Source organism: Corynebacterium sp. Marseille-Q2823 (assembly GCF_903645345.1).
Lineage (GTDB): Bacteria > Actinomycetota > Actinomycetes > Mycobacteriales > Mycobacteriaceae > Corynebacterium > Corynebacterium hiratae.
In genome coordinates this window covers 1-115,343 of sequence record NZ_CAHJXS010000004.1, presented here as the reverse complement: position 1 = coordinate 115,343, position 115,343 = coordinate 1, and the positions used below count along the sequence as shown (strand labels likewise).

General features: G+C 62.4%; 90 protein-coding genes and 1 pseudogene (1 of these 91 running past the window's edge). 57 read left to right on the top strand and 34 right to left on the bottom strand.

Translation table 11 applies throughout. The annotated features are described in order from the left end of the window. From dnaK to exaC, 5 genes are all read left to right on the top strand, one after another. Nucleotides 1-77, top strand: the final stretch of a protein-coding gene (gene dnaK / locus HWX44_RS06125) for a molecular chaperone DnaK (protein ID WP_175973711.1). 1,768 nt of this gene lie to the left of the window's left edge; only the last 77 of its 1,845 coding nucleotides appear in the window; its start codon lies beyond the left edge, outside the window; its stop codon occupies nt 75-77. Nucleotides 78-80: 3 nt separating this feature from the next. Continuing rightward, nucleotides 81-785 (top strand): nucleotide exchange factor GrpE, encoded by a 705-nt coding sequence (gene grpE, locus HWX44_RS06120; RefSeq protein WP_175973709.1) that lies wholly within the window; start codon nt 81-83, stop codon nt 783-785. 133 nt (nt 786-918) lie between these two features. Then, nucleotides 919-2,124, top strand: coding sequence for a molecular chaperone DnaJ (gene dnaJ / locus HWX44_RS06115; protein ID WP_175973707.1), 1,206 nt, complete (start codon nt 919-921; stop codon nt 2,122-2,124). 13 nt (nt 2,125-2,137) lie between these two features. Further along, on the top strand, nt 2,138-2,560 hold the full coding sequence (locus tag HWX44_RS06110) for a heat shock protein transcriptional repressor HspR (RefSeq protein ID WP_175973704.1): 423 nt from the start codon (nt 2,138-2,140) through the stop codon (nt 2,558-2,560). 347 nt (nt 2,561-2,907) lie between these two features. Then, entirely contained in the window at nt 2,908-4,428 is a 1,521-nt protein-coding gene (gene exaC, locus HWX44_RS06105; RefSeq protein ID WP_175973702.1) for an acetaldehyde dehydrogenase ExaC, read from the top strand. Between the two features lie 431 nt (nt 4,429-4,859). On the opposite strand, the gene HWX44_RS06100 is transcribed toward exaC, so the two are convergent. Both HWX44_RS06100 and HWX44_RS06095 read right to left on the bottom strand, forming a co-directional pair. Next, nucleotides 4,860-5,492: a hypothetical protein gene (locus HWX44_RS06100; RefSeq protein ID WP_254868124.1), complete on the bottom strand. Its 633-nt coding sequence runs from the start codon at nt 5,490-5,492 to the stop codon at nt 4,860-4,862. After that, on the bottom strand, nt 5,489-5,749 hold the full coding sequence (locus HWX44_RS06095) for a hypothetical protein (RefSeq protein ID WP_175973700.1): 261 nt from the start codon (nt 5,747-5,749) through the stop codon (nt 5,489-5,491). The genes HWX44_RS06100 and HWX44_RS06095 overlap by 4 nt, the downstream gene beginning before the upstream one ends. Before the next feature lie 102 nt (nt 5,750-5,851). Between HWX44_RS06095 and HWX44_RS06090 the strand changes: the two genes are divergently transcribed. Next, a complete protein-coding gene (locus HWX44_RS06090) occupies nt 5,852-6,661 on the top strand; it encodes a carbon-nitrogen hydrolase family protein (RefSeq protein WP_175973699.1) in 810 nt (269 codons plus the stop codon). A gap of 13 nt (nt 6,662-6,674) precedes the next feature. Here the strand turns inward: HWX44_RS06090 and HWX44_RS06085 are convergent, their stop codons facing one another. After that, the gene (locus HWX44_RS06085) at nt 6,675-7,874 is read right to left on the bottom strand and encodes an FAD-binding oxidoreductase (RefSeq protein WP_175973697.1); all 1,200 of its coding nucleotides are present in this window, start codon (nt 7,872-7,874) and stop codon (nt 6,675-6,677) included. Between the two features lie 168 nt (nt 7,875-8,042). Here HWX44_RS06085 and HWX44_RS06080 point away from each other — a divergent pair, with 168 nt between their 5' ends. The 10 genes from HWX44_RS06080 to HWX44_RS06035 all read left to right on the top strand — a co-directional run bounded on the left by HWX44_RS06080 (nt 8,043) and on the right by HWX44_RS06035 (nt 21,642). Next, on the top strand, nt 8,043-9,413 hold the full coding sequence (locus tag HWX44_RS06080) for a sodium/glutamate symporter (protein WP_175973695.1): 1,371 nt from the start codon (nt 8,043-8,045) through the stop codon (nt 9,411-9,413). A 209-nt stretch (nt 9,414-9,622) separates the two neighbouring features. Continuing rightward, nucleotides 9,623-11,020, top strand: a complete 1,398-nt coding sequence (locus HWX44_RS06075) for a TetR/AcrR family transcriptional regulator (RefSeq protein ID WP_175973692.1) — start codon at nt 9,623-9,625, stop codon at nt 11,018-11,020. A gap of 536 nt (nt 11,021-11,556) precedes the next feature. Next, complete coding sequence (gene clpB / locus HWX44_RS06070; RefSeq protein ID WP_175973690.1) at nt 11,557-14,118, top strand: ATP-dependent chaperone ClpB; 2,562 nt, start codon at nt 11,557-11,559, stop codon at nt 14,116-14,118. Nucleotides 14,119-14,209: 91 nt separating this feature from the next. Beyond that, entirely contained in the window at nt 14,210-15,061 is an 852-nt protein-coding gene (locus tag HWX44_RS06065) for a sulfurtransferase (protein ID WP_175973688.1), read from the top strand. Nucleotides 15,062-15,158: 97 nt separating this feature from the next. Beyond that, nucleotides 15,159-16,460, top strand: coding sequence for a hypothetical protein (locus HWX44_RS06060; RefSeq protein ID WP_175973686.1), 1,302 nt, complete (start codon nt 15,159-15,161; stop codon nt 16,458-16,460). A 125-nt stretch (nt 16,461-16,585) separates the two neighbouring features. Continuing rightward, a complete protein-coding gene (pyrE, locus tag HWX44_RS06055) occupies nt 16,586-17,131 on the top strand; it encodes an orotate phosphoribosyltransferase (protein ID WP_175973685.1) in 546 nt (181 codons plus the stop codon). Next, the gene (locus tag HWX44_RS06050; RefSeq protein ID WP_175973682.1) at nt 17,124-17,798 is read left to right on the top strand and encodes a TrmH family RNA methyltransferase; all 675 of its coding nucleotides are present in this window, start codon (nt 17,124-17,126) and stop codon (nt 17,796-17,798) included. The genes pyrE and HWX44_RS06050 overlap by 8 nt, the downstream gene beginning before the upstream one ends. 63 nt (nt 17,799-17,861) lie before the next feature. Continuing rightward, entirely contained in the window at nt 17,862-19,061 is a 1,200-nt protein-coding gene (locus tag HWX44_RS06045; protein ID WP_070682384.1) for a glycoside hydrolase family 76 protein, read from the top strand. Nucleotides 19,062-19,242: 181 nt separating this feature from the next. Beyond that, a complete protein-coding gene (gene fbaA, locus HWX44_RS06040) occupies nt 19,243-20,277 on the top strand; it encodes a class II fructose-bisphosphate aldolase (protein WP_010188696.1) in 1,035 nt (344 codons plus the stop codon). A 144-nt stretch (nt 20,278-20,421) separates the two neighbouring features. After that, nucleotides 20,422-21,642, top strand: coding sequence for an FUSC family protein (locus HWX44_RS06035; RefSeq protein ID WP_175973680.1), 1,221 nt, complete (start codon nt 20,422-20,424; stop codon nt 21,640-21,642). A gap of 26 nt (nt 21,643-21,668) precedes the next feature. Here HWX44_RS06035 and HWX44_RS06030 read toward each other — a convergent pair whose 3' ends face one another. Beyond that, nucleotides 21,669-22,598, bottom strand: a complete 930-nt coding sequence (locus tag HWX44_RS06030; protein ID WP_070682403.1) for a hypothetical protein — start codon at nt 22,596-22,598, stop codon at nt 21,669-21,671. A 195-nt stretch (nt 22,599-22,793) separates the two neighbouring features. Between HWX44_RS06030 and HWX44_RS06025 the strand changes: the two genes are divergently transcribed. From HWX44_RS06025 to HWX44_RS06000, 6 genes are all read left to right on the top strand, one after another. Next, entirely contained in the window at nt 22,794-23,882 is a 1,089-nt protein-coding gene (locus HWX44_RS06025; protein ID WP_070753938.1) for a hypothetical protein, read from the top strand. Nucleotides 23,883-24,032: 150 nt separating this feature from the next. Beyond that, complete coding sequence (locus HWX44_RS06020) at nt 24,033-25,325, top strand: adenylosuccinate synthase (protein WP_175973679.1); 1,293 nt, start codon at nt 24,033-24,035, stop codon at nt 25,323-25,325. 587 nt (nt 25,326-25,912) lie between these two features. After that, nucleotides 25,913-31,417 (top strand): YPDG domain-containing protein, encoded by a 5,505-nt coding sequence (locus HWX44_RS06015; protein ID WP_175973677.1) that lies wholly within the window; start codon nt 25,913-25,915, stop codon nt 31,415-31,417. 253 nt (nt 31,418-31,670) lie between these two features. Beyond that, complete coding sequence (purT, locus tag HWX44_RS06010) at nt 31,671-33,023, top strand: formate-dependent phosphoribosylglycinamide formyltransferase (RefSeq protein WP_175973675.1); 1,353 nt, start codon at nt 31,671-31,673, stop codon at nt 33,021-33,023. Nucleotides 33,024-33,712: 689 nt separating this feature from the next. After that, nucleotides 33,713-41,269, top strand: coding sequence for a VaFE repeat-containing surface-anchored protein (locus HWX44_RS06005; protein WP_175973673.1), 7,557 nt, complete (start codon nt 33,713-33,715; stop codon nt 41,267-41,269). Between the two features lie 209 nt (nt 41,270-41,478). Then, nucleotides 41,479-42,339 carry a class F sortase gene (locus HWX44_RS06000; RefSeq protein ID WP_175973671.1) on the top strand — a complete coding sequence of 287 codons (861 nt, stop codon included), beginning with the start codon at nt 41,479-41,481 and terminating at the stop codon, nt 42,337-42,339. Nucleotides 42,340-42,386: 47 nt separating this feature from the next. On the opposite strand, the gene HWX44_RS05995 is transcribed toward HWX44_RS06000, so the two are convergent. Then, nucleotides 42,387-43,214 carry a PRD domain-containing protein gene (locus tag HWX44_RS05995; protein ID WP_175973669.1) on the bottom strand — a complete coding sequence of 276 codons (828 nt, stop codon included), beginning with the start codon at nt 43,212-43,214 and terminating at the stop codon, nt 42,387-42,389. A 143-nt stretch (nt 43,215-43,357) separates the two neighbouring features. Continuing rightward, nucleotides 43,358-45,457 carry a glucose PTS transporter subunit IIA gene (locus HWX44_RS05990; protein WP_175973666.1) on the bottom strand — a complete coding sequence of 700 codons (2,100 nt, stop codon included), beginning with the start codon at nt 45,455-45,457 and terminating at the stop codon, nt 43,358-43,360. Nucleotides 45,458-45,810: 353 nt separating this feature from the next. On the opposite strand from HWX44_RS05990, the gene pta reads away from it, so the two are divergent. Together pta and HWX44_RS05980 are read left to right on the top strand one after the other, a co-directional pair. After that, on the top strand, nt 45,811-47,175 hold the full coding sequence (gene pta / locus HWX44_RS05985) for a phosphate acetyltransferase (RefSeq protein ID WP_049154676.1): 1,365 nt from the start codon (nt 45,811-45,813) through the stop codon (nt 47,173-47,175). Continuing rightward, nucleotides 47,176-48,396 (top strand): acetate kinase, encoded by a 1,221-nt coding sequence (locus HWX44_RS05980; protein WP_070821373.1) that lies wholly within the window; start codon nt 47,176-47,178, stop codon nt 48,394-48,396. 40 nt (nt 48,397-48,436) lie between these two features. Here the strand turns inward: HWX44_RS05980 and HWX44_RS05975 are convergent, their stop codons facing one another. Genes HWX44_RS05975 through HWX44_RS05965 form a run of 3 tightly spaced genes read right to left on the bottom strand, consistent with a single transcriptional unit; the run spans nt 48,437 to nt 53,564 of the window. Continuing rightward, nucleotides 48,437-51,037: a serine/threonine protein kinase gene (locus tag HWX44_RS05975; RefSeq protein ID WP_175973664.1), complete on the bottom strand. Its 2,601-nt coding sequence runs from the start codon at nt 51,035-51,037 to the stop codon at nt 48,437-48,439. Next, entirely contained in the window at nt 51,037-52,128 is a 1,092-nt protein-coding gene (locus HWX44_RS05970) for a glutamate ABC transporter substrate-binding protein (protein WP_175973662.1), read from the bottom strand. Before HWX44_RS05970 ends, HWX44_RS05975 begins: the two co-directional genes overlap by 1 nt. Beyond that, the gene (locus HWX44_RS05965; protein WP_046647166.1) at nt 52,128-53,564 is read right to left on the bottom strand and encodes a hypothetical protein; all 1,437 of its coding nucleotides are present in this window, start codon (nt 53,562-53,564) and stop codon (nt 52,128-52,130) included. Before HWX44_RS05965 ends, HWX44_RS05970 begins: the two co-directional genes overlap by 1 nt. Before the next feature lie 84 nt (nt 53,565-53,648). On the opposite strand from HWX44_RS05965, the gene HWX44_RS05960 reads away from it, so the two are divergent. From HWX44_RS05960 to HWX44_RS05935, 6 genes are read left to right on the top strand one after another with little or no spacing between them, the layout of a single operon-like run. After that, nucleotides 53,649-54,137, top strand: coding sequence for an NUDIX domain-containing protein (locus HWX44_RS05960; RefSeq protein WP_175973660.1), 489 nt, complete (start codon nt 53,649-53,651; stop codon nt 54,135-54,137). A gap of 51 nt (nt 54,138-54,188) precedes the next feature. Beyond that, on the top strand, nt 54,189-55,127 hold the full coding sequence (locus tag HWX44_RS05955) for an ABC transporter ATP-binding protein (RefSeq protein WP_175973658.1): 939 nt from the start codon (nt 54,189-54,191) through the stop codon (nt 55,125-55,127). Continuing rightward, a complete protein-coding gene (locus HWX44_RS05950; protein WP_046647168.1) occupies nt 55,127-55,891 on the top strand; it encodes an ABC transporter permease in 765 nt (254 codons plus the stop codon). Before HWX44_RS05955 ends, HWX44_RS05950 begins: the two co-directional genes overlap by 1 nt. Next, a complete protein-coding gene (locus HWX44_RS05945; protein ID WP_175973656.1) occupies nt 55,888-57,063 on the top strand; it encodes a multidrug effflux MFS transporter in 1,176 nt (391 codons plus the stop codon). The genes HWX44_RS05950 and HWX44_RS05945 overlap by 4 nt, the downstream gene beginning before the upstream one ends. A gap of 52 nt (nt 57,064-57,115) precedes the next feature. Then, nucleotides 57,116-58,465 (top strand): AAA family ATPase, encoded by a 1,350-nt coding sequence (locus HWX44_RS05940; RefSeq protein ID WP_175973654.1) that lies wholly within the window; start codon nt 57,116-57,118, stop codon nt 58,463-58,465. Continuing rightward, entirely contained in the window at nt 58,465-58,929 is a 465-nt protein-coding gene (locus tag HWX44_RS05935) for a hypothetical protein (RefSeq protein WP_046647170.1), read from the top strand. Before HWX44_RS05940 ends, HWX44_RS05935 begins: the two co-directional genes overlap by 1 nt. 47 nt (nt 58,930-58,976) lie before the next feature. On the opposite strand, the gene cls is transcribed toward HWX44_RS05935, so the two are convergent. Genes cls through HWX44_RS05915 form a run of 4 tightly spaced genes read right to left on the bottom strand, consistent with a single transcriptional unit; the run spans nt 58,977 to nt 62,874 of the window. Beyond that, nucleotides 58,977-60,440, bottom strand: a complete 1,464-nt coding sequence (gene cls, locus HWX44_RS05930; RefSeq protein WP_046647171.1) for a cardiolipin synthase — start codon at nt 60,438-60,440, stop codon at nt 58,977-58,979. 6 nt (nt 60,441-60,446) lie between these two features. Next, the gene (locus HWX44_RS05925) at nt 60,447-61,256 is read right to left on the bottom strand and encodes an exodeoxyribonuclease III (protein ID WP_070511166.1); all 810 of its coding nucleotides are present in this window, start codon (nt 61,254-61,256) and stop codon (nt 60,447-60,449) included. A gap of 5 nt (nt 61,257-61,261) precedes the next feature. Beyond that, on the bottom strand, nt 61,262-62,260 hold the full coding sequence (locus HWX44_RS05920; protein WP_175973652.1) for an N-acetylglutamate synthase, CG3035 family: 999 nt from the start codon (nt 62,258-62,260) through the stop codon (nt 61,262-61,264). Beyond that, entirely contained in the window at nt 62,260-62,874 is a 615-nt protein-coding gene (locus HWX44_RS05915) for a peptide deformylase (protein ID WP_070516170.1), read from the bottom strand. The genes HWX44_RS05920 and HWX44_RS05915 overlap by 1 nt, the downstream gene beginning before the upstream one ends. 16 nt (nt 62,875-62,890) lie before the next feature. On the opposite strand from HWX44_RS05915, the gene HWX44_RS05910 reads away from it, so the two are divergent. The 3 genes from HWX44_RS05910 to HWX44_RS05900 are packed head-to-tail and all read left to right on the top strand — an operon-like array spanning nt 62,891 to nt 65,127. Then, the gene (locus tag HWX44_RS05910; RefSeq protein WP_070511158.1) at nt 62,891-63,145 is read left to right on the top strand and encodes a DUF3263 domain-containing protein; all 255 of its coding nucleotides are present in this window, start codon (nt 62,891-62,893) and stop codon (nt 63,143-63,145) included. A 26-nt stretch (nt 63,146-63,171) separates the two neighbouring features. Further along, nucleotides 63,172-63,942, top strand: a complete 771-nt coding sequence (locus HWX44_RS05905; protein WP_175973648.1) for a LytR C-terminal domain-containing protein — start codon at nt 63,172-63,174, stop codon at nt 63,940-63,942. A gap of 48 nt (nt 63,943-63,990) precedes the next feature. Further along, nucleotides 63,991-65,127, top strand: a complete 1,137-nt coding sequence (locus tag HWX44_RS05900) for a glutamate--cysteine ligase (protein WP_175973646.1) — start codon at nt 63,991-63,993, stop codon at nt 65,125-65,127. A gap of 72 nt (nt 65,128-65,199) precedes the next feature. On the opposite strand, the gene HWX44_RS05895 is transcribed toward HWX44_RS05900, so the two are convergent. The 8 genes from HWX44_RS05895 to HWX44_RS05860 form a co-directional block, all read right to left on the bottom strand. Continuing rightward, complete coding sequence (locus tag HWX44_RS05895) at nt 65,200-66,423, bottom strand: glycosyltransferase 87 family protein (RefSeq protein ID WP_070511152.1); 1,224 nt, start codon at nt 66,421-66,423, stop codon at nt 65,200-65,202. Between the two features lie 88 nt (nt 66,424-66,511). Further along, entirely contained in the window at nt 66,512-66,892 is a 381-nt protein-coding gene (locus HWX44_RS05890) for a monovalent cation/H(+) antiporter subunit G (RefSeq protein ID WP_049154692.1), read from the bottom strand. After that, nucleotides 66,889-67,161, bottom strand: coding sequence for a monovalent cation/H+ antiporter complex subunit F (locus HWX44_RS05885; RefSeq protein WP_046647179.1), 273 nt, complete (start codon nt 67,159-67,161; stop codon nt 66,889-66,891). Before HWX44_RS05885 ends, HWX44_RS05890 begins: the two co-directional genes overlap by 4 nt. Beyond that, entirely contained in the window at nt 67,161-67,679 is a 519-nt protein-coding gene (locus tag HWX44_RS05880; RefSeq protein ID WP_049154693.1) for a Na+/H+ antiporter subunit E, read from the bottom strand. The genes HWX44_RS05885 and HWX44_RS05880 overlap by 1 nt, the downstream gene beginning before the upstream one ends. Then, entirely contained in the window at nt 67,676-69,472 is a 1,797-nt protein-coding gene (locus HWX44_RS05875; protein WP_175973644.1) for a Na+/H+ antiporter subunit D, read from the bottom strand. Before HWX44_RS05875 ends, HWX44_RS05880 begins: the two co-directional genes overlap by 4 nt. Then, nucleotides 69,465-69,965 (bottom strand): Na(+)/H(+) antiporter subunit C, encoded by a 501-nt coding sequence (locus tag HWX44_RS05870; protein ID WP_046647182.1) that lies wholly within the window; start codon nt 69,963-69,965, stop codon nt 69,465-69,467. The genes HWX44_RS05875 and HWX44_RS05870 overlap by 8 nt, the downstream gene beginning before the upstream one ends. Continuing rightward, complete coding sequence (locus HWX44_RS05865; protein ID WP_175973642.1) at nt 69,965-72,880, bottom strand: Na+/H+ antiporter subunit A; 2,916 nt, start codon at nt 72,878-72,880, stop codon at nt 69,965-69,967. The genes HWX44_RS05870 and HWX44_RS05865 overlap by 1 nt, the downstream gene beginning before the upstream one ends. 236 nt (nt 72,881-73,116) lie before the next feature. Further along, nucleotides 73,117-74,484 (bottom strand): dipeptidase, encoded by a 1,368-nt coding sequence (locus HWX44_RS05860; RefSeq protein WP_046647184.1) that lies wholly within the window; start codon nt 74,482-74,484, stop codon nt 73,117-73,119. Between the two features lie 109 nt (nt 74,485-74,593). On the opposite strand from HWX44_RS05860, the gene HWX44_RS05855 reads away from it, so the two are divergent. The 4 genes from HWX44_RS05855 to ppk2 all read left to right on the top strand — a co-directional run bounded on the left by HWX44_RS05855 (nt 74,594) and on the right by ppk2 (nt 80,591). Next, nucleotides 74,594-76,567: an OPT family oligopeptide transporter gene (locus HWX44_RS05855; protein ID WP_049154698.1), complete on the top strand. Its 1,974-nt coding sequence runs from the start codon at nt 74,594-74,596 to the stop codon at nt 76,565-76,567. A gap of 279 nt (nt 76,568-76,846) precedes the next feature. Then, nucleotides 76,847-78,493 (top strand): chaperonin GroEL, encoded by a 1,647-nt coding sequence (gene groL / locus HWX44_RS05850; RefSeq protein ID WP_046647185.1) that lies wholly within the window; start codon nt 76,847-76,849, stop codon nt 78,491-78,493. 494 nt (nt 78,494-78,987) lie between these two features. Beyond that, the gene (locus tag HWX44_RS05845) at nt 78,988-79,167 is read left to right on the top strand and encodes a PorH family porin (RefSeq protein WP_046647186.1); all 180 of its coding nucleotides are present in this window, start codon (nt 78,988-78,990) and stop codon (nt 79,165-79,167) included. Between the two features lie 524 nt (nt 79,168-79,691). Continuing rightward, nucleotides 79,692-80,591 carry a polyphosphate kinase 2 gene (ppk2, locus tag HWX44_RS05840; protein ID WP_046647187.1) on the top strand — a complete coding sequence of 300 codons (900 nt, stop codon included), beginning with the start codon at nt 79,692-79,694 and terminating at the stop codon, nt 80,589-80,591. 98 nt (nt 80,592-80,689) lie between these two features. Here ppk2 and HWX44_RS05835 read toward each other — a convergent pair whose 3' ends face one another. The 4 genes from HWX44_RS05835 to HWX44_RS05820 form a co-directional block, all read right to left on the bottom strand. Then, on the bottom strand, nt 80,690-84,658 hold the full coding sequence (locus tag HWX44_RS05835; protein WP_444843286.1) for a Pls/PosA family non-ribosomal peptide synthetase: 3,969 nt from the start codon (nt 84,656-84,658) through the stop codon (nt 80,690-80,692). Next, nucleotides 84,659-85,135, bottom strand: coding sequence for a MarR family winged helix-turn-helix transcriptional regulator (locus tag HWX44_RS05830; protein ID WP_046647188.1), 477 nt, complete (start codon nt 85,133-85,135; stop codon nt 84,659-84,661). It lies immediately after the preceding gene. A 60-nt stretch (nt 85,136-85,195) separates the two neighbouring features. Then, nucleotides 85,196-85,525 carry a type II toxin-antitoxin system HicB family antitoxin gene (locus HWX44_RS05825; RefSeq protein WP_010188794.1) on the bottom strand — a complete coding sequence of 110 codons (330 nt, stop codon included), beginning with the start codon at nt 85,523-85,525 and terminating at the stop codon, nt 85,196-85,198. Nucleotides 85,526-85,660: 135 nt separating this feature from the next. Next, on the bottom strand, nt 85,661-85,963 hold the full coding sequence (locus tag HWX44_RS05820; protein ID WP_010188796.1) for a rhodanese-like domain-containing protein: 303 nt from the start codon (nt 85,961-85,963) through the stop codon (nt 85,661-85,663). 102 nt (nt 85,964-86,065) lie between these two features. Between HWX44_RS05820 and pabB the strand changes: the two genes are divergently transcribed. Then, nucleotides 86,066-88,702, top strand: a complete 2,637-nt coding sequence (gene pabB / locus HWX44_RS05815) for an aminodeoxychorismate synthase component I (protein WP_254868136.1) — start codon at nt 86,066-86,068, stop codon at nt 88,700-88,702. A gap of 57 nt (nt 88,703-88,759) precedes the next feature. Here pabB and HWX44_RS05810 read toward each other — a convergent pair whose 3' ends face one another. Then, a complete protein-coding gene (locus tag HWX44_RS05810) occupies nt 88,760-89,416 on the bottom strand; it encodes a LuxR C-terminal-related transcriptional regulator (protein ID WP_070511133.1) in 657 nt (218 codons plus the stop codon). 3 nt (nt 89,417-89,419) lie between these two features. Next, the gene (locus tag HWX44_RS05805; RefSeq protein ID WP_049154704.1) at nt 89,420-90,112 is read right to left on the bottom strand and encodes a sensor histidine kinase; all 693 of its coding nucleotides are present in this window, start codon (nt 90,110-90,112) and stop codon (nt 89,420-89,422) included. Between the two features lie 109 nt (nt 90,113-90,221). Between HWX44_RS05805 and HWX44_RS05800 the strand changes: the two genes are divergently transcribed. From HWX44_RS05800 to HWX44_RS05790, 3 genes are read left to right on the top strand one after another with little or no spacing between them, the layout of a single operon-like run. Next, a complete protein-coding gene (locus tag HWX44_RS05800) occupies nt 90,222-90,908 on the top strand; it encodes an ABC transporter ATP-binding protein (RefSeq protein WP_049154705.1) in 687 nt (228 codons plus the stop codon). Then, the gene (locus HWX44_RS05795; protein ID WP_175973640.1) at nt 90,905-92,305 is read left to right on the top strand and encodes an FtsX-like permease family protein; all 1,401 of its coding nucleotides are present in this window, start codon (nt 90,905-90,907) and stop codon (nt 92,303-92,305) included. The genes HWX44_RS05800 and HWX44_RS05795 overlap by 4 nt, the downstream gene beginning before the upstream one ends. Continuing rightward, complete coding sequence (locus HWX44_RS05790) at nt 92,302-93,231, top strand: S41 family peptidase (protein ID WP_175973638.1); 930 nt, start codon at nt 92,302-92,304, stop codon at nt 93,229-93,231. The genes HWX44_RS05795 and HWX44_RS05790 overlap by 4 nt, the downstream gene beginning before the upstream one ends. 78 nt (nt 93,232-93,309) lie before the next feature. Here the strand turns inward: HWX44_RS05790 and HWX44_RS05785 are convergent, their stop codons facing one another. Both HWX44_RS05785 and HWX44_RS05780 read right to left on the bottom strand, forming a co-directional pair. Further along, nucleotides 93,310-93,867: an endonuclease domain-containing protein gene (locus HWX44_RS05785; protein ID WP_232745242.1), complete on the bottom strand. Its 558-nt coding sequence runs from the start codon at nt 93,865-93,867 to the stop codon at nt 93,310-93,312. Nucleotides 93,868-94,351: 484 nt separating this feature from the next. Next, on the bottom strand, nt 94,352-94,825 hold the full coding sequence (locus HWX44_RS05780) for an inorganic diphosphatase (RefSeq protein ID WP_175973636.1): 474 nt from the start codon (nt 94,823-94,825) through the stop codon (nt 94,352-94,354). Between the two features lie 69 nt (nt 94,826-94,894). Here HWX44_RS05780 and dacB point away from each other — a divergent pair, with 69 nt between their 5' ends. The 13 genes from dacB to HWX44_RS05715 are packed head-to-tail and all read left to right on the top strand — an operon-like array spanning nt 94,895 to nt 106,748. Continuing rightward, the gene (dacB, locus tag HWX44_RS05775) at nt 94,895-96,181 is read left to right on the top strand and encodes a D-alanyl-D-alanine carboxypeptidase/D-alanyl-D-alanine endopeptidase (protein WP_175973634.1); all 1,287 of its coding nucleotides are present in this window, start codon (nt 94,895-94,897) and stop codon (nt 96,179-96,181) included. Next, nucleotides 96,171-97,124, top strand: coding sequence for a tRNA lysidine(34) synthetase TilS (tilS, locus tag HWX44_RS05770; protein ID WP_175973632.1), 954 nt, complete (start codon nt 96,171-96,173; stop codon nt 97,122-97,124). The genes dacB and tilS overlap by 11 nt, the downstream gene beginning before the upstream one ends. After that, nucleotides 97,114-97,701 carry a hypoxanthine phosphoribosyltransferase gene (gene hpt / locus HWX44_RS05765; protein ID WP_175973630.1) on the top strand — a complete coding sequence of 196 codons (588 nt, stop codon included), beginning with the start codon at nt 97,114-97,116 and terminating at the stop codon, nt 97,699-97,701. The genes tilS and hpt overlap by 11 nt, the downstream gene beginning before the upstream one ends. Before the next feature lie 48 nt (nt 97,702-97,749). Then, a complete protein-coding gene (gene ftsH, locus HWX44_RS05760; protein ID WP_070511120.1) occupies nt 97,750-100,206 on the top strand; it encodes an ATP-dependent zinc metalloprotease FtsH in 2,457 nt (818 codons plus the stop codon). Then, entirely contained in the window at nt 100,196-100,786 is a 591-nt protein-coding gene (gene folE / locus HWX44_RS05755) for a GTP cyclohydrolase I FolE (RefSeq protein WP_046647199.1), read from the top strand. The genes ftsH and folE overlap by 11 nt, the downstream gene beginning before the upstream one ends. Before the next feature lie 5 nt (nt 100,787-100,791). After that, entirely contained in the window at nt 100,792-101,721 is a 930-nt protein-coding gene (gene folP / locus HWX44_RS05750; RefSeq protein ID WP_175973627.1) for a dihydropteroate synthase, read from the top strand. A 3-nt stretch (nt 101,722-101,724) separates the two neighbouring features. Next, nucleotides 101,725-102,096: a dihydroneopterin aldolase gene (folB, locus tag HWX44_RS05745; protein WP_046647201.1), complete on the top strand. Its 372-nt coding sequence runs from the start codon at nt 101,725-101,727 to the stop codon at nt 102,094-102,096. Further along, on the top strand, nt 102,096-102,569 hold the full coding sequence (folK, locus tag HWX44_RS05740) for a 2-amino-4-hydroxy-6-hydroxymethyldihydropteridine diphosphokinase (protein WP_046647202.1): 474 nt from the start codon (nt 102,096-102,098) through the stop codon (nt 102,567-102,569). The genes folB and folK overlap by 1 nt, the downstream gene beginning before the upstream one ends. Beyond that, the gene (locus tag HWX44_RS05735) at nt 102,569-103,042 is read left to right on the top strand and encodes a DUF3180 domain-containing protein (protein ID WP_070511118.1); all 474 of its coding nucleotides are present in this window, start codon (nt 102,569-102,571) and stop codon (nt 103,040-103,042) included. The genes folK and HWX44_RS05735 overlap by 1 nt, the downstream gene beginning before the upstream one ends. A 5-nt stretch (nt 103,043-103,047) precedes the next feature. After that, nucleotides 103,048-104,328, top strand: coding sequence for a DUF6779 domain-containing protein (locus tag HWX44_RS05730; RefSeq protein ID WP_175973625.1), 1,281 nt, complete (start codon nt 103,048-103,050; stop codon nt 104,326-104,328). Then, nucleotides 104,329-105,006 carry a hypothetical protein gene (locus tag HWX44_RS05725; RefSeq protein ID WP_052750503.1) on the top strand — a complete coding sequence of 226 codons (678 nt, stop codon included), beginning with the start codon at nt 104,329-104,331 and terminating at the stop codon, nt 105,004-105,006. A 23-nt stretch (nt 105,007-105,029) separates the two neighbouring features. Continuing rightward, the gene (locus HWX44_RS05720) at nt 105,030-105,761 is read left to right on the top strand and encodes a pantoate--beta-alanine ligase (protein ID WP_175973923.1); all 732 of its coding nucleotides are present in this window, start codon (nt 105,030-105,032) and stop codon (nt 105,759-105,761) included. Nucleotides 105,762-105,800: 39 nt separating this feature from the next. After that, entirely contained in the window at nt 105,801-106,748 is a 948-nt protein-coding gene (locus HWX44_RS05715; protein ID WP_049154717.1) for a 2-dehydropantoate 2-reductase, read from the top strand. Between the two features lie 27 nt (nt 106,749-106,775). On the opposite strand, the gene HWX44_RS05710 is transcribed toward HWX44_RS05715, so the two are convergent. Then, nucleotides 106,776-108,872, bottom strand: coding sequence for a PhoX family protein (locus HWX44_RS05710; protein WP_175973623.1), 2,097 nt, complete (start codon nt 108,870-108,872; stop codon nt 106,776-106,778). Nucleotides 108,873-109,042: 170 nt separating this feature from the next. On the opposite strand from HWX44_RS05710, the gene lysS reads away from it, so the two are divergent. Next, nucleotides 109,043-110,617, top strand: coding sequence for a lysine--tRNA ligase (gene lysS, locus HWX44_RS05705; RefSeq protein WP_175973621.1), 1,575 nt, complete (start codon nt 109,043-109,045; stop codon nt 110,615-110,617). A 147-nt stretch (nt 110,618-110,764) separates the two neighbouring features. After that, on the top strand, nt 110,765-111,703 hold the full coding sequence (locus HWX44_RS05700; protein WP_049154719.1) for a hypothetical protein: 939 nt from the start codon (nt 110,765-110,767) through the stop codon (nt 111,701-111,703). 1 nt (nt 111,704) lies between these two features. On the opposite strand, the gene HWX44_RS05695 is transcribed toward HWX44_RS05700, so the two are convergent. Beyond that, nucleotides 111,705-112,046 (bottom strand): hypothetical protein, encoded by a 342-nt coding sequence (locus tag HWX44_RS05695; protein WP_102233531.1) that lies wholly within the window; start codon nt 112,044-112,046, stop codon nt 111,705-111,707. A 270-nt stretch (nt 112,047-112,316) separates the two neighbouring features. Here HWX44_RS05695 and HWX44_RS05690 point away from each other — a divergent pair, with 270 nt between their 5' ends. Continuing rightward, on the top strand, nt 112,317-113,717 hold the full coding sequence (locus HWX44_RS05690; protein ID WP_070515880.1) for an MDR family MFS transporter: 1,401 nt from the start codon (nt 112,317-112,319) through the stop codon (nt 113,715-113,717). A gap of 9 nt (nt 113,718-113,726) precedes the next feature. Here HWX44_RS05690 and HWX44_RS13275 read toward each other — a convergent pair whose 3' ends face one another. From HWX44_RS13275 to HWX44_RS05680, 3 genes and pseudogenes are all read right to left on the bottom strand, one after another. Then, nucleotides 113,727-113,936 carry a hypothetical protein gene (locus tag HWX44_RS13275; protein WP_254868123.1) on the bottom strand — a complete coding sequence of 70 codons (210 nt, stop codon included), beginning with the start codon at nt 113,934-113,936 and terminating at the stop codon, nt 113,727-113,729. 56 nt (nt 113,937-113,992) lie between these two features. Continuing rightward, nucleotides 113,993-114,961: a serine/threonine protein kinase gene (locus HWX44_RS05685; RefSeq protein ID WP_254868122.1), complete on the bottom strand. Its 969-nt coding sequence runs from the start codon at nt 114,959-114,961 to the stop codon at nt 113,993-113,995. Nucleotides 114,962-115,072: 111 nt separating this feature from the next. Further along, nucleotides 115,073-115,343: pseudogene (locus tag HWX44_RS05680) on the bottom strand (hypothetical protein); the annotation flags it as partial.

The following is a 115,343-nucleotide window of genomic DNA, read 5'->3' as shown; positions in this document are numbered from 1 at the left end:
CTGGTGAGACCGCTGGTGACCCGAACGTCGTCGACGCCGAGGTTGTCGACGAGGACGACGAGAACAAGGAGAAGTAAACCATGACCTCCCCTCAGGACCCGGGCAACCCGGCCAACACCGACCCTGAGGCAACCTCCGCTGAGGCTGCGGAGGCTGCCGCCGCCGAGGCTGCTTCTGCCGACGGTGCCACCGACGAGGCCGCTGAGGCGCAGGCTGATGCTGCCACCGCGAACACCGCTGAGGCAGAGGCCGCGGTAGAGGATGCCGCCCGCGATATCACCGATGAAGCGGCCGCCGGTGATGACGCCAGCGCTGAGAACTCCCTGGAGGCTCAGCTGGCTGAGCGCACCGAGGATCTGCAGCGCCTCAACGCGGAGTACACCAACTACCGCCGCCGCACAGAGCGTGACCGTCAGGCCGTGATCGAGACTTCTAAGGCTAAGGTCCTGGCAGACTTCCTGCCTATCCTTGATGACCTGGAACTCGCACGCCAGCACGGTGACCTCAACGAGGGGCCGCTCAAGGCCATCGCGGACAAGCTCACGGGAGTGCTGACCAAAAACCAGCTGACCCCGTTCGGCGCCGAGGGCGATGCCTTCGACCCCGAGGTGCACGAAGCAGTCCAGGACCTCTCGACTGGTGACGAACAGGTCATCGGTACGGTTCTGCGCCGCGGCTACACGGTGGGCGAGCGAGTTGTGCGCACCGCCATGGTGATTATCGCCGACCCTGCCGAGTCAGCCGATACCGCTGACAGTCCGGATACCCCGGATAACGCAGAATAGGTAGTACAGGTGGCGTCAGGGCTCAGTGTTCCTTGGCGCCACTCTTCTTTTCACTAGTTAGTTAGCATTTTTACTTAGCAAAAATCTTAAGACCCAACCGTTTATCGATTCTCCTGAAAGGAGGAGATGCCCAGTGAACGCTAAGCCAGAATGGGCAGACAAGGATTATTACGCGGACCTGGGGGTCTCCTCATCCGCTACTGCTGAAGAAATTAAGCACGCGTACCGCAAGCTGGCCCGCCAGAACCACCCCGACGCCAACCCGGATAACCCCGCGGCGGCGGAGAAATTCAAGCAGGTGGCTGAGGCCTATGATGTGCTGTCTGATAAAGCTACCCGCAAGGACTATGACGAGTTCAAGGCCATGATGCGCGGCGGTGGCTTTGGGCGGAGAGGAGGCGCCGGGTTTCCCGGCGGGTTTCGATCCACGCACATGGGTGGACCGGGTGCGCAAGACTTCGACCTCTCGGACATCTTCGGAGGATCCGCTCGAGGAGCGTCTCAAGGCGGCGGTCTGGGGGATATCTTCGGTGGCGTTTTCAACCGCGGCGGTGGTGCTGGCCACACAGCTCGGCCGTCGCGGGGGGCCGACGTCGAAACGCACATAACCCTCGACTTCCGCGAGGCGGCTAAGGGAACCACCATCCCGCTGCAGCTGAGCGGCGAAGCCCCCTGCACCACGTGTCACGGTTCCGGGTCCAAGACCGGCAAGCTGTCGACGTGCTCGACGTGTGATGGCACCGGGTTCACCTCGGAACAGCGCGGCTCTTTCGGTTTCTCGGCGCCGTGTACCGACTGTGGGGGCACTGGCCAGCGCGCGGAGGATCCGTGCGCGGATTGCTCTGGCACCGGAACGGTACACCGCACCCGCTCGATTACGGTGCGTATCCCTGCCGGAGTTATCGATGGCCAAAAGGTGCGCCTGGCTGGCCAGGGCGAAGCGGGGCCGAACGGCACCCCGTCCGGCGATCTCTTCGTGGCGGTTACGGTGAAGCCCGACAAGGTTTTCACCCCGGAAGGCGATGACCTACACGTCACCGTCCCCGTCTCCTTTGCGGAGCTGGCCTTGGGTGACACCATTACGGTGCCAACCCTCGATTCGCCCGTGCGCGTCAAGGTACCGGCGGGAACGCCCGACGGGCGCACGCTGCGCGTCAAGGGCCGCGGCGTGGCCAAGCGTGGTGGCAAGGCCGGCGACCTCATGGTGACCGTGCAGGTCACCGTGCCCTCCACATTGGATGCTGCGGCCTCCTCGGCGCTGCGCAGCTACGCGCAGGCGGAGAAGGACTCCGGCTTCGATCCGCGTGCCGGCTGGGCCGGCAACACGGTGACGCGCTAGTAGGAGGTGTGAGATGAGCAAGGACGACACAAATCGAACCGATGCGGCCCAGCCCAAGGCGATGTACGTCATCTCTGTAGCCGCGGAACTATCCGGCATGCACGCTCAAACCCTGCGCACGTATGACCGGATGGGGCTGGTCTCCCCGGCCCGCACCTCCGGGGGTGGGCGCCGCTATTCCGAGAGCGACATCGAGCTCTTGCGCAAGATTCAGGCACTCTCGCAAGATGATGGTGTGAACCTAGCCGGCATCAAATCCATCATCGAGCTGACTGCGGAGCGTGACCGTCTTGCCGCCGAGCGCGATGAGCTGCAGGCGGAGGTCGAGCGCCTGCGCAGCCAAGCGCGACCATCGCGCGGCGAGCTGGTTCACGTACCGCGTTCTACCTCCGTGGTGATGTGGACGCCGCGGCGCAACCGCCGCCGCGGCAGCTAGGCACTTCCCCCTCCTGTGAGGGGGTTCTTTCGTTTTAGAGCCAGCCTGCTCTGTCCGGCCTAAGACCGCGTGCTCTTCGCTTAAAAGCTTAAGAAGTGCCGTTGTTGCCAAAGATCCACGGTCCAGAGCAATTGTGGACATGATCTTTGGCAACTCGGGCACTTTTTCTGGCGGCAACCGTCCAGAAGAAAAAGCTTTCCTTGTAGAAAACGTGAGTTTGTTGAAAAATAGCGCTACACTCGCACCCAACGTTGTGTGGCCTGTCACATTCCTTGGAGAATGTGTCCGTGAACCACTGGTGAAGGCGCAACGGAAACCCTTAAGACAACAAGAAAGGTGCGATGACCATGACTTTGTACGCTAACCCCGGAACCGCAGACGCCATCGTCAACTACCGCGAGCGCTACGACAACTACATCGGCGGCGAGTGGGTACCGCCGGTCGACGGCGAGTACATGGACAACATCACCCCGGTGACCGGTGAGGTTTTCTGCCAGGTGGCCCGCGGCAAGGAGGCGGATATCAACCTGGCCATTGACGCTGCGGAGAAGGCTTTCGAGACCTTCGGCAAGACCACCCCGGCAGAGCGCGCGCTTCTGCTGCACCGCATCGCCGACCGCATCGAGGAGAACTTGGAAAAGATCGCCGTCGCGGAGACCTGGGAGAACGGCAAGGCCGTGCGCGAGACCCTCGCCGCCGACATCCCGCTGGCGGTCGACCACTTCCGCTACTTCGCCGGCGCCATCCGCGCGCAGGAGGGCCGCCTGTCGCAGATTGACCAGGACACTGTGGCTTACCACTTCCACGAGCCGCTGGGCGTTGTGGGCCAGATTATCCCGTGGAACTTCCCGCTGCTCATGGCGGCGTGGAAGATCGCGCCGGCGCTGGCTGCGGGCAACACCATCGTGATGAAGCCCGCCGAGCAGACCCCGGCCTCCATCCTGCTGCTCATTGAGATCATTGAGGACCTCCTGCCGAAGGGCGTGCTCAACATCGTCAACGGTGTAGGTGAGGAAGCAGGCGTGGCGTTGTCCACCTCGGACCGCATCGCCAAGATTGCCTTCACCGGCTCCACCCCGGTGGGCAAAATCATTAACAAGGCCGCTGCAGACAAGGTCATTCCGGTCACCCTGGAGCTCGGCGGCAAGTCACCGTCCATCTTCTTCGCGGACATCATGGACAAGGACGATGCTTACCTGGAGAAGTGCGTCGAGGGCTTCGTCATGTTCGCTCTCAACCAGGGCGAGGTCTGCACCTGCCCATCGCGTGCGCTGATCCACGAGGACATCGCGGACAAGTTCCTGGAGAAGGCCCTGGAGCGCGTAAAGAAGATCAAGATCGGCCACCCGCTCGACACCGAAACGATGATGGGCGCGCAGGCCTCCCAGGAGCAGATGGACAAGATCACCGAATACCTCGAGATCGGCCCGAAGGAAGGCGCGGAAACCCTCATCGGTGGCCACGTGAACAAGGTAGAGGGCTTGGAGAACGGCTACTACATCGAGCCGACCGTCTTCCGTGGAACCAATGACATGCGCATCTTCCGCGAGGAAATCTTCGGTCCGGTGCTTTCCGTGGCTACGTTCAAGGACTTCGAGGAAGCCATTCAGATTGCCAACGACACCAACTTTGGCCTCGGTGCCGGTGTGTGGTCGCGCCACCAAAACACCTGCTACCGCGCCGGGCGCGAAATTCAGGCCGGCCGCGTATGGGTTAATCACTACCACGTGTACCCCGCCCACAGCGCTTTCGGCGGCTACAAGGAATCAGGCATCGGACGCGAGAACCACCTCATGATGCTGTCCCACTACCAGGAGACGAAGAATATGCTGGTGTCCTACTCTGAGGAGCATGCCGGCCTCTTCTAAAAGGCAGCAATTCCAATTGGCTGCTTACTAGTAGCGTTGGGCGATGACACCCAGACCCCGCAGAAATGCGGGGTCTTTCCAATAGGAGCCATGATCGCCCGGTAGCCCACTCGCGCCCGGCACTGCGTTGGCGCCGAAGGCAGGGGAGGAAGGATCCGGGCCGTGAATGCCGCCGCGCGGTCCGGTGGTGGCGGCGATCGGATCCTCGGCGTTGCGTGCGCTCCAGACCGCGAATGCGGCGATCTACACGGGCGCGACGAGACGTACGTCATCGCAACATACGTGCTGTGCGCCATCCCCACCCAACATAGGAACCATTAATGTGTGCACAGCCGCACCGGCGGCCGGAAGCACTGGGCGCCGCCTCGTGTGCCGCCAGCGAGAGGGGACAGCAATCCGCGCGCAGCGGGCTGAGCGGGCATCGCGGGCGCTCACTGTGGGCCAGTAGCTCGGAAGCCACCGCCCACAAACGTGCTGACTTGGGCCGCGTGCGTGCCGATACTCTCTGGGTCGACGAGCACCACCAGTCGCCCGGGGCTGGCCTCCAGCACGGTGAGGTCCGGATTAGCTGCAACCAGGGAGCGGACCTCCTCGCTGGCCATGGTCAGCTGGACCTCATGCAATTCCGCCAGGGATAGCTCGCTGAAATCCTCCAGGCGGGTCGGCGGCTCACCCAGCTCCGGGGTGCACAAGGCACTCAGCTGGCGGGCGCAGGCCCAGTCGAGGGCATCGGCCAGCGTGTCGAGGTGCCCCAGCACCGCGCTGGCGGGCTCCGCAAGAGCGGGAACCGCAGCGAGCCGAAGGGCTCGAACGCGCAGATACTCGATCCGCTCCATCAACGGCGCATAAAGACTCACGATGTGTGCTGCCACGCGCATCTGCTGCGCCGGACCCAGCAGGGCATCGGTGGCGCTGTGGAGGGTGCCGCGCGCTGCGTCCGCGGCCGCCCCAGAAATCGATAGCGCTACCCAATGATGGTGTGACGCATCGATATAGCGGGCAAGCTCAGCGGCATAATCCTCCAAACGGTAAGCCTCCGCGCGCAATGCCTCTGCTGCGCTCATTGGGGGTCTCCCAAGAAAGAGGAAAGCTCCGCATCGACACCCTGGGCTGCACCCACGAAGCGGTCAAGCTCCTCCAACTGGGCTCGCCGCGCACCCTCACTGAGCCTTCGTGACTCCTCCCACCGCGCGCCGAGGATCTCCAAGGCACGTGCGGTCCGGGGAGGCTTCCGCACCGAGGGCAACGCGGTGGGGGAGGAATGGTCGAGGAGGGAGCGGATCTGCTGGCGGGCACCGCGGTCAATAGCGAGATGGTTCATGGCATCGAGACTGCGTCAGCAGCCCACCCGCCGTAAAGGAGGGGAGTGCCGAATCCGCGAAATCTGTGGATAACTAGTCCAGGCTCGTCTACCGTGGGCCGCATGAAGGTAGCAGCAGTTCAAATGACCAGCACCGGGGACGTTGAGAAGAGCCTCGCCGTGGCGCTTGACAAGATTAAGGGAGCCGCGGATAACGGCGCGCAGCTCATCGTCCTACCGGAAGCTACCACCCAAAGCTTCGATTCCGGGCGCCTCGATACGAACGCGGAGGGACTCGATGGCCCCACCGCCACCGCCGTGCGCGCCCTAGCGGAAGAACTCGGCGTGTACGTGGTCCTGGGAATGTTCGCCCCGGCGGATACCGTCGAGCGCGGTGAGAAAACCATCAACCGCGTGGCCAACGTTGCGCTCATCGCCGGGCCCGGAGTCCTCAGCGGTTACGAGAAAATCCACACCTACGATGCCTTCAAATACAAGGAATCCGATACCGTCCGGCCGGGTGAATCACTCGTTACCTTCGAGGCCGGGAGCCTCACTGTGGGCGTGGCCACCTGCTATGACATCCGCTTCCCCGAGCAGTTCAAGGAACTCGCCCGCCAGGGCGCCCAGCTCATCGTCGTGCCCACCAGCTGGGCGGATGGCCCGGGCAAGCTGGAACAGTGGCGCCTGCTCAGCGCAGCGCGGGCGCTCGATTCCACGACGTACATCCTGGCGGCTGGCCAGGCTCGCCCCGGCGGCGAGGCCAAGGCGGGTGAGGCCTCTGGGCCGACTGGTATCGGGCACTCCGTCCTCGTGGCGCCAGATGGCACGCGTCTTGCTGAAGCCGGCTATGAGCCAGAAATCCTCTACGGCGAGGTGGAGCCAGACACCGTGGCAAAGGTCCGCCAGTCCCTCCCCGTCTTGGACGCTTAAGCGCTCAGAGCGCCTAGGCCCACTGGGACTTCTTCCACGCCGCCCAGGCCTCCCAGTCATCGCCCCAGCCGTCGAGCTCCGCGGCGGAGGCCGCCCACTCGTGGCCACGCTGCCAGCTATCAGTGGTGATAGCCTCCTCCGCGACGCCACCCGCGAGCAAGGCCGCGCGCGCTAGCTCGACGCGGTCGGCGGGACCAATGAGCACGAAGCGGCGGTCGGTTCCCTCGGCGAGCACCGGTTCCATCGGCTCCTTGGCCACCACGGGATCGAAGCCTGCGGCGGCCGGTTGTGCGCCGAGTAGCCAGGGGTCCTGGCCTTCCCGGACGATGTGGCGCAGCTGCAGGCCTGGAGCCGCAGCCTGCAGGTTGGCCTGGAATTCCGTGTCATAGTGCTCGCCCGGCGAAGGAGCCACGGCATAGACCTGGAGCCCGGTGGGAAGGTTGTTCGCTAGGCCGTCGAGAAGCAGCGCCCGCGCGCCTGCCCAGCCGGTACCGAAGGAAATCAGTGTCGTCGTATCATCCAGCCGCGGCGGCTCACCGGCGGGCGCGCCCAGCGTCCACCAATCGCCCGGCTGCGCCTTGGCCAGCATGGAGGAGGCCTCACCGGCCAGCGCGAGGTGGAATGTCAGCTGCCCGGAGTCCTCCGGGGGTGCTGCCGGGGTTAGCGGGCGCCAGGTGCCGGGCGTGAGCTGAGACGTCACTGGAACGTGCTGCCCCGCGCGGTAATCCAGCGCCACGCCCGATTCCAGCCGGATCGCCGCGGTGCGCCGGTTCGGCTTGTCAACGGCTACCACCTGGGCGCTGTGGGCAGGGGGAACACCATCAGAGTCCGCCTCCTGCGCCGCGGCGCGCATGATCGAGCACACCTGGGAAATGGTACGCGTGGCGACGTCGTGCTGGTACGGGGTAAGCCCCAGAACCTCCAGCCCGTGAACGAGCGATGCCTCGAATTTCGGATAGACCTCAGGGGGAAAACCGTGGCGGCGATGATCGCGGCCCATACGTGCCAGGCGCTTGGCGACGTCCCCCTGTACCTCACCGTCCTCCACATTCTCCAGCACCCACGCGAGCGCGGGGGCCATGGAGGGGTGAGTGTCCTTCATCGATAGTGCAAAGACTTGGCGGGATTCGACGACGTTGGCGAAAAAGTGCCTGTGTACTGCATCGCGATAGTCTTCAGCATGGTTGCGTAGATGCTCACCCAGTTCCCTCATGCCCGCCCATCCTAGCCCCTGGGGGTAGTGACCAATTGCCCTAGGGTTATATGCCAGGGGTGGCAAAGTGGGGTGGGGGTTGTAGTGTAATCAACGGTTCATTTCCCGAAAGAGGGTGAGTCTCGTCTCTAGGACGCCGCAGCGCGCGGCACGGAAGGAAGTTTTCGCATGGAAGAATTCTCTGCGTTCACAATCATGACCGACGTGGGCTGGATTTCCTTGCTCATGGTCATCGGCAACGTTTTGCGCCACCAGATTAAATTCGTATTCCAGGATTTGCTGCTGCCTGCACCCATCACCGCCGGCCTGCTCGGCCTGCTCTTCGGCCCCAACGTCCTGGGGTGGATCGGCTTCTCCGACAACCTCGGTGATTACACCTCGCTGCTCATCGCCATAGTCTTCGCCTCCATGGCCTTTTCCATGGAGATGGGTGGCAACATGGGCAAGGGTGCCCGCAACATGTGGGGCTATTCCACCATGATGTTCACCGGCCAGTGGGGCTTGTTCATTGTCCTCGGCCTCCTGCTGTTCAAGCCGACTTTTGATACCCCGGACTGGTTCGGCATGATGCTGCCCGTCGGCTTCACCGGCGGTTTCGGTACCGCGGCCGCCGTGGGCAGCGCGCTGGAAGGCGTGGGTGCTGAGGCGGCATCCTCCTTGGGCTTTACCTCCGCCACCGTGGGTACGCTGGCCGCCATCATCGGCGGTATCGTCGCCGGTAACTGGGGCATTCGCAAGGGCAAGGTTTCCCACGTTCCGAAGGAGCTCCCGGAGGAGCTGCGCCGCGGCTACATCTCGCGCTTGGAGGACCGCCCTTCGCTGGGCCGCGCCACGACGAACCCCTCCGCCATCGAGCCCATCACCCTCCACGTGGGCTTCATCGCCCTGACCGTGATGACCGCCTATGGCATTAACAAAGGGATCGCCTCCGTGTGGGAGAACGTCTCCATCCCGCTGTTCGCTATGTCCATGGTCGTGGGCCTGCTCTTCCGTGCAGTGATGAACATGGTGGGCGCCAAGGATTACCTGGATAAGGACACGGTGAGCTCGGTGTCCGGTGCGGCAACCGACTACCTCATTGCCTTCGGCGTGGCCGCCATTGTGCCGGCCGCTGTGGCCGCCTACTGGCAGGCTCTTCTCCTGCTCTTCGTCTTGGGCACCATTTACTGTGCATTCTTCCTCATGTGGTTCCCCGCCGAGTTCTTCGGCGAGCGCTGGATTGAGCGCGGCATTTTCGGCTGGGGCTGGGCGACGGCGACCGTGGCCACCGGTATTGCGATTCTCAAGATCGTGGACCCGAAGCTCAAGTCCGGCACACTGTCGGAGTATGGCATGGCCTACATTGGCTTCGGCCCCTTCGAGATCTCCTGGACCATCATCGCGCCGCTGTCGGTGATGTACGGCTTTACCGCCGGCTTCGGCTGGATCTCCCTGGGTATCGCGGTGGTTATTTACCTCGTCTTCAAGTTCAGCGGCATGATGCCGCCGCGCGGCACCATCTTCAAGGAAGGCATCGGGCACGTCGGTTCATCGAAGTAGACGCTGACCTGCTAGCACGTGAAAACCCTCAGCCTTATGGCTTGAGGGTTTTCTCGTTTTAAGCAAGTCCTGAGTAGTAGTGCGAAATGAATCTCAGCTTGCATTGCTCTTGTGAGAAGAAAAAGGCTAAAATTCAGGAAGCTGTCAGCGTGGCGCTCTCGCAGCCTCTCTTTTTCTTTCCCTCAGTGTGCGCAGGCTTAGGAATCCATATGCATTTTCTTTATGAAGACTCACCTCGTGAGGTCATCCTCGAGTCTGCTCTTCACATTGGCGCCGCGCAGGGTGATGAGGCAATTACCGTGGAGTCGGTGGCGAGGCTCGCGGAGGTTACTCCCGCCGAGGTTCGCGCGGAATTCTCGGATCGTGAGCAGATAGTTGCCGCCATCCCGGACTATGCCTCCGAGCGCAAGGTCAAGTTTTTGGAGGAGACGCTCGACGCCGCTCCTGGCTACGCTGATCTGTTCACCAAGCTGACCACCTTCACGGAGGCCTATTACGAGTACGCCGAGCGTGAACCGGAGCTTTTTCGCTACCTGTTTGAGCAGAAGGGCTGCGTCTTTGAGGATGAGTGGCAGTCCCTCCTGCAGGGAAACAGATCGGGCAACCGCGCGCTGGATCTGATCTATGACAACATCGCGCTCATCGCGGACGATGCACAGCTTGAGGTCGGGCCGGATGTGTGCCCCCAGACCTTGGCAAAGCTGAGCGTTGCTAGCTGGGCCACCGTCCACGGAATGGCCCACCTGAGCATCCTCGGCGTGCTGCGGCACCAGCATTCGGTGGTGCGGCGCTTCAACCTGCGCGAGGTGTGCAAGGCGCTCATCGGAACCCTGTTCATGACGGCCGAGACGTTGGAGCTTCCCGATCTGCGCCACCCGATGCAGGAGTACCGCGCACTGCTGAGCAGCTTTACGCCGGACCGGGACCTTTCCCTGGATATTACCGCCATCGAGGATCTGACAGAGCTTCCCGCGGAGCAGGCCCGCGCGGCCGTCGTGGAGCGCGCCATCCAGCTGGCGGCGTGGGTCGGCATGCAGTCGGTGACTATTGAGAACGTCGCCGAATACTTCGGTGTTTCTGAAGTTTTCGTCGCCTCTCTGGTGGACAATGACTTCGTTCTACGTGAAACCGTCGAGCAGGAGACCGACCGTGAACTCGTGGACGGCATCCTCTACCTTTTGGAGCGGCTGCCGGAGGGGGCCTCGGCCGTCGATAAGCTCCTGTGCGTGGCGGTGGCCTATTTTCATTACGCGGTGGAGCATCCGGAGCGCTACAGCGCCTGCATCGGTGCAGCGTCTGGCTCCGTGGTCCCGCTGAGTGAGGACGGCGAGGAGCAGACCCAGATGAGCGAATCCTTCGCGCTGCTCATGCGTTTTGCCCGTGAAGCCCTGCGGGAAGCCGGGCACGAGCCGGAGGACCGCCTGGTCTACATCAAGAACTTCATCCTGTGGGCCGGTGCCGACGGCATGTGTCACCTGGCCTCGGTGGGCGAATTCCGCAACATCGACCTCGACGAGAAGTGGTCGCTCTATTACTCCGTGGCGGCGGTCGTCCTAGCATCGTTTAAATACGGCCTTCCCCAGGAAGCGGCAGTAGCTAACCCCTAGCCCCGCGCACTGACACCACGGGCAATCCACAGCAATCCGCGTCACGCAGAAAATCACACAGCGCAACGTCTGCGTACCTTCAGTGACATGCTGGAGGCATCCAGCAAAAGACGTCTGACAAAAGGCATCAGTCATAAGGCGTTTTTACGGCTAAAAACGCCATTTACGCATTGCAGATGGCGTTTTTAGGCCCAAAGATGCCGTTTGTCAGATGCCTTGTGCGGAACGCCCTTCGGACGAAGGCGCATTTTAGTGCGGGCCAATCCCACCCCACCGCCGAACACCGCCAAGCAGCAGCGCCAAGAACAGTGCCAAGAATGGCGTTGCTTACCCGCCCATGACCTAAGTCGGGGTAAAAGACGCACACCGTAGACTTGAGCGAACCGCGCTCAAGCTGGCCGGGGGTGAAAGATCTAAAAAAGTTCTAGTTGAGTGGAACAGACTCAAGTTCTGTAGCGTTATAGACAGTGAAGCTTCCTTCCCTGCTGCAGCCGCAGGGAGGTTTGGATAAACAGTAGAAACGGAGAAACACAATAATGAGTTCTTTCAACCCCACCACTAAAACTCAGGAGGCCCTGCAGCAAGCACTGCAGACGGCCTCCGCCAACGGTAACCCGGACATCCGCCCGGCACACCTCTTAGCAGCCATCCTCGAGCAGAAGGACGGCATCGCCGCCCCGGTGCTCAAGGCCACCGGCGTGGATCCGGAGACGGTTCTCAAGGAGGCGCGCCAGCTTATCGACGCCCTCCCGAAGGCCGAGGGCGCCAACATGGCGAACCCGAACTTTAACCGCGACGCCCTCAACGTCCTCACCCGCGCCCAGGAGCTGGCCGGCGAACTCGGCGATGAGTACGTCTCCACCGAGGTCCTGCTCGCCGCTATTGCGGGCTCCAAGTCGGATGCGGCTGAGCTATTGACCTCCCGCGGCGCCACCTATGACGCGCTGAAGGGCGCTTTCCCCTCCGTGCGCGGCGCGGCCAAGGTGACCTCGGAGAACCCCGAGGAACAGTTCCAGGCCCTGGAGAAGTACGCCACGGACCTCACCGCCCGCGCCCGCGAGGGCAAGATTGACCCGGTGATCGGCCGCGATCAGGAGATCCGCCGCGTGGTCCAGGTGCTTAGCCGCCGCACGAAGAACAACCCGGTGCTCATCGGTGAGCCCGGCGTGGGTAAGACCGCCATTGTGGAGGGCCTGGCCCGCCGCATCGTGGCCGGTGACGTGCCGGAATCCCTCAAGGGCAAGACACTGCTGAGCCTGGACCTCGGCTCCATGGTCGCCGGCGCGAAGTACCGCGGCGAGTTCGAGGAACGCCTCAAGGCTGTCCTCGATGAGATCAAGGCTTCCGATGGGCAGATCATCACCTTCATCGATGAGCTGCACACCATCGTGGGCGCTGGTGCTACGGGCGAAGGCTCGATGGACGCCGGCAACATGATTAAGCCCATGCTGGCCCGCGGCGAGCTCCGCCTGGTTGGCGCCACCACCCTCGACGAGTACCGCAAATACATCGAGAAGGACGCCGCCCTGGAGCGCCGCTTCCAGCAGGTCTACGCCGCCGAGCCTTCCGTGGAGGACACCATCGGTATCCTCCGTGGCCTCAAGGAGCGCTACGAGGTGCACCACGGCGTGCGCATCCAGGACTCGGCCTTGGTCTCTGCCGCGGAGCTCTCGCACCGCTATATCACCAACCGCTTCCTGCCGGATAAGGCCATCGACTTGGTCGATGAGGCTGGCTCCCGCCTGCGCATGGAGATTGACTCCTCCCCGCAGGAGATTGATGAGCTGGAGCGCGTTGTGCGCCGCCTCGAGATTGAGGAGCTGGCTTTGAAGAAGGAATCGGACGCGGCCTCGAAGGACCGCCTGACCGCCCTCCAGCAGGAGCTGGCGGATGAGCGCGAGAAGCTTGGTGAGCTCAAGGCCCGCTGGGCCAATGAGAAGAAGGCCATCGATGACGTGCAGACCATCAAGGAACAGCTGGAGGATCTGCGCCGCCAGGCAGAGATTGCGGAGCGCGATGGCGACCTAGCCCTCGCCTCCGAGATCAACTACGGCAAGATCCCGCCGCTGGAGAAGGACCTGGCTGCCGCCGAGGAGAAGGCCGCGCAGCAGCACAACACCATGCTCAGCGAGGAAGTCACCCCGGATACCATCGCGGAGGTCGTCTCCGCCTGGACCGGCATCCCGGCCGGAAAGATGCTGCAGGGTGAGACCGAAAAGCTGCTCAACATGGAGTCCGTGCTGGGACAGCGCGTGGTAGGCCAGAAGGAAGCCGTCACCGCGGTCTCTGATGCCGTGCGCCGCGCCCGCGCCGGTGTGGCCGACCCGAACCGCCCGACCGGTTCCTTCCTCTTCCTGGGCCCCACGGGCGTAGGTAAGACGGAGCTAGCAAAGGCTCTGGCGGACTTCCTCTTCGACGATGAATCTGCGATGGTTCGCATCGACATGTCCGAGTTCGGTGAGAAGCACTCCGTCGCCCGCCTCGTCGGTGCCCCTCCGGGATACGTGGGCTACGACGCCGGCGGCCAGCTCACGGAGGCAGTGCGTCGCCGCCCGTACACGCTGGTGCTTTTCGACGAAGTCGAGAAGGCCCACCCGGACGTCTTCGACGTGCTGCTGCAGGTGCTCGATGAGGGCCGCCTGACCGACGGCCAGGGCCGCACCGTGGACTTCCGCAACACCGTCATCATCCTGACCTCGAACCTGGGTGCCGGCGGCACCAAGGAAGAGGTCATGGAGGCGGTCAAGCGCAGCTTCAAGCCGGAGTTCATCAACCGCCTCGATGACGTCGTGATGTTCGAGCCGCTCACCTCGGATCTGCTCTCTGGCATCGTGGACATCCAGCTCAAGGGCCTGGCCGAGCGCCTGTCCGGCCGCCGCCTGACGCTGCAGGTCTCTGACGCCGCCAAGCTGTGGCTGGCCGAGCGCGGCTACGACCCGGCCTACGGCGCCCGCCCGTTGCGCCGCCTGATCCAGCAGGCCATCGGTGACCAGCTGGCCAAGAAGCTGCTGGCCGGTGACATCGTGGACGGCGATACCGTGCACGTTGACGTCGCCGACGGTGGCGAGCGCCTCGAGCTAGCTGCCCGCACCGCCTAAGGCACTTAAACCGGTGAGCGCGGTGAGCACGATTAGTACTCACCGCGCTCACCGGTCGCCAGCACCCGCTCATGCCCCTATGATCTGGGGCATGAGCATTTTGGTCTCCCCTCACGAGTTGAGTGAGAAGATTTACCGCGGTGATAAGACGACCATCCTCGCTTCCCTCTGGGCACCAGGGGAAGGCGAGGCCTTCAACCAGTTTTCCTCCCTGCACATTCCGACCGCCCAGTACGCGGACGCTGCCTCTGCCTTCGTGGGCCTGCCCGGCTCCAAGGCGGGCCGCAACCCTCTCCCGCAGACGGAGAAGGTCCAAGAGTGGATCGATCACTGGGGCTTGCACGCGGACAGCGAGGTCGTGGTCTACGACGAAGGCCGCGGCCTCTTTGCCGGCCGTGCGTGGTGGACGCTGCGCTGGGCCGGTATCCGCAACGTCCGCATTCTCGATGGCGGCCTGTCCAATTGGCGCGCCCAGTCGCTGCCCACGCTCACTGGCCCTGGCAACTTGGGCATGCCCTCGGACTTTAAAGTGACGACGGGGTCAATGCCCACGGTCACCCTCGATGAGGTTAAGGAACACAACGGGCTGCTTCTCGACGTTCGCACGCGCAACCGCTTCGCCGGCCGCCGCGAGAACCTCGACTTGAAGGCCGGCCACATCCCGGGCGCGGTTAACCTTCCGGAGCGCCTCTTCCACACGGAAGACATCACCGTGTGGAAGTCCAAGGAAGAGATCCTGGAGATCCTCGACGACCACGGCGTGACCAAGGAGAACGTGGACGGCGCCATCATCTACTCCGGCTCCGGCAACCACTCCGCGCTCACCATCGCCGTGCTGGAATACGTCGGCTTTACCGGCCTGCGCCACTTCGTGGGTGGCTGGTCGCAGTGGTCAGCCAACCCGAAGAACCCGGTGGAACGCGGCGACCGCGAGCACGTTTAGCACCCGCACCCGCCGCCCAGTTGTGCGCGCCCAAACCTGTGCGTGACCAGCGCGTCAGCGCGGATCGGGCGCGCCGGGCGATTAGAGTCGATCAGTGATGCCTTTCGTACTCTTATCCCTCGCCGCCGTCGCGCTCGCGGCTGGTCTCATCGTGCTCTGGCTGGACCAGCGCCAGCGCGCCGCTCTCTCTGCCGGCGACCCCGCTGATAACGCCGCTACCGATACGGCTGACGACGCGGCAGTCGACCCCGCCGCGCCTGAATCCGTCGCCGACGGCGTTGCCGATTCCGCCGCTGCCGACGCAACGCACGACGCCTCCAACCCGGAGCCCGAGGTCGTTCAGGAATCAGAGTTCACCCCAGAGCCGGAACCCGTTGTTGAGCACCACCCCGAACCTTCCGACGAACCCGTTGCTGAGCCCAAAGAACCCGAAGAGACCGAAGAGACCAAAGAACCCGCTGCTGAGCCCGAGGATTTCACCGAACCGCAGGCTGCAGCGCCCAGCTTCGCGGCGCGTGCGGAGCGCGCCAAGTACTTCGTGCCGGGCAGCGCCCGCCGCGAGCGCAAGGCCTTTGGCCAGCAGCGCGGCTGGGAATACGCCAAGCATGATTCCTACCTGGCGGATGAGTGGAGCCGCGGCGCGGCCGCCCGCGGCCAAGAACCCAGGGACATCGTGGCCGGAAACTTCCGCGGCCACGAGACCCTCCTTTTCGATATGGGCACGATCCCGGTCATGGCCATGCGCACCGGCGCGGCCTCGGACATCGTGGTGGATTTCCGCCGGGCAGGGGAGAAACGGCCAGGGGAGACAGTGGACAACTCGTCCGAGGATCTGGTGTACGTGCGTGAGGAGGAAGGGTTTGAAGTCTTCGCCTCCGATGCCGGCGTGGGCCAGCGCCTCATCGATCCTCGCGTCAGCGCGGCGCTACACCGCCTACCCGCCGCCGTGACCGCCGTGTGGATGGAAGGGGAGTGGGTGCTTGCCCAAACCACCAAGCACGCCCGCAGCGCGGAGTGGGAAGAGTTGCTGGAACCGCTAGCCCTACTGGCTGATGCCGCCCGCGTCCTTCCGCCGCGCTCTGAGGCAACGCAGGTCCTGCGCGTCGATGAACTCGACCCGAGCCGCGACATTCCGCAGCCCCCGCAGCCCGAACCTACCGGGCCCACTGCCGTCCCGGACCGTGATGATTCTCTCGACGCGCCCACCATCCAGCGGCCCACTGAGCCGGTGGTCATGCCGAGCCGCAGCACCAGCGAGGCGCGCGGCACCATTGACCACTCCAGCCTGGGCGCGGATGAAGTGGATGCGATTGCCGATGGCCACGAACGCCCCACCCACGAAAACAATCAGGCCCGCTTGCCGCGCCGCTTCGACGGCGGCTCGTCCATCTTCGACTAACAGCAACTCCCAACAACCCTCGATGTGCCAGCAACCCTGGATGTGGCGGCCACCCGCGGGGAAGAGGGTAAACTACAGGACGGATTTTTAAAGGCTAGAAAGCCACAGACTTTAAGGAGCGAGCGATGAGCCTGGATCAGCAGAAGAAGCAACGCCTAGCAGAGCTGGTGAAGGAGCTGGCCGTCGTCCACGGCAAGGTCACGCTGTCCTCCGGCAAGGAGGCCGACTACTACGTGGACCTGCGCCGCGCCACCCTGCAGCACGAAGCCTCGCGCCTTATCGGCTCGCTGCTCCGCGAGCTCACCGCCGACTGGGACTACGCCGCCGCCGGTGGCCTGACCATGGGCGCGGACCCGGTCGCGCTGTCCATCATGCACGCCGATGGCCGCGACATCGACGCCTTCGTTGTCCGCAAGGAAGCCAAGAAGCACGGCATGCAGCGCCAGATTGAGGGCTTCAACGTTGAGGGTCAGAAGGTGCTCGTTGTGGAGGACACCACCACGACCGGTAACTCCCCACTGACCGCTGTCAAGGCGCTGCGCAAGGCCGGCGCCGAGGTGGTCGGCGTGGCCACCGTGGTGGACCGCAACACCGACGCCGGCGCAGCTATCGCCGCCGAGGGCTTGGAATACCGTTACCTGCTGGGCCTGGAGGACCTCGGCCTTGCCTAAGCCCGAGGAAGAGGCGGAGGCTAAAGGTCCCACCGAATGGAATGAGGGCCGCCACGGCGTCGGCCCCTGGGAAGGCCCGTTGCCCGAAGGGCCCGAAGCGGAGAAATACGATCCCGAGCTTCTCGCAGAGGGGGCCCGCCGCAATGTCGTCGACGCCTACCGCTACTGGACGCGCGAGGCGATCCGGGAGGATATCGACACCCGCCGACATGCCCTGCACATCGCCATCGAGAATTTCGAGAACGATGCCAACATCGGCACCGTGGTACGCACCGCCAACGCCTTTGCCGTCGATACCGTCCACATCGTGGGCCGGCGCCGCTGGAACCGGCGCGGTGCCATGGTCACCGACAGGTACCAACACCTCATGCACCATGCGGACGTGAACGAGTTGATGGCCTGGGCGGCCGACCAAGACCTGACCGTCGTGGCCATTGATAACACCCCCGGGTGTGTGCCCCTAGAAACCGCGGAGCTGCCCGAGCGCTGCTTGCTCCTCTTCGGGCAGGAAGGGCCGGGGGTTAGCCCGGAGGCCCAGGATGCAGCAGTGATGACGTGCTCCATCGCGCAATTTGGTTCTACTCGCTCCATCAACGCGGGCGTGGCCGCGGGCATTGCCATGCATGCATGGATTCGGCAGCATGCGGATTTATCAAAAGCTTGGTGAGATCCCGCGCACTGTGTTTACATCTAGGTAACGAATTCACATTGTGAGAATGATGAGACAAAAGTGTTAGAGAAATGGTCCCACCGCGCCGACCTTGCGGAAACAGCCATCAATGAGCGCCACGCGCAAGCCGTGTGGGGCTTGCCCCGAACCAACCTTGCCGTGGTGAGTTGGCCACCCACCACCAAGGAATCACTCTTCGTCCACTGGCATTACTGGTGGCAGGCACACTACCTGGACTGTCTTGTCGACGCCGCCCTGCGCAAGAACACCAAGGCGCGCCGCACGCTCATCGCCAACACCATCCGCGGCGTCCACGTGCGCAATCTCCAGCCACTGACGAAGAACCGTTACTACGACGACAAGGCCTGGATGGCCCTGGCCATCGCCCGCGCTGGCGAGCTTAAGAAGATGCGCCCCCACAAGAAGCTGAGCAGCCTGCAACACAACATCCGCGATGGCATCGACTCACAGGTGGGCGTGCTGCCTTGGCGCGAGGGTGAGACCTTCCTCAACGTCCCCTCCAACGGGCCGGGCGCCATCATGCTGGCTCGCATGGGCCGGGTCGAGGAAGCTCGCCACATCGTGGACTGGATCTATGACCACCTCATCGATGACGATGGCTTCGTCATGGATGGCATCCGCATGCGCATGGATGGCCGCGAGGTCGTCCGCGCCATCCACCCCTACTGCCAGGGTGTGGTGCTCGGGGCCTGCCTGGAAATCGTGCTGGCGCTGCGGGAGAAGACCGGCCTGCGCTCCGTGGAGGACATCGACTCTGTCCACGAGGCCGAACTCGCCGCAGACATGATGGACTACACCACCCGCATCCGCGGCCTGGTCCAAGCGGTGGCCACGGGCATGGCAACGTACACGGGCGTCATCGATTGGCAGACTGGCGACGGTGACGGCGGCCTGTTCAAGGGCATCCTCGCCCGCTACCTGGCGGATGTAGCGGTGCGCCTGCCGGGCGATTCCCCAGCCAACCGCGCAACCAAGAAGCTGGCCGCTCGCCTCGTAACGGCCTCGGCGGAATCCGTGTGGGAGCACCGCCTGGAGGTGGATGGCTTGCCCATCTTCGGTTCCGACTGGACCGCGGATGCGAAGCTTCCCCACAACTACGGTTTTGGGCCCTCTTCGCTGAGCCAGAAGATGGGAATTATCCGCGTGGCTGAGCGCGATTTGTCCGTTCAGTTGTCCGGTTGGATGTTGTTGGAGGCCTGCACCCGGATTGTGAAGTACAAGTCAGAATCCAAGAAATAGCAGCGTTTTCCCAGTAAGACGGGGCATTTCCGCCCGTGCGGAGCGGTGTTTAAGTGAGGTCACATCACATCTCGCGGCGGAAAACCACAACAACAGGCATACTTGGATGTTGGAACGTGTTGTTTCGCTGGACGTGGGACGGCACGGCTTACTGCACAGCAACTCCAAAGGATGGAATTTCATGCCTATTGCAACCCCTGAGGTTTATAACCAGATGCTGGATACCGCCAAGAAGGGCGGCTTCGCATTCCCGGCAATTAACTGCACCTCCTCCGAAACCATCAACGCCGCTCTCCGCGGCTTCGCCGAGGCTGAGTCCGACGGCATCATCCAGTTCTCCACCGGCGGCGCCGAGTTCGGTTCCGGCCTGTCCGTGAAGAACAAGGTTGCCGGCGCCAAGGCACTGGCTGCCTTCGCTCACGAGGCTGCTCAGCACTACGGCATTAACGTTGCGCTGCACACCGACCACTGCCAGAAGGAAGTTCTGGATGAGTACGTGCGCCCGCTGATCGCCTTCTCCCAGGAGCGCGTTGACCGCGGCGAGCTGCCGCTCTTCCAGTCCCACATGTGGGATGGCTCCGCTATCCCGATCGATGAGAACCTCGTGATCGCACAGGAGCTCCTCGAGAAGGCCCACAACGCCAACATCATCCTTGAGGTTGAGATTGGCGTCGTCGGCGGCGAAGAGGACGGCGTTGAGGCTAAGGCCGGCGCTAACCTCTACACCTCCCCGGAGGACTTTGAGAAGACCGTCGATGCCCTCGGCACCGGTGAGAAGGGTCGCTACCTGCTGGCCGCTACCTTCGGCAACGTCCACGGCGTGTACAAGCCGGGCAACGTGAAGCTGCGCCCGGAGGTCCTCGACGAGGGCCAGAAGGTTGCCGTGAAGAAGCTTGGCCTGGAGGAAGGCTCCCAGCCCTTCGACTTCGTCTTCCACGGTGGCTCCGGCTCCGAGAAGGAGAAGATCGAGGAGGCACTGCGCTACGGCGTCATCAAGATGAACGTTGATACCGATACCCAGTACGCCTTCACCAACCCGGTTGCACGCCACATGTTCGCCAACTACGACGGCGTCTTCAAGATCGACGGCGAGGTGGGCAACAAGAAGGTCTACGACCCGCGCTCCTACCTCAAGAAGGCTGAGCAGGGTATGGCTGACCGCGTAGTTGAGGCCTGCCAGGACCTGCACTCCGTAGGCAAGACCGTTTCTAAGTAAACCCACACCAACCGGATGACGCCGCTGAGCAGCCGCCGGCGCTAAGCGGCGTCGTCACGCCATCCCGACATGCCACCCCTTCGCCCATGAGGGGTGGCTTTGTTCGTCCAAACCCGCCGCCAGAACGCGTAAAATACCGGAGTCATGGAAGCGCAAGAGTCATCGTCGAGTTCCTCAAGTACCGTCAAGCGCGTTCGCAAAACTACCCGCGAGCAGCTGCGGTTGGTGGATAAGTCCCTCAAGGCGCGCCTCACACGCATCCGCAACCGGCTCGTGTTCATGCTCCAGTGCACGATAGGCGCGGGTTTGGCATTCTATGTTGCGCACGGTTTCTTCGGCCACGCGCAGCCCTTCTTTGCCCCGATGGCCGTCATCATCATCCTCGGACTATCGGGCAGGGACCGTCTCAAGCGCGCCGTGGACATGGCCCTCGGCGGTGTTGTAGGAGTCTTGGTGGGCACGCTGCTTGTCGACGCCCTCGGGACCGGCCCCATCCACATGACCATCATCATCGGGTTGGCCCTGATTATCGGTTCTTTCTTCACTAGTTCGCAGCTGGTGAGCAACCAAATCGTTATTGCCGCCATCCTCATCGCCACCATTCTTCCCCCGGAAGAAATGGGCGGCATCTCCCGTGCCATTGACGCCATTATCGGCGCGGTCATTGGCCTCACGATGATCGTGCTGATTCCTTCCTCGCCCCTGCGTGCGGGGCGCTCGGAAGTCTCGAAGGTCCTGGGCATTACCTCCCTGGTCCTCTCCGACGTGGCCAAGGGGCTGGAAGAAAATGATCCCGAAACCATCACGGAGGCCCGCGATGCTGTGCGCGGCACGCAGGATGACATCAACAACATGCTCAACGCCACCAAGGGCGGCGCGGAAACCGCGCGGCTATCGCCCTTCCTGTGGAGCACGCAGCGCACCGTGCGCTCCCTAGAGCGCATTCTCACGCCTGTCGACAACGTGGTCCGCGGTACCCGCGTGCTGTCCCGCCGCGCCCTCGTTCTCGCCGAGGACGGCGATCAAGCCACCGCCGAGCAAGTCGAGATCATCGACGAACTCGCTGAAATCACGATGGAGCTATCCGATCTCTACACCCACCAAACAGCGCGCGAGCGCCGTGTGGATGAGGCGCATGCCATCCCGGAGATAGTCAAACGCCTACGCCAGCTGGGTGCGCGCTGCTCGATGGACGTTGCCGGCGAGGAGGCAGTCCTCTCCGCTTATGCCGTGCTCGCCCAGACGCGCTCCATCATCGTAGACCTTCTCATGGTGTGTGGCATGTCGCGGGAGTCGGCAGTTGCACAGCTGGTGCCCACCTCCAAGCACCCGGCCTACCCGCCGGAGGTCTGGGAGGAAAACTAAGGCTGGTCTAGGGCAGCTGATACAGGCTAGGGCCGCACGATCTGCAGGTCCCGCAGGTGGCGGTAGAACGTCACGCGCTTGACCGGCCGCTTAGCGCGGACTCCATCGACGCTGACGCTGAGCGACGGCCCTCCTGCCTGCACCGCCCGGCCCTGCACGACGCTGGCCGGGTCGAGTTGTCCAGGCTGTGCAGGCTTGCGCAGGCGGACGAACAGCCCACGGCGCGGTGCAGCCTCCGCCTCAAAGCTCGTCACTGCCTTCGCCGCCACGATGCCCGGCGCATCCGTCATTGGTACGAGCTTTGCCCCGAAGACATCCTTCTCACGATCTGCGCGCAGCAGCACGGCATCGTCGACGATGATCTCCCCCGTGATCTCCTCATTCGACCATTCCGCAATCGTTGCCGAACCCGCCACGGCGAGGCCCGCGTCATTACGGATGAGCGGCACCGGCTTGACGGGCGCGGTCATGGCAAAGGAGAGTGCTTCCTCCATTACTGCTCCCTGGTTGCCGGGCCCCTGGCGCTCCTGACCCGCTCCGCTCGATTTCAGGCCCCAATTCATCGCCGCTGTGGAATGCTCCCCGGTGGGGACATACCCAACCTCGGCCCACAGGTAATCCGCCCGCATCATGCGGGTCAACACCGCGCTGAGTGCGGCGTCGCTGCCAATAACCACGATGCGCAAAGGCTCGCGCAAGTACTGCTTTTGGGGTGCTGGGCCCGGCTCGCCGAGGTGACTCACGTCCGGTTGCGCGGCAATCTTATCCAGCGATGGAGTGGGGTCCTCCGGAAGGATGTCCCTGGCCAGCGCATCAATAGCCTTCAGCTCCTGCCGGCTGGGGACCGAGGCGACGCGGAAGTGCTCAACGCGGATTCCGCTCTGTTGAGCCTCAGCGAGGGCATCGGTATGGGCCTCAGTGAGATGGCCGCCGCAGTCTACAAGCGCACAGATCATACAAGAAGCATAGAAGCGTGAGAAGAGGTTCGCGAAAAAGGAGCGCCAGCGCCGCTCAACCAACGGCGCTTCCAGAAACTAAGTAGTGCACGTCACATCTGCTAGGTAGGCTCCATTACAACGCTTAACTCCAAAGCAACTCTCAACTTCTTAACACTTAACTTTTTCTTTGTCTGATAGCTGGAGGTATTCACCGTGTCCACCCGTATGGCAACCCTTGCGCTTGTATCCGCCGCTGGACTGTTGGTGAGTTCGTGCAGTTTCGGCGGGGGTTCACAGACGGAAGCCGAGGAACCCGCCTTCACCGAGGCCGCCGCCGCGTCCGTGACTAGTTCTACGAAGGCCAGCGCGACGACATCGTCGACACCGAGCAGCACTTCCTCCTCCAGCACGCACCCTAACTGCGAAGAAAAGAAGGAGCTCGAGGACACCGACCTTGGCAAGGTCCTTGATAACAAGGAAGCCTACGTGAAAGGCTCCACCGAGAAATTTGAGGACCTCACCATCGGCGAAGACGAGTATGACCCCTGCAAGTTCCTCAGCTACGTGGTGTTGGAGGGCAAGTTCGATGGCGAACCCGTGAAGGTTCCCGTCTTCTTCGTCAACGGCAGGGTCTACGACGAGAATGCCCTGTACATCACGTCCTCCTCATTTGAGGTCACTGAGGATGGAGAGGGTTACACCTATGAGTCCAAGACTGAAGGAGACATTGTCGGCGTCGAAGGAAAGGTGTACAAGCGCCCAGGCACTGAGGCACCTTCGATGGAGAACTCCTTTGACGGTGTGAACTCGGACATATTCTTCATTGACGTAAAGTCAGAGCCCACCGACTCCGCGGACCTGGCCAAGGATGAAGAAGACCTCCGCGGTGAAACGCTGTTCGATATTTCCGCCGACGGTTGGAACTTGGTGTGCGGTATCGATGCGAATGAAAAATCCATTGACTGCGCACACGGCGGTGGCGGAGCCTGGGTTATCAAGAGCGATAAGACCAACCTGCCGGAAGATATGGAATTCGATGTGGTGAGCCTCCTACCGCTGGAGGGTGAAACCAGGTACAGCCAGGGTGGTGTCGACAACCTCCCAACTGACGGCAAGAAGATCGATAGCAACGGTCTCTACCGAATCGGCATCGATGACATTGAAGCTCAAATCGCTGTCGTTGACGATGGGATCATTATCAGCACCCCAAACAATTCGAGGCTGATGTTCACCAATGACACCATCTTCATCGAAGAGAAAGACAAGGGCGACGGTGCCAACTCAAACACCGAAATCGCGTAGTTGGACTTGAACGAGGTTCGGGACGAACCTCTCCACGAAGGTGCCGGCGCATCAATTCCTGACGAGCTTGTCACAAACTCACCGCTGCACCGCTGCGGCGGGTAAAGTAGGTGCGTATTTGACTTCAATAAATAGGAAGTGACATCAAACATGGCAGCGATCGTCATCGTCGGCGCCCAGTGGGGCGATGAAGGCAAGGGCAAGGCTACCGACATCCTCGGCGGCAAAGTCGATTACGTAGTGAAGCCCAACGGCGGTAACAATGCCGGCCACACCGTCGTGGTCGGCGGCGAGAAGTACGAGCTGAAGCTTCTTCCCGCCGGTATTCTTTCTGAGAACGCCACCCCGGTCCTGGGCAACGGCGTGGTGATTAACCTGGAGGCCCTCTTCGATGAGATTGATGGCCTCGAAGCCCGCGGCGCTAACGCTTCGCGCCTGAAGATTTCAGCCAACGCTCACCTCGTGGCGCCGTACCACCAGACCCTGGACCGCGTGCAGGAACGCTTCCTGGGCAAGCGCGCCATCGGCACCACCGGCCGCGGTATCGGCCCGGCTTATGCCGACAAGGTCGCCCGTATCGGCATCCGCGTGCAGGACATCTTCGATGAGTCCATCCTGCGCCAGAAGGTCGAGTCCGCCTTGGACATCAAGAACCAGATGCTGGTGAAGATGTACAACCGCAAGGCCATCGAGCCGGAGCAGGTTGTGGAGTACTTCCTGAGCTACCGCGAGCGCCTGCGCCCGATGGTTATTGAGGCCGAGCTGGAGCTAAACCAGGCTCTGGATGAGGGTAAGCACGTCCTCATGGAAGGCGGCCAGGCCACCATGCTGGACGTTGACCACGGCACCTACCCGTTCGTGACCTCCTCGAACCCGACGGCCGGTGGTGCTGCTGTGGGCTCCGGCATTGGCCCGACGCGCATTACTACCTCCCTGGGCATCATCAAGGCCTACACCACCCGCGTCGGTGCGGGCCCGTTCCCCACGGAGCTCTTCGACAAGTGGGGCGAGTACCTGCAGACCACCGGCGGCGAAATCGGCGTCAACACCGGCCGCAAGCGCCGCTGCGGCTGGTATGACTCTGTGATTGCCCGCTACGCCACCCGCGTCAACGGCTTCACGGACTACTTCCTGACCAAGCTGGACGTGCTCACCGGCATCGGTGAAATCCCCATCTGTGTGGCCTATGACATTGACGGCAAGCGCTACGACGAGATGTCGCTGACCCAGTCGGAGTTCCACCACGCCGAGCCCATCTTTGAAACCATGCCGGCCTGGGACGAGGACATCACCGACTGCCAGACTTTTGAGGAGCTTCCACAGAAGGCACAGGACTACGTCCTGCGCTTGGAGGAACTCTCCGGCTGCCGCATCTCCTACATTGGCGTCGGCCCCGGCCGCGACCAGACCATCGTGCGCCACGACGTCATGCAAGACCAGTAAGGCGCCAACAAGTCCCAGCCGCACAACCTCTGGCACCGCCTAACAGTGACGGTGCCTGGCAAGCAACCGCCCCACTTCTCCTACGGCATCGTGCACACAACCACCTGCACGCACCACGCACAGGGAAGCGGGGCGGTTTGTGTTTCTATGGGTACATTTGTGCGCTCAATACGCCCTGCTTGGCGACGCCTCCCACACCTCCACCCGTCACTATGCTGTATAAAACACCCCCGTTAGGAGTGTATTCCTGGGGAAAATGTTACGGATGTGATGACGTGAGCTATTTAACAATTGCAACCGCGTGTCGCAATCGCAGCAAAAAGAGCAGGTCAATCATGTGTTTCCTGTTGTTAGCGGCGAAAAGTTTGCATTCATGAAATTTTCAGGATTCCGTACGGTTCCTTTAATTCGTGCACGGAGTTAACATTAGAGACGAGTTTGTTCATAGACCCTTGGAACCTCTGACCTTCTTCCAAGGTGACAGGTGTGAGCTGCTCTCGGTTGCGTAAGCCGGTTTTAACCCTTGCGCGGTCACGTATCCCTAGCGTGATCAGTTCTTTCAAGTCTTAAGGAAAGGGCTTCTTGATATGAACAAGAAGGAAATTAAGCGTACAGCTGTACGCCGTCGCGGCACTACGATTGCTGCCGCGGCGCTCTCTATTGCTATGGTGGGCCCCTTTGTCCACTCGGTAACCCCGAACTTCCCAGTGGCCGCGGTCGCTGGCACCCCGGCTGAGGCTGGCCAGTCGAACGCCGCCGGTAATGGCGTCAAGTACCCGGGCAAGAATGCCGATGGTGTTTACCAGTCTGTGGTAGATGAGCAGCGGTACGAGTTTAGCGACCAGCCGATTAAGGTTGAGGGTGCCATCGAGTCTGGTGCTGAGCAAGGCACCAACGAATCTATCGAGGGCTACGTCATTCACCAGCGCGATGGTGACCTTTCGGTGTACCCGGGTACCCGTGATCCATGGAAGCCGATCCCGATGGCAGGCGTGCGCGTTTACGCTCAGTGGACTGAAAAGGGCAGCGTCACCTCGCCGGTGTACACCACCACCACGCGTGAAGATGGTTACTACACCATCAATATGAAGCCTTTCAACAATGCGAAGGGCGAGGTCGTCAAGTTTGACGCAGACCCGAATGGTCCGCAGTACGAGAAGATCCGTGTGTGGGTGGATAACCCGGATACGGATAACTTCACCCAGCTGTATGGCTACAACTTCGGCCACATGGGCCCGAACGCCGCAACGGTTGACACCCCGGGTGGCATGAGCTGGTATGTCGGTTCTGACCGCGTGGTCAACGCGCGTTTCGCGTTTGGTGAGAAGACCCGTCACGACATCATGCACCGTGATAAGGCTGATCAGAACCCGGTGGTTGGCAATGGCCCTGGTCAGATCAAGGGCAACCTATTCTGGCACCTGTTCAATACGCAAGGTGCGTTCACGCCAAGCCTGATGAACAAGATGAACGGTGCGGACGTGCCGGCAACTGGTGTCAAGGTCTATGGCTCCTACCTGTCTGACTACGCGGTCAATGAGATCAAGACGAAGGCTGCCGAGGACCTTGGGTTTGATGAGATCCGTGGTCGTGAATGGACCAACCGTAATGAGACTGCGCTGCAGAACTGGATCAAGCGCAAGATGGCCGAAGAGGGCAAGGACAAGTGGATCGCTGAGACCTCTGAAGCTACCGTTGGCAGCGACGGCAACTACACGCTGCAGTTCAAGGGCTCCTTTGGCCGAAATACCGGGGCAACCAACAATGTTGACCGTGGCTACGACGACGGCGCTTTGATCTACACCGACCTGGCTCGTGACAATGGTGCTGAGGTGACCTTCCCCGACGGGTCCAAGCACAATGCCTACAACCTGTTTGGTCAGGTTGCTCCTGCTGCCGACGTTGGTAGCTGGGAGAGGTCCGTTACTGGCCGTGGTATCAAGAACATTCCGAAGCACGTGAACTGGGATTGGTTGTTCTTCTCCACGGAGGAGACTGAGGGTCTTGGTCAGTTCACGCCGTTCTACAACAATTCCTTCCTGCCGCGTAGCCAGTATGTGTTCAATGGTGAGGGCAAGTGGGCTGGTGGCATGGTCTATGGTGCTGGCGAGCATTACCTGCTGGAAAACCGCCACGTGTTGTACTCGGACTACGTCGTTTTTGATGTGCTTGAGTATGACACTCGTGAGAACCCTGCGAAGCCGGGTGCGAAGGTTGAGACCAAGACTGGTGGGTTGCCGAGCCAGTGGGTTGATGGCCTGCAGTACCAGATTGAGTGGGTCAACCAGGAGACCGGTGAGGTTGTCCACAAGTGTGCCCCTGAGGATCCGAAGGCAGGGAAGATTCCGTCGTGCCAGCTCGACACCACGGGTGTTAAGTCCACGACGACTTTCACTGCGTATCTCTACCCTGTCAACAAGGAGACTGGGGAACGTGGTCAGGCGATTGCAGCCGATGCATTCACGGTTCTGGTTGGTTGGCAGCCACACTACGAGGAGACTCCGGCTAAGCCTGGTGAACCAGCCACGTCCAAGGCCCCGACTTTCGACAACACGGAGACCAAAGACGTCGAGACGCTCAGCGCTGAGGAGCTGAAGGCTCAGGACGAGAAGAAGGCGCCGACGAAGTTCGCGCTGCCTGAGACCTTCAAGGCTCCAGAGGGTTACACCGTCACCGTTGATGGGAAGACCGGAGAGGTTTCCGTAACCTTCCCGGATGATGCAGCCAACAAGGACAGCATCGAGGTTCCGGTCCAGGTCACCTACAAGGACGGCACGACCGCAACTGGCACCGCTCCTTTCGTCGTTGAGTCCACCGACCGCGATTCCGACAAGTTCCAGCCTGAGTATGGGGATGGTTCTGGTAAGCCTGGTGAGGATGCCAAGGTTGATGCTCCGAAGTTCAAGGACGGCGAGGGTAACGACACCACTGCTCCGGATGGCACCACGTATGCTCCGGATAAGTCTGAGGACAAGGCTCCGACGTACACCGATAAGGACGGTAAGAAGAAGCCGTTGCCGGAGGACAATGTAAAGGTTGATCCGAAGACCGGTGAGGTCACCGTTACGGTTCCGGAGGATGCGAAGCCGGATACCAAGATTGAAGTTCCGGTGAAGGTGAAGTACCCGGATGATTCGACCGATGATGCCACGGTGACTGTCACGGTTGAGCAGCCGGATGCGCCGACTCCTACTGAAGAGGACAAGGATAAGTTCCAGCCTGAGTATGGGGATGGTTCTGGTAAGCCTGGTGAGGATGCCAAGGTTGATGCTCCGAAGTTCAAGGACGGCGAGGGTAGCGACACCACTGCTCCGGATGGCACCACGTATGCTCCGGATAAGTCTGAGGACAAGGCTCCGACGTACACCGATAAGGGCGGTAAGAAGAAGCCGTTGCCGGAGGACAATGTAAAGGTTGATCCGAAGACCGGTGAGGTCACCGTTACGGTTCCGGAGGATGCGAAGCCGGATACCAAGATTGAAGTTCCGGTGAAGGTGAAGTACCCGGATGATTCGACCGATGATGCCACGGTGACTGTCACGGTTGAGCAGCCGGATGCGCCGGAGGCCGATGTGTCCGTGGATGCTATTCCTGACACGAAGGTTGCTCGAGGCGAGAAGGTTTCCATCCCAGTTAAGTCCACCCAGGGCTCCGAGGTTACCGTTACTGGTCTGCCTGACTACCTGAAGTACAACCCGGATACCAAGAAGATCGAGGGCACTGTTCCTGAGGATGCTGAGCTGAAGTCCTACGACATCGAGGTCAAGGCAACTAAGGATGGCAAGGAAGCCACGGATGACTTCAAGCTGACCGTTGTTACCTCCATCTTGGTTGACTCTGATGGTGATGGCGTCTCCGATGAACAGGAGGAGAAGGACGGTACTAATCCGAACAATCCGGATTCCGATGGTGATGGCCTGACCGATGGTGAGGAAAAGGAGCACGGTACCGATCCGAACAACCCGGACACCGACGGTGACGGCATCAAGGATGGTGACGAGGTTAAGGACGGTACTGATCCGACCAAGGAGGACACCGATGGTGATGGCCTGACCGATAAGGAAGAGAAGGATCTTGGTACTGATCCGACGAAGCCGGATACTGATGGTGACGGCCTGACCGATAAGGAAGAGGTCGACGGTTCCAAGAACCCGCACAAGGACAACAAGTTCGACGAGAACGGTGAGCCTGGCAACACGGATCCGACGAACCCGGATACCGATGGTGATGGCCTGACCGACCGTACTGAAATTGAGATCGGCACCGATCCGAATAACCCGGATACCGACGGTGATGATCACAAGGATGGTGACGAGGTCAAGGACAATAAGGATCCGAAGGATCCGGATTCCTTCCCGGGCGATGACACCGACACCGATGGTGATGGTGTTCCGGATGCCCAAGAAGAAAAGGACGGCACCGATCCGAAGAACCCGGATACCGACGGTGACGGCCTGACCGATGGTGAGGAAAAGGAGCACGGTACCGATCCGAAGAACCCGGATACCGATGGTGACGGCGTTAACGACGGTGACGAGGTCAACCGTAAGGATGAAGACGGTAACCCAGCTCCGACTGATCCGAAGAACAAGGACACCGATGGTGACGGCCTGACCGATGGTGAGGAAAAGGAGATCGGTACCGATCCGACCAAGCCGGATACCGATGGTGATGGCCTGACCGATAAGGAAGAGGTCGACGGTTCCAAGAACCCGCACAAGGACAACAAGTTCGACGAGGACGGTAAGCCTGGCAACACGGACCCGAAGAACCCGGATACCGATGGTGATGGCCTGACCGACCGTACGGAAATTGAGATCGGCACCGATCCGAATAAGGCTGACACCGATGGTGACGGCGTAAACGATGGCCAGGAGATCAAGGACGGTACGGATCCGAAGAACCCGGATACCGATGGTGACGGTGTCAACGACGGTCAGGAGAAGGAGGACGGCACCAACCCGCTCGACAAGGGCGACTTCAAGGGTGGTGACGACTCCGATGACAACGGCGACAAGCCGAGCATTGTTCCGGGTGACAAGACCGATGAGGTTCCTGCCAACAATAAGCCGAAGGAACTGGATGACAAGGTCAAGAACCCGACAGATGGTATGACCGGTGATGTCCTTGACAAGGACGGAAAGAAGATTCCGGGCTCCAAGGTTGAGATCGACCCGAAGACCGGTGAAATCGAGGTGACCGTACCGAAGGGTACTGATCCGCAGGATGCCACGGTTGTTGTCAAGGACAAGGACGGCAACAAGGTCGGTGAGATTGATATCAAGATCACCAAGCCGAAGAAGGACAACAACGACGGCGGAAACAACGGTGGTTGGTTCCCGTGGCCGATTGATCCGAACAAGCCGGGCGAGGATGACAAGCCTGGTGACGAGGATCCGAAGGACAAGGACACCGATGGTGACGGCCTGACTGACGAGCAGGAGAAGGAGCTTGGCACCGATCCGAATAAGGCTGACACCGATGGTGACGGCATCAATGACGGTGATGAGGTAGACGGCTCCAAGAACCCGTTCGATAAGGACGGCAACAAGGTTAAGCCGGGTGAGAAGGGTGCTCCGACTGACCCGAAGAAGGCTGATACCGATGGTGACGGCACCAATGATGGTGATGAGGTCACTGGTTCCAAGAACAACGGTAAGCCGACCGATCCGAATAACCCGAAGTCCAAGCCGGAGACGGAACCGAACGGTTCCTCTAAGCTGCCTGACTGGAATGGTTCTTCCAACCTGTCTGAGCGTTGCATCAACACCGGCCTTGGTATCGGTATCCCGCTGCTGTTCCTGATTCCGGTTGGTCTGGCTTCCCAGATGAACATTCCGGGGCTGTCGGAGTTTGTTGCTCCGATTAACAAGCAGATTCAGGATCTGAACACCCGTCTGCAGCAGCAGACCAACACCTTCAACGGCCCGTTGGCTAAGCAGATGGCTGGTATTGACGCTCAGCTCAAGCGCTTCGGTGCTGACTCCCGCCAGGCTGCTGGTGCTGTGGCTCTGATTGCTGCTGGTGCTTTGGCTATCGGCCTGTTGGCTGATGCTTGTGCACCGGGTGCTGGCGAGGGATCCTCCAAGTAAGAGGAAGACCGCGATAACCGAGGGCCAGCCGGCCCCCGTGGCCGGCTGACACGCTAGAAGGTCAGTCTGTAGCGCCAAGCCCCCTTTCCCACTGTTTCCCTGCGGTGGGTAAAGGGGGCTTTGGCGATCTTGCACCCCCGGGCCGGAGCCCGGGGCACCGTGTCGTCGTGGGGTGCGGTGAGTTTGGGTGGTTGTGGGGAATCGGGGGACGTCGCCAAGCAGCGCGGCGTGAAATGTGTGCGATAATTCGAGAATGACTACCGTAGGCGACATCGCAGGCCAGATCGGAACCCCCTTAACAGGAAGCGCTACCAAGGTGCTGCTCCTGGGGGCGGGCGAGCTGGGCAAGCAGTTGGTAATAGCCTTTCAGAATCTGGGGCTCGAGGTTCACGCCGTGGACCGCTACGCAGGAGCACCCGCGCAGCAACTTGCGCACTTTAGCTACATCGCAGACATTAGGGACCCACAGAAGGTGTGGGAGCTCACTGAGCGAATCAAGCCGGACTATGTGGTCCCAGAGGTGGAGACCGTCGCGGTGGAGGCGCTCAAGCGCATTGAGGAAGAAGTAGGCGCTACGGTTGTGCCGACGGCGCGGGCTTGTGAGCTCACGCAGTCCCGTGAGAGCGTGCGCGAGGTGGCTGAGAGTATCGGTCTTCCTGTGACGGCGTATCGCTTTGCTGAGACTGCTGAGGAGCTGCAGGAGGCAGTGGGGGAGTTGGGGCTGCCGTGCATCGTGAAGCCGGATATTACGACTTCCGGTAAGGGGCACGTTCTTCTTAAGGAAGAGGAAGAAATAGAGGAAACGTGGGCCATGGTGCGACACGTGTCCTCGGAGTATAAGCGCGTCGTGGTGGAGCGCTTCGTCGACTTTGATTATGAGGTCACGCTGCTTGCTGTGCGCTCCATTGACCCGGCCACGGGCAAAATGGCCACGTGGTTCAGTGAGCCCATTGGTCACCGTCATGAGAAAGGCGATCTAGTGGAGTCCTGGCAGCCGATGGCGATGAGTGAAGATGCCCTGGCGAATGCGCGTTCCGTGGCTGCGCGTATTTCTAACGAGTTGGGTGGGCGTGGTGTCTACGGTGTTGAGCTGTTCGTGGCGGGCGATGAGGTGTACTTCTCCTCAGTCTCGCCGCGTCCTTTGGATACTGCGATGCTGACTGGATACACGCAGCGTTTCTCTGAGTTTGAACTCCATGTCCGCGCAATGTTGGGCTTCCCGATTGATGTGACGTTGGTGAGCCCCGGTGCGGCGGTCATTCTGCACGCGGACGCTGAGCTTGATGACGTCTCCTATTCCGGTCTCGATGCCGCCATGGCTTATGAGGAGACGGACGTGCGTCTGTTTGGTAAGCCATGGGCCTATGCCGGCCGCCGCATGGGCATGGTGGCTACCACTGCAGAGGACGTTGAGACAGCCCGCGATAGGGCAGCACTCGCGGCGGCAAAGATTACTGTGGCGCCGGGCTCGTCTTCTGGGGCAGACCAGGTGGATGCGCAGCCTGTGACTCCCGCTGGCTCGCCGGTCTCCGACATCGAGGTTATTGAGGTTCCCGAGCCGGTCGTCGACGTTGATCCGAAGCTCACGCGTTCCGCGGATGATTAATGAGGACTCGGCGAGCCATAAAACTGATTAATGGGGGTAGTGGCCTAAGCCCCGTGGGATGAGGTTTCTAATGGGGAATGACGGCCGTGCTTTGTGCACGGCCGTTTCGCGTGTCTGCGAGGTGTAGCGGTAAGGGTGCTAAGTGCTCGCGAGTACGAGCTTTCGCGGGCCTTGGGGTGCTGCAAGGTGGTGAGGTTCGTAGGTGCGTACAAGGGGATTAGGCCAGCGCGGGCGCGCACAGTGCTGTTGCGCTGGCGGAAGGTTTCCTAGCGCAATCCGGATGGGCGAAAACTGATGTGTAAACTTAGTAAATCTTAGGTTGAGAATTATAAGAAATATTTAGAAGTTAACGATGTGAAGGTAAAATAGAACAAGTGGGCGGTAGATAGGAGCTGCCTGACTTGAAAACGGTCTAGTGCAGCACAAATACGCTCCAACTTGGATATAGGCGAAATTTATAGAGCAATGAGATACCTTGCAGCTTCCTGTGTTGAATGATAGTCTCCTGAGTGGACTATAAGAGTGCGTGAGATTCGTGAGAAGAATCGCCGGTCAGGGTGTAAAAACCTACGTCCAGATTTCAGATTGGTTCAGTGGTCTAAGGCTGCTGTGTAGAAAGCTTGTAGACATTCACATCATTCGAAGAGGAAACGATGAGTAGATTAAGGAATATCTCCAGAGAGGGGTGGATGGTCTTTACTGCTGTGCTTACAGCAATTGCAGTAATTGCGGCCATGGTTACCGTTCCCTGGGCGAAGGCTGGCGCGGCCGAGCCGACTGATTTCGTGCCTAACACCACCTTGGGCGCTGAAAATGCGAAAATTGGCGGAGATCATAGCTGGGGCCAGCTTGTGTGGGCTGGTGTTCCGCCAGAAGGTGCGAGAAACCCTCACAAGAACAACGATGTCGGATGGGGCTGGTGTATTGATTACACTGTTGCCGATCCCATGCTCAAGAAGGGCAGCTACAAGAAGTCCACAGCAGGTGCGATTCGCTTTGATGACCCGAAGTTCCAGAATGCGGCTATCGGCATTGCAATGAAGCTGCGTGATGCTACGGCGGCTGGCGATAAGAAACTTGCTAACCGTTACAGCGTTTACTTGGCAGCGCTCGTCTCTGATGCGTCGGGTAGGGCTGCCGCGATTAAGTTTATTCACGCAAACGACGGCGGAAATGTTTCTGGTCTGGCACGTCCGCTCCACGGGTTCGACGGCAATTCAGAGGATTTCACGGCGAACACGGGGCTGCGCATTCTAAAGGACAATGCCCAAACGCTCGACCAGCAGTTTGAAGCCGATCCGTCGGTTACTATCCCTGAGCAGCCGGCGGATGCCTTCATCACTGTGGTTGGCCCTAACGGCATAACCACTCATAACAGTGGTGGGGGACAGCGTGTGGTTCCGATTGACCAGCCTGGTCTGCCGGATGATGACGGCGAGAATCCGGGTAAGGATGAGGAGAGCAACCCGAATCCGAAGCCGACTCCGTCGGAAAGCACTGAGACTGAGCCGTCCACGACCGATGAGCAGACCACCGAGGAGACCACTTCTGAGGAAACCACGTCTGAGAGCTCTGAGGCTGAGACGACTTCTGAGGAGCCGACCACGGAGGAGACGACCGAACCGTCTGAGCCGTCGACGACCGATGAGCAGACCACGGAGGAAACCACCTCTGAGGAAACGCCATCTGAGAGCACCGACGAGTCGACGACCGAGGAAACTGAGGAGCCGACTCCGACCCCGACCACTGACGTAGTTCCGGAGCCGACCCCGACGACTTCTCAGCAGGAGAAGCCGCGCAAGCCGGAGATCAAGACCCAGGCCAAGTTTGATGGTGACAAGCAGCAAGTTGTTGCTGGCGCAACCGTCATTGACACGGTTCACTACGAGGACTTGGTTCCTGGTAAGAAGTACACCCTGAAGGCCGAACTTCGTAACAAGGCTGCTGACGCTAATGGCGAGCACGCTGTCGTTGGTACCGGCTCGCAGGAATTCACTGCGGAAGCTGAGTCCGGCGACGTTGCGGTAAAGATTAACGTCGATAAGCAGCTCGAGTCCCCGATCGCTGCTGCCGTTGCTTTCGAGAAGCTCTTCTCTTCCGAGGTAGACAAGGATGGCAACGACATCTCCGGCTCCCATGAGGAGAAGGAGATTGCCACTCACGAGGACATCAACGACGAAGCACAGACCGTTATCACTGTCTGGAACCCTGAAATCGGTACGACGGCCAAGTTTAAGGACGGCAACCGCGTTGTTGAGGGCGCCACGGTTATCGACACCGTGACGTATAAGGACCTTGTTCCGGGTAAGAACTACACCCTGAAGGCAAAACTGATCTCCAAGGAAGACGGCACTACCGTTCTGGGTGAGGCTACCCACACCTTCACTGCGGAGAACTCTGCTGGCTCTGAGGACGTTGAGATCGTCGTCAACGACAAGGCCAAGGACGGCGTTACCGCTGCAGTTGCTTTTGAGAAGCTCTTCTCTTCCGAGGTAGACGAGGACGGCAACGATATCTCCGGCTCCACCGAGGAGAAGGAGATTGCTAAGCATGAGGATATCAACGACGAGGCACAGACTGTGACCTCTGAGCTGAACCCGTCGATTAAGACCAAGGCTGAATTCGATAATGCTAAGCAGGTTGCTGCCGGCGTCGTAGTTAAGGACACTGTTTCTTACACCGACCTAGTTCCGGGTAAGGAATACACTCTTAAGGCAGAGCTGCGTAACAAGGCTCTCAACGAGAACGGTGAGCATGCTGTTATCGGTCGTGGTGACCTGACCTTCACTCCGAAGAGCTCTGTAGGTGAGGTCGTTGTTGACATCAAGGTCAATGAGGACCTTGAGGGTGTAGTCAAGACTGCGGTTGCATTCGAGAAGCTGTACTCCAAGCAGGTTGATGAAACCGGTAAGGATGCTCCGAAGAACGAGGGTGACGGAAATGAGATCACCACGCACGAGAACATCAACGACGAAGATCAGACTGTGACCTCTGAGGAGGAGCCGTCTGAGTCGACGACCCCGAACGAGCCGGGTGAGGAGACCACTCCGAACCAGCCGGGCGAGGAGACCACTCCGAACCAGCCGGGTGAGGAGACGACCCCGAACGAGCCGGGTGAGGAGACGACCCCGAACGAGCCGGGTGAGGAGACGACCCCGAACGAGCCGGGGGAGGAGACGACCCCGAACGAGCCGGGGGAGGAGACGACCCCGAACGAGCCGGGTGAGGAGACGACCCCGAACGAGCCGGGTGAGGAGACGACCCCGAACGAGCCGGGTGAGGAGACGACCCCGAACGAGCCGGGCGAAGAGACTGATAAGCCGAAGATTTCGACGAATGCTGACTTTGCTAACGGTGCAACTGAGGTTGTTGCTGGTGCGAAGGTTAACGATACGGTGACGTATGAGGGTTTGGTTCCGGGTATGGAATACACCCTGAAGGCTGAGCTGATTTCTAAGGTTGATGGCAAGTCTGTCCTGGGTAAGGGTGAGAAGACCTTTACTCCGGATGCTGCTGATGGTGAGGTTGTTGTTGAGATCATCGTTGCTGATTCGGTGAAGAAGCCGGTTGAGGCTGCGGTTGCCTTTGAGGAGTTGACTTCTGTTGAGGTCAACGACAAGGGCGAGGAGACTCCGGGTACTGATCCGGAGGAGCCGAACCACATCGCTGAGCACAAGGACATCAACGATAAGAACCAGACGGTTCCGAAGCCGTCCGAGGAAACGACCCCGAACAACCCGGGCGAGGAGACGACCCCGAACCAGCCGGGTGAGGAGACGACCCCGAACGAGCCGGGCGAGGAGACCACCCCGAACAACCCGGGCGAGGAGACCACTCCGAACCAGCCGGGCGAGGAGACCACTCCGAACAACCCGGGTGAGGAGACGACCCCGAACGAGCCGGGCGAAGAGACTGATAAGCCGAAGATTTCGACGAATGCTGACTTTGCTAACGGTGCAACTGAGGTTGTTGCTGGTGCGAAGGTTAACGATACGGTGACGTATGAGGGTTTGGTTCCGGGTATGGAATACACCCTGAAGGCTGAGCTGATTTCTAAGGTTGATGGCAAGTCTGTCCTGGGTAAGGGTGAGAAGACCTTTACTCCGGATGCTGCTGATGGTGAGGTTGTTGTTGAGATCATCGTTGCTGATTCGGTGAAGAAGCCGGTTGAGGCTGCGGTTGCCTTTGAGGAGTTGACTTCTGTTGAGGTCAACGACAAGGGCGAGGAGACTCCGGGTACTGATCCGGAGGAGCCGAACCACATCGCTGAGCACAAGGACATCAACGATAAGAACCAGACGGTTCCGAAGCCGTCCGAGGAAACGACCCCGAACAACCCGGGCGAGGAGACGACCCCGAACCAGCCGGGCGAGGAGACGACCCCGAACAACCCGGGCGAGGAGACCACTCCGAACGAGCCGGGCGAGGAGACGACCCCGAACAACCCGGGTGAGGAGACCACTCCGAACGAGCCGGGGGAGGAGACGACCCCGAACCAGCCGGGTGAGGAGACCACTCCGAACGAGCCGGGCGAGGAGACCACTCCGAACAACCCGGGTGAGGAGACGACCCCGAACGAGCCGGGCGAAGAGACTGATAAGCCGAAGATTTCGACGAATGCTGACTTTGCTAACGGTGCAACTGAGGTTGTTGCTGGTGCGAAGGTTAACGATACGGTGACGTATGAGGGTTTGGTTCCGGGTATGGAATACACCCTGAAGGCTGAGCTGATTTCTAAGGTTGATGGCAAGTCTGTCCTGGGTAAGGGTGAGAAGACCTTTACTCCGGATGCTGCTGATGGTGAGGTTGTTGTTGAGATCATCGTTGCTGATTCGGTGAAGAAGCCGGTTGAGGCTGCGGTTGCCTTTGAGGAGTTGACTTCTGTTGAGGTCAACGACAAGGGCGAGGAGACTCCGGGTACTGATCCGGAGGAGCCGAACCACATCGCTGAGCACAAGGACATCAACGATAAGAACCAGACGGTTCCGAAGCCGTCCGAGGAAACGACCCCGAACAACCCGGGCGAGGAGACGACCCCGAACCAGCCGGGCGAGGAGACGACCCCGAACAACCCGGGCGAGGAGACGACCCCGAACGAGCCGGGTGAGGAGACGACCCCGAACGAGCCGGGTGAGGAGACCACTCCGAACGAGCCGGGTGAGGAGACGACCCCGAACGAGCCGGGTGAGGAGACGACCCCGAACCAGCCGGGTGAGGAGACGACCCCGAACCAGCCGGGTGAGGAGACCACTCCGAACGAGCCGGGCGAGGAGACGACCCCGAACAACCCGGGCGAGGAGACCACTCCGAACCAGCCGGGTGAGGAGACCACCCCGAACGAGCCGGGTGAGGAGACGACCCCGAACGAGCCGGGCGAAGAGACTGATAAGCCGAAGATTTCGACGAATGCTGACTTTGCTAACGGTGCAACTGAGGTTGTTGCTGGTGCGAAGGTTAACGATACGGTGACGTATGAGGGTTTGGTTCCGGGTATGGAATACACCCTGAAGGCTGAGCTGATTTCTAAGGTTGATGGCAAGTCTGTCCTGGGTAAGGGTGAGAAGACCTTTACTCCGGATGCTGCTGATGGTGAGGTTGTTGTTGAGATCATCGTTGCTGATTCGGTGAAGAAGCCGGTTGAGGCTGCGGTTGCCTTTGAGGAGTTGACTTCTGTTGAGGTCAACGACAAGGGCGAGGAGACTCCGGGTACTGATCCGGAGGAGCCGAACCACATCGCTGAGCACAAGGACATCAACGATAAGAACCAGACGGTTCCGAAGCCGTCCGAGGAAACGACCCCGAACAACCCGGGCGAGGAGACGACCCCGAACGAGCCGGGTGAGGAGACGACCCCGAACGAGCCGGGTGAGGAGACGACCCCGAACGAGCCGGGTGAGGAGACGACCCCGAACGAGCCGGGTGAGGAGACCACTCCGAACGAGCCGGGTGAGGAGACGACCCCGAACGAGCCGGGTGAGGAGACGACCCCGAACCAGCCGGGTGAGGAGACGACCCCGAACCAGCCGGGTGAGGAGACCACTCCGAACGAGCCGGGCGAGGAGACGACCCCGAACAACCCGGGCGAGGAGACCACTCCGAACCAGCCGGGTGAGGAGACCACCCCGAACGAGCCGGGTGAGGAGACGACCCCGAACGAGCCGGGCGAAGAGACTGATAAGCCGAAGATTTCGACGAATGCTGACTTTGCTAACGGTGCAACTGAGGTTGTTGCTGGTGCGAAGGTTAACGATACGGTGACGTATGAGGGTTTGGTTCCGGGTATGGAATACACCCTGAAGGCTGAGCTGATTTCTAAGGTTGATGGCAAGTCTGTCCTGGGTAAGGGTGAGAAGACCTTTACTCCGGATGCTGCTGATGGTGAGGTTGTTGTTGAGATCATCGTTGCTGATTCGGTGAAGAAGCCGGTTGAGGCTGCGGTTGCCTTTGAGGAGTTGACTTCTGTTGAGGTCAACGACAAGGGCGAGGAGACTCCGGGTACTGATCCGGAGGAGCCGAACCACATCGCTGAGCACAAGGACATCAACGATAAGAACCAGACGGTTCCGAAGCCGTCCGAGGAAACGACCCCGAACAACCCGGGCGAGGAGACGACCCCGAACGAGCCGGGTGAGGAGACGACCCCGAACGAGCCGGGTGAGGAGACGACCCCGAACGAGCCGGGTGAGGAGACGACCCCGAACGAGCCGGGTGAGGAGACCACTCCGAACGAGCCGGGTGAGGAGACGACCCCGAACGAGCCGGGTGAGGAGACGACCCCGAACCAGCCGGGTGAGGAGACGACCCCGAACCAGCCGGGTGAGGAGACCACTCCGAACGAGCCGGGCGAGGAGACGACCCCGAACAACCCGGGCGAGGAGACCACTCCGAACCAGCCGGGTGAGGAGACCACCCCGAACGAGCCGGGTGAGGAGACGACCCCGAACGAGCCGGGCGAAGAGACTGATAAGCCGAAGATTTCGACGAATGCTGACTTTGCTAACGGTGCAACTGAGGTTGTTGCTGGTGCGAAGGTTAACGATACGGTGACGTATGAGGGTTTGGTTCCGGGTATGGAATACACCCTGAAGGCTGAGCTGATTTCTAAGGTTGATGGCAAGTCTGTCCTGGGTAAGGGTGAGAAGACCTTTACTCCGGATGCTGCTGATGGTGAGGTTGTTGTTGAGATCATCGTTGCTGATTCGGTGAAGAAGCCGGTTGAGGCTGCGGTTGCCTTTGAGGAGTTGACTTCTGTTGAGGTCAACGACAAGGGCGAGGAGACTCCGGGTACTGATCCGGAGGAGCCGAACCACATCGCTGAGCACAAGGACATCAACGATAAGAACCAGACGGTTCCGAAGCCGTCCGAGGAAACGACCCCGAACAACCCGGGTGAGGAGACGACCCCGAACGAGCCGGGCGAGGAGACGACCCCGAACCAGCCGGGCGAGGAGACCACCCCGAACAACCCGGGTGAGGAGACCACTCCGAACCAGCCGGGTGAGGAGACCACTCCGAACAACCCGGGTGAGGAGACGACCCCGAACCAGCCGGGCGAGGAGACGACCCCGAACCAGCCGGGCGAGGAGACCACCCCGAACCAGCCGGGCGAGGAGACGACCCCGAACCAGCCGGGCGAGGAGACCACTCCGAACCAGCCGGGTGAGGAGACGACCCCGAACGAGCCGGGTGAGGAGACGACCCCGAACGAGCCGGGTGAGGAGACCACCCCGAACCAGCCGGGTGAGGAGACCACTCCGAATAACCCGGGTGAGGAAACGACTCCGAATAAGCCGGGTGACGAGCCGTCTGAGTCCACGACCGAGACTCCGGATGACGGCGACGGTAAGGATAAGGACGACAACGATGGCAGCTCGAAGAAGTCCGATCTGCCGTGGTGGCTGCTGCTCATCCCGGGTCTGGGCCTCATCAAGCTCATCATTGATGGTGGCAATAGCGGTGACGGTGGACATGATGGTGGCCACGATGGCGACCACAACGCTGAGGTCATCGAGGACAACGGCCGTGGCGGTGACCATGGTGAGTCCACCGGTGACAACGCTGGTGAACCGTCCGAGCAGACTGGTGACAACACCGGCCGCGATGACCGCGAGGTCACCGTCCTGGACGCAACTCCGCCGGAGGACTCCGGTCAGCCGCTGCCGTCCAACGCAGAGCGCGTGGAGATCAAGCACGTACCTTCCGGTGCGACGAAGCTTGACCCAGGCATGAAGGACTTCATCAAGTAGTCCAAACTGCAACACCATCCCAGCCCTCACCGGTTGGGGTTGGTAAGGCGCAGAGAGCAATGATGACAATCCCCTCCAGGGCGTAAACGCTGGAGGGGATTCGTCGTCTGATTTTTAGTCTATTGTTTAGAACGAATAACTAGAGCCAATATTTTTATAAGCTAAATCTCAGAAGATAGAACGTAGAAGCTAGGAGTGAGGAATAGAAAATGACTGATGATGGTGAAAAGAACGGTATCCCGGAGTATCCCGGTGAGTCCTCTGCACCTGAACACCCCGCCAGCGAAGCGCAGCCGGTAGGCGAGGAGAAGAAGAGCAACAAGAAGCTGCTCATCGGTATTGCAGCGCTCATCGCGATTATCTTGGTTGTCGTACAACTAGTGCTCTATGCGGGCCGCAGTGAGGACGATTCCGCCGAGACCAATGCGGCTGAGGAACAGACATCAACCTCGCAGAGCGTTGAAGTTGAAGCGCCAACAACGAACAATGATCCCTTCGTGGATGACTCTGGCCAGCAGGAACACGAGGTAGAACCGGCGCCGGGTGAGTTTCGGGGTTTTGGCGCGATGTCCTTGGGCATTAACGATGAGTTCGCGGCCGTGGACCCGATTCAGGTCACTGATACCGGCATGCTGATTCCCCCGCACGATGTACAGCGCTTGGGCTGGTACTCCGCATCGGCGGTGCCGGGCGAGGCTGGTCCGGTGGGCTCCAGCGTTATTACCGGCCACATCAACTACCAAGGTCAGGGCACGGGCTTCGCGGAGAAGTTCACCACTATGGAGTTAGGCCAGGAATTCACCGTCTTCATCGATGGTGAGGAGCGCCGATTCCGCGTGACCGAGGCACCGTACCGCCTGCAGAAGGGGGCGGGTTTCCCGGACGTGGTCAATGACACGCAGGGAGACAACCGCTTGGTCCTCATTACCTGTGGCGGCAAGTTTGTGGGTGGTCAGCTTGGCTACGAAGACAACATCATCACCGTGGCGGAGCCGGTGGCACCGGTGGCGGGTGCTGAGGCACCGGTAGATGGTGGCGTCGAGGCGCCTGCTGAGGCACCGGCGGCTTAAGCTGTCGCAGCGGCCTAAGCAGGTGTACTGCTTACGCCGCAGACTGCTTAGGCGGAGGCCTCCTGCAGGCGGGCAATATGCAGCGTCAGATAGGAGATCTCATCGGGGGTTAGGGCGCTGTCGAGGCGCAGCTCAATAAGGTTGGCCACCATCTGGGCGGTCTCGACGGCATCGGGGTAGCGCGCGGAGATAGCGGTGGCTACTTGGCGGTCGTCAGAGTCGAGCTGCTGGTGCTCTGCCATGCGCACAAACAGGTAGCGCAGGTGCGTGATGAAGCGGGCGACGGAGATGTCCTCGCTGTTGAGCTCCGTGCCGTTGTGGGAGCCGATGACGGCCAGGATCTGCTGAATCAACCCCGTCATGCGGTAGGTGCCGGAAAGGTCTCCGACCGCGAAGCCGGCGTTGACCAGGTGCAGGGTAATGGCCACGGCTTCGTCGGCAGCCAGTGGTGTGTGTAGGCCTCTGTTGATGGCGGTGAGTAACTTCTGCGCGAGGCTAAAGTCCTCAGCGTAGAGGTGGCGGACCTCAGCCTCGAGGGGATAAGACACCGTGTTGCCACGGCTGACAGCGCCGTGGATGTGGTCCGCAATCGCCACGACCAGCGTGAGCTTGCTGCGTAGAGCCTCAGACATGTCCACGGAGTGCATGGCGTCGATAATCAGTTGCACATACTCGCCGGGGATGCCGGCGATCATGGCGGCGAGGTGATCCGGGTCGCGGCCAGAGTCCGGGACGAAGACCTTGACCACTTTGGCGGGGTCAACCTCAGTGCCGGGGTGGGCTTGGAAGCCGATTCCGCGTCCGGTGACGATGACGTCCTCCGCGCCGCGGCGTGCGAGCACGACGTTGTTATTGAACACTCGCAACAGTTGCACAAGGCACCTTTCTGGTTGAGGTTAACCGGTTAAGGCTAGCCGGTTGGGGCTAAAACGACTAAAGCCGACCACGATGGTGGTTCCATCGAGCCAGCTTAGTCAGGGTTCGTTAGAGGCGTGCTAAAGGTTCCCTAGTGGGTCCTTTAGCGGGTCGTGGTGATGACCGTATCGCCAGCGGCGGCGTGGTTCAGACCAGCCGGGGTGACGGCGGACAGTGCCTTGGTGTTGGTCACGGCAAGGACGATGGTGGTGTCGTAGCCGGCTTCGGTGACCTTGGCGAAGTCAACGGTGGCAAGCAGCTCGCCCTGCTTGACGGTGTCGCCCTTCTTGACGGCTGGGGCGAAACCTTCGCCCTTCATCTTCACGGTGTTGATGCCGATGTGGACGAGGACCTCCACGCCGTCCTCGGTCTTGATGCCGTAGGCGTGGCCGGACTTCATGGCACTCATGACGGTGCCGCTGACGGGGGCGTAGACCTCGTTGTTCTCGGGGACGATGCCCACACCGTCGCCCAGGGTGCCGGCGGAGAAGACCGGGTCATTGATCTCAGCCATGGGGACAACCTTGCCGGCAGCCGGGGAGGCGATGTCGGTGGTGGTGCCAGCGGCAGGCTCAGCGGCCTTGGCCGGGGCGTCTGCCTTCGTGGCGGTTGCGGTGGCAGCGCCGGCGCCGGCGGCAGCGGTGCCTGCGGTTGCGGGGGCGTCGGCAAGCGCGGCGTTGTTGGTGTTATCGAGCTCGGCCTTCTCGGCTGCCTCGCGGGCGGCCTTGGCCTCAGCGCGCTCCTCCGGGGTGCGGTAGTCGGTGAAGAGGATGAGCAGGAAGGCCACGAAGAAGGCCACCGCAATAGAGATGGCGTACTTGGCCATCGGGGTGAAGACCGGGATGGTCAGCAGTGAGGTGAAGACGAAGGCATTCGTCGTAATACCGTTGGAGCCCAGGGTCAGCAGGGCGACGGTCAGGCCACCGGCGAAGCAGCCCACCAGCATGCGCGGGTAGATGCGCTTGTAGCGCAGGTGGATACCGTAAAGGGAAGGCTCGGAAATACCGCCCAGCAGGCCAGCCAGAAGTGCAGAGCCGGAGGTCTGGCGCATTACGGTGTCGCGGTCACGGATGGACAGGGCCAGCACACCGGCGGTAGCGCCGAAGCAGGCAAAGTTCCATGCGCCCATCGGGCCCTGGATGAAGTCGTAGCCCAAGGTCTGGATGTTGACCAGCATGAGGGCGTTGAGCGGCCAGTGCAGACCCAGCGGGACCAGGAACGGGTAGAGCATCGGGATGGCCAGAGCGAAGACGAAAGGAGCGTTGTCATTGAGCCAGGACAGGCCAGCGCCAATGCCGTTACCGGCCCATACGCCGAAGGGGCCAATGATGAAGGCCGTTAGCGGGATGAGGAAAATCAGGGTCAGGAAGGGGACGAAGACCATGTGGACCGCGGATGGGATGAGCTTCTGGAAACCCTTGTAGAAGAGCGCTGCGACGGCGGCCATGATGAGCGGGACGAAGACATTTCCGCCGTAGTCCTGCAGCTGCATTGGCAGGCCGAAGATATCGATGGAGCACTGCTCAGCAGACAGCGTCTCGTTGGTCACGCATTGGACGGCTGGGTTGTCGGCGAGGCCGGTGAACTCCGGGGTGAACATCGCGAGCATGACCGCAGCGGGGACCCAGGGGTCGATGCGCAGCTTCTTGCCGGCGTTATAGGCCACCATGACGGGCAGGAAGAAGAAGACGGAACGCCACATGGCGTCGACGAAAAGCCAGGAGGCGGGCTTATCCTCAGCGCGGAAGTCGACGATGCCTAGCGCATCCAGCACTGCGGCGAAGGCAATAACTAGGGAGGCGCCCAGCAGCACGCCCAGGATGGGGCGGAAGGAATCCGAGAGGTACTCGAAGAAGGTATCCATCCACGGCAGCTTGCCCTTGGCCTTGGAACGGGCAGCAGCCTTGACATCGTCGTTGGAGCGGCCGGTAGACGCGCCGGCATTCTTCATCTGCGGGAGAGCGTTGATCTCGTCATAGACCGTGGCCACGTCGCCGCCGATGACGACCTGGTAGTTGCGCCCGCCTTGGGGTACAGCGCCCATGACCTTGGGGATAGATTCGAGTGCTTCCTTATCGGCTTTGGAGGCATCAGCCAGCTCGAAGCGCAAGCGCGTGGCACAGTGCGTGAAAGAGGTGATGTTCTCCGCTCCGCCGATGCCATCCAAGATGGCTTCGGCTGCCGAGCGAGTCTCTGTCGACATGAGAATCCTTTCGAGAGTAGGCAGGCACTGTGGCTAAAAACCACAAAAGACCTAGGCCACAATGGTTCATAGCGAACCATCCCCACACGGCTAAGAGTGGGGAGCCTAGGTCTTGCCCGAAGTAACAATCCTGGTTAGGACCCTACTCCGAAGTGATCACGTAGGGCAAGTTTCTGTGGGATACCGCACTCTGTGACGGTGTGGGGTGCTGGTGGCCTGCAACGTTGGGGATATGAAGCCTCACTTTGGCGGCGCGAAGGGATGCGTTCCCGTACTGTGAAAGTGTCGTAGTGTCACTGTGTGCCCAGTTTGTGAGCCCGGGTACACGCTTTCTAAGCAGAGAAAGGTTTCTCATGACCGCCAAGTCCTCACGGAATTCCGCCTTTATTAGCGTCATCGGGCGCGGCTTCGACGGTTTGGACGTTGCTGCTGTGGCTCAGGAACTGGGGGCCACCTTCGCCCAGGTCGATGACCTGGGTACCACGCTCAGCGAGGTCCTGGAAAATGCCCCCGCGGGCAACCTGGTCCTTCAGGGCACAGGCGTTATGGATTTTGATGCCAAGGCCGCGGCCGCCCTGGGCCTGCCCTTTGTCCTGATTTCTAACGCGCCCGCCCGCGCGGCGGAGTTGGCGCTGGGCCACGCGCGCTCTGTGGGCGCTACGGTGGTCGGCGCGTTGACCGATGTTTCCTCGGTTCCCGGTGCGATTTCTTCCCTGGAGGAGATCGAGCCCTATATGTCCGCTGAGCTCTTCCAGAAGCAGCTGCTGGACCAGGCCCGCGAGGTCGGAGCGCACATTGTTTTGCCGGAGGGCGAGGATGACCGCATCCTTCAGGCTGCGGGTGAGCTCATCAAGGGCAAGGTGGCGAAGCTGACGATTCTGGGTGACGGGAACGTCGAGAAGCGCGCCCAGGAGCTCGGGATCGACCTGTCCGGTGTGGAAATCATCAACCACCTGGAATCCCCACTGGTGGAGGAGTTCGCCGCGGACTTCGCGGAGCTGCGCAAGAAGAAGGGCGTGACGCTGGAGCAGGCGCGCGAGACCATGCAGGACGTGTCCTACTTCGCCACGATGATGGTGCACAAGGGCTTGGCTGATGGCATGGTCTCCGGCGCGGCGCACACCACGGCGCACACCATTAAGCCTTCCTTCCAGATCATTAAGACCAAGCCGGAAGCCTCCGTGGTTTCCTCCATCTTCCTCATGGTGATGCCGGGCCGCTTGTGGGCCTTCGGCGACTGCGCGGTGAACCCGAACCCCACCCCGGAGCAGCTCGGCGAGATCGCTATTGTCTCCGCGCAGACCGCCGCGCAGTTTGGGCTGGACCCGCGCGTGGCGCTGCTGTCCTACTCCACGGGTACTTCGGGCGCTGGGCCGGATGTGGAGAAGGTGGCGCAGGCCGTTGAGGCGGCCCGCGGTATCGATTCTTCAGTGGCGGTGGATGGTCCGCTGCAGTTCGACGCTGCCTGTGACCCAGGCGTGGCCGCCAAGAAGGCGCCTGACTCTGATGTTGCGGGTAAGGCTACGGTCTTCGTCTTCCCGGACTTGGAGGCCGGCAACATTGGCTACAAGACGGCGCAGCGCACCGGTGGTGCACTGGCGGTGGGCCCGATTCTGCAGGGCCTGAACAAGCCGGTCAATGACCTCTCGCGTGGCGCGACCGTTCCGGACATCATCAACACGGTGGCTATCACCGCGATCCAGGCAGGGGTGAAATAGATGGCGTATGTACTCGTTCTCAACTCGGGTTCCTCCTCGGTTAAGTTCCAGCTGGTGGACCCGGAAAGCTCGGCCACCGATACCCCGCTGGTTTCCGGTTTGGTGGAGCAGGTCGGTGAGCCGCAGGGTGCTGTGACCGTGAAAACGGGCGGTGAGGAATTCAAGGAAGAGCTGGAGATTCCCACCCACTCCTTCGGGTTGGACCGCGCGTTTAGCATCATGCACGAGCACGGCGTGGGCCCGACGGATGTCGAGGTTATCGCCGTGGGCCACCGCGTCGTGCACGGCGGGCGTCTGTTCAGCGAGCCACAGCTCATCGTGGACCAGATCGAGTCCATGATCGAGGACCTCATCCCGCTCGCGCCGCTGCACAACCCGGCGAACCTGGACGGCATCCGCGTGGCGCGCAAGCTCCTGCCGGAGATCCCGCACGTGGCGGTCTTCGATACGGCCTTCTTCAACCACATGCCGCCGGCGGCAGCACTCTACGCCATCAATAACGATGTGGCCTCGCAGTATGACATCCGCCGTTACGGTTTCCACGGAACCTCCCACGAGTTCGTCTCGCAGCAGGTGCCGAAGCTGCTGGACATGGACCCGGGGCACGTCCACCAGATCACGCTGCACTTGGGCAACGGTGCTTCGGCGGCGGCGATTCGCAACGGCCGCCCGATCGATACCTCGATGGGCCTGACCCCGCTGGCTGGTCTGGCTATGGGTACCCGTTCGGGTGATATCGATCCGGGTATCATCTTCCACCTCTCGCGTGAGGCAGGGATGTCGATTGATGAGATTGATGACTTGCTGAACAAGCGCTCCGGTGTGAAGGGCATTGCGGGTGTCAACGACTTCCGCGTGCTGCGCGAGCGCATTAACAACGAGGACCAGGACGCCTGGCTGGCCTACAACATCTACATCCACCAGCTGCGCCGCTTCATCGGCGCGTACATGATTGCGCTGGGCCGCGTGGATGCGATCACGTTTACCGCCGGCGTGGGTGAGAACGATACCGAGGTCCGCCAGGATTCGCTGTACAACCTGGACATGTACGGCATTGACTTCGATAAGGAAGCGAACCTGGTGCGCTCCAAGGAGCCGCGCATGATTTCGACCGCGGACTCCCAGGTCAAGGTCTTCGTGGTGCCGACCAACGAGGAGCTGGCGATCGCGCAGAAGTCCGCGGAGGTGGCCGCCATGGCTCGGGAGGCGGGGCTGTACTAAGCCGAGCGTCGGCTATGCCGCCGGCCGGTAGCGCTGGCGGCTAGAACATCGTGACTGGGCGGACCTTGTTGGCCAGGTCCACCAGCGCGTAGCGGTGGCGGGCGAAGGGGGCCTGGCGGGCCAGTGCCCGCAGGGTATCCGCCAGGCCGTAGCGCAGGCCGCGCTGGGTGAAGGGGAACTCGAAGAGATCGTTGGGGGAGGCCGCCGCGTCGAGGTCTGATTCGCGCAGGAAGGTCAGCCCGGCGGAGATGACCGCGATCTTGATCTGCAAGAAGCGCGGCTCGTTCTGCGGAATCTCCTCCAAGCGGCGGGCGGCCCTGCGGATGCGGGACTCGGAGAGATCGTGGACGATGAGCTGCAAAACCGTGGTCAAGCGGGCCATGCGGTGGTGGCGCGAGGCGTTGGGGACCTTATCCAAGGTGGCCACGGCGAGCTCAACTTGGTGCTCGGCGCGCAGCTGGCGGGCCAAGCCGAAGGCGGAGGAGACAGTCGTCGGGTTCGTCGCCCACACGATGCCGTAGAGGCGCAGCGAGTTGAATCGCAGGTGGGCGGGGTCATCGGTGACGTGGTCCCAGATGCCGGGCTGATCCTCAAAAGCGTCATTGGGCAGATCCGCGAGCGAGGTGGTGAGGTTGGCGCAGGCGCGGGCAACGGAGGCGTCGATCAGCGCGGCCTCCGAAAAACCTAGCTGCTGCAGAATGAGCTCATTGACCGCGCCGATGGCCAGCTTGGGGGCGGCCTCACCAGGCAGCACGTCGAGGACGTGGGCGAAGTGGGCTTGGGCCTCGCGGTACTTATCCAAAAGCAGCTCGGTCACGCCGGAGTACCAGTGGAAACGCCAGTCCCTCCCCAGGCGGTCCTCGATGGAGTTCAGCCACTCGCGGGCCTGGCCGATGTAGCCCAAGTCAATCATGGAGCGCACCACGCCGAGCGGAATCTCCGCGGACTCCTCATATTCCGGCGCCTCCATGGCCTGGCGAAGTGTTTCCAGCGCTTCCTGCGGCTCCGTGTAGGAGGAACCTTGCAGCAGCGGGGCGCCGATGTCGGAGCGGACGATGAGCGGGATGGGCAGTGCGGAGACCACCTCGGGGGCGGTGATGCGGACGGTGCGGTCGATGCCGTCGATGAGCTGGTCCGTGCGGAAAACCAGGTGCTTCGTGCCGAAGGTCGTACGCTGCGGGGAGAACACCGAGTGCTGGGCCGGGTGCTGGATGCCATCGCGGAGCGCGATGACCTCGCGCAGGACGCCGAAGAGCTGGTCGCGCAGCTCGGAGACCGACGCAAAGCGCTGCTGTGGGTCCGGATCTGTGGCGCGCAAGAGCAGGCGATAGAAGGAGAGGTAGCGGCGCAGCAGCGGCTCCTCCGTGGGGGAAGGCAGGCCGGGCTTGTAGACGCCATCCTCCACCGGCAGCTTCAGCGTCAGGCAGGCCAGTGTGCGGCCGATGGTGTAAATATCACTGGCCACCGAGGGGCCCTGCGTGGCGATTTCCGGGGCCTGAAAACCCTGTGTGCCGTAGATGTGACCGAAGGCGCCGATGCCGGAGACCGCGCCCAGATCGATGAGCTTGACCTGGTCCTCGGTGACGATGATGTTGGAGGGCTTCAAGTCGTTGTAGACCACGCCGCGGGCATGGAGGTAATCCAAGGCGGGCAGGATTTCGAGGATATAGGCAATCGCCGTGTCGACCGGGAAGCGGTCAGTGGCCTGGTCGTTGCGGCGCTGCTTCAGTGAGGGGCCGCCGACGTACTCCATGACGATGAAGCCACCGGGCACGCGGGGGTCATCGATGAAGTTGAAAATCTTCACGATATTCGGGTGCGTGATGTCCGCGAGGAACTCACGCTCCGCCTCCGCGGTGGCGGTCTCCTCGGCGGAGTTGGTGGATTGCATGCCTTTGAGCACCACGATGCGCCCGGAGACGAAGTGGTCGTTAGCCAGGTAAATCCAGCCCAGCCCGCCATGCGCGAGCACGCCCAAGATCTCGTACTGGCCGGCCACCATGTCACCCGGCTTGAGCTGCGGTGGGGCGGCGCGGGGCGCGTCCTTGGGATCGATGAGCGCGTCGCGCGGGTTGCCCGGGACAACGAAGGGCAAGGTGGCCATGCCATCGGCCACTTCCCGGTCGGTGCGCTTGGTGCTGCGGCGCTGGCGGAAGGTATCGAGCGCGCGGCGCCGTGAGGCTTGCGAGGGGTCCTCTGCTTTGCGGCGATCACGCAGCTGCCCCAGCTCCTCGATGAGCGCGGCGATATTGTCCGAGTCGACGTATTCGCCATCGTCGGGTTGGCCCGTCGCCGTGCCGCTCGTGCCCATACGATTCGCGGGGGAGAGGCGGGCACCGGTGGCGGCCTCGTAGTCATCGTCATCGTCGTCCGCGAAGGGATCAAAGGGCACGGCGGCGGTGCGGTCGGAGGCTTCGGCGTCGGCGGCACCGGCAGCTGTTGTTCCCGCGCTGTGCGAATCTGTTGGGGAGACGCTGAGGTGGTGGTCCTCCGAATAGTCGTCATCGTCATCCGCGAAGGGATCGAAGCGCACGGCTTGGGTGGCGTCGTTAGTGGCGTCGGTGGCGGCGTCGGGCTGAGTGTCCTCGTGCTCTTCGGGCGTGAGGTGATCGAGCTCATCCTCGGTGAAGCGGTGCGACATTACTGGCCCTCCTTCTTCTCGCCGGGCTGGTCCTTGGCTGCGGAGCTCGGCTGTGATTCCTCGGCAGGCGGAGTCTCGTTGAGGTACTTCGGTTCCGGGAGCACGGGCTGCTCCATGTAATTCCCCAGCCAGGTATTAAAGAGCTCCTGCCAGGTGCCGTCGCGGCGGATGCGCTCCAGCGTGGAGTTGATCTGGCGGATGAGCGGGCGCGAGTCATAGGAGGCATCGGGCTTGCGCACGGCCACGCCGTAGCTCTGGCTTTCCAAGGGATCGCCGACGATCTCGGTGTATTTATCCTGCGCCAGCATGCCTGACAGCAGGGCGTCATCCACGACGATGCCATCCGTCTGGCCCAGCTGCAGCGCCATGAGGCAATCGCCCCAGGCGCGGGTCTCCAAAATATCGGAGGAGGGCGAGTGCTTGCGTATCGCGTCCACCATGGTGGAACCTTTCGCCGCACACAACGTTAGCCCGGCGGCCTCCGCGATGGAATGGATGCCCGAGTTCTTCAGCACCAGCAACCGCGCATCCGTCTGCATATACGGAATGGAGAAGGCCACTTCGCGCTGGCGCTCGGGGCTAATCGTCATGGTGCGGATGACCATGTCCACCGTGCGATCATTCAGTGCACGAGCGCGGTCGGAGGCCTCCACGAAGCGGAAGTCCACCTTGTTGGGATCCCCGAAGATATCGCGGGCGATTTCGCGGGCGATATCGACCTCGAATCCGCGGACCTCGCCGCTGGCGGTATCGCGGTAGCTGAGCAGGTTATTGGAGCGGTCCACGCCCACGATGAGCCGGCCGCGTGCCAGGATGTTGGGCACGCGCTCCTCCGGCTTCTTATCGTCCGGGCGGTAGGAGCCGTAAACGTCCGCGGTGCTTTGCTTGGACACCTCTCCCGTGCCGGCGGGTTCGAGGATGGCGTCCTCCGGCAGCGGCGGCCCCGGGGTGGAGTTGAGATCCGCGCTGGAGGGCAGGATCGGATCCGGCGTGCTGGGCGGCTCCGGCTCGCAGGCGCTGAGTGCCACGGCGGCGCTGAGCAGCAGCACGGCCGCAGTGGCGTGCTGGCGGTGGTCGGTTCGGCGGCGCATCACAGGTACTCCTGCAGGCGGGGGCGGATACCCAGCCACACGGCGATAATCGCGCCGAACGTGGCTAGGAGGACGCCGGTAGACACCATGGTCATGGCATTGAGACCCTGAACCAGGTAGGTGCGCATGGCGTCGCGGGCTTGGTCGATGAGCGCGGCCAGGGAGTTATCCACGGCATTGAAGGCGCTGGCGGCGGTCGGGTCACCATCCGGATCGATGGCGGTGGCTTGGTAGAGCGCGGCGTCGTAATGGCCCATGGAGAGATCCTCCATGAAAGCATCGTGGGTGGTTTCCCAATCCTCCAAGGCCTCCTTGGCGCGAGGAATCAAGGAAGGATCGGAGGAGGGGAAGTCGTCGTCGTCAAGCGCCTGCTCATAGTCCCGCAGGGCCCGGTCCACGGAGTACACCGTGGAGTTAAAGTGCACGGACATGTCCTGTTGGGAGGAGCGCAGGACCAGCGCCAGGGTCTCGGAGGTGCGCATCTGCTGGGCCTCAATGCGCGAGGCGGTCAGCGAATCCCAGGGGCGCGACACCGTCTCGAAGCCTTGGTGGCCGGAGGCCCACGTGGCGAAGTTGGAGCCAGCGGCCCACACCAGCGCCAGGAACAACAGTCCCGTGGCCACCACGAAACCCCGGTTGAAGCGGCGGCGGGTCAGCCGCCACAGCCACCACTGCGCCAAGCCGAGGAAAATGATCGCCGCGACCAGGCCCGAAAGCGGCACCCACTGCGGGCGGGTTAGGCGCTGTTGTTGCTGGGTCACCTTCGCCGAGGTCAGGGTGAACAGCTCCGCGGCGGCGGGGAGAATCTGGGTGCGCATGAGCGCCGAGGCATTGGACATGTAGGAGTTCGCCACGGCGTGGCCCGCACGGTGATTGACGCGGGCCTTTTCCACCAGGGCGGTGTAGACCGGCAGCTTGCGCTGGATAAACGTGACGAGCTCGCGCACGCGTTCATCTTCGGCGGAGGTGCCGACGATGGCCTGCGTGGCGGCGACGGAGGCGGCGTCGATGGCCTCGTTATAGCGGTCGCGGTTATCCTCCGGCTCCACGCCTGCCTGGACGAAGCCGGTGGTGGCGACGGTATCGGCCAAAGACAGGTTGGTGTAGAGGTGGTGCGCCGCGTTGGACATCGGCTCGGTGGAAGCCAGTAGCGTGTCCAGATCATCGTGGCGCGCGGCCGAGGAAGAGGACATGGAAAAGCCGGCTGCTGCGAGCGCTACGGTGAGAATTAAGGTAACCGTAAACAGCTTGCCGGGAGTGGTGATGGCGAAGCTATAGAGGCGCCGGATGACGCGCGCGGGGCCGGCGAAGGAGCTCATCGCCAGCTGGGTGGGGCGGCTAAAAACCGGCGCGGAGGGCTCGGTGACGTCATCGAGCCAATGATCGCCCCATGATTCGGGGGAGTGCTCGCGCAGTTCGGTGGCCGGGCCGGTCATTCCCTTAGGATAGCGCTCTCGTGCGCCTCGCGCGATGATTTCGGGGGCGTTGGCGCGGGGAGTTTGTCGCGTATCGTGTAAGGCATGTGTGCACGCGTTAACCCAGAACTTTCCGGTGATGGCTGGTCGAAGGGCCCGGGCGGGGTGCCGGTGTGGGGCAAGTTTGGAGCAGCTGGTCTCTTCCTCGTGGCGGGGGATGAGGTACTGCTCCAGCATCGCGCGACGTGGACGAATAACGGCGGGACCTGGGGAATCCCGGGCGGGGCGCGGGATAAGCCGGAGTCGCCGGAGCAGGCCGCGCTGCGGGAGACGGAGGAGGAAACCGGAATCTCGCCGGCAAACGTCGAGGTGCTGGATGCCGTCGTCACTGCCGGGCCTTTTTCGGAAGGCTGGACCTATACCACGGTGCTGGCCCGGACGGTTTCGGGGCAGCGCTTGGCCACGACTGCCAACGAGGAATCCGCCGAGCTGCGCTGGGTGCCGTTTAGCCAGGTAGAAGAGCTGGAATTGTTGAAGCCCTTCCGGGAGGCGCTACCGGGGCTGCTGGGACGCTGGGAGGAACTCACCAGCTGATACAGGAGCTGATACAGGCGGCGGTCAGGAACCTGTGGCACTCTGTAGAGCATGATTGAAGTAGCCGGACTGACCAAACAGTACAAGTCTGTCCGCGCCGTCGATGACCTCACCTTCCAGGTAGAGCCGGGCCAAGTGACCGGCTTTCTGGGGCCCAACGGCGCTGGAAAATCAACGACGATGCGCATGATCCTGGGCTTGGACAAGCCCACCGCTGGCACCGCCCTAGTGCACGGCAAGCGTTACCGCGAGCTGAAGAACCCGCTGCGGGAGGTGGGCGCGCTTCTCGACGCCAAAGCGGTCCACGCCAACCGCACCGCCGCCAACCACCTGCTGTGGATGGCGCAGGCTAACGGTATTCCTACCTCCCGCGTCGATGAGGTTCTGGGACTGGTGGGGCTGGCTGATGTTGCTGGCAAGAAGGCCGGCGGCTTCTCCCTCGGTATGGGCCAGCGCCTCGGCCTGGCTGCCGCACTGCTGGGGGATCCGGGCGTGCTGATCTTGGACGAGCCGGTCAATGGCCTCGATCCGGAAGGTATTCGCTGGGTGCGCTCGCTCGTGCGGGCGCTGGCGGCAGAAGGCCGCACGGTGCTCATCTCCTCCCACCTGCTGGCGGAGATGGCGCAGACGGCGGACCACCTGGTGGTCATTGGCCGCGGCAGGCTCTTGGCCAATCAGCGCACCTATGACTTTGTGAAGGAAAACTCCAGCGCTTCGGTTGTGGTGCGTTCGGAGCACCTGCGCGAGTTCGGCTTGGCGCTCAAGGAGGCTGGAGTGACCTTCCGCGAGTCGGTCGATGAAGAGCAGCGCCCGACGCTGGTGATCCCTCACCAGACCACGGACTACGTGGGCAAGCTGGCCTATTCCACGGGCGTGCCGTTGACGGAATTGACCCTCCACCGCGCCTCACTGGAGGAGGCTTATGTGGCCATGACGGATCGCGCGGTGCAGTACCAAGCGGAGGCACCGCAGAAAGGGGCCCAGTTCTAATGTTTTTCAACACTGTTCACGCGGAGTGGACGAAGCTGCGCACGACGAAGTCCTTCTGGTGGACCACGGCGCTCATCTTCCTCATCGTGACCGGCTGGACGCTGCTGAACTCGCTCAACGCGGGGGAGGCGGTGCTGGGCATTAGCCCGCTGCAGCCGCGGAGCTTGGCCTCCATTCTCCTGCTCATGGGCGTGCCGATCATGATGATCCAGGGCGCGATGATGGTGACCACGGAGTACCGCTACAAGACGCAATCCCTCACGTTCTTGGCCAACCCGAATCGCTGGAGCGTAGCCTGCGCCAAGCTTGTGGTGTATGGCGTGATTGCGGCTGTCATTGCCTTCTTGGGCTTGGTGTACATCTTCGTGTTGGCGGATCTCACGGCCAACGAATCCGCGGCGGAGGCCTTCCAGCCTTTCTCCAGCGACGACGGCAAGCACATGCTGTGGGCCTTCCCCATCGCGGCCTTTGGCGCGGTGCTCTTCGTGCAGGGTCTGGGTCTGCTGCTGCGGCAGACCGCCGGCACGGTGGCGATTTCCCTCATCTTGTACATGGGTCTGGAAAACTTGGTGCGCCTGCTCCCGGTGGTGGGAGACAAGGTCATCCACTTCATGCCGTTTACTGCTTTCCAGAACTGGGCGTTGGACTACGTGGATGAGAACGCCCCGTGGAGCTCGATTGGCTTTGAAGCCCTCGTCTTCTTCGGCTGGGCTGGTGTGCTGTGGATCCTGGGCGTTATCGTGCTGGAGCAGCGCGACGCGTGATCCCTTTTCCGCTTCTGGCGACGTTGGCGCTGTTGTCCGCAACAGCGCCTTTCGCTACTGATATGTACTTGCCGGTGATGCCGGAGATCGTCTCCGATCTGGGCACCACCCGGGCCATGGTGCAGCTGACCATCTCGGGCTTCTTCGTCGGCATGGGCGTGGGCCAACTTGTGATGGGCCCGCTGTCTGATGCCATCGGGCGCAAGCGCCTCCTCGTTGCCGGCGCCTTTCTCGCTCTGCTGGCTTCCGTATTGGCGGCGATGGCCCCGACCGCCTCGGTGCTCGTCGTGGCCCGCGTGCTGCAGGGCCTCGGCGGCGGTGCGTGCGTGGTGCTCTCCCGCGCGGTGGTCCCAGACCTCGTGCATGGTGCCGCGGCGGCGAAAGCCTATTCGCTGCTCATGGCGCTCCAAGGTATCGCTCCGGCGGTAGCCCCGGTACTGGGCGGCATCCTGGCGGAGCCGCTGGGCTGGCGCGGCATTTTTTGGGTGCTTGCCGGGCTGCATGCGGTGCAGTTGGTCCTGGCCATCGCTATCGTCCCGGAAACTGCGGGCGGCCGCTCTCGCGATGGGTTGCTGCGCACGGTGGCGGGCAATTACTGGGCGGTGCTGACTAACGCCCGGGTCTGGGGCTACCTGGTGACCATGGCCTTCGGCTTCTGTTCGATGTTTTGCTACATCTCCGCCTCGGCGTTTGTGGTGCAGGACCAGTGGGGATTCTCACCGTTGGGCTATTCGCTGATCTTCGGCATCAACTCCGTGGGCCTCTTCGCGGCCACGTTGATTAACTCGCGCGCGATGGATTCGGTCTCCCCGGCCGTCATGCTGCGTATCGGCGTGACTGGCGTCTTCGCATGCGGGGTGCTCTTGTTGCTATCGGTGATGCTCGGCGCCCCGGTGTGGGTCTGCCTCATTGTGCTTTTTGCTTGCGTGGCACCGACCGGCTTCATTATGGGCAACGCCACCGCCTTGGCCACGGGTTTGATGCGCCCGCGGGCGGGCAGCGTGTCCGCGATCATGGGCTTTGGGCAGTCCATGTTGGCCAGCGCCATCAGCCCGCTCATGGGCTGGGGCTCGAACGCCGCGTTGACCATGGCCATCGGCATGGTGTGCTGCAGCTTCATTTCGCTGTGCGGCCTCGTGGCGTCCACGCGGCTGGCCCGCGGCGCTGCGTGAAGTTCACCAGATGTGCACAACGCATAGAGCGTAAATGCGTATTATTGGCCGCATGGCTACCCCACGTCTCGCCGAGCTTCGCCTGAGCAATTTCAAGTCTTTCCATGATGCTGTATTGACTCTGCATCCAGTCACCTTTCTGACTGGCCTAAACAGTTCTGGAAAGTCGAATGCTTTGGATGGGCTGGAGGTTTTGTCCCGCTTGGCATCGGGGGCAGAACTAGGAGACGCACTTGATGGGCGCATGACCCAAACCGGCCCGATCCGAGGTGGCTCTCGTGGTTGCGCCCCGCATGGTACCGAGAGCTTTGAACTGGGCTGTACCGTTGAATCTGGGACAGATACGTACCGCTATGACGTCGAGGTTCAGGTATATCCGGAGTTGCGTGTTGTCAAAGAAAGCCTCGTGGGTACCGGATATTCCGTAAAGAGCGGCACCCGCACTAGCGATGCAGAGTTGTTTAAGACCCAGCCGGCAGCAGACAACCGAGCTGGGATCTACACGTTAATTTTTAGCGGAAAGCGTGGGGCAAACCCCACCACACTCTTGCGTGACTCTCGCCTTATTTTGGGACAGATTAAAGCGGTGCTTGCGGGAAAGAACCGTGCAGAGAATTCGGTGTTGAAAGGGGCGTCGATTGTATCCATGGCGCTTCGATCAGTGTTTCACCTCGATCCAGTCCCCAGCCTCATGCGGGATTACGTCCCAAGGAAGAGCACGCAGCTGAAGCGTAGCGGTGAGAACCTCTCGGCGGTACTGTGGCAGTTGCACAAGGATTCCCCCAAGACTTTCCAAGAGCTAGGGCAGCTGGCCGCTTATGTGACTGGAGTGGATTCCACACTGGACTTTATTGACTCGCCGTTGGACGAAGTCATGCTGACCCTCGTGGAACACTTCGAAGATGGAAAGCAAGAAAGAACGCCTGCTCGTGAAATGAGCGATGGCCTCCTCCGATTCCTCGCAATTGCAACGGCGCTTAAAACTGCGCCCAAGGACTTGGATATCGAACAGCCACTTGAACTTGGTGATGACGTAGAGAACCCAGTAGCTCAAATTGTCGTCGAAGAAATGGAAAACGGGCTCCACCCTTCGCAGGCGCAAAGAGTTATGCAGATGCTTAGCGAATCCGCACGCAAACATGACTCGCAGGTTCTTGTCACGACCCACAGTCCTGCCATCTTGGACCAGATTTCTGGGGAGAAAAACGGTCAGGTAGCAGTGTGCTACCGGGATAGCAGAACCGGACAAAGCGAGCTCTCGCCTTTGGTGGAGTTACCGGATTTCGTGGAATCCATTTCCAAGCACAGCTTGGGTGCTGCGGTCACCGCTGGTGAATTAGTCGATGACACCGAAACACAGATTAGTTTCGAGAACATGAATCGGCTTTTTGGGATCGGCTGATGCGCGTTTACTTCATCGATACCTCTGTGCTGGATAACCTGCTTGCGATTCCTCACAAATGCCAAGCTAAAGAACAAGCCAAAATCGATTTTGCGGAACGCCAAAGTGAGAACGCGAAGTTCATCCTGCCGATTACCGCGGTCATTGAAACCGGAAATCACATTGCGCAGCTTCCGCAGGGCGACGTGAGGCGCAAAATTGCGGAAAAATTTTCCCAGATGCTAGAGCTGACCGCCCATCAACAATCCCCATGGATCCTGCATGACTTTCAGTGGAACAAGGAGTTCATCACCGAGCTCGTCTCAAGGCACCGTGCGGGTCTATCAATGGTGGACATGATGACTCAGCAGGTTGGTGGCGGCGACCTTTGTATTCTGACTGAGCGCGAGTTGTATAAGCGCGCCACCGGAATTACCGCAGAAGTGTGGACATACGATGCGGCGCTGGGTGCATATTCTGGATAGGTCATGCCCAATCAAGGGCGAGGCACATCGAGCTCGCGGGCGTGCTCCTACTGCAGCGCTGAAGTCAGGCGCATGACGTTGTCCACGTAGCGGCGCAGCAGGCCGCGCTCGTTCCATTCTTCGAGGGTGAGCTCGTGGCAGACCTTCTTGTAATTGGTGGCCAGCTGGGTGAAATCCTCGATGAGGTCGCCCTTGGCCACCAGCATGGTCGATTCATAGTTGAGGCCGAAGGAGCGCATATCCATGTTGGAAGACCCGAACATGCACAGCGGTTCGCGCTCCGGCAGGCCCGGGTCCGCCAGGATGAACTTGGAGTGCAGCACGAAGGGCTCGGGGAATTGGAAGATCCGCACTCCCGCCTCCAAGAGTGCCTGGTAGTAGGAGGACTGCGCGTGGTGGACCATGAACTGGTCCGCCTTCGCGGACACTAGGAGCTCCACCTCGACGTCGCGGTAGCAGGCGGTGGTCACCGCCTCCAAGAGGGACTCATCCGGGATGAAGTAGGGCGAGCAGAGGATGAGCTTTTCCTTCGCGTGGTGCACCACCGAATTGAACATGCGCAGGTTGGGTTCCGTGGTGTAGCCGGGGCCGGAGGGGACCAACTGGAGGTGGTTGGAGTCCGCCGTCATAGCGTCGTCATAGGGCTGCATGTCCAAGGACAGCTGCTCCTCTGATTCCAGATACCAATCCACCGCGAACACCGCGGCGAGCGAAGTGACCACCGGTCCGGTCATTTCGACCATGTAGTCGATCCATGCGCGGTCCTTGGTCTTGTACTCGCGCTTGATCATGTTCATCGAGCCCAAGAAGCCAGTATGGCCATCGATGACCACGATCTTGCGGTGATTGCGCAGATCCGGGCGGCGGAAGCGGCCCTTGTGCAGCTGCAGCGGAAGCATGAGCCGCCAGTCGACGTCAATCTCGGTGAGGCGCTTGCCCAGCGTGAAGTAGCCCTTGTACTTCAGGCTGCCGATCTGATCGAGCAGCAGCTTGACCTCCACGCCGCGCTCGCGGGCGCGCGCCAGGGACTGGAAGAAAACATCGGTCACCTCATCCCAAGACTGGATGTAGATCTCAATGAGCACGTATTTCTCAGCCCGGTCCACGGCCCGCGCCATGGCCAAGATGGCCTCCTCATAGGAGGCGTGGAGGCCCTTGTTGTGCCCGATGAGGGCCGGGTGCCCGGTGAGGTTGCGGTTGAGCTGGATGAGGGATTCCACCTCCGGGGAAAGCCGGCCGGAGGGATGGTTGGGGGTGGAGGCGGTGACGTCGTTTAGCAGCGCATTGGCTTCTTGCTGGATGCGGTGGCGGCGGCGGTTGATGTAGGGCGAACCCATGAGCAAGAACAGCGGCAGCCCCACGATGGGAAGTACAAGAATGGCCAGCAGCCAGGCGGTAGAGCTGGAGGGGCGGCGGCCCTCGGGGACCACGCCGATGGCGATGATCTTGATGCCGTAGTCAATAACCAGCAGCACGAGCTGCCAGACGGAGAGATCGACGTTCACGTTCATGGCAGGCTAGCGCACCGACGCGAAATCGGGGACATCGAAATCTGCGATCAGCGGCACGTGGTCGGAAGTCTTGTCACCGGCGCGCTCCACCATGTCCACCTGGGCGCCCTGGACGAGGCGCGCTAGTGGCTCGCTGGCTAGCTGGAAGTCGATGCGCATGCCCTCGTTCTTCTGGAAGCGCAGGGACTTGTAATCAAAGTAAGTCCAGCGCTCCTCTTCGGTGAAACGGCGCGTAACCTCCTGCAGCCCGGCCTCCTGAAGCATCTGGAAAGCCGCGCGCTCGGGCTCGGTAACGTGCGTCTTGCCGCGGAAAAGAGAGATGTCCCAGACGTCCTCATCCCGTGGAGCAATGTTGAAATCGCCCGTGAGCAGTAGTTTCGATTGCGCGCGGGTTTCCACATAGCGCGCCAAGGAGTAGAGAAAGTCCAGCTTGTAATCGAAGTGCCGGTCCGTAATCTCGCGCCCGTTGGGAACATAGAGGGACCAGATCTCAATCCCGCGGATGCGGGCTGAGACCGCCCGGGCCTCGCGCTTTTGCTCCTTGGCGGGGTCCTTGTGGAAACCCGGCTGAGCAGGGAAGAAGGTCTGGACCTCCTCCGGTTCTTCCTTGGATAGGATGGCCACGCCATTCCACTGGTTCAGGCCGTGGCAGGTGACGTGGTAGCCGGCCTCCTCGAAAGGCTCGCGGGGGAACTTCGCATCCGCCACCTTGGTTTCTTGCAGGCAGAGCACGTCGATGTCGTGTTTGGCCAGCAAGTCCACCGCGCGCTGGGCGCGGGTGCGGACGGAGTTGATGTTCCAGGTAGCGATGCGCATGTGGTTTAGGGTACTTGAGGCAGGCGGCGGGCGTAACGGTGGCGGTGCTGCTCTAGGAAGCCGAGCATCTCATAGAGCCGAACCCCGGCCGTGTTACCCGCCACGACCTGCAGGTAGGCTTTCTCAGCACCCTGGGCTTTGCCCCAGGCCAGCATGTGCGCGCCCAGCGCGGTGCCCAGTCCCTTACGGCGCCAACCTTCGGCGACCTCCACGGCGGAGTAGCCCAGCCACACGGTGCCGTCACCGGATTCCGTCAGCGTGCCCCGCGTAATCGCGATGGTCTCACCCGTCGGGGCGAGCAGGCGCCCAAAGCCCATCGTCCCGTCGATGCGGCTGCGCAGGTACTCCAGGGCCAACGGCGGCAGGGCCTGACCACGGAAGTGGTAGAGGTCGAGCCACTCGGAATCGGGCTGCTCGTCGATGCGGAAGCTGACGTCCCCCGGGGCAGGGAGCTCCGCCAAATCGCGCACCATCACGAGGATCTCCGGTTCGAGCTCCCACGCTTCGGGTTCTGCTGCCAGCAGCTTCTCCGCGGAGGCACCGATGCGCTCCGGAATGGCCAGGCACACGGGCAGCTCGTGGCGGGCATAAAACGCTTCGATCTCCTCCATCGGCACCGGGAGGAAACCCGCAGAAGGGCCGAGCGGGATCGCCGAGTTGGAGCGGCCGGTCACGCCGTCGCCGGCGCGCATGAGCCACTGGCCATCTGAGGTCCACGTGTGCTCCTTGCCGGGGAAGGCCGCCGCGGTGGCCACCTCGATGGCCCGGATATCGGAGTTGCGAACCGTGCGCGGCGAGAGGCGCTTAATAATCTTGAGCTGCTCCGGCGGAATCTCCACCGCGTCGAGCGAAGACGGGTAGCCGCCGACCTCTTGCGGCCGGATGAGCAGTGGATCCAGGCTGAGCACGTGGCCGATGACATCGCTGTACACGCCGTCGAAATCGCGCCGGGCCACGACGCGCTCGCCCACGGAGACGTCATCGGATCGGAAGATGCGGGACATTAGTCGTCGTGCCCGAAGGGGTCCTCGTCCTCGCCCGGCAGCCAGGTAAGCCCGGCCTCGGTCCACCCGTTGCGCTTGATGACCTTCTTGGCCTGGCGCTTGTAGCGGCCGGTGAGCACGTCGGTGTAGACGAAGCCGTCGAGGTGGCCGGTTTCGTGCTGCAGCATGCGCGCGAAGAAGCCGTAGCCCTCGATGGAGATGTCCTCGCCCTTCTCGTTCTTGCCGGTCACGCGGGCCCAGTCGGCGCGGCCGGTGGGGAAACCCTCGCCGGGGACGGAGAGGCAGCCCTCGTCCTCGGAGCCGTCGTCAGCCGGCATGGTCTCCGGGATCTCGGAGGTTTCCAGCACCGGGTTGATAACGCAGCCGCGGCGCATGCCGCCGTCGGGAAGCTCGGTGCCATTGGGACCGTCGGTGTCGGGGCAATGGTAGACAAAGAGGCGCTTGTTCACGCCGATCTGGTTAGCGGCCAGCCCAACTCCGTGCGCGGCGTCCATGGTTTCGTGCATGTCCGCGATGAGCTCCTGTAGCTCAGGAGAGTCGATGGCTTCGGTGACCGGCTCGGTGGGATTGTGGAGGACCGGGTCGCCGTGGATAACGATGGGACGAATAGTCATGGCATACAGTCTAAGCATGCACTCCCTGTCAGACCTAGACGCCGCGATTTTGGAGTTCGAGTCCCACGCCCCGCGCGATATCGGCGCCAAGGAGGAGGCCATCCGCACGCAGTTGGACATCACTCCGGTGCGCTATCACCAGCGCCTCAACGTGCTCCTGGATGATCCCGCGGCGCACGCCTCCTACCCGCTGTTGGTCACTCGCCTGCGCCGGCTTCGCGACGTCCGCGACGACGTCCGGCGCGCCGCACGCGATAATGCCCCAGACTGAGCGAATCAGATACTAAAGTTGCCAATGTGACTAATGTGAATCCGGAAAACTCTGCCTCGTCCGCTGACCACGCGCGCCACGCCGCCGATTCCGACGCGGCCGCCGCCCCGGCCGCCGCTGCCGCTCCTGCGAGCAAGCTCCCCTTGCGCGGGCTCGCCATGGTGCTCATCGCCGTTGCCGTCATGCTCGGCATGTGGGCGCTCTACGCTATGACCTCTGATGACTCCGAGGACACCGCGCAGAACGCGCCGGCCGGCAACGATGCTGTCGTATCCGGCCCCGCGACTGGCGGCGCCGAGGGCGACGGCGCTGCCACCGGTGGCGCGGAAGGAGAGGCGGACAAGAACCGCGAGGAGTCGGATGCTGCCGGCGCTGACGCCGAGGCTGGCGCAGACGGCGACGCTGAAGCCGAGCGCGATGCTGCCCGGGACGATAACGCTGAGGAGGGCGCCGCCGCAGGTAGCCCCGACCGCGCCCAGGCGGAGATCCCCGTCAACGTCTACAACAACTCCGGTCGCGCCAACTTCGCTGCTGATGAGGCCGAGCGCCTGAAGTCCCAGCACTTCCACATCGCCGAGGTGGGCAATATCAGTGACGACGTCCTCGTTGCACCGAAGACCACCGTCTACTTCCCTGAGGGCGATGCAGCCGCCGAGAGCCTGGCCAAAGAAGTTGCCGCCCAGTACTACGGTGCCAACGTACCGGCGGAAGCGATTGCCCCATACCCGGCCGAGCTGACCGGGGACTACACCAAGGGCGATGCTGTCGTGGTTGTCCTCGCGGTTCCCCAAGCCTAGGGAATAAAATCTTATTAAATTCATCCGCCCGACGGATAGGATGAATGGGTGAATATTCCGGAAGAGAACTTCGCCCGCTCGCCCGAGCCCACGCTGGGCGTTGAGTGGGAAGTTGCCATCGTTGATCCAGCGACCTGGGATCTCGTGCCGCGCGGCGCTGAACTCATCGACCGCGTGCACGCCGCTCATCCCGACATCCACCTGGAAAAGGAATTCCTCCAAAACACGGTGGAGCTGGTGACCGGGGTGTGCCGGACGGTGCCGGAGGCGATGGGGGACCTGCGGGCGTCGCTTAGCGCCGTGCGTGAGGCGGCCGACTCCTTGGGTGTGCGCCTGTGGGCCTCGGGCGGGCACCCCTTCACGGACTTTCGGAAGAACCCCGTCTCCAACAAGGAGAGCTACTCCGAAATTATCAACCGCACCCAGTATTGGGGGCAGCAGATGCTGCTGTGGGGCACGCACGTGCACGTCGGCATCAGCCACGAGGAGCGCGTGTGGCCCATCATTAATGCACTGATGACGAAGTACCCTCATCTGCTGGCTATTTCCGCCTGCTCGCCGGGGTGGGAGGGGCTCGATACCGGCTATGCCTCCAACCGCACGATGCTCTACCAGCAGCTGCCCACCGCGGGCATGCCCTACCAGTTTGAAAACTGGGAGCAGTGGAAGTCCTACATGCGGGACCAGGCCATTTCGGGCGTCATCAACCACACGGGCTCGATGCACTTCGACGTCCGCCCGGCCTCCAAGTGGGGCACGGTGGAGGTGCGCATTTCCGACGCCGCCTCCAACCTCCGCGAGCTCTCCGCCATCGTGGCGCTGACACACTGCCTCGTGGTGCACTATGACCGCATGATCGACGCCGGCGAAACGCTGCCCACGCTGCAGCCGTGGCACGTGGCGGAGAACAAGTGGCGCGGCGCGCGCTATGGCATGGACGCGCTGGTCATCACCTCGCGCGAGACCGATGAACGCTGGATCAAGGATGAGCTGGCGGATCTCTTGGTGGAGCTGGCTCCGCTCTCGGAAGAGCTGGGCTGCGCCCGGGAGCTGCAGCTAGTGCAGGAGATCATCGATGGCGGGGCGGGCTATGAGCGCCAGCGCCGTTTGTACCAGGAGACCGGCAGCTGGCAGAAGGTGGTTGAGGCCACCGCGGATGAGATGGAGCGGCTCTTGCCGCTTTAGAGTAAGTGCCGAACGATCAATTAAGGCCAGAAAATTGGTGGTTTTCAGGGCCTTAATTGATCGAACCGACCCTTAGCTCTTTTCCGCTGCGCGCTTGCGCGGCGCGATGAAGCCCCACACGGCGTAGACCACGATGAAAGCTAGGCAGGACAGTGTCCACAGCGAGGTTGCCCACGGCTGGAAGGATTCGATCGCATCGAGGTTGGCTGAGGACATGGTGAACCACACGGGCACCGACATGAAGGGCAGCGAGAGCACGAACAAGGCCGCTACGGAGGCGAGGCCTGCGAGCTGCTCACCGCCCTTGCCGGACACACGCGAGCTCACCGCCTGGTTAACCGAGACGAAGACCATGACGATGAAGGGGATGGTCCACACGAAGTGGTGGTACCACGAGAAGGGGGAGACCAAGCAGGTGCTCAGGCCCGTCAGCGCGAACGCTGCCGAGCGGTTGCCGCGCAGGTAGGCGGTGCGCAGCGCCAGGCAGGTCAGCGCGAAGACCACGATGACCGCCAGGATCCACCAGATGCCACCGTCGATGCCGAGCTCGCGGAACATGAGCGAGCGCAGCGACTTCGCCCCGGGGTTGGCATGCTCGCCCACACGCGAGGAGTTGAACATGGCATCGGTCCAGAACACCATCGCATCAGGAACGAAGAGGAATCCGAGCACCACCGTGACGAGGAAGGTAATCACCGCACCCGCGGCAGCCCACCAGCGCTTCTCAAAGAGCAGAGCTAGGCCCATGTAGGCCGGGGTCAGCTTGATTCCGGCAGCCAGGCCAATGCCCACGCCCGGCAGGCGGCGCTTGATAGGCAGGAAGTCAAAGGCCACGAGCAACATGAGGAAGACGTTGACCTGCCCGTAGTACAGCGACCCGTGCATCGTCTCATTCGCCGGGGTCAGCGCGGTAAGCAGCACCGCGATGAGGACGGCCGCCGGGGTCATCTTCACGCCCCGCTCGCGGAAGATCATGACGATGATGGCCAGCACAGCCAAGAACATGAGCGAAGGCCAGATAATGGTCAGCGCGTCCTTGCTGAAGAACGGCAAGACCTTGAACAGCAGGCCCGCAAAGGGTGGGTAAGTGAAAGGGAATTCAAAGATATAGGGGGCGTCGTACAGCAGGCCACCGGCGTTGAGATCCTCGCCAGCCATGCGGTAGATGGCGAGGTCAAAGGGGAGGATGAAGGTGAAGGCCTTGTGGCCATCGAACTGGATGATCTTGTACACCATCACCGCGATGCCCAGTGCGAGGACAGCACACATCGTTGGTACGCCTTGCAGCTTCTTCACGTCGACTCTCCTCGCCTGACCACCTATTAGTGCCTTTTGCAGCCTATATTATTGTCCCCGCATTTCCCGGCAGAAAGGTACCGTGTCCTTACTTTCGGCGCATCGAACGCGCGGCCGGGCTCTCGTTGCGTGTCATCGATTCCGGGGGACCGTACAGGCCCTCGCGGCGGGCGATACGCGTGGTTCTCTGCGCGGTCACCGGGCTGGTGATCATGGCGAAGAGAACGAGCAAGACGAGGATTCCCAGGTCGCCCCTCTCGGCCACGCTGAAGTCCTCGGAGCCCGTCACCTTGATGATCGCGCCCACGATGGTGAAGATCAGCCCTGTGGTCTGTGGTTTGGCGATGGCATGCACGCGCGCCATCGTGTCCTTAAAGCGCGCCACGCCAATCGATGCCGCCAAGATGAGGATGGAGCCGACGAGGATGAGGATGATGGAGAGGACATCGGCAATCAGTACGTAACTCATGAATCCCTCTTCCTAAAGCGGGTGACAGAGACCGTGGAGATGAAGCCGAGGAGCGCCACGACGATCATCGCGTTGGAGACCGTCGTGTCCAAAGTCCAGCAGATATAGGTGGCCAGGGCGCATTGGAACATGGCCACGAGTCCGTCCATAGCGATGAGGCGGTCGAGCGAGTTGGGGCCGATGACGATGCGCCACGTGGTGATGAGGAAAGCCACCACGAGGAAGCCGGCGGCCACGGTGAGCAGGATGTTATACAGGTCCGTATCCATCAGGGGTGGCTCCTTTCAAAGATGGCAATCATGTCGGCCTCGAGCTTGCGTACGGCCGCGATTTCGCGCTCCAGATCCTCCTCGGAATCGGCGTTCAGCAGGTGGATGGTCAACATGCGGTTGGCAATGTCGATATCGGAGACCGTGCCGCCGGGCTGCAGGTTATACAGGCTGACCGCCAGCGAGAGAACGAACTCGTTCTCCACTCGCATCGGCAGCTTCACAATCGCCGTCTTCGGCACCGGCTGCGGGCGCACCGCCAGCCAGCCGACCATGATGGAGGCCTCCATCAGCTCCACAAACCACTGCGCCATGAAGACGATCAGTTTGCCCCAGCTCACCGAAATCCCCGCCACGGGCATGGCCGGCAGGGGCAGCGCAAAGACGATGACGAGGCTGACGAGCAGGCCACCCACCAGGTTCGCTACGGTGACTTCGCCCATGAGCATGCACCACATGACGACGATCCACACCATGAACCATGGCCGGAAGCGGTGCTTAATGCCGGAGAATCTCATCGCGACACCTCCTTTTCATCATCGTCCACGGTCGTGGGGAGTGTAGCCGTCGTGCTTGGCGACGTCCTCGTGGTCGGCGCCACCGGTTCCGGATCCGGGAGGGGCTGGCTCCGGTTCTTTCGCGAATCCGCGCCCTCCTCGTAGCGCTCAGCAGGGTCTAAGTGGCGCGTCGGGTCCTCGGCGGAGTCACCCAGGACGGCATAACGGTAGATGGAATCATCCTGCGCCGAGGTGGCCGCGCGGGTGGTGACACCAGAGATGGGGCCCGCCAGGAAGGACATCGATACAGAGGCGATGACGAGCAGGGAGGTCGACGCCAGCATGCCGAAGGGCACGCGGCCGACGTCATCGCGCTCCTCCAACTCGACGTACTCGGTGACTTCTCCCAGTGGGGAAGGCCGCACCATGGCGAGGTTGCCCTCGGGAGCATCGCCGCGGTCGCGCAGGAAACCTTTGGCCCACACGAGGATCATGACGTAGAGGGTCAGCAGGGAGGTGATCACCGCGCCGCCGATGAGGACCCAGGACAGCCAGGAGCCCTCATTCGCTCCGGCTTGGAGCAGCATGATCTTGCCCAGGAATCCGGAGAAGGGCGGGATACCGCCCAGGTTCATGGCCGGGATGAAGTACAAGATGGCGATGGGCGGCGCGGTGTAGATCAGGGAGCCCAAGCGTCGCAGCGAGGAGGTGCCGGCTTGGCGCTCGATGAGGCCCACCACCAGGAACAGCGCGGTCTGCACCAGAATGTGGTGCACCGCGTAGAAGATGGCGCCCGACAGGCCCTGCGCGGTTCCGAGGGCAACGCCGAAGATCATATAGCCGATATGGCTGACCAGTGTGAAGGACAGCAATCGCTTGATATCCGATTGGGCGATAGCGCCCAAAATACCCACGAGCATCGTAGCCAGTGCGACCCACATGAGAAGGACGTCCAGCCCGCCATCAGTAAAGATCGAGGTGCGCGCGCGGATGATGGCGTAGACACCAACCTTGGTGAGCAGGCCCGCGAAGACGGCGGTGACCAGCGAGGGGGCGGTGGGGTAGGAGTCCGGCAGCCAGGCATCCAGCGGGAAGACGGCCGCCTTAATTCCGAAGGCGATGAGCAGCACGGAGAACACCGCGGTGCGGGTACCCGCGGGGATATCTTCCATCCGGATGCCAATTTGGGCCATGTTCATCGTGCCCACAGTGGCGTAGACATAGGCCAAAGCCAGCACGAAGATGAGCGAGGACGCCATGGAGACCATGACGTAGCCCACGCCGGCCCGCACGCGCGCCGGTGAGGCGCCGAGGGTGAGCAAAACGTAGGAGGCCACGAGGAAGATCTCGAAGCCCACGTAGAGGTTGAACAAGTCACCGGCCAGGAAGGACACGTTCACGCCCATGGTCAGCAGCATGTAGGTGGGCAGGAAAGCCGCCACCGGCTCGTCCTTCGTGCCGTCGCGCACGCCCTGTGCGATCGCGTACCACATGACGGAGAAGAGGACGATGGAGGAGGTAAAGAGCATGACCGTGGACAAACGGTCCGCCACCAACGTGATGCCCACCGGCGCGTCCCAGCCGCCCACCTGAAGGGTTTGAATGCCGGTGGTATCCGCGATGGCAATCAGAGCGGCATTCACCACGGCGAGCGTGAGCAGCGAGAAGAAAGCGATGCGGCGCTGCGCATTGGTATTGCGAGCAAAGAGCATCGCCAGCGCAGCAGCCAAGGCCGGGATGATGATCGGCAGGGGGATCAGGTAGCTGATATACGGCAGCAACAGATCCACTAGGGGCGAGATGGTCTCACTCATCGGTCGCCTCCTTCACGGGAGCCTCGAAGAACTCGGGGCCAAACTTATCGCCTTCCTTGGTGGTGCGTCCGGTGGTCGGGTCATTAGACGCGTCGTGGTCAGGGGCGGCTGAGGCATTGCCCGGGCGCGAGGCAATCGCCGCGATGGCAGCGTCCTCGGTGTCGTCCTCAATCACGTCCGCGGAGCGGTAGCGGTATTGGCGGTAAGCCAAGGTGAGGATGAAGCCGGTCAGCGCCATCGAAATGACGATGGCCGTGAGGATCATCGCCTGGGCCAGCGGATCGGCGATCTGATCGCCGTAGGGGAGGGAGTTCCGGCCGTCGATAGGCGGCGAGCCCGCCTGGCCGCCAGCCATGAGCATGAAGAGGTTTGCGCCGTTGCCCAGCAGCAAGATGCCGAGCAGCATCTTGGTCATCGCGCGGTCGAGCAACAGGTAGACTCCGGTGCCGCAGAGCACGCCCGCAGCGAGCAGGAGCATGAGATTGGCATCCATTAGGCGTGTCCTTTCTCTGCCGTGGCAGCGGTTTCTTTTGCTTGTGTGCGGCGCGCCAGGGAGCGTGCGCGATCGCGGGCGCGTTGCTTACGCATCTCTTCTTCCTCATCGAGCTTCGCGCCCAAGGAGGACAGCACGTAGAGCGTGAGGCCAATGACGATGAGGTAGACGCCGGCGTCGAAAATCAGCGCGGACGGCAGCGACACATCACCGATGAGCGGTATGCCTACCTTCGTGTACCCAGAGGTCAGCGGCGGGTAGCCCAAGAGCATCGGGGTAATAACGGCGCTGAGGGAGAGCAGCAGGCCTACCGCCATGGTGCGGCCGCCGTCGAGAGGCAGCGCCTCTTCGAGCTCCTCGCGGCCGCCAGCCAGGTAGCGCAGGATCAGCGCGAGAGCGGCGACGAGGCCACCGGCAAAACCGCCGCCAGGGGCGTTGTGGCCACCGAAGAAGAAGTACAGGGACAGCACCATCATCGAGGGGAAGAGGATGCGGGTGCTCACGTCCACCATGAGCGAGCGGTTGAGCGCCTTTTCGGATTCCACGCCTGCAGCCAGCCAGCGGCGGCCGGTGACCTTCAAGGTCGGGCGGCGGGAGGCACGGGTGAAGCTCTGCGTGCGGAAAATCAGCGAGGCAATACCCGTTGCGGCAATGACGAGCACCGTGATCTCGCCGAAGGTATCCCACGCGCGCAGGTCCACGAGCAGGACGTTGACCGTGTTGGCGCCGTGGCCGATCTCCTTGGCCAGCTCCGGCATGTATTGCGAGATGGGCTCCTCGCGCCGAGCGTTGATGGCAAACATGCCCACCACGGTGACGGCGAGGCCAACGCCTACCGCGAGCCAGGCGCGCAGGCGGCCGGTCTTGGGGTCCTGCTTCCACTCGGTATTAGCCGGCATACGGCGCAGCACCAGCATGAAGAGCACCATGATAATGGTTTCCACGAGAAGCTGCGTCAGCGCCAAGTCCGGAGCGCCCTGCAGCGCAAAGATGAAGGACAAGGCGTAGCCGGTCACACCCACCAGGATGACCCCGGAGAGGCGGTTATCCAGCACCGTGGCGGCCACGGCGGCGATGATGATGATCACCGCGGCGATGGCCTGCCAAGGGTTCTCGGCCACGATCATGCGCACGTTGGTGATATCACCGTTGATGAGCATGACGATGGGCAGCACCATGAGCGTGGCGAAGATGACCGTGAGGTTGTATTGCAGCGAACCGCGCTGCGTGGAGGCGGTAATGCGCAGGGAGAGCTGGCGCAGGGCGTTGATGATGGCGTCGTAAGCATCGTCGGCAGAGCCCAATGCGGGGTAGGTGAATTGGGCCTTGGTGAGCGCCTGGCGCTGCCAGTGGAGGAGGGAACCCGCAGCGATAATGATCACGGAGAGCAGCAGCGGGATGGTCCAGCCATGCCACAGGGCGAGCTCGGAGGCGTCCTGCGCCCCAAAGGTGTTGTCTAAGTGCTGCGTGATGCCGTGGGAGAGCGGCAGCGGCAGCAGGCCGAAGAAGATGGTGAGCAGGGTCAGCACCGTCGGCGGGATCCACAGGAAGGGGCCGATGTGGTGCATATTTGCCACTGCCTCAGAGGGCTCTTCTTGCCCCTTGGAGGAGAAGGCTCCCCACAAGAAGCGCAGCGCGTAGGCCATCGTCAGCGCGGAGCCGACGACGACGGTGACAAGCAGCATGTTGCGCGGCATGCCGACCAGCAGCTCCTCACCCATGATGGTCTCGAGCGTGGCTTCCTTGGACACGAAACCCAGCAGGGGCGGGATACCGGCCATGGACATCGCGGGGAGGATGGCCAGGACGTACAGCGCGGGATTCTTCTTGCCCAGACCCGCGAGCTTGTCGATGTCTCTGGTGCCCGCCGAGTGGTCAATCGCGCCGACGATCATGAAGAGCGCGGCCTTGAAGAGGGAGTGCGCGACGGTCAGCGCCAGTCCTGCCTGCATCGCCTCACGGGAGCCGATGGCGATGATGGCGGTAATAAAGCCCAGCTGCGAGACGGTGCCGTAGGCCAGGATGAGCTTCAGGTCACGCTGCTTGAGCGCCATCCAGCCGCCGAGCAGCATGGTGAAAGCACCCAAGGGGAGGACCACGAGGTGCCAAGTGGGGATGTCATGCACCGAGGGGGCAAGGCGTGCGACGAGATAGATGCCGGCCTTCACCATGGCCGCGGAGTGCAGGTAGGCCGAGACCGGGGTCGGTGCGGCCATGGCACCGGGCAGCCAGAAGTGGGCTGGGGCAATGGCGGACTTGGAGAGCGCACCACAGAGGATCAACACGATAGCCACGGTGAGGTAGGGCGTGTTGGCGAGGTCCTCGGTGGCGGCGATACTGCTGAAAGACCACGCGCCGGTCTGGCGGCCGAGGAGCGTAATGCCCACCAGCATGGCGAGACCGCCCAGGACGGTGACCATGAGCGCCTGCTGCGCTGATCGACGCGACGAGGCTCGCTCGCCGTAATAGCTCACCAAGAGGAAAGACAGCAGGGACGTGATTTCCCAAAAGACGTAGAGCAGCAGGAAATTATCGGAAATCACCAGGCCATACATGGCCGTGGCAAAGCCCACCATTTGGCTGCTGAAGAGGGCGAGGCGCCGCCGGGAGTGGTCGAAATAGCCCCAGCAATAGAGCAGGACCAGCGCGCCTACGCCCAAGATGATGAGGCTGAATAACGCAGAAAGCGCATCCATGCGGAAGCTGACATTGAGGTGCGCTGCTGGCATCCAGTTGAGGTCATAGGCCAGCTGGTTGCCGTCGCGCAGCGTGCCATCGGTCAGCCGTTGGAGCACCCAGAAGAACCCAACCGCGGGCACGATTGCCAAGAGGCCGAAGGAGCGGCGGCCGAGGTAAAAAATAAGGAATGGAGCGGCGATGGTGGTTAGTACCAAGGCGCAAAAGAGAGTGAGCACGAGGTTGCGGTGGCGTCCTTTCCTTGTCGGGGGACTGTGCTAAACCCACCGCACTGGCGGGCGTCTACTAGTGCTCACGATACAGTCTGAAATCCCACTTTTCACATTTTCGTTTCATACAGTTATATATGCCCCTCCTGTTGGCGTTCCGCCACGTCGCCAGCGGCCCGGGTTGGAGGGGCACTGCGCTGCCCGCCCGGGATACCCGGGCCACGAGGTGCGGCGCTGTGGTGCGCTTAGGCGAAGCGCTGCAGGAAGAGCGCTTCGGCGATGGCGATCTTTTCAATCTCGGTCGGATCGACCGATTCGTTGGCGGAGTGGATGGTGCACTGCGGCTCCTCGACGCCGAAGAGTGCGATCTCCGCGTTCGGGTGCTTCTCCTGCAGCTCCACGGTCAGCGGGATGGATCCGCCCATGCCCTGGGTGATGGTCTCCCCACCGAATGCCTCGCCGAGGCACTCGCCGAGCAGAGCCACCGCGGGCTTTGCCGGGTCGGTCTCGAATCCCAGGTTGGCCTCCAAGATGGTGACCTCGATGTGTGCGCCCCACGGGACGTGCTTCTTCAGGTGCTCGGCCACGGCCTCCGCGGTGGCGCGGGGATCCATGGTGGCGGGCGTGCGCAGGTTGATGTTGGCTTCTGCGGTGGCGGGCACAGCGTTGACGGCCTCGGCCACCGGGGTGGAAGTAAAGCCGGTGATGGTCACTGCCGGGCGGGCCCAAATCATATCCGCGATAGCGGTGGCACCGGCCGGGTCCTGCGCGCCCATGACCTCGGTGCCCTCGAGCATCTGTGCGTCGGCGCGGAAGTTCTCCTCGCTGTAGGCGGTGTCCTGCCCCTCAGCCAGCGGCCAGGTGCCCTCGCAATCGACGCCGTCGATAGTCGTGCGGCCATACTCATCCGTCAGGGAATCTAGCGTGCGCATGAGCGCCTTGACGGCGTCGGGAGCCGCGCCGCCGAACTGGCCGGAGTGCACGGCCGAGTGGAGGGTGGAGACCTTGACGTTGATCTGCGAGCCGCCGCGCAGGGAGGTCGTCAGCGTCGGGACACCTACCTTGGCGTTGCCGGCATCGGCGATGAGGATGGCGTCGGCCGCGAAGAGCTCAGGGCGCTCCTCGATGAGTGCGGACAGGCCCTCGCCGCCGCGTTCCTCGGAGCCCTCAATAAGCACGGTGAGGTTGAGGTCGGTTCCACCGTTGGCGTCGAGCGCGCGCAGGGCCGCCAGGTGCATGGCGACGTTGCCCTTGCAGTCAGCGGCGCCGCGGCCGTACCAGCGGCCATCGCGCTCGGTCAGGGTGAAGGGATCCGACTCCCACGCGTCGGGGTTTCCGGCAGGAACCACGTCGTAGTGCGAGTACAGCAGCACCGTCTTCGCGCCCTCCTTGCCGGGGCGCTTGGCGACGATCGCCGTGGAACCATCAGCGGTAGTGATGGCCTCGGGGGTGAAGTTAGCGTCGACAAGCGCGGCGTGGACCCACTCCGCCGCCTTCGCGGTCTGGTCCTCTAGACCCGGCTCGTTGTGGACGGAATTGAAGGAGACGAGCTCCTTGAGCTGGTTGAAAATAGTGTCGCGGTCATTGTTCACAAACTCAGAAATCTTGGTCATGTCCTCCAACCTACTCGGATCCTCAACTCGGCCTACCGGCCGCTAGGTAGTAACATATGCACGGTTCTAGTCCATATTGTTTATAAGTTCTTTTTAGAAAGGACCTGACATGGCGTCTACCACCGCCGAAGGTTCCCAGTCCACGCTCCGCGAGCTCACGCTGCGCGGCATCATCATTGGTGGGCTCATCACTCTTATCTTTACCGCCGCCAACGTGTATCTGGGCCTCAAGGTGGGCCTGACGTTCGCTACGTCCATTCCTGCCGCCGTGATCTCCATGGCGGTGCTGCGCCGTTTTGCCGGGCACAACATCAAGGAAAACAACATCGTGCAGACCATCGCCTCTGCGGCCGGCACGTTGTCCGCGATCATCTTCGTGCTCCCGGGCTTGGTCATGGTGGGCTACTGGCAGGGCTTTTCCTTCATCGATACCGCCGCGGTGTGCGCCATCGGCGGTGTGCTCGGCGTGATGTATTCCATTCCGCTGCGCCGTGCGCTGGTGACGGGCTCGGACCTGCCCTATCCGGAAGGCGTGGCCGCGGCGGAGGTCCTCAAGGTGGGAGATAGCACCGGTGAGGAGGGCGAGGCCGCCCACGAAGAGAACACGAAGGGCCTGCACGTCATCCTCTTTGGCGGCATCCTTTCTGCCGTCATGGCACTGCTGGCGGCCATGAAGGCGGCCGCCTCCGAGGTGGCCACCTACTTCAAGCTGGGCCCGGGCGCGACGACGCTGGGTAGCTCCCTCTCGCTGGCGCTGGTCGGCGTGGGCCACCTCGTGGGCTTGGCCGTGGGTATTGCCATGCTCGTCGGCGTGGTCATCTCCTACCTCATCCTGCTGCCCATCCTCACCGGTGGTGAGGGCCTGGGTGATCCGGCCACGCTCATGGACACTGTTGATTCCGTCTTCTCCGGCCGGATTCGCTTCATCGGCGTGGGCACCATGGCTATCGCCGCGATCTGGACGCTGATCAAGATCACCGGTCCGATTGCCAAGGGCATGGCTGAGTCCTTCGCCTCCTCCCGTGACCGCAAGGGCGGCCAGCAGGTAGCGGTGGAGGAGCGCGATATTCCGGCGCCCTATGTCATTGGCACCATCCTGGTCCTGATGATTCCGATTGGTCTGCTGCTGTGGAACTTCGTGCGCGGCACCGATATTCACGACCACATGGCCGTCCTCATCACGGTCTCCGTACTCTTCACCTTGCTCGTGGGCCTGATCATCGCGTCGGTGTGTGGCTACATGGCTGGCCTCATCGGTGCCTCCAACTCGCCGATTTCCTCCATCGGCATCATCGCGGTCATTGCTGCCGCGCTGATTATTGCCGCCGTGACCCGCGGGACGGACGCGGAGCCGCTGTCGCTGGTGGCCTACACGCTGTTTACTGCGGCCATTGTTTTCGGTATCGCGACCATTTCCAACGACAACCTGCAGGACCTCAAGACCGGTCAGCTGGTCGGCGCGACGCCGTGGAAGCAGCAGGTAGCGCTCATCATCGGTGTCCTCTTCGGCTCCCTGGTGATTCCGCCGATTCTGCAGGTCATGCTCACCGGCTTCGGCTTCCAGGGCATGGAGGGTGCCGGTGAGGACGCGCTGGCTGCACCGCAGGCCGCGCTGATGTCCTCGGTGGCATCTGGCATTTTTGATAACTCGCTGCCGTGGGATCTCATCGGTCTGGGCGCGGCGATTGGTGCCGTCATCATCATCGTGGACGAGTGCCTGCGCCACTTCACTGACAAGTACTCCCTGTCGCCGCTGGCCGTGGGCATGGGCATGTACCTGCCGGCAGCCATCACCATTGTGGTGCCGATCGGTGCGTTCTTGGGCTACTTCTACAACCGGTGGGCGGCCCGCCAGTCCAAGCCGGACTTTGCCAAGCGCATGGGCACGCTGTTGGCCACTGGCCTCATCGTGGGTGAGTCGCTCTTCGGCGTGGTCAATGCGGGCATCATCGCGGCGTCGGGCGGCGATTCCCCGCTGGAGATCTTCGAGGGCGGCACGGCAGCCAAGTTCGTGGGCGTCATCCTCTTCGTTGCCGGCATTGCCGCGGCGTATAAGTGGACGGCGAAGAAGGCTGCGTCCTAAGAGCGACAGGGACTTCGTTGTGACGGGCGGTTCGATCTAGCGGGCAGTTTACTTTGACGGGCGGTGCTTTCGCACCGCCCGTTCGTGTTGAATCTTGCAGTCGGTAGGTCTGAGTGCCAGAATGGTCGCTAGCACTTCCACATGGCAAGTGCCAGAAATGAATCAAAATCATCTATGTGGTTGGGGCTGGAGAACACTCGCCAGCCGTGCCGTCGCGGGCGTCCGTCATAGATCCAGACGTGAGTGTCGTCCTCAACAAAGCTTAAGGAGCACAAACACATGGCAAAGATTATTGCCTTCGATGAAGAGGCACGTCGCGGCCTCGAGCGTGGTCTCAACACGCTTGCCGACGCCGTCAAGGTCACCCTCGGCCCCAAGGGCCGCAACGTCGTCCTGGAGAAGTCCTGGGGCGCCCCGACCATTACCAACGACGGTGTCTCCATCGCGCGCGAGATCGAGCTCGAGGACCCGTACGAGAAGATCGGCGCAGAGCTGGTCAAGGAAGTAGCTAAGAAGACTGACGACGTTGCCGGTGACGGCACCACCACCGCTACCGTTCTGGCACAGGCACTCGTGCGTGAGGGCCTGCGCAACGTAGCCGCTGGTTCCAACCCGATGGGCATCAAGCGCGGCATTGAGGCCGCCACCAAGAAGGTTGTTGACTCCCTGCTCTCCTCTGCAAAGGAAGTAGAGACCCAGGAAGAGATCGCCACCACCGCTGGTATTTCTGCCGCTGACCCGGCAATCGGCGAGAAGATCGCCGAGGCTATGTACACCGTGGGCAACGGCTCCGTAAACAAGGACTCCGTTATTACCGTTGAGGAGTCCAACACCTTCGGCGTTGACCTTGAGGTCACCGAAGGCATGCGCTTCGACAAGGGCTACATCTCTGGCTACTTCGCTACCGACATGGAGCGCCAGGAGGCTGTCCTCGAGGATCCGTACATCCTGCTGGTTTCCTCCAAGGTCTCCAACATCAAGGACCTCGTTCCGCTGCTGGAGAAGGTCATGCAGACCGGCAAGCCGCTGCTGATTATCGCTGAGGATGTTGAGGGCGAGGCCCTGTCCACCCTCGTGGTCAACAAGATCCGCGGCACCTTCAAGTCCGTTGCCGTGAAGGCTCCGGGCTTCGGCGACCGCCGCAAGGCCACCCTGCAGGACATGGCTATCCTCACCGGCGGCCAGGTCATCTCCGAGGAGGTCGGCCTGTCCCTGGAGACCGCTGAGATCGAGTACCTCGGCCAGGCACGCAAGGTTGTCGTGACCAAGGACGAGACCACCATCGTTCAGGGCGCTGGCTCCCAGGAGCAGATCGACGGCCGCATCAAGCAGATCCGCGCCGAGATCGAGAATTCCGATTCCGACTACGACCGCGAGAAGCTGCAGGAGCGCTTGGCCAAGCTGGCCGGCGGCGTGGCAGTCCTCAAGGTCGGTGCCGCTACGGAGGTTGAGCTCAAGGAGCGCAAGCACCGCATCGAGGACGCCGTGCGCAACGCTAAGGCAGCCGTCGAAGAGGGCATCGTCGCCGGCGGTGGCGTGGCCCTGCTGCAGGCAGCTGATGTCCTGGATTCCCTCTCTGACCTCACCGGTGACGAGGCAACCGGCGTCAAGATCGTCCGTGAGGCACTGTCTGCTCCGCTGAAGCAGATTGCTCAGAACGCTGGCCTGGAGCCGGGCGTTGTTGCGGACAAGGTTGCGTCCCTGCCGGCTGGTCAGGGCCTTAACGCTGCTACTGGCGAGTACGTGGACCTCATGGCCGCTGGCATCAATGACCCGGTCAAGGTCACCCGTTCTGCACTGCAGAACGCTGCGTCCATCGCGGCCCTGTTCCTGACCACCGAGGCAGTTGTGGCTGATAAGCCGGAGCCGGCCGGTGCAGGCGCTGGCATGCCGGACCCCGACGCAATGGGCGGCATGGGCTTCTAATGCTTAGCTCCCCGGACTGAGGCGTCTCGCGGCCGCAGCCAGTAGCAAAACGAACGCTCCCCACGGTCAACCGTGGGGAGCGTTCTCTGTTCTGAGACCTTTTTGTGTCCTTGCACTACCCCGGATGGGGGTAGGCGAGCATGTTCTTGCGGAAAATATTTCTCGCTTTTACTTTGTTTGTCAGGCCTATGAATCGCTAGTGGAGGGGCTAGCGTTACGTTCTGTGGAAAATTTCTTGGAGCCTCGCGCCTGATGCTGTTTATTTCCGCAGTTAGGGGCGTTGTTGCTGGTTAGGTTAAGGTCGAGTGAATAAATAACGCTCGTTGCATGCTTGAACCGCAATACTCTTCATTCGAAAAATTAACTCGCCTAAACGCTTGCAAAGTTGGGGAGGTGTGCCAAAATAGTTTCTTGTGACGCCCGCTGAGGGTGTCTGCAAAACCGCAAACCTCTCCGGGCACTTCTGAGTCCGGACTTCACAAAAGGAGACCATAATGGATCTTTCTTTCGTTGCTGATCAGCTGGGCAACTTCGCTGACTTCGCTTCCGGCATCAAGAACCTCTTCCAGGGCTTCGCTAAGGCTTTCGACATCATCGCTGGTGCTGCTACCGCTGACTCCGTTGAGGTAACCCCGGACACCTCCAAGCTGGACGCCCTGTCCTCCACGAAGTAATCTTGTGCCCTTCTGAAGGGCGCACTTAATACACACACTTTCAATCCCAAGGAGATTTTAAAATGGAAACCCTGTCTTCCACCGGCATCTTCGGCCTCATCCTGCCGCTTCTCTACGCTCTGGGCGACGCTGCTTCCGGCGCCAAGAAGCTGATCGGCCTGCTCTAAGCAGCACGCTGTTCACGCAGAACTAAGCGTTAACCCCGCTGACCCACTTTGGGCAGCGGGGTTTCTCATTTCTATAACCCTGACCGGCTAGTGCAGCGACGCGGTACGTTTTCGCAAACATGCTCTTAGGATCATGCGCTTTCCGAGCCTTGAATGCGAAAACGTACCGTCGCGTAAGCAGGGCGGGTACGGATCGATCAATTAAGGCCCCAGATCTTCGAGTTTTGGGGGCACTATTTGTGAGAAACGTACATTCTGGGCTGCTGCTGACGCCCGTCTGCCACGACGGGGGTAAATTGGGCGGCGGCAACCAGTTTTATCGCGCCGGATGCCTGTTTCATAGATAGAATTATTGGCATGGCTGACATTAAAGACGACGAACTCCCCGAGATCGACCTTGCGCAGACCGACGGCTACGTCGTCGATGACTCCGATGAAGACGATCCCACGCTCATCATGCCGGATGGCTCGCCGGTTGAGACTTGGCGCGAGAACTACCCATACGAAGAGCGCATGACGCGCGATGAGTACGAGTCCATCAAGCGCTCCCTGCAGATCGAGCTGTTGAAGTGGCAGAACTGGACCAAGGAAACCGGCCAGCGCCACATTATCCTCTTTGAAGGCCGCGATGCCGCAGGCAAGGGCGGCACCATCAAGCGTTTCAATGAGCACCTCAACCCGCGTGGTGCCCGCACCGTAGCGCTGGAGAAGCCGTCCCCGCGCGAATCCACGTCGTGGTACTTCCAGCGCTATATTCAGCACTTCCCGTGCGGTGGTGAAATCGTCTTCTTTGACCGCTCCTGGTACAACCGCTCCGGCGTGGAGCGCGTCATGGGCTTCTGTACGGAATCCCAGCACGCAGAGTTCCTGCGCGAGGTTCCGATGCTGGAGAACATGATTCTCGGCTCCGGCATTTCGCTGACTAAGTTGTGGTTCTCCGTGACCCGCAAGGAGCAGCGCACCCGCTTCGCCATCCGCCAGATCGACCCGGTCCGTCAGTGGAAGCTTTCGCCCATGGACTTGGCCTCTCTGGATAAGTGGGATGATTACACCCGCGCCAAGGAGGAGCAGTTCCGTTACACCGACACTGAAGAGTCTCCGTGGATCACCATCAAGTCCAACGACAAGAAGCGCGCCCGCATTAACGCGATGCGCTACGTGCTCTCCAAGTTTGAGTACACCAACAAGGACCACGAGCTCGTTGACCAGGTGGACGACAAGATCGTCAAGCGTGGTCGCGACCAGATCGGTGACTAGTCACCACGCACGGGCCGCTCATTAGCGGCTCGCGAATTTGCGCCAGGCATAAAGAGAAGAGGCGGCAGGAAATCCTGCCGCCTCCTTTCTTTGCCTACCTAGTGTTTCCAGGGCTCAATCGGGTTGCCCTGCCACTCGGAGTTGCTCGGGACTTGGTCGCCGCGCATGACCAGCGAGCCGGGGCCGACGGTGGCCACGCTGCCGATGACTGAAGCAGGCAGCGCCACCGAATGCGAGCCCAGGGTGGCGCCGGCCTTGATGGTGACGGTATCTAGGCTCATGACGCGGTCCTGGAAGAGGTGCGTTTGCACCACGGTGCCGGGGCCGACAGAAGCGCCTTCGCCCACGAAGCACAAGTCCGTCTCCGGGAACCAATAAGAATCAATCCACGCGCCGCGGCCAATCGTCACGCCCAGCGCGCGCAGGCCCTGGTTGATCTCACCCATGCCATAGGTGTGGGTGAAGAACCACGGGGCGGCGACCGCCTCTACGAAGGTGTCCTGCAGCTCGTTGAGCCACACGAAGGCGGACCACAGCGGGTGGTCGCCGGCGGTCTGCGTGCCCACGCAGATCCACTTGACCGCCACGGTGATCGCCATCGCGATGGCGCCGACCACCATGAGGATGACACCGCCGAGGGCCCAGGCGGCGGCGATGCTGAGGGCGTCGGCAAGCGCGTAAAGCGTCGCCAACGTGCCCGCCAGCAGCATGGCCGAGGTCATCGGCGCCAGCAGGCGCATGGTCTCAATCGCACCACGCGCGGCCTTGACCCCAAAGCCCGGGTTGTAGGTGAGGGACTCGCCCTCCACACCGTCCACGTGGGCCTCCACGCGGCGCATGCGCTCCGGCGGGGAACCCCACCAGTTGGCACCGGACTTGGTCTTCTTCGGCGTCGAGGACAGCACGGCCACCAGCGAGTTCTTGGACAGCTTGCGGCCCGGACCCGTGATTCCGGAGTTGCCCACGAAGGAACGCTTGCCCACCTTGGTCTCACCCGTGAGCATCCAACCGCCGCCGAGCTCATAGCCGCCGATCATGGTGTCATCCGCCAAGAAGGCGCCGTCCTTGACCTCGGTGAGCTTGGGCACCATGACGGCCGTGGAAATCTCCACGTCCTTGCCAATCGTTGCACCCAGCGAACGCAGCCACGCCGGGGTGAGCTGCGAGGCGTAGATGGGGAAGAGCTGCGTGCGGGCCTCGTCCATAAGGCGCTCGATGGCCCACAGGCGCCAGCCCTTGGCGGAGCGCACCGGTGCCACACCGGGCTTGATACCCAGCGAGAGGATGCGCACGCCCAGCCAGGTTTGCAGCATGAAGGTGGCAAACGCCGCCAGGGCACCGAGCGGAGCGAAGAAGATAGAGCCGACGTAAGGGGAACCGTCGGTCACCGCGATGAGGGCAACGACCACGGCAGCGCCCACGGCCAGCGCCACGATGGGCTGGAAGGCCAGCAAGATAGAGGTAGCGCCGTAGATGGCTACCCACCACGGGCGGCGCTTCGGGGCATGCGACGGGAAGCGGTGCTTGGAGCGGCCCACCTTCTTGGCAGGAGAGCCGGACCAACGCTGGCCGTCCTTGATCTTCTTGCGCCCAGTGACGGTGGAGCCAGCCTCGACGTGGGCATCCTTGCCCACGACGGTGCCTGGGAGCAGCGTCGAGCGCGCGCCCACGCGAGCGCCTTCCTTGACCTCAATGGCGCCGACGTGCAGGATATCGCCGTCGAGCCAGTAGCCGGAGAGATCGACCTCGGGCTCAATCGCGGCGTGCTTGCCCAAGGTCAGCAGACCCGTCACAGGCGGCAGCGAGTGCAGGTCCACTCCGCGGCCCATCTTCACTCCCAGCGCGCGGGCATAGTTGTTGACCCACGTAGCGCCCGCGATCGAGCGCGAACCAGAAGCATCCGCCCAGCGCTCCGCTGCCCAAATACGCAGGTGCGTGGAGCCCCCGCGCGGGTACTCGCCGGGCTTAATACCGGCGGTGATCAGCCGCGCGCCGAAACCACCGCTGGGGATGCGGCCGATGGGGGTGACAAAGATGACGAGGAGAAGGATGACCAGCCACCACGGGGTGGTCATGGCCCACTCCACACCCAGCAGGTTCGCCAGGTTTGAGCCCAGCAGCAGCCAGGCCAGCCACGTCGTGGCGGCCAGCGTCATGATGGGCAGCTGGATGAGTGTTTGCGCGATGCGCGTGCCAGCGCCGACGGGCTTGACCTCGCGGGCAGGCCCGGCGTCTTCGACGGACTCGGCACCAGCAAGCTGCTCCGCCAGGGATCCTAGGCGCGGGTGGTCGTACAGATCGCGCACGGCCACGGTGGGGAAGCGCTCGCGGATGCGGCCGACCAAGGTCGCCGCGGCCAGCGAGGTGCCGCCGAGGGAGAAGAAGTCTGCGTTGACGTCCTCGACGGACACCCCCAGGGTGTCCACCCACAGCTCCGCCAGCCACTGCTCGGTGGGGTTGAGGCCGTCTGCCTCCACGCCCACTCCCGGCAGCGGCCACGGCAGGGCCTTCTTATCCACCTTGCCGGAGGTGCGAATCGGCAGCTCATCCATGACGCAGATGCGCGGGACGAGCGCTGCCGGCATGGTCTCCGCTAGGCGGGCGTGTGCCGCTTCGTGGTCGAACCCGGCATCCGGGTCATCCAGGGAGACGTAGCCGACGAGCACGGACTCTCCGCCCGGCGTCTTCTGCACGGCCACGGCGGAGTTATACACGTTCGGCAAGGCGGCGACGTTGGCCTCCACCTCACCGAGCTCGATGCGGCGGCCACCAATCTTGACCTGGTCATCGACGCGGCCCACAAAATACAGGCCGTCCTCTTCCAGGCGCACGTGGTCGCCGGTGCGGTAGGCGCGCTCCCAACCCAGGGACTCCAGCGGCGCGTATTTCTCCGCATCCTTCACCGGGTCCAGGTAGGCGGCCAGGCCCACACCACCGATGACGAGCTCGCCCACCTCACCGATGTTCACGGGGACGCCGTGCTTGTCGACGACCACCAGATCCCAACCCTTCAGCGGCAACCCAATCGATACGGGCCTGCCTGGCAGCAGGCGCTGCGCGCAGGCCACGACGGTGGCCTCGGTGGGGCCGTAGGTATTCCACATCTCGCGGTCCTCGGTGGCCAGGCGGTCCGTGAGCTCCTGGGAGCAGGCTTCGCCGCCGACGATGAGGAGGCGGATGTTGTCCAGGGCCTCGGCGGGCCAGAGGCCGGCCAAGGTGGGCACGGTGGAGACCACCGTGATGTCGCGGCGGATGAGCCAGGGGCCTAAGTCCATGCCGGAGCGCACCAGGGAGCGCGGGGCCGGGACCAGGCAGGCGCCGTGGCCCCAGGCCAGCCACATTTCCTCGCAGGAGGCGTCGAAGGCCACGGACAGGCCGGCTAGGACGCGGTCGTCCGGGCCGAGGGGGCCGTGCGGGCTATCCGCCAAAAAGAGGGCAGCTTCGGCGTCCACGAAGGCGGCCGCGGAACGGTGGCTCACGGCCACGCCTTTGGGCTTGCCCGTCGATCCGGAGGTGAAGATGATCCACGCGGTGTCTTCGGGGCGTGGCTCGTCGAAAAGCGCGCCGTCTCCACCGCCCTTGTCATCGGACGTGCGCCGCGCCTCGCGCAGCATGCGGAAGCCCTCATCGGTGAAGACACCGTCGATGTCGGCTTCGCCGAAGACCATCTCGGCGCGCTCATCGGGGTCGTCGGCGTCGACCGGCACGTAGGCCGCGCCGGCGGCGAGTGTGGCCAGGATGGCCAGGTAGAGCTCGCGCTTGCCGGAGGTCATGCGGATGCCGATGCGGTCGCCGCGGCGCACACCGCTGGCGTGGAGCTCGGTGGCCCATGCGGAGACGTCGGCAAGCAGCTCGGCGTAGGTGAGGATCTCACCGTCGTCGAGGGCCGCGGCCTCGGGGGAGTGCCCAGCGGCGGTCTTAACGATGTCCCACAAGGTGCGCGCGGGGGCGGCCTCGTCGCCGAGGAGGTAGTGCTCGGGGACCTCGGGCATCGCCGGGGTCTCGGGCTCATCGGTGCGGAGGGCGTGGCGGCCCCCGGTACTAGGAAGGTTTTCGGGCTCTGTCATTTAAGCATCACCGCTTTCGGTATCAGCGGGTGCGTCCGCCGCGATGATGGCGGCGGCCAGCTTGCGCAGATGCTTGAGCTGCTTGTTGGTGGATTCGTCGAGGGCTTCGTCCTCGGCCTTCGACACCAGGACGGCAAGCTCCTTGTGGGCTTTCACGCCCTTCTTGGTGGAGGCAATGATTTGGCGGCGGCGATCTTTGGCATCGCGCTCGCGCTTAACCCAGTTGCGGGACTCCAGGGAATCGAGCAGGCGCACCATGTCGGAGGCGTCGATGGCCAAGGTCTCCGACAGTGCGGACTGGGAGGACGCGGTCTCCGCAACGAGGCAGGTGAGCACCCAGTACTCGCGCAGGGTGGTTTGCTGCGTTTGCAGCGCGGCCTCGACGCCTTCGCGGGTGCGGCGGCGGAGGCGCTCCAGCTGGAAGGAGGGGGACTCCAAGAGCGCGGTCGGAATGGATACAGAATTCAATGAAGGCATGCCGACGATACTACGCGCCTAAGGTGGCAAACTTAAATCATGGGTTGTGGCCCATTAGTTTCAGGCTGAGGCTAGCTTCTGCACGATGAGTGTGTTGAGAGAAACGCCTTCCCGTTCTGCTTCGATGGTTAGGTCTCGGTGAAGTGACTGAGGTATGCGGAGGTTGAACTTCCCCGAAAAGCTTCGCTGCCCGAATGGTTCCGGGATGCGTTCATTGTTGCGTTGCATATCTTCTAGAGTTTCTTCGACGACGCTGCGCAACTCGGCTTCTGCGGTGGCCGCGGTTGTGTCCAGCCATGACAGGGAAGGGAACTCTAGGACTGTGGCAACGAATTCTCCATCTTCTTCGGACCACGCGGTTTGGTAGGTGTATTTGTCTGCGAGGTTCATGATCTGCTCCTAGAAATGGAAGTCACACACAAGTTGCAGCTCTGAGAAGCGGACGTTTGTCCGTGAGGTCCGCATCTTTGTGAGGATCTTTTCTATCTTGGAAACCACACCTGTATGGTACCGCAAATGGTACCACTAGTGGTTTGGGTAAACCATAGGGCAGCCTTGTGCTTTCCAACCATCCGTGCCGCCCTCGACGTTGATGACGTCCCAGCCCTTTGCCTGCTCGAGGTACTGGCAGACCTGCATGCTGCGCCCGCCTGCATGGCAGATGACGTAGATATCGCGGTCCGGGTCAATCTCGTCGAGACGCTCGACTAGGTCTCCCATCGGGATGTGCGTGGCGCCCTGGGCGTGCTCGGTGTTCCACTCGTGGTCCTCGCGGACGTCGATGAGCTGGGCGTTCTCGGGTACTTCGGTGGGTTGTACGTTCTGCATGCGCACCAGCTTACGCGGGCGCGGTTGTGAGGCTGGTGGGGCACCGTAGCGTGAGCAGCACTTTCGGCCCCGGCGCGCCCTTATGCCACACTTATTCAGGTGATGAACTCCAGCGCTGTCGCGCTTATCCCCGGAGACCCCACGGGTCGCTTCTTTGGTTCTCGAGTGCTCGTGGTGGATAATTTTGACTCCTTCACCTTCAACATCGTGGACTACCTGGTGCGATTAGGTGCTGAGGTGACGGTCACCCCTAACACCGAGCCCGTGCCGCTGACTGGCTACCACGCGGTGGTTCTCTCACCGGGGCCGGGAACCCCTGAGCGTGCAGCGGACATTGGCTTTTGTGCTGAGGTGTTGAAACGTGCTGCGGTGCCGGTGCTGGGGGTGTGTCTGGGCTTCCAGGCGATGGCCCAGCACCTCGGCGCGCGGATCGTGTTGGCGCCGAAACCTGTACACGGGCTGGTAAGCAGCATCCACTGCGCCGAGGACCCGCTCTATGCCGGGATTCCTTCCTGCCACGACGTGGTGCGCTATCACTCCCTAGTGGTGGATGAGCTGCCAGCCGGTATGAAGGCGCTTGCTCATACAGCAGAAGGCCTCATCATGGCCGGGTGTAGTGAAGAACGTCGCTGGTGGGGTGTGCAGTACCACCCGGAATCGATCTGCAGCGACCATGGCCTCCGGCTGTTCGAGAACTTCCTCGCTATCGCTTGTCCCGAAGCAAACGAGGTGGCATCTCCTGACGTCAAAGTCGACACCCCCTCAGTTGCGCCCCTGCCACCACTGCACGTGGAGGAGCGCCTACTCGCCATCGATCCCCTCGACGTCTTCGATGTCCTAGGCGGCAAAGGGGCGCTGCTAGAGTTCGAGGGCACTTCGATCATTGCACCGTTGGGAGAAATGGTGGGAATGGAAGCACTAGCGGAGCCCCCTCGCTTTTCCCGCCCCGCGGGGTGCCTCGGCGTTCCAGGTGTGTTCGGCTATCTGGGTTACGAGGCCCTCGGCGGCTTGCCCACACACCACCCTCATGGTCTCTTCCGCGCGCCAGGCGTGGTGGCCATCCGTGGGCAGAGAGTGCAGCTGATTTGCCAGGAATCCGCGGCCTCCTGGCTGGCACAGACCTGGCGGCTCCTCGAAGGACTCGCCGGCAACCCTGTTCAGCAAAGGCGTTTCGACACCAGTGCGATTGGCCCGCTGATCTGCCGCGATACCGCCGCCAGCTATAAGGAGAAGATCCGCCGCGCCCAAGAGCTCATCAGTGCGGGTGAGACCTACGAAGTCTGCCTCACTACCAGTCTCGAGGCGGCAGCCGATCTCGATCCGCTGGCCCTCTACCAGCGCCTTCGGCAGCAGGTGCCCGCGCCGATGCGTTCGTTGTTGGTGCTCCCTGAGCTCGCAGTGGCTAGCGCCTCCCCGGAACGCTTCCTTAAAGTGTCTGGCGGCGTCGTCTGCTCGGAGCCGATCAAAGGCACCCGCCCACGTGGCCACAACCCCACCGCCGATGAACAGCTGCGGGCGGACCTGGCCAGTAACCCGAAGGATCACGCGGAAAACCTCATGATCGTTGACCTAGTGCGCAACGATCTCACCCGTGTGGGGATTCCAGGCACCGTGCATGCCGAAGAACTCTTCGCGGTTCGCAGCTTTGCCACCGTGCACCAGTTGGTCTCCACCGTTTCTGCTCGGTTGTGCCCGGATGCCTCGCTTATCGACGTCCTCCGCTCCACCTTTCCCGGTGGCTCTATGACCGGTGCGCCGAAAGTCCGCACCATGGAGATCATCCGTGAGCTCGAGGCCGCGCCGCGTGGGGTGTACTCCGGTGCGATCGGCTATCTCGGTTGCGATGGCAGCGCTGATTTCGCTATGACTATCCGCAGCATCGTCCTGCATTCCGGGAGACTGCATTATGGCGTTGGTGGAGCGGTGCTGGCTCTTTCGGACCCGGATGCCGAGTGGCAGGAGATCGTGGATAAGTCCGCCCCGCTCCTCAAACTTTGCGGGCAGGCCTTCCCCGGGGAGCACTGCTACCGCTTCGAAGCGGGCGAGCTGCTTCCCGTCCCATCGCTTCCCGAGCCCGTGCTGATCGACTCCTTCCGTCTTGAAGAGGGCCAGGTGCGCGGCTTTGAGCTACACTGCGAGCGCTTTACCGCGGGTGCAGAGGCCTTGGGGATGGACTCCCCTCGATCCTTCCTCCACGCAGTCCAGGAACACCTGCCCGCTCGGGGGCGGTGGTTCCCGCGTCTGGAGGCCGGCCCCAGCGGCTTCGCACTCCGCCTGCGCCCCCTTCCCGAACAGCGGAAAACTACCCGCTTGCACAGCGCCACGGCAACAGTGGAATATCCGCATGTCAAGGGGCCGAATCTGGTGCTGTTCTCAGAGCTTCGTGAGCAGGACGATACCTTGCTCATCTCCGACGAGGGCGTGGTCTGCGAAACCACCACCGCAGCGCTCATCGCCTGGGATGGCGACACGATGCTCACGATGGACGCGCCTCGGCTGCGTTCGGTCACTGAGTCTCTGCTGGTTGCTGCGGTGGGAGAAGAGGGGAGCGTCGAAAAGCGCAAGCTCGGTCTGTCCGATCTTGCCGGCCTAGAGTTGTGGACCCTCAACGCCTTGCACGGGATTACCCCGGTGGTGCAGCTCGACGGGAAGCCGCAGCCGGCACCCGACGCCGCACGCCTTGAGCACTGGCGCAGCGTGCTAGATAGTATGTGCGCTACAATTCCGCGAACCCAATGAGCACGATCCCGCTCTATCTCAACGCCTCATAGCAGCATTCGATGCTCGCCTTGGGCTTTAGCGGTGCGCTGAGAGGTACTCCAGAATGGCTTTCACGCGGCGGTTGTCCTCGCTGGGGTCGAGACGCAGCTTGGTGAAGATGTTGGAGACGTGCTTGGCCACCGCAGCGGAAGACAAGACGAGATCAGTGGCGATGTCCTTGTTGGACTTGCCGCGGGACATCAACTCGAGGACCTCGCGCTCGCGCGGGGTGAGCTCGCCCAGGCCGCTGCGCCCAGAGCTCATGAGGGCCTGCGCCACGGTGGGGTCGATGACGGTGCCGCCCTGGGCCACCACGTCCAAGCTGGAGAGGAAGTCCCGCACCTCGGAGACGCGGTCCTTCAGAAGGTAGCCGGTGCCGGCATCGGGGGAGTCGAAGAGTTCCACCGCATATGCGGGGGCCACATACTGGGAGAGCACCATGACGGGTAAGCCCGGATATGCATTTCTCAAGTTCACGGCGGCTTTCAAGCCATCATCGCCCATACCTGGCGGCATGCGCACGTCCGTGATGACGATGTCCGGAAGCTCATCGCGCAGCTTATCCACCACGGCCTCCAAAGCTGGAGCAGAATCCGCCTGGCCCACAATTGAATGCCCGCGGCGCTCCAGAAGGCCAGCTAAACCTTCGCGCAAAATGGCGGAGTCATCCGCCACGACGATTCTCAAACTCATTTCTTAAACTCCTGACTGTCCGCGATCGAGAAGAAGTGGAATCGAGCATGCCAGCCTCGTGGGCCCGCCCGGGGGAGAGCTCAGCGTCATCTCCCCGCCAAAGGCGGCGAGGCGCTCGGCCATCCCCGCCAAGCCGTGACCTTGTACAACCTGCGCGCCACCCGGGCCCTCATCCACCACGGTGATGCGCAGCGAATCATCCGCGATCACTAAAACAGACACCGGCGCGCCGGGCGCGTGCTTGGCCGCGTTGGTCAAAGCCTCCGTGCCGAAGAAGTAGCCGCAGGCCAGCACGGAGGCGGAAAGCTTGGGCAAAGGATGCGGGGCGAAGACGCTGACGTGGGGGCCGTGGGAGGAGGAGACGTCGGCAAGCGCGGCGACCAAACCGTGATCCTGCAGGACTTGCGGGTGGATGCCGTGCACCGTGGCGCGCAGGGAGTGCAGGCCGCGGTCCACGTCCTGCTTGGCAGCGGTGAGAAGCTCGGCGAGGTCAGAGGGGGCGTCGAGAAGAGCCTCCCCCAACTTCATGCTCGCGGCCACGAGGTATTGCTGCGCGCCGTCGTGCAAGTCGCGCTCGATGCGGGCGCGCTCCACCTCATAGGCATCCGCGATGGCGCGGCGCGAGGCCGTGAGTTGCGCAATTTTCTGCGCCTGCTGTTGCTCATGGTTGGTGGGCTGGGGTTTTCTTCGGAACACAGGCCCAGCATAGTGGCCCGCCCCTGCGGCAGGGGTAGTGCTGGCACTACCTTAAAGAGCAACGCTAGGACTGTTCTTTATGAGGGCCCGAGACGGTGAAATGAGAGACATGGCACAGACACTTTCCCTGACAGACATCACCAAGGATTTCGGCGGCGGCCCGGTGCTCGCCGGAATCTCCCTCGACATTGAACCGGGTGAGCTCGTGGCGGTCATGGGGCCGTCTGGTTCCGGCAAGTCCACGCTGTTGCACTGCATGTCCGGCGTGCTGACCCCCACGCACGGCAGCGTGCGCTACGGGGATGACGAGCTCTCCGCGCTTGGCGACGGCCCCCGCTCCCGCCTCCGCCTGCGCAACTTCGGCTTCGTCTTCCAGGACGGCCAGTTGCTGCCGGAGCTGAGCAACGTGGACAACGTAGCGCTGCCCGCGATGCTCAACGGGGTCTCGCGCGGTGCTGCGCGCAAGCGCGCGATGCAGCTGCTGGACCAGCTGGGATTGGGCGGTTTGGCGGAGCGTCGCCCGGCGCAGGTCTCCGGTGGACAGGCGCAGCGCGTGACTATCGCGCGTGCGCTGGTGGCTTCTCCGGGCGTGGTTTTCGCCGACGAGCCCACCGGTGCACTGGACCAGTCCACGGGCCACGAGGTCATGCAGATGCTGACCACCATCGTGCGCCAGTCCGGTGCCAGCCTGGTCATGGTCACGCACGACCCGAAGGTGGCCGACTGGATGCAGCGCCGCGTGGAGATTCGCGATGGCATCATCCACGACGACCGCCGCCTCGAGGTGATCCGATGAACACCGCGACTTTAGTCTTTGACCTGCAGCGCGAATCGATTCGCGCGCGCTCCGGAACAGGAATCGTCTCGCTTCTGGCCATTGTGAGCCTGACCATTGGTTCCGCCATTGCCTTCCTCGTCGCGGGTGGCACCTGGATGTTTTGGGAGCGCGCCCAGCACGTCGAGGAAGCCGCGCCCGCGCTCAAAGAGGCCTTCGGTAACGAGATGACGGCCTTTCTTTATCCTTGGTTTGCCCTGGCCCTGCTGGCCTGCGCCTTCATTCTTCCGGCGCTGTTTAACCTCACAGCCCAAGCCGCCGTCCTCGGCGCCTCCGGCCGGGAGCAGCGCCTGGCCACCCTGCGCCTTCTGGGGTTGAGCTCCCGCCAGGTGGAGCGCATGGCCATCGTGGAGACCGGCCTGCAAGCCATCATCGGCATCGTGCTGGGCGGGCTGATCAGCCTGCTCATCGCGCCGGTCTTTACGCAGGTGGACTTCCAGATGCGTTCTATTGCTGTATCCGAGATTCTCCTCCCGTGGTGGGGTTATCTGGCCGTGGCCGGTGTGCTCTTTGTGTTGGCCATCGGTGCGGCACTCGTCGGCATGCAGCGCGTGCGCGTGAGCCCCCTGGGTGTGGCCAAGCGCCAGATGCCCGCGGCCTATCGCTGGTGGCGCGTCATCGTCTTCCTCATCATCGCGGGTATCGGTGGTGTGTTGCTCTCCGGGAAGGCGGGACCGCCGACCGCCATGGTCATCGTGGTCATGTTTGGCATGGTGATGAGCATCAACCTCATTTCCCCTTTTATCTTGCAGCTCGGCGCACACATCATGTCTCTCTTTCCTGGCACCGCGCACTTCGTGGCCTGCCAGCGAGTGGCGGGCAATGCGCGCCCGGCGTGGAAGCGGAGTGCGGCCATCGCGTTCTTCGGCTACTTGGCGGGCTTCCTCGTTGCGGCGCCCCTAGGCTCTGATGCCTTGGCCATGGTTCTCAAAGAGGACCCGGGGATGAACGTGGTGTTTAAGGACATCTCCACCGGCGTCTTATTAACCCTCATCTTCGGCTTCACGCTGACCACCATGTCCATCATTCTGGGGCAGGTCTCCGGCATCTTCGAAGACAAGGAACTCATCCGCTCTCTGGATCTCATGGGTGTGCCGCGCGGTTTCCAGTTCCGCTCCGGTGCCCTGACCATCATGGGGCCTGTGGTGGGATTGAGCTTCTTCGGCTTCCTTTTCGGCGGTGGGATCGCCTCACTGATGTTCTTCTCCAGTGTCGAGCAAAGCGATGTCGACGTTCTTGGCCGTCTGCTCATGGCCTTCGGTTTCTTGGCCATAGGCTGGCTGGTCACGCTGCTTGCCATTGTCCTTGTTGAACCCCTGCGCGGCTACGTGCTGCGGACTGGAGGTCGAAAAGAATGAAAACGGTACTGAAAATCTTCGGCGGACTCTTTCTCGTTGCTCTTGTTGCTGTGGCCGCGGCCGTGTATTTCTTTGGCCCCTCCTATGGCGGGGCGCTGCTGGGCAAGCCCTACTTCCTCTTCAATGCCAGCGAGAAGCGCATTAACACCGCGATGGTGGATACTGCAGCGATCTCCGGAATCTATGGCGAGAGCGAAGAATTCCAGCGCGCCCGTGAGGCCTTCAAGGAGGACCCCACGAACGCTGAGCTCCTCGATGCCGCCATCAACGCTGCCGGTGGCAAGCACTCCAAAGTCTTTAGCACCGAAAAGGAAAAGGCCGCCGAAAGCGCTGAGCCTTCGGTTGACTTCAACGATGGCGTCTTGCGCGCTACCGTGCCCTCCATCGGCCGCCACGATGACGGCCAAGCCTACGCCGACACTTTGGCCCACGGTCTGACCTCTCACCCGGAGGCCTGTGCCGCCGTGGTGGATCTGCGCGGCAATGACGGCGGGGACATGGGCCCGATGTACGCGGGCTTAAGCCCCCTTCTGCCGGATGGCACCGCCCTCTCCTTCGTCAGCCGAATGACTACTTCTGACGTGGTCATCGACGGTAATTCCGTTACCGGCGGTGGCACGCCCACCACCACGTCGGGCGGCAAGCTGAACATTCCCGTCGCCGTGCTCACCGACGACGAGACCGCCTCCTCCGCCGAAGCCACCCTCCTGGCCTTCCGCGGGCTGGACAACACACGGACCTTTGGCAAGCCGACCGCCGGCTACGCCTCCGCCAACGTGGTCCTGGACTATCCGGACGGCCGCTCGCTCATGCTCACCACGGCCAAGGACAAGGCGCGCACGGGCGAGGAGTTCGCCGAGGATCCCATCGCTCCCGATGCACCCGAATCCGAGCTCGACGGATGGCTTGCTTCCCGCTGCAGTTAGTTAGCTGCAGTGTTAGTAAGCCGCAGCGTTAGCCAGCCCGGTTCGTTGTCGGCACGTTGCTGCTGTTCAGCCGCAACGCTAGCCTGCCCAACGCTCGCGCTCCCACCGCCAGTAGTGGTGCCACTTCCAGGGCGGGGCGACGAACTCGCCCCGCCCTTTGATAACTGCGAGGACCTGGTGAACAGCGACGTCAAGGTGGTGCTCAATCGTGGCGGCGGTGAAGTGGAGGGGCCGATAGCCGCGCTGGACGGCGTCGTTCAGCTTTTGGCGGTCGATTTCGAAACGTTGTCGGTTCTCGCCTTTGTGATAGGCGTAGCCGTCCACCTCGATGGCCACCTTGTGCTCCTCGAGCACCAAGTCCCAGCGGTAGGGCCCAATCCGCACGTTGTTGCGGACTTTGGCGTGGGGCTCAAGGCCCCGGGTGAGGTCGCGCTCCGGCTTGCTATCCGCCCCGACGATGGCCTTTTCCAACACCTCACGCGTGTGCTTGGGCAGGCGGCGAAAGTCCAGCTGTTCGGTCTCGATGCGCGAGCGCCCGTGCGGCCCGGCGAAGAAGGCCTCGATGAAGGCCACGGCATCCTCCTGCGCCATCGCCTCAATACATTGCAGCGGGCTGCAGACGTTCACCCCGTTCATGCTGCCCAGCGCCTTAGGCCGTGCCCGCCGGCTGCGAAAATACGTGCTCGATGCCATCGTTCCTGCGCGCAGAAAATAAAGTGGGTAGGTCAGCTCTTGGCCAAGATATTGCTGAGCTGCGGAATAGCCGTCCAAGGCTGAGTCCGGCCAACGCCGTGAGACGACTTCAGCGAGCTCGCGCGGCGTTGGCACCGCAGATAAGTACAGACCGCGACAAATCTTGATTGCTCGGCCGTTAGCAGCGCGGCGAGTCCCCGCGCGTCCCTCGAAAATCTCCATGTGCCCCCGATGAGTACGGTTCTAACAATTAAGCCCCCAGAAACCGCTGTTTTCGGCCCCCTATTTGATCGAATCGTACGTCACGAATGAGGAGTTGTCGCGGTGACAAAGAAAAAGGACGTTTCGATCAACTAAGGCCTCTCAAACCCTTGGTTTTGGGCCCCTATTTGATCGAAACGTCCCTCAACGTGCGGACCGTGGCGGCTTACTTGAAGCGAGCCTTAGCCTCTTCGAGGATCTTCTCTGCCTCAGCCTTGTCTCCCCAGCCGGAGCCGGTAACTTCCTTGTTCGGCTCCAGGTCCTTGTAGCGGGTGAAGAAGTGCTCGATCTCGTCCTTGATGTGCTGCTGTACATCGTTGATGTCCTGGTAGCGCTCCCAGCGCGGGTCATCGACGACGGCGAGCAGCTTGTCGTCGCCACCGGCCTCGTCGGTCATCTTGAACACGCCGAGGACGCGAGCCTCAACGACAACGCCCGGGAAGACCGGCTCCGGGAGGATGACCAGCGCGTCCAACGGGTCACCGTCCTCACCCAGGGTGTGGTCGATGAAGCCGTAGTCAGCCGGGTAGGCCATCGGGGTGAACAGGTAGCGGTCGAGGTGGACCTTGCCGGTCTCGTGATCGATCTCGTACTTGTTGCGGGAGCCCTTTGGGATCTCGATGGTTACTTCAACGCTCACGGCTGAATCCTCCATAACTAATAGGTTGGCATGTGCTCCGCTTAGTCTACCGCGCTAGTCTAAAGGGCGATGAAAGCTAAGCATGTCTGGTGGAGTACTGCGGCCCTCGTCACGGCGGGAGCCGTGGCGGCGACGGCCGCCTTGGGCGTAGAAATCCAGCGCACCTACGATCACCTGGACCACGGCCAGCCCTATAAACAGGAAGAACCCACAACACTGGTCCAGCCCGTCGAGCCCGGTGATATCGACGCCGCCGCGCTCAAAGCCAGGTTGGATGAGCTAGGCAAGGACAAGGCTCTAGCCACTTTCGGCGGGCAGATCATCGACACCACCACCCAGGACGTGCTGTGGGAGCGCGAGCCCGCAAAGCCGCTGACCCCGGCCTCCGCCACCAAGGTCCTCACCCTCGCCGCGGCTACGCTCAAGCTCGACGAAGAAGAGCGCCTGACCACCGAAGTGGTCGCAGGTGAGCACGAGGGCGAGATCGTTATCAAGGCCGCCGGCGATGTCTGGCTGACGGACGAGCGCCTCGATGAGCTGGCGGAACAGATTCAGCAGAAGATGGATACCGTCACGCGGGTCTCCATCGACACGTCCATCTGGGCCGGGCCCGACCAGGCACCGGGCTGGGATGATGACAATATTGACGGCGGTTTCGTCGCCCCCATCCAGCCGGCCATGCTCTACGGTGGGCGCATTGGGGAGAAGACCGGCGACGTTCCGCGCTCCCACGAGCCGGCCCTCGACGTCGCCCGCGCGTTGGCCTCCCGCCTGGGAACCGACAAGGCGGACACGAGCTCAGCGCCCGAGAACACCGAGGTCATCGCAGCTACAGAATCTGAGCCGTTGGCTTTGCGCGCCCAGGAAGCGGTGAAGGATTCCGATAACGTCATGGCGGAGGCCATCGCCCGCGAGCTGGCCGTCAGCCAGGGCGCGGAAGCAAGTTTCGAGGGCGCCACGAAAACCATGCTCGACGTGCTTAAAGACCACGGCATCGACATCAGCGGCATCACCCTCAAAGACGGTTCCGGCCTGTCCCGCGATAACCGCATCCCTGCCGACGGACTCGCCCACATCATGGACCAGGCCGTAGCCACCGAGGAGCTGCGCCCGCTGTTGGGCTACCTGCCCCTCGCCGGCGGTGAGGGCACGCTCTACCAGCGCTACCCCGATTCGCCGGCCCGCGGGTACGTTCGCGCCAAAACCGGCACCCTCACGGGAACCTCCGCGCTGACCGGCACCGCCCAGGGCCAGTCGGGTCGCGTGTACGCCTTCGCCTTCTTAGTCAACGACGGCGAAGTCACCTCCGCCCGCCAAGCCCAAGATGCTCTCGCCGCTGCCCTCCATGACTTCTAAGAAACCTTTTTGGCCGCGCAGAAGCCCCAACTTTTTGGCGTGCCGCGTCGCCGCCCGCGCCGTGGTCGGTGAGCAGCCACGCGCCATCGCCGTGGGCTTGTCCGGCGGGGCCGATTCCTTGGCGCTGACCGCCGCTCTCGTGGCCGAAGGACACGAGGTGACAGCGCTCTGCGTCGACCACGGCTTACAGGAAGGCTCGGCCGCGCAGGCGCGCCGGGCTGCCGAGCAGGCCCACGCCTTGGGAGCGGGGGCGGAGGTGTTGCGGGTGGACGTCGGCAAGCAAGGCTCCGTGGAGGCCGAAGCCCGCGCCGCCCGGTATCGTGCCTTCGCGCCCTGGGAAGAGGTGGCGGTGGCGCATACCGCCGATGACCAGGCCGAAACCCTGCTGCTGGGTGCCCTGCGGGGGAAGGTCGCGGGCATGCGCGAGCGCTCCGATGTCGAGGGCGTGCGCGTTGTGCGCCCCCTACTGAGCGTGCGCCGCGCCCAGACCGAGGCCGCCTGCGCGGAGCTGGGGCTGGAGGTCTGGCAGGACCCCCAGAACCAGGACCGAGCCTTCCGCCGCGTGGCCCTGCGCCGCGAGATCCTCCCGCGGCTGCAGGAGATCGTGGGCGGTGACCCCGTCCCGGCCTTAGCCCAGGCAGCCCACGACGCCGCGCTTGACGACGTCCTCCTCAGCACCCACCCCACCACCGACTGCGCCGAGCTGGCCGTTCTCCCAGAACCGAAGCGCCGCCGGGCGATCGCCGCGTGGCTGCGCGTGGAAGGAGTGGAGGTTACGCGCGAGGCAGTGCGCGGCATCGATGCCCTGTGCACGCAGTGGCATGGCCAAGGCCCCGTCGCCGTCCGTGGGGAAAAGAAAGGTACAAGGTTGGAAGTCGCACGCGTTGGTGGCAAACTGTCACTATTGCCTCGGTCAGCAAAGGAGCGCTCACGTGCACGATAACCATGATTTAGCCGTCCCCGCCCATCCTTATGGAGAGGACATCAAAAACGTTCTCATCACCGAAGACGATCTTCAGGCGCGCATCCAGGAGATGGCGGATCGCGTGTCCGAGAAATACAGCAATGCCGACGATGACCTCATCTTGGTCTGCGTGCTCAAGGGCGCGGTCTTCTTCCTGACGGATTTCGCCCGCAAGCTGGCTATCCCGTCCCAGCTGGAGTTCATGGCGGTCTCCTCTTACGGCAACTCGGCCTCCTCCTCGGGGGTTGTGCGCATTCTGAAGGACTTGGACCGCGATATCGAGGGCCGCGATGTGGTCATCGTGGAGGACATCATTGATTCCGGCCTGACTTTGTCGTGGCTTATCCGTAACCTGCAGGGCCGCCAGCCACGATCCCTTGAAGTGGTCACCCTGTTGCGCAAGCCAGAGGTGGTTAAGGCAGAGCTTGACCTGTTCGATGTAGGCTTCGATATCCCCAACGAGTTTGTCGTGGGGTATGGCCTGGATTTTGCCGAGCGCTACCGTGACCTGCCCTATGTAGGTACGCTGCATCCGGCGGTCTACAGCAACGATTAATCTTTATTCTTGTCCGGCGCTTTAAGCCGCAATTGTGCAAGGTAGTTAATGAAAAACAAGAACATCATCCGCTACGGCTCCATCGCGGGCCTGGTTCTCATCCTGCTGTACGCATTCACGTTCTTTACCAACGATGCCCGCAGCTTCAAGCAGGTGGACACTTCGGTGGCCATGGAGCAGCTGACCTCCAAGAACGTCGAGGAAGCGCAGATCGACGACCGCGAGCAGCAACTGCGCCTCAAGCTCAAGAAGCCGGTGACGGTGGAAGAGCAGGAGGGCATCGAGGAGGTCATTGCCAAGTACCCGGCACGCGCCTCCGAGCAGGTCTTTAACGCGGTCAAGGACTCCGGTGCTGAGAAGTACCAAACGAAGGTCACGCAGGATTCCTTCATCGGCTCGATGATTAGCTTCCTGTTGCCGATGCTGCTGCTCTTCGCGCTGTTGTTCTGGATGATGTCGCGCATGCAGCAGGGCGCTGGCGGCATGTTTGGCATTGGCGGCTCCAAGGCCAAGGAGCTGACCAAGGATATGCCGACCAACACCTTCGCGGATGTGGCCGGTGCGGACGAGGCCGTGGATGAGCTGCAGGAAATCAAGGACTTCCTCGATGATCCGGAGCGCTACCACGCCCTCGGCGCGAAGATCCCGCGCGGCGTACTTCTCTACGGCCCGCCGGGCACCGGTAAGACCTTGCTGGCCCGTGCCGTGGCGGGCGAGGCCGGTGTGCCCTTCTACTCCATTTCTGGCTCCGACTTCGTGGAGATGTTCGTCGGCGTCGGTGCCTCCCGCGTGCGCGACCTGTTCAAGCAGGCGAAGGAAAATAGCCCGTGCATCATCTTCGTTGATGAGATTGATGCCGTGGGCCGCCAGCGCGGCTCCGGTACCGGCGGTGGACACGATGAGCGCGAGCAGACCCTCAACCAGCTGCTCGTGGAGATGGACGGCTTCGGTGACCGCGAGGGTGTTATCCTCATCGCGGCCACCAACCGTCCCGACATCCTGGACCCGGCGCTGCTGCGCCCGGGCCGCTTCGACCGCCAAATCCCGGTCACCAACCCGGACCTGGCCGGCCGCGAGCAGATTCTGCGCGTGCATGCCAAGGACAAGCCGCTGGCCAAGGAAGTCGACGTGGCTCAGTTGGCCAAGCGCACCGCCGGCATGTCCGGCGCGGACCTGGCCAACGTGCTCAACGAGGCCGCCCTGCTCACCGCCCGCATCGGCGGCAACGTCATTACCTATGATGCGCTGGAAGAGGCTACCGACCGCGTCGTCGGCGGCCCGCGCCGCCAGGGCAAGATCATTTCCGAGCATGAAAAGAAGGTCACCGCCTACCACGAGGGCGGTCATACCTTGGCCGCCTGGGCGCTCAAGGACATTGAGCGCGTCTACAAGGTCACCATCCTGGCCCGCGGCCGCACCGGCGGCCACGCCATGACCGCGCAGGAAGATGACAAGGGCATGTATACCCGCGATGAGCTCTTCGCGCGCCTCGTCTTCGCCATGGGTGGCCGTGCCGCTGAGGAGCTGGTCTTCGGCGCACCGACCACCGGTGCTTCCTCCGATATCGAGCACGCCACCAAGATTGCGCGGTCCATGCTTACTGAGTACGGCTTCTCGCCGGATCTAGGCACCGTCAAGTACGGCAAGGAGCAGGGCGATCCCTTCAGCCAGATGGGTGGCGGCGGGACCATCGACTACTCCGATGCCATTGCCGCCAAGATTGATGAGCAGATGGCTTACCTCTTGGACCGCGCGCACCAGCAGGCCTATGACATCCTGTCCGAGCACCGCGACTACCTGGATAAGCTCGCCGAGATGCTCCTGGAGAAGGAAACCCTGCGCCGCCCGGACCTCGAGGGCATCTTCGAGGGCATCGAGCCGCGCGAGGCTTTCGACGTTTTCCCGAACGAGGACGCTCGCTTCCCGCGCCAGGCCGGCCGCGAGCCGGTAAAGACCCCGGTCGAGCTTGCCCAGGAGCGCGGCGAGGAGCTGCCGAAGCGCATGACGCTTCTCGACGCCTCCCGTGCCGCCCGCGAGCGCCGCCACGCGGAGCTCGAACGCGCGAAGGAAAACGGTGACGAGGCCGCCGCCGCGACATCGGAGGCATCGGTCGAGGAGATTGGCTTCAGCTTCGGCCAGCACGCGGGTGACTACGTGGATCCGGAGAAGGGCAATACCTTCTTCGGCGAGTCCGATATCACCGAGCCCACCGGTCGCGAGCTCAGCGCAGACGAAGCGGTCAGCGATGGGGCGCAGGAAGAAACTGTTGCCCCAGAACAGGCTGGCCCCAGCCACGAGGACACCCAAGAGATTCCGCGTGTGCCGGATGCCGCCGCATCGCAGCCAGAATCCCAGCCCCAACCAGAACACCAGCCGCAGCCACGCGAACCGGAACGCCGCGGCCGCCACGCCAAGCCGGAGGAGCACGCCTGGGGCGCTCCCGGCTGGGGAGAACATGAACACCGCAACAACCCGTACAAGGATGGCGACACCAATGAGCGATAACATCCCGGCGCAGCGCGACTTCGACCACGAGCGCGCCGAAGCAGCCATCCGCGAGCTGCTCATCGCAGTGGGCGAGGACCCCGACCGCGAGGGCCTGCGCGAGACCCCGGCCCGCGTGGCCCGCGCCTATGCCGAGGTCTTCGCAGGTCTCCACCAGGACCCGACTGAGGTCCTGCACAAGACCTTTGCCGAGGAGCACCAAGAGCTCGTCCTCGTGCGCGATATCCCCATCTATTCCACCTGCGAGCACCACCTCGTGCCCTTCTACGGCACGGCGCACATCGGCTATATCCCTGGCTCCGACGGCCACGTCACCGGCCTGTCCAAGCTGGCTCGCCTGGCGGACATGTACGCAAAGCGCCCGCAGGTCCAGGAGCGCCTCACCAGCCAGATCGCCGATGCGCTGGTGGAGGTCCTCCACGCGCAGTCCGTCATCGTCGTCATCGAGTGCGAGCACCTGTGCATGGCCATGCGCGGTATCCGCAAGCCGGGGGCGACCACGACGACATCCGCGGTGCGCGGCGGATTCAAGAAGAATGCGGCCTCCCGCGCGGAGGTCATGAGCCTGATTAGGAGCTAGCAGCAATGGCAGTCAGTGATCTCACCGTTCCCGGCCGCACGCTGGTCATGGGCATCGTCAATGTCACCGAGGACTCCTTCTCCGACGGCGGGCGCTGGATCAACATCGACGATGCACTTACCCACGCCCGCCACCTTGTCGCCTGCGGCGCGGACATGATCGATGTCGGCGGTGAGTCCACCCGCCCGGGTGCGGTGCGCGTGGCTGCCGAGGAGGAAGAACGCCGCGTCGTGCCCGTCATCAAGGCGCTGCGCGAGGAGGGGATTAAGACCTCGGTGGACACGATGCGGGCCTCGGTTGCTCAAGCCGCTGCGGAGGCCGGCGTGGACATGATCAATGACGTCTCCGGTGGTGCGGCCGACCCGGACATGTACCGCACCATGGCCGAAACCGGCCTGCCGGTCTGCCTCATGCACTGGCGCACCGTCCAGTTCGGCTCGGCCGCCGGTGTGGCCGACCATGGCGGGGATGTGGTGCGCGATGTCCACGAGTCCCTGGCGAAGCTCGCTGATAACGCCCTGCAGGCCGGTGTTAGCCACGACAATATCGTCGTGGATCCGGGCCTGGGTTTTGCCAAGTCCCCGCAGGATAACTGGGCTTTGCTCAAGGCTCTGCCGGAGTTCCTCCAGGGCGAGGTCCCGCTGTTGGTGGGCGCGTCCCGCAAGCGCTTCCTCGCCGCCATCCGGGAAGATCGCGGCGCCGAGTCCAGCCCGCTGCTCGCGGACCCGGCCACCGCGGCCGTCACCGCCATCTCTGCGCAGATGGGTGCGTGGGGCGTGCGCGTGCACGAGGTGGAAGTCTCGCGCGATGCCGTGGATGTCGCCGCGGCCTGGAACGCGGGCGCGGCCTACACCGGCGGCGCGCATGCCTCCGGCAGCTACGCCAACGGCGCGGACGGCGGAACAGTGGTGTCCACTTCTTTGGGAAAGGCATAAAACATGGCGGATCGCATTGAACTCACCGGCCTGGAGTGCTTTGGCTACCACGGCGTCTTCGAGGAAGAGAAGAAGACGGGGCAGCCCTTCATCGTGGATATCACCTGTTGGTTGGACACCGCGGGAATCGGGGATGACCTGTCCCGCACGGTGAATTACGCCGAGCTTGCCGACGTCGCCGCGGACATCGTCGAGGGCCCCTCCCGGGACCTTATCGAGACGGTGGCTGAGGAGGTCGCCGAGACCGCGATGCAGCGCTTCGGGATTCTCCATGCCATCGAGGTGACCATCCACAAGCCGAAGGCGCCCATCCCGCGCACCTTCGCGGACGTGGCAGTCGTGGCCCGCCGCTCCCGAAAGAGGATGGCAGGCTAATGCGCGCCGTGCTGTCTATCGGCTCCAACATGGAAGACCGCTGCGCGCTGCTGCAGACCGTCTTTGACGAGTTTGCTGAGGAGACCGTCGCTGCCTCTCCAGTCTTTGCCACCCCGCCGTGGGGCGTGACCGACCAAGATGAATTCCTCAACGCGGTGCTCATCGTGGACGTGGACTGCACCCCGCTGGAGCTGCTACGCCGTGGCCAGAAGCTGGAGGAGGCCGCTGAGCGTGTGCGGGTGCGGCACTGGGGTCCTCGCACCCTGGACGTGGACGTCGTGCAGATAGACGGCGTGACCTCCGAAGATCCGGAACTTATTCTGCCGCATCCTTATGCTCACGAGCGGGCCTTCGTGCTCGTGCCGTGGTTGGCCGCGGATGAGCACGCGGAGCTCAACGGCACCCCGGTGCGCGAGCTCATCGCCGACCTCGATGAGGACGAGGTCGCTGCGGTGAAGGAACTGGGGGAGTAATGACGAGGACGTCGATTGGCGCGCTTGTCGGCACCGCCCTCTTCGTGGCTGCGGCGGCTGCCACCCTCACCACCCGCTTTTATGGCTCCATGCTGGCCATTCCGGCAACCGTATCGATTTCTCTGTGGGCTATGGCGCTGGTGTGCGTGCTGTTGACGCTCAAGGTGCGCGGTGCCAAGGAGGACGAGCACGGTATCGGCCTGGATAACTCGCAGCTCAATCCCATGACCATCGCGCAATTCCTGCTTGTCGGCAAAGCCTCGGCGTGGACCGGGGCCATCGTGGGCGGGGCCTATGCTGGCATGGCGGTCTACGTGGTGCCGCGCGCCGGTGAGCTCGTCGCTGCGGCTGGTGACCTGGCCGGGGTGGTGTCTTCGGCGCTGGGCGGTGCCGCGATGTGTGTTGCCGGAGTGGTGTTGGAGCGACACTGCGAGGTGCCACCTCCAACTGATGGGGCACAAGCGGTAAGTTAGTGGGCATGACGAGCCCGCACCACGCCCCTGATCCCCAGTACGAGTCGGCCCCGGATGATCGCCCGACCACCCAGTTTTCTGCGCAGCCGGACTCTCAGCCACCGACAACGGCGGAGTCTTCCCAGGACGGTTCGAAGACGGATGCTGGTTCTATTGGGCTTATCATCCTCGTCATCCTCGCGGTCATCGCCAGCCTGGTCATGTTGATTTCGGGTTCGGCGAACGCACTGAAGATTGCCCTGCTGGCTGCCCTGTGGGCCGCGGTGTTGGGCTTCTTCTTGGTGGTGCGCTATCGCCGTCAGGCCCATGAGGCCAAGGAGCTTCTGGCGGTGGAGCGCGCCCATGCCGCATCCACCTTGACCGCTTCCGGTGCTTCGAGCGCGGATAACAGCAAGGTCCTGGCGGAGATCCGATCGGAGCTGGAAGCCATCCGCACCCAGATCGAGGAGATCTCCGGGCGCGAGTGGGTCTACGAGCCGGCCGCCCTGTATGCGGAGGCTCGCCGCATCCAGGAGCTGGAGCGCAAGGCTGGCGGCGCTGGCGTGGATGAGCGCGGCGATGCCCCCAACGTGAACTTCACCCAGAAGTCCGGCGGCGCGCCGTCTGCCGACGCCGTCGCAGGCCGCCTCGGCTCGCAGCCGACCCACCCGGTGAGCAACCCGCTGGACAATCTGCTGGCGGATAACGCCCGTGCCAACGCCCAGCAGCCGGCGGCGAAGCCAGCCGCGAAGCCTGCTCAGCAACCCACGCAGAAGCCAGCCGAGCAGCCCGCCGCGAAACCCGCGGAGCAGCCCGCGGATCAGCAGGGCACCCGCCCGGCACCATCCCCGTTCGGCGCACCGCAGCCGTCGCAGGGCCGTCCTCCGGCGTTTCGCCCTATGGGAGCACCGCAGCCTCAGCCTCAGCCAAAGGCCGACAAGCCCCAGCCCAAGGATGACAAGCCACAGGCAAAGGCAGAGAAGCCGCAGGCGCGCACCGAGCAGAAGCCGCAGCAGTCGAAGCCCCAGACTCGGTCGCAGCAGAAGGCGCCGGAGTTCAAGACCGATAGCTTCCAGGCCGTGCAGTGGAACCAGGGTGCTGCGGGTGCGCAGCACGTCAAGGAGGATGCTAGCCCCGCGCAGCAGCCGCACCACCGCCACCGCAAGCCGGAAGCAGATACCGCACAGCCCGACACCCGTGGCCGCCGTCGTAGCGATGAACACCGCGAGGGCGCGGTCTCCGTGGCTGAACTCATGGCGCGTAGCAAGCGCCGGAAAGAACAGCAGAACAAGGACGTGAAGAAGTAGATGTCTGCTCCGCGCATGCGAGTGGCGGTCTGGGGTAATTCCCGAGCCGGCATTAACTTCGCCCTCCGTCTGGAGATGGCTGGCCACACCATTGAGAAGCTTGAGGACCCCGCCCAGCTGGACCGCTTCGATGCGCTGATTCTCGCCGCGACGGCGAGGGAGCTGGAGGGGGCAGTGGGGGACGTCGAAAAGCACGTGCGCCCCAAGCAAATCGTCATCCACACCTCATTGCTGGCTGGGGTGGAAGCCCTTGATGAGCTGGAAACGCGCGGGTGCCTGACGATTGCCGCAGCTCCCCTGGGCGACTCCTACGCGGTGGGCACCCTCGATGAGGTGGCGGAGACCGTCATTGGGTTGCTGCTCTCGGAGATTCACCAAACTGCAGAAACGGTGCCGGCGGCACAACGTGCCGAGCGAGCCGCGCGGTTGTACTACGCGGAGATGCTCGGTGAACTCAGCGCGTGGGCGGCGCTTAAGGCGGGGATTATCGAAGATTTTATGGGCAGTTCCTTCGACCTTGACGCTGGCGACATCATCGATGCTTACCCCGCCGCCGTGGAGCTGGGCATGGCGCGCAACTACCGCGACGTCGCCCGCATGGTGGGTGAGAAGAAGAACATGGAAGAACTGGAACTGTGGGCAGTAAGAAAGGAAGCGCCGTGGCAGAGCAACTCCTAGTGGAGGACAACGAGCGCATCCGCATGGTCGGCAGCGCCTACCGCAAGACCGGCAAGCGCGTAGTGCTGGTGCCACTCGGCCGCGATATTCACGCCGGGCACCTGGCACTCGTGCAGGCAGCACAACGCGTGCGCGGTGGCATCGTGGTCGTGGCAGTGGACCCGGAGACGGACATCTCTTCCCTCGATGGGGTTGATGTGGTGTGGCGCTACGACCAGCAGAGTCAGCGCACGCGGGTCCTTGCACCCGACCACGGCATGGAGGACGTGAGCGCGGAGCTGACCCGCATTGTGGCGCTGACCTGTGCGCTGGGGCCCAGCGATGTGCTCATGGGGGAGAAGGACTACGAGCTGCTCGTGGCCACCCAGCAGGCCTTTACGGACCTCCACATTGCGGCGCGTGTGCAGGGCGTGCCCTCGGTGCGTATGCCCGATGGGGTGGTGATGAGCCTGCGCAATGCCGACGTCGCACCGGAGGCCCGTGAGCAAGCCAGCGCCTTGTCAGCGGCACTCACCGCCGGTGCGTACGCGGCGGAATCCGGAGCCGAGGAAGTTGTCCGTGTGGCACGTGAAGTGTTGGCCGCCGCGGGCGTCGAGCCGGAGTACGTGGAGCTGCGCGGACGCGACCTGGGTGAAGCCCCAGCAGAGGGCGATGCCCGCCTCTTTATCGCCGCCACCATTGGCGGCGTGCGGCTCATCGATAACGCGGGCGTGCCGTTGGGCATTGGCTTCCGTAACTTAGAACAGCGCGGATAAAAGTCTGTGGCGCAGGTCTCCACCAGCTAGGTTGGAGACATGAAGATTGGAATTCTGGGAGCCGGCGCCATCGGCGGATACTTTGGCGGAAAACTGAAAGCAGCGGGCCACGACGTCGCCTTCGTCGCTCGCGGTGAGACCTTGCGGGTGCTGGGGGAGACGGGCGTGACGCTGATCGACGCCCACGCGGAACCCACCACCACCGAGGTCATAAAGGTCCCGGCTGCCCACACCTTTGCTGAGGTCAAAGAACTCTTGGGCGGATTGGACGTGGCGATTATCGCGTCGAAGGCGCTGCCGGGCAACGAGACCTTTGGAAGCGCGGAGGACCGCGAGGCGCTGCAGGGAATCCCGGTGGTGACCACGCACAACTCGGTCGAGATTCCGTACTTGGCGGCCGAGGAATTCGGGGAGGAAAACATCCTCGCCGGTGTCGCTCGCGTCTATGCCACGCGCCTGGCGCCGGCACGGATCAAGCGCAACCCAGGGCCTTTGGCTTTGGCTTTCGGACCGCTAAGTGCCGATGCGCCGGAGTCCCTGCGCCGCACGGGCGAGGAACTGGCGGCGGCGCTGAAGGAGTCTGGGGCTTCCAGCAAGTTCCATGACGCCGCGCTTGTCGACGTTTGGTCGAAAGCCATGTTCGTTACCCCGACAGGAACTCTGGGCGCCTTGGTGGATAAACCGATTGGTTACCTCTGCCAGGAAATCCCCGGCCAGCTTGAGGCATTCATGCGGGAAGTCGAGGCCGTCGGGCGCGCACTCGGCGTGAAGCTGCCGGAGAACGTGGTGGAACAGACCATGGAGTTCGCCCGCCAGCAGCACCCGGACAGTACGTCCTCGATGCAGCGCGATATCAAGGAGGGGCTTCCCAACGAATTAGACGCCCAGGTCGGAGCGATCCGACGCATGGGCGTCAAAGCTGGCGTTGCAACCCCGTTGTGGGACTTTGCACAGGAGGTGCTGGAGGCGCAGCTGCGCACCGCCTAAGAGTGCGCACTACGCAACGTCGGTGCCTTATTCGGTACCGATCTTGCCGCCCTTCTTCCACACCACAACCACGGCCGGGCGCGGGGTGGACTTACCGCCATCAGGCCAGTGGGAGGTGGCGTTGTCGAAGGTGGCGTCATCAGACTCGCCCGGGTGCTGAACGTTGACCATGACGCGGTCATCGTCGACGATCGGGCCACAGGTCTCCGCGCCCGCCGGGACGGTGAGGAAGCACTTGAGCTCGCCGCGGGTCTCGCCCTCGGTGGTCACGGCGTAGAGGCCGTCGTTAGAGTCCAGCGCGTTGCCGTCAGTGGAGATCCACAGGTTGCCGTGGTTGTCGAAGGCCAGGTTATCCGGGCAGGAAATCGGGGAGACCTTCTCCTTATCAAAGCCACCGAAGTAGGTGCTGGCCTCACGCGGGTCACCACAGACCAGGAAGAGGTTCCAGGTGAACTTCTCGCCGGCGTGGTCATCCTCGAGCTCCATGACCAGGCCGTTCTTGTTCTCCTTGACCGGAGCCCATTCCTTGGCGTCTTCCTTGTTCTTCTTAGCGTTCTCGCCGGTGGCGCCGCGGTACTTATTGTTGGTCAGCGCGATGTAGACCTTCTCGGTCTCCGGATGAACCTCAACGTCCTCCGGGCGGTCCATCTTGGTGGCGCCCACCTTATCGGCGGCCTCACGGGTAAAGACGGCGACTTCTTCGGCGGACATGCCGTCCACGTGGGACTCGAACTTGTTGTTCTCCGTATCGGAGGTCAGCAGCTTGACCCACTCACCGGTGCCGTCGAAAGCACCGTCCTCCGGCAGGACGCCGGAGCCGTCGATTTCCTTCTCCGGGGAGTTGCCCTCCATCTTGGCCACGTACAGGGTGCCGTGGTCCAGGATGGTCATGTTGTGCTTCAGGTCGCCCTCCTTGTACTTCTTGGAGGAGACGAACTTGTAGACGTACTCGAAGCGGGAGTCATCGCCGGAGTAGCAGACCACGGTGCCATCCTTGGTGATGTGGATGTTGCCGGCCTCGTGCTTGAAGCGGCCCACGGCGGTGTGCTTAATCGGGGTGGACTTCGGGTCCAGCGGGTTGATCTCCACGAGCCAGCCAAAGCGGTTCGGCTCGTTCGGCTCCTTGGTCACGTCGAAGCGGTCATCGTACTTTTCCCACTTACGCTCGGACGGGCCCTCCTCGATGCCGAAGCGCTTGAGGGATTCAGCGGCCTTCTCATCCTTGACATCGCCACCGGCGAAATACTGGTCGAAGTTCTCTTCGCCAGAGAGCATGGTGTTCCACGGGGTCACGCCACCGGAGCAGTTGTTGAGGGTGCCCAGGACCTTCTCACCCTTCGGGTCGGCGGAGGTCTTCACCAGGTCGGTGCCCTGAGCGGGGCCCACCAGGGTGAACGGGGTGGTAGCGGTAATGCGGCGGTTGAGCGGGCCGAACTCGCGCTTGAGTTCGCCGGAGCCCTTCACCTTGGAGACCTCGAGGATGGTGTGGCCGTGGCCAGCCCAACCGATCTTTACCTGCTCCTCGGTGGGGTTCTCCGGGTCGTAGTCCGGGAACATCATCGGCTCGGTGGTGTACTCATGCGAGCACATGTAGATCATGCGGTTCTTGTCATCCGGGTGCTCGATGAGGCCGGCGAAGTCATTGTTGAAGCCGAACTGCTTCTCCGCATCCGCGGCAGTCTGGTTGTTGACGTCGAATTCCGGCGCGCCCTCGATGACCGGGTCACCCCAGGCAATCAGGACGGACTGCTCATAGCCCTTGGGGATGACGACCTCATCCTTGGTGTTGGCCTCCACGGCTTCAAAATGCATGCCCTCGGCAGAGGTGAGCTCGATGTCAGAGCCCTTAACCTCGCTGGTCTTGTCGGAGGAGCCGCCAGCCGCAGACCCGTTGTCATCCGGCGCGGCACACGCAGCCAGCGCAGAAGAACCACCGACGGCGACGACGGCCAGACCACCGGCGCGCAGAGCAGTGCGGCGGGAGAACTGGTCACCAAAGTAAGGGTTATCGGAGGTGTTCTCGCACTCGCCGAAGCAGGCATTACCGCACTTGTAGGTGCAGGTAAGAGAAGAACGAGAAGAGGTAAACATGTTAGCCAAGAGATTGCGGCCGTTGAGTGCCATGAAAATATGCTCCAAAAATCGAACTCGTTGGTTGCGCGGGGATGTCGCAACGGACGCACTGAGTTAATACGGTTGAGATGGCCGCGCGGTTGATACTGTCTAACGGCTAGATGAACACTCTGTGAACCGGGATCGCGCCAGCGTATGGGGATCGACTACCCTAGACAACCGTGAGCGAGAAGAAGAATACTGAAGTTACTGACGTCCCCGAGCAGCTGCGCATCCGCCGCGAGAAGCGCGCCCGACTGTTGGAGTCCGGCACCGAGCCTTATCCGGTGACCGTGGACCGCACGATCTCCCTGCGGGATCTCCGCCAGCAGTTCCAGGTCGTTGCAGAGGGCGAAGAGCCGGCCGCGGAAGAGGGCGTCACCTACCTCAACGCGGGTGAGGAGACTGACGTCGAGGTGGCCATCGCCGGCCGCCTTATCTTCATGCGCAATACCGGCAAGCTCTGCTTTGCCACCTTGCAGGATGGTGATGGCACCCAGGTACAGGCCATGCTGTCGCTGGCGGAGGTAGGGGAGGAGCGCCTCGCCGCGTGGAAGTCTGACGTCGACCTGGGTGATTTCATTTCCGTACGCGGCCGCGTCATTGCTTCGCGCCGCGGCGAGCTCTCCGTCATGGCTTCCGAGTGGACCATGGCGGCGAAGTCCTTGCGCCCGCTTCCGGTTTCCTTCGCGGACATGAACGAGGAAACTCGCGTGCGCCAGCGCTACAACGATCTCATCGTGCGCGAGGAGGCCCGCAAGAATGCCATGACCCGCGTGAAGGTCATGCGTGCGTTGCGCAACTACCTGGAGGATCAGGGCTTCGTGGAGATCGAAACCCCGATGCTGCAGACCCTCCACGGTGGTGCGGCGGCCCGCCCGTTCGTCACCCACTCCAATGCCCTGGACATCGACCTCTACCTGCGCATCGCTCCGGAGCTCTTCCTGAAGCGTGCTGTTGTCGGCGGTATTGACCGCGTCTTTGAAATCAACCGCAACTTCCGCAACGAGGGCGTTGACCGCTCCCACTCCCCGGAGTTCGCCATGCTGGAGACCTACGAGGCATGGGGCGACTACAACGACTGTGCTTGCACCATTCGCGAGTCCATCCAGTCGGTGGCCCGCGCAGTCTTCGGTTCCACCACCGTCACCCTGGCGGATGGCACGGAGTATGACCTCGGCGGCGAAGAGTGGCCGGAGATTGAAATGTACCCCTCCCTCAACGAGGCTCTGCAGCGCAAGTTCCCCGGCCAGCCGGAAGTGACCATCGACTCCACCGTCGAGGAGCTCAAGGCGATTGCCGACGTCATCGGGCTCGACGTCCCGAAGAACGGCGGCTGGGGCCACGGCAAGCTGGTGGAGGAGATCTGGGAGGTGCTCTGCGAGGACCAGCTCGAGGGCCCGATCTTTGTGAAGAACTTCCCGGTTGAGACCTCCCCGCTGACCCGCCAGCACCGCTCCCAGCCGGGCGTGACGGAGAAGTGGGACCTGTACGTGCGCGGCTTCGAGCTGGCCACGGGCTACTCGGAGCTGGTGGATCCCGTAATCCAGCGCGAGCGCTTCGAGGACCAAGCCCGCCTTGCCGCCGGCGGTGATGAGGAAGCCATGGTGCTGGATGAGGACTTCCTGGCCGCTATGGAGCAGGGCATGCCGCCGACAGCCGGTGCTGGCATGGGCATGGACCGCCTGCTCATGGCCCTGACCGGCCTGGGCATCCGCGAGACCGTGCTCTTCCCGATCGTGAAGCCGGAGCACTAGTTTCTCCTAGCTTTCACCTGCCCGCGCCTGCCACTGTGGTGGCTGCGCGGGTTTTCGGGTTTTCTCATTGCTGCGCCTCCAGCCCCCAATGAGGGAAAGTTGCTGCGGCTAGCCGCAGGATTGACCAATCCATGGGAAAATGCAGGTGTGACAAAGCTTCTGAATGCCCTGCCCCTCGCACTGATCGCCTGTACAGCGGCAGCGTGTTCTGCTGCCGAGGATTCCACCAGCGGTGAGCCGCAATTCCACAACACCTCCACCGCCGAGACTTCCGCCGATAACACTGAATCTACGGAAGCGAGCCCGGCTCCGACGTCCGCGAAGGACAAGGAAGGTGACTCGGGCCTTAAAGAATTAGATAAGGAAGACTTCATCGCCACCAACTTGGGACACGCGACCTCCACGGTGTATGGAGTGAGCAGCCCGAATGACCGTGTGGCCTGCACAGTTACTGAAGATCAAGGTTTGATCGGGTGCAGCGTAATGCTCGCTGATCCGCCCCTGTACCCGGCGACCGGGCAGCCGTTCTGGCTTTCTAACTCCGTCAACTTCGATGCGAACGCGGGCTTTTATCCCAATGTGAAAATGGGCGGAGACGCCGCGGCGCCCACCATGCTAGAAGCAGGGAACACCGTCACGATGAACGGTGTGACGTTTGAATCCGTGAATGAGGATGAGTTCACGGTCAAGATCGATGGCCACCACTTCACAGTGAAAGACGATGGTGAGTACTACTCCGATACCTTCCCACCGCAGCCAGATGGGGAAGGGAAAGCTATGACCGGAACCATCTGTGGGGACCTCGGCAATGGCGAGTATGTCTATGCCAAAGAAAACGGGACGAATTGCGCGCGGGCAATGGAAGTTCTTGAGTATTACAAGAACTATGACTTCGCGCCCATGGAGGGCGGCAACCGTGGGTACCTCATGGAAGATGATTTCAGTTGCTCCTATAACGCCGATCCCGGCTGGCCAGACGAGCCCGACTATCGGTGGCTTGGCTGCAGCATTGAAGACGGTGGCGCTGTCGTCGTCCTGGACCCGGCCGCGCGTGCACTCGTGTCAGAGAAAGGTGGGCAGCGCTAGATCAGTGCGGGGCGCGCGTCAGCGTGAGTTCGTAGGAACCGCTGGGCGTCGTGAAGCACAGCAGCGAGGTGCCCTTGGGGATGGCTGCGGTAGCCTGCGGCGGCAGCCTGATGGGGCCGTGCGTGCGGATGTGTGGGGAGGATAATTCCGCCGCGAGGAAGCTGCCCACGTTACTCACCATCCAGTTGTCCTCTTGCTGCCAGAAGTGGAGGAAGTGGCGGTGCATGGAGGCGTCATCAGGAGCCAGCGGGAAGTCCCCCGCGCGGCCTGCCACTAGCTGCTGACCTGGGCGCACGACGGCGCGCTCCCCAGCGGAGTTAGTGACAAGGAGGTCGCGCTGCATCCAGAGGCCTTTCTGTAACTTTAGGCAGTAGCTTTTAGAGCTTTGAGTAGTACGGAGGGCGCTGTCACCTTTACACTGCCGTGTGGCCTAACGCGCCTGCTGAGATTCCGGGGAGTGCCACCCAACGAGGGTTCACATTTGGCTCGTGTGGCACCCCCGGCCACCAGAGGAATACACTAAATCGCTCACGTGTTGTCTCTTGGGCGCTGACGATGTGAGTAGCAGCGCTGAAGACCCAAAATAGAAAAGTTGAAAGGTGTAGCCGGCCGCATGTCCGCTGAAATCCCTTCGAAGGTAATAACTACCCTCAGCATCCTGGTGCTGGGAGCGATGGTCATGATTCTCAACGAGACCTCGCTCTCCGTTGCGCTACCAGCCATTATGGCGGACTACTCCATTCCTGCCACGAGTGCCCAGTGGTTGTTGACGGGATTCATGCTCACCATGGCTGTGGTTATCCCGACCACCGGCTTCCTTCTGGAAAGGCTCACGACGCGCCAGATCTTCGTTGCGTCCGCGGGGCTCTTCCTGGCCGGAACCGTGGTGGCGGCCCTCGCACCGAGCTTCTTCATCCTGCTGGTGGGCCGCGTCCTTCAAGCTGGCGGAACCGCTTTGATGATCCCTACCCTTATGACCGTGGCCATGACGCTGGTCCCAGCGCAGCGTCGTGGCACGGTGATGGGCATCATTTCCGTGGTGATCTCCGTGGCCCCGGCATTGGGCCCCACCGTCGGCGGAGCGATTCTCAACCACTTCACCTGGCACGTTATCTTCTGGGCCATGGTCCCGCTCATCGCCCTCATTCTCGTCGCCGGGCTGTGGCGTTTGGACAATGTGGGGGAGAACCGTGATACCCCGCTCGACGGCCTCTCCGTCGTCCTTTCCGCCTTCGCGTTTGGCGGTTTGATCTACGGCCTGTCCTCGATGGAAAAGATCCTGCAGGGTGACGGCTGGGTGGACATCGCCGTTACCGTGGTGGGCGTCATCGCGCTCGCCGTATTCATCCGTCGGCAGCAGCGCTTGGCGCTGGAGGATCGCGCCCTGATGGATCTGCGTCCCTTCCGTGTGCGCAATTTCACCCTCGCGGTGATCATCCTCCTCCTGTCCTTTGGGCTCATGCTGGGAATGGTCACGGTCTTGCCCATCTATCTGCAAACCACACTGGGTGCTACGGCCTTTGCCACGGGGTTGGCGGTGATGCCGGGCGGCATCCTCCAAGCCTTCCTCTCTCCGATTGTGGGCCGGCTCTTCGATTCCTATGGCCCGCGCCCGCTCATGATTCCCGGGTCGCTGCTCATGGTGGCCGGGCTGTGGCTCATGGCCACCTTGGGTGAGAACTCAGCCGTGTGGATGGTCGTGGGTATGCACGTGATCTTCTCCCTCGGCATGTGCTTGATGATGACGCCGCTGATGACTACGGCGCTGTCCTCGCTTCCGAAGAAGCTCTACTCGCACGGCTCGGCAATCATGAACACTTTCCAGCAGTTGGCGGGTGCGACGGGAACGGCTTTGCTCGTTGTCTTCCTCACCCGCGGCACCCTGGCTGGCGCTGCCGCTGGGCTAAGCCCGGCCGCGGCGACGGCGCAGGGAACGCACTGGGCTTTCCTGTTTGCCGGCGTGGCCGGCATCGCCATTGCGGTGATAGCACCGCTGCTTAAGCGCGCGGATTAAGTGCGCGGTTTAACACAGCGGCAGGTTGAGGCGGATGTCCTCTGCGTCCTCGCCCCAGACGAGGACGGCGTCAGCGGAGTCCTCGGCGCTCATGTAGAACACCGGCTCGGAATCGGAAATGTCGTAGCTGTACACGGTGCAGCGTCCGTTGGATAGTTCCTGCGCGCCCTGCGTCGGGCCGGCGGCCTCGCGCTGGGTGACGTCCCTGTACCGCGCCACGAGTAGCTCACGCCGTCACCAACGCACGTAATGCTTCGCCTCGGCCGTCCTCCGGATCACGGGATTCGCAGGTAGCGCCGTTGAAGCCTTCGTCGCCGGGGCGGGAGCTGATGAGCCGGGGCATCGGCAAGCGCCTGTTCTGAGTCGGACCACGCCGACCGCCCTAGGAAGAACCACAGCAGTCCACCAACCAGGAGCAGGAGAAGAAGACCCACGCCCAAGCCCGCAAAGACCTTGCCTTTCGATTTCGAGGTGCGCGTGGTGGGTGATGACTCCGCGGGATCGGCAGCATAGCCAGGCTGGGATTGCTGGGGTTGCTGCGGCCCGGCCCACTCCGCCTGCGGGGCGGCGGTGTGTTGCGGAGCTGACTGCCACGGGGCCGCGCCCGGGCCCGGGCTGTCCGCGTGTGTGCTGCGCACGGCGTCGATAACGGCGGCGGCTGAGGGGTAGGCGGCCGCGGCGCGGAAGCCTGGGTAGGCCGCGGAGACGAGCTGGGCCAGGCGGTCGATGACCTCCTTCGCGGAGGCAGTGGGGGCGTCGGTAGCGGTGGCTGGGCCGACTGAGGCGAAGAAGGCGTTCGAGCGGTTATCGGTGAGGATGATGCGCCGCGGGTTGAGCGCACGGAGAGCAAAGCCAGCGCGGCCCTGCTGGATAAGGAAGTCCGTGGCGTCGGCCAAGGGAGCAAAGACGGCGAGAGCCTCCTCCTGGGAAAGGTGATGGGCGCCGATGCCAGACGACGTGTACTTCGACAGCTGCTCGCCCGGCAGGCTGCGGCGTACAAAAAACTCCTGACCATTGTTCATCGTGCCTGTGCCCACGACGGGTGCAATAGCGCTGTGCTGCAGCTGGCCAACGATTCCGGACTGGCGGAGCACGCCGCGGTGCTCTGGACCATAAATCTCTACGAGGAGTTCGTCCTGCGAGGGATCTTCCACGAGAAACAGCGAGGAGCCCGCCCCTTGGTCCAAGACAGCCTTTTCGTGCAGCCGGTGCTGGGTAGTGAAAAATTCAGGAAGCGTAGTCACGGTGAGAGAAATCCTTCGTGGAGGAGGTAGACGGTGAGGTATAAGAATCTTCCTCATTCTAAAGGCGACACCGTGTCCATGGGCGTGACACAGCGCCCCCGCCACGGTGGGCTAACAGATGGGTAAGCTCAAACGGTCCTCGCGAGCGTGCGGACCAGCAAGAACGAGGGCAAAACGCGCAGAGACTCCCGAGGGGTACACTCCCCACGTTCCCGGCTGGTGAGGGATTTCCGCCGAAGTGATGCTGCACGCATCCTGGACTAAGACGTCGAGGCGGCGCGGCATGATGGAGTTACGGTTGTCCTCCGTGCCGAAATCAGCTGCAACGAGCGTGAGGTCGTCGCCCCTGCACACGATTCGAGCTTGCTGCCCCGCTTCCGGC

Excerpts from the sequence above, each read along its gene's own strand:
- grpE (WP_175973709.1), top strand. The coding sequence starts at position 81 with ATGACCTCCCCTCAGGACCCGGGCAACCCGGCCAACACCGACCCTGAG.
- HWX44_RS06110 (WP_175973704.1), top strand. The coding sequence starts at position 2,138 with ATGAGCAAGGACGACACAAATCGAACCGATGCGGCCCAGCCCAAGGCG.
- exaC (WP_175973702.1), top strand. The coding sequence starts at position 2,908 with ATGACTTTGTACGCTAACCCCGGAACCGCAGACGCCATCGTCAACTAC.
- HWX44_RS06100 (WP_254868124.1), bottom strand. The coding sequence starts at position 5,492 with ATGAGCGCAGCAGAGGCATTGCGCGCGGAGGCTTACCGTTTGGAGGAT.
- HWX44_RS06095 (WP_175973700.1), bottom strand. The coding sequence starts at position 5,749 with ATGAACCATCTCGCTATTGACCGCGGTGCCCGCCAGCAGATCCGCTCC.
- HWX44_RS06090 (WP_175973699.1), top strand. The coding sequence starts at position 5,852 with ATGAAGGTAGCAGCAGTTCAAATGACCAGCACCGGGGACGTTGAGAAG.
- HWX44_RS06085 (WP_175973697.1), bottom strand. The coding sequence starts at position 7,874 with ATGAGGGAACTGGGTGAGCATCTACGCAACCATGCTGAAGACTATCGC.
- HWX44_RS06080 (WP_175973695.1), top strand. The coding sequence starts at position 8,043 with ATGGAAGAATTCTCTGCGTTCACAATCATGACCGACGTGGGCTGGATT.
- HWX44_RS06075 (WP_175973692.1), top strand. The coding sequence starts at position 9,623 with ATGCATTTTCTTTATGAAGACTCACCTCGTGAGGTCATCCTCGAGTCT.
- clpB (WP_175973690.1), top strand. The coding sequence starts at position 11,557 with ATGAGTTCTTTCAACCCCACCACTAAAACTCAGGAGGCCCTGCAGCAA.
- HWX44_RS06065 (WP_175973688.1), top strand. The coding sequence starts at position 14,210 with ATGAGCATTTTGGTCTCCCCTCACGAGTTGAGTGAGAAGATTTACCGC.
- HWX44_RS06060 (WP_175973686.1), top strand. The coding sequence starts at position 15,159 with ATGCCTTTCGTACTCTTATCCCTCGCCGCCGTCGCGCTCGCGGCTGGT.
- pyrE (WP_175973685.1), top strand. The coding sequence starts at position 16,586 with ATGAGCCTGGATCAGCAGAAGAAGCAACGCCTAGCAGAGCTGGTGAAG.
- fbaA (WP_010188696.1), top strand. The coding sequence starts at position 19,243 with ATGCCTATTGCAACCCCTGAGGTTTATAACCAGATGCTGGATACCGCC.
- HWX44_RS06035 (WP_175973680.1), top strand. The coding sequence starts at position 20,422 with ATGGAAGCGCAAGAGTCATCGTCGAGTTCCTCAAGTACCGTCAAGCGC.
- HWX44_RS06030 (WP_070682403.1), bottom strand. The coding sequence starts at position 22,598 with ATGATCTGTGCGCTTGTAGACTGCGGCGGCCATCTCACTGAGGCCCAT.
- HWX44_RS06020 (WP_175973679.1), top strand. The coding sequence starts at position 24,033 with ATGGCAGCGATCGTCATCGTCGGCGCCCAGTGGGGCGATGAAGGCAAG.
- HWX44_RS06015 (WP_175973677.1), top strand. The coding sequence starts at position 25,913 with ATGAACAAGAAGGAAATTAAGCGTACAGCTGTACGCCGTCGCGGCACT.
- purT (WP_175973675.1), top strand. The coding sequence starts at position 31,671 with ATGACTACCGTAGGCGACATCGCAGGCCAGATCGGAACCCCCTTAACA.
- HWX44_RS06005 (WP_175973673.1), top strand. The coding sequence starts at position 33,713 with ATGGTCTTTACTGCTGTGCTTACAGCAATTGCAGTAATTGCGGCCATG.
- HWX44_RS06000 (WP_175973671.1), top strand. The coding sequence starts at position 41,479 with ATGACTGATGATGGTGAAAAGAACGGTATCCCGGAGTATCCCGGTGAG.
- HWX44_RS05990 (WP_175973666.1), bottom strand. The coding sequence starts at position 45,457 with ATGTCGACAGAGACTCGCTCGGCAGCCGAAGCCATCTTGGATGGCATC.
- pta (WP_049154676.1), top strand. The coding sequence starts at position 45,811 with ATGACCGCCAAGTCCTCACGGAATTCCGCCTTTATTAGCGTCATCGGG.
- HWX44_RS05980 (WP_070821373.1), top strand. The coding sequence starts at position 47,176 with ATGGCGTATGTACTCGTTCTCAACTCGGGTTCCTCCTCGGTTAAGTTC.
- HWX44_RS05975 (WP_175973664.1), bottom strand. The coding sequence starts at position 51,037 with ATGTCGCACCGCTTCACCGAGGATGAGCTCGATCACCTCACGCCCGAA.
- HWX44_RS05970 (WP_175973662.1), bottom strand. The coding sequence starts at position 52,128 with ATGCGCCGCCGAACCGACCACCGCCAGCACGCCACTGCGGCCGTGCTG.
- HWX44_RS05965 (WP_046647166.1), bottom strand. The coding sequence starts at position 53,564 with ATGACCGGCCCGGCCACCGAACTGCGCGAGCACTCCCCCGAATCATGG.
- HWX44_RS05960 (WP_175973660.1), top strand. The coding sequence starts at position 53,649 with ATGTGTGCACGCGTTAACCCAGAACTTTCCGGTGATGGCTGGTCGAAG.
- HWX44_RS05955 (WP_175973658.1), top strand. The coding sequence starts at position 54,189 with ATGATTGAAGTAGCCGGACTGACCAAACAGTACAAGTCTGTCCGCGCC.
- HWX44_RS05950 (WP_046647168.1), top strand. The coding sequence starts at position 55,127 with ATGTTTTTCAACACTGTTCACGCGGAGTGGACGAAGCTGCGCACGACG.
- HWX44_RS05940 (WP_175973654.1), top strand. The coding sequence starts at position 57,116 with ATGGCTACCCCACGTCTCGCCGAGCTTCGCCTGAGCAATTTCAAGTCT.
- HWX44_RS05935 (WP_046647170.1), top strand. The coding sequence starts at position 58,465 with ATGCGCGTTTACTTCATCGATACCTCTGTGCTGGATAACCTGCTTGCG.
- cls (WP_046647171.1), bottom strand. The coding sequence starts at position 60,440 with ATGAACGTGAACGTCGATCTCTCCGTCTGGCAGCTCGTGCTGCTGGTT.
- HWX44_RS05925 (WP_070511166.1), bottom strand. The coding sequence starts at position 61,256 with ATGCGCATCGCTACCTGGAACATCAACTCCGTCCGCACCCGCGCCCAG.
- HWX44_RS05920 (WP_175973652.1), bottom strand. The coding sequence starts at position 62,260 with ATGTCCCGCATCTTCCGATCCGATGACGTCTCCGTGGGCGAGCGCGTC.
- HWX44_RS05915 (WP_070516170.1), bottom strand. The coding sequence starts at position 62,874 with ATGACTATTCGTCCCATCGTTATCCACGGCGACCCGGTCCTCCACAAT.
- HWX44_RS05910 (WP_070511158.1), top strand. The coding sequence starts at position 62,891 with ATGCACTCCCTGTCAGACCTAGACGCCGCGATTTTGGAGTTCGAGTCC.
- HWX44_RS05890 (WP_049154692.1), bottom strand. The coding sequence starts at position 66,892 with ATGAGTTACGTACTGATTGCCGATGTCCTCTCCATCATCCTCATCCTC.
- HWX44_RS05885 (WP_046647179.1), bottom strand. The coding sequence starts at position 67,161 with ATGGATACGGACCTGTATAACATCCTGCTCACCGTGGCCGCCGGCTTC.
- HWX44_RS05880 (WP_049154693.1), bottom strand. The coding sequence starts at position 67,679 with ATGAGATTCTCCGGCATTAAGCACCGCTTCCGGCCATGGTTCATGGTG.
- HWX44_RS05875 (WP_175973644.1), bottom strand. The coding sequence starts at position 69,472 with ATGAGTGAGACCATCTCGCCCCTAGTGGATCTGTTGCTGCCGTATATC.
- HWX44_RS05870 (WP_046647182.1), bottom strand. The coding sequence starts at position 69,965 with ATGGATGCCAATCTCATGCTCCTGCTCGCTGCGGGCGTGCTCTGCGGC.
- HWX44_RS05860 (WP_046647184.1), bottom strand. The coding sequence starts at position 74,484 with ATGACCAAGATTTCTGAGTTTGTGAACAATGACCGCGACACTATTTTC.
- HWX44_RS05855 (WP_049154698.1), top strand. The coding sequence starts at position 74,594 with ATGGCGTCTACCACCGCCGAAGGTTCCCAGTCCACGCTCCGCGAGCTC.
- groL (WP_046647185.1), top strand. The coding sequence starts at position 76,847 with ATGGCAAAGATTATTGCCTTCGATGAAGAGGCACGTCGCGGCCTCGAG.
- HWX44_RS05845 (WP_046647186.1), top strand. The coding sequence starts at position 78,988 with ATGGATCTTTCTTTCGTTGCTGATCAGCTGGGCAACTTCGCTGACTTC.
- ppk2 (WP_046647187.1), top strand. The coding sequence starts at position 79,692 with ATGGCTGACATTAAAGACGACGAACTCCCCGAGATCGACCTTGCGCAG.
- HWX44_RS05835 (WP_444843286.1), bottom strand. The coding sequence starts at position 84,658 with ATGACAGAGCCCGAAAACCTTCCTAGTACCGGGGGCCGCCACGCCCTC.
- HWX44_RS05830 (WP_046647188.1), bottom strand. The coding sequence starts at position 85,135 with ATGCCTTCATTGAATTCTGTATCCATTCCGACCGCGCTCTTGGAGTCC.
- HWX44_RS05825 (WP_010188794.1), bottom strand. The coding sequence starts at position 85,525 with ATGAACCTCGCAGACAAATACACCTACCAAACCGCGTGGTCCGAAGAA.
- HWX44_RS05820 (WP_010188796.1), bottom strand. The coding sequence starts at position 85,963 with ATGCAGAACGTACAACCCACCGAAGTACCCGAGAACGCCCAGCTCATC.
- pabB (WP_254868136.1), top strand. The coding sequence starts at position 86,066 with ATGAACTCCAGCGCTGTCGCGCTTATCCCCGGAGACCCCACGGGTCGC.
- HWX44_RS05810 (WP_070511133.1), bottom strand. The coding sequence starts at position 89,416 with ATGAGTTTGAGAATCGTCGTGGCGGATGACTCCGCCATTTTGCGCGAA.
- HWX44_RS05800 (WP_049154705.1), top strand. The coding sequence starts at position 90,222 with ATGGCACAGACACTTTCCCTGACAGACATCACCAAGGATTTCGGCGGC.
- HWX44_RS05795 (WP_175973640.1), top strand. The coding sequence starts at position 90,905 with ATGAACACCGCGACTTTAGTCTTTGACCTGCAGCGCGAATCGATTCGC.
- HWX44_RS05790 (WP_175973638.1), top strand. The coding sequence starts at position 92,302 with ATGAAAACGGTACTGAAAATCTTCGGCGGACTCTTTCTCGTTGCTCTT.
- HWX44_RS05785 (WP_232745242.1), bottom strand. The coding sequence starts at position 93,867 with ATGAACGGGGTGAACGTCTGCAGCCCGCTGCAATGTATTGAGGCGATG.
- dacB (WP_175973634.1), top strand. The coding sequence starts at position 94,895 with ATGAAAGCTAAGCATGTCTGGTGGAGTACTGCGGCCCTCGTCACGGCG.
- tilS (WP_175973632.1), top strand. The coding sequence starts at position 96,171 with ATGACTTCTAAGAAACCTTTTTGGCCGCGCAGAAGCCCCAACTTTTTG.
- ftsH (WP_070511120.1), top strand. The coding sequence starts at position 97,750 with ATGAAAAACAAGAACATCATCCGCTACGGCTCCATCGCGGGCCTGGTT.
- folE (WP_046647199.1), top strand. The coding sequence starts at position 100,196 with ATGAGCGATAACATCCCGGCGCAGCGCGACTTCGACCACGAGCGCGCC.
- folP (WP_175973627.1), top strand. The coding sequence starts at position 100,792 with ATGGCAGTCAGTGATCTCACCGTTCCCGGCCGCACGCTGGTCATGGGC.
- folB (WP_046647201.1), top strand. The coding sequence starts at position 101,725 with ATGGCGGATCGCATTGAACTCACCGGCCTGGAGTGCTTTGGCTACCAC.
- folK (WP_046647202.1), top strand. The coding sequence starts at position 102,096 with ATGCGCGCCGTGCTGTCTATCGGCTCCAACATGGAAGACCGCTGCGCG.
- HWX44_RS05735 (WP_070511118.1), top strand. The coding sequence starts at position 102,569 with ATGACGAGGACGTCGATTGGCGCGCTTGTCGGCACCGCCCTCTTCGTG.
- HWX44_RS05730 (WP_175973625.1), top strand. The coding sequence starts at position 103,048 with ATGACGAGCCCGCACCACGCCCCTGATCCCCAGTACGAGTCGGCCCCG.
- HWX44_RS05725 (WP_052750503.1), top strand. The coding sequence starts at position 104,329 with ATGTCTGCTCCGCGCATGCGAGTGGCGGTCTGGGGTAATTCCCGAGCC.
- HWX44_RS05720 (WP_175973923.1), top strand. The coding sequence starts at position 105,030 with ATGGTCGGCAGCGCCTACCGCAAGACCGGCAAGCGCGTAGTGCTGGTG.
- HWX44_RS05715 (WP_049154717.1), top strand. The coding sequence starts at position 105,801 with ATGAAGATTGGAATTCTGGGAGCCGGCGCCATCGGCGGATACTTTGGC.
- HWX44_RS05710 (WP_175973623.1), bottom strand. The coding sequence starts at position 108,872 with ATGGCACTCAACGGCCGCAATCTCTTGGCTAACATGTTTACCTCTTCT.
- HWX44_RS05695 (WP_102233531.1), bottom strand. The coding sequence starts at position 112,046 with ATGCAGCGCGACCTCCTTGTCACTAACTCCGCTGGGGAGCGCGCCGTC.
- HWX44_RS05690 (WP_070515880.1), top strand. The coding sequence starts at position 112,317 with ATGTCCGCTGAAATCCCTTCGAAGGTAATAACTACCCTCAGCATCCTG.